The sequence below is a fragment of the Geodermatophilus obscurus genome (genome assembly GCF_900115395.1).
GTDB lineage: Bacteria > Actinomycetota > Actinomycetes > Mycobacteriales > Geodermatophilaceae > Geodermatophilus > Geodermatophilus obscurus_B.
Genome location: NZ_FOWE01000006.1, coordinates 230,687 through 341,963 on the forward strand (window position 1 = coordinate 230,687; position 111,277 = coordinate 341,963).

The window sequence follows — 111,277 nt, forward strand, 5'->3', positions numbered from 1 at the left end:
ACGCCGGGCGAGCCGTGGGACAGCGTCACCACCCGCACGCCGGCCGTCGTCAGCCGCCGCAGCGCCGGCTCGACGTCGGGGTGCGGGGTGAGCTCGAGGAAGGTGTCGGCCACGCGGGCCCGCTCGGCGTCGGAGAGGTCGGTGAGCTGGGCCAGCGCGGACTCGAAGGCGGCGCGGAAGGGCAGCCACACGCCGGCCACGGTCGCCGCCGTCCCGGTGTGCAGGGTGCGGCCGAAGACGACGGGCAGCAGGTGGGCGGGCTCACCGGCCTCGACCAGCGCCGCGGCGACGGGGGAGAGGTCGAGCAGGGTCTCGTTGACGTCGAACGCGACGACGTCGGGCCACTGCTGGTTCACGCGCCGTCGACGTCCTCCGCGCGGCCGGCCGTGGTCCGCCGCCGGCGGTGGTGCCGGACGTCCTTCATCCGCTTGTGGACCAGGTAGCCCACCCCCAGGACGACGACGCCGGCGACGAGGTAGTCGAAGTACTTGAGGTTGTCCTGGATGAAGTCGCCCGCCGCGACGCCGAGGGTGACCAGCAGGCTGTTCCAGATCAGGCTGCCGGCCGCGGAGTAGAGGACGAACTGGCCGAGGGGCATCTTCACGACGCCGGCCGGCACGGAGATGAAGCTGCGCACGATCGGCACCATGCGGCCGAAGAACACCGCCGAGCGGCCGTGCCGCTCGAACCAGGCGAAGGTGCGGTCGACGTCGGCGGTCTCGACCAGCGGCAGCCGGTCCAGGAAGGCGTGCGAGCGCCGCGGGCCCAGGGCCCGGCCGACGTAGTAGAAGAAGATCGCGCCCAGGATCGAGCCCAGGGTCGCGAACAGGATGACCGGCACGATGTCCATCTCGCCGCTGCGGATGAGGACGCCGGCCAGGCCGAGCACGGCCTCGCTGGGGATCGGCGGGATCACCGTCTCCAGCAGGATGGAGAACCCGACGCCGACGGGCCCGAGGGTCTCGACCAGCTGGAGCAGCCAGCCGGTGATCCCGCCCTGGTCGGAGGAGGCCGCGGCGGCGAGGAACGACATGCGTCCACGGTAGAGGCGGCACCTGGGCGCTGCCCGGACGCCGACCGGACTCCCGGGGCCGCTGGGGTTAGCGTGCCGCCATGCGCCAGCGACTCACCGCCCGGGCCGTCGTCGTGGGGGACCGGTCGGGCACCGTCGTCCCGGACGCCGTCGTCGACGTCGAGGACGGGCGGATCGGCTGGGCCGGCCCGGCCGCCGACGCCCCGCCGGCCGGCGACGCCGAGGTGGTGGCGCTGCCCGGCCTGCTCGTGCCGGGGCTGGTGAACGCCCACTCGCACGCGCCGATGGTGCTGTTCCGCGGCCAGGGCGAGGGCCTGCCGCTGGACCGGTGGCTGCGCGAGGTCATGTGGCCGCGGGAGGCCCGGCTCACGCCGGACGACGTCGAGGTGGCGATGACCGCGGCGTCGGCGGAGCTGCTGCGCGGCGGGGTGACGACGAGCGTCGAGATGTACTTCTCGCCCGAGCGGATCGCCGCCGCGGTCGGCGCCACGGGCGCGCGGGCGGTGATCGCCGCGCCGATGGTGCCGCTGCCGGGGATGCCGCCGCTGGAGGAGCAGCTGGCCGCGGCCGTCGACCTCGCGCGCGGGGTGCCCGACGACGGCAGCGTCGAGTACGGCCTGGGCCCGCACGCCGCCTACACGGTGCCCCTGCCCCTGCTGCGCCGGGCGGCCGAGCTGGCCCGGGAGCACGGGATGCTGCTGCACCTGCACGTCGCCGAGACGGCCACGGAGGGCGCCGGGCTGCTGGCCGAGCACGGCCTGTCGGTGCCGGCGCTGCTGGCCGCGCACGACGTCCTCGGCGGCCGGGTGCTGGCCGCGCACTGCGTGCACATGGACGACGGCGACCTCGAGCTGTGGGCCGAGTACGACGTCGCCGTCGCCCACTGCCCGGCCAGCAACGCCAAGCTCGCCAGCGGCGTCGCGCGGGTGCGGGACATGCTCGACCGCGGCATCCGGGTGGGCCTGGGCACCGACGGGCCGGCGTCCAACGACGGGCTGGACCTGCTCGCCGACGTCCGCCTGGCCGCGCAGCTCGCCCGCCTGCGCGAGGCGTCGGCCACCGCGCTGACCGCCGCCGAGGCGTTCTGGCTGGCCACCGGCGCGGCCGCCGACGCGATCGGGCGTCCCGACCTCGGGCAGGTGGCGACCGGGCGGCGCGCCGACCTGGTGCACGTCGACACCCGCGACCTCGGCTTCGAGCCGGTCGGGGACCCCGCCGACCTGCTCACCCACCTGGTCTGGTCCGGCGTCCCGCGGCTGGTCCGCGACGTGTGGGTGGGCGGCCGGCAGGTGGTCGCCGAGGGCGCGGTCACCACCGTCGACGCCGGTGCGCTGCGCGCCGAGGTGGCCGAGCGGGCCGCCCGTCTGGCCGGTTGAGGGGGTCGCGCCGGGATCAGGTGACCTGATCGTCGGGCGTCCTCCCTCACGTCCTGCCGTGCGGGAGGACGCCCTGCGGTGCGGGAGGACGTCCTGCCGTGCGGGAGGACGCCCTGCGGTGCGGGGGGACGCCGCCGGTCAGCCGGGAGGACGCCGGTCAGGCAGGATGCGGCGCCCGGTCACGACTGCGCCGCGGGCCCGGTCCAGGTGTAGAGGTGGCCGTCGACGACGACGGTCACCCAGCCCTCGCACAGCAGCGCGGGCTCGCCGGTGAGGTCGGGCCAGGACCCTCCGCCGTCCCAGGGCATGCCGGCCCGCGGCAGCGGCGTGCAGGTCGAGGGCAGCCCGGTGCCGGGGGAGAGGTCCATGTCCACCCGCACGCTGCCGTCGTCCTCGCCGTACGCGTCGCCGGGCCGGACGACCGTGACGTCGGCGCCGACCGGACGGGTCCAGTACGGCACCGCCCCGTCGGGTGCCTGCGCGGCCGTCGCGGCGTCGCGGGTGTCGGTGTGGCCCTGCACCTCGGCCACCATGGCGCCGAACCCGTGCACGCCCGCGGGCATCGTCACCAGCAGGCCGGCCACCGCGGCGGCGGCGACCGCCACCGTGCCCGCGACCGTGCCCAGGAGCACCTTCGCCACCGTTCCTCCCCTCGTCGCGCCACCACCCGGTGGCGGGACGAGCCTCGGGCCGGCGGCACTCCCCCGGCGTCGGCCGCCGGGACGATCTCCGCGCCGGCCGCCCGTCGTACCGGGGGAGGACCGGCGTGCGACCCGGGCTGGAGGGAGCGGTCGCCCGGCGGTTGACTGCGTCGCATGGCGGCGTCCCTGCGCGTGGTGACCGTGAACGTCCTCGGCCCGGCCAACCCGGACTGGGACCGGCGCAGCGCGCTGACCGCGGAGACGCTGCGCCGGCTCGACGCCGACGTCGTCGCGCTGCAGGAGGTCCCCGTCGCGGGCGGCACCGTGGAGGGGCTCCTCGGGCCCGGCTACACGGTGACGCCGTTCTCCCGGACCGCCGACGACGGCGTCGCCGGGGCGCTGGCCACCCGGGCGCCGCACCGCGTGGTCGAGGAGGTCGACCAGCGCTGCACCCCGCGGACGCAGGACTTCCCGTGGGCCGCCACGCTCGTCGTCGAGGTGGACACCGCCGTCGGCCGCACCCTCGTCGCCCACCACAAGCCGAGCTGGCAGTTCGGCTACGAGTACGAGCGCGAGCAGCAGGCGCTGGCCGCTGCCCGGCTGCTCGAGCGGCTGGCCGGGGACGCCGACCACGTCGTCGTCCTGGGGGACCTGGACGCCACGCCCGACGCCGCCAGCATGCGCTTCTGGCGGGGCCGGCAGTCGCTGGAGGGCGTCAGCGTCTGCTACCAGGACGCCTGGGAGACCCTGCACCCGACCGGCCCCGGGTACACCTTCGACGCCCGCAACCCGCTGGTGCGGGCCGGCGAGGTGGCGACGGCGGTGAGCCGGCGCATCGACTCCGTCCTCGTCCGCAGCGGGATCCACGGCCCGACCCTGCAGGTGACCTCCTGTGCCCGGGTCCTCGACGAGCCCGTCGGCGGCGTGTGGGCCAGCGACCACTTCGGCGTCGTCGCCGACCTGGCGCTCCCCGGTCACCCGCCGGGCTCCTGGGGTGCTCAACCGATCGGTTGACAACGGCGGCCGGCATCCCTACCGTCTTCCTCAACCGAGAGGTTGAGGAAAGGGGTCGCAGGTGGCGGCGGACGAGCTGTCCCGGGTGTTCGCGGCGCTGGCCGACCCGACCCGGCGCGACATCGTCGCCCGGCTCGCGGTGGGGGACGCGACGGTCGGCGAGCTGGCCGCCCCCTACGACGTGACCGTGCAGGCGGTCTCCAAGCACCTGCGGGTGCTCGAGGACGCCGGCCTGGTCAGCCGCACGCGGGAGGCGCAGCGCCGCCCGGTGCACCTGGAGGCGGAGGTGTTCGACCTGATGACGAGGTGGATCGAGCGCTACCGGCGCCAGGCCGAGGAGCGCTACCGCCGCCTCGACGACGTCCTGCGGTCCATGCCGGAGGACGACCCACCGGAGGAGAGGGACCCGTCATGAGCACCGCCACCCGCGAGACCCGCATCGAGGCCGACCCGCAGGTCCCGCTCATCCGCATCACGCGCGAGTTCGACGCGCCGCGGGCCAGGGTGTTCCGCGCGCACACCGACCCCGACCTGGTCGTGCAGTGGCTCGGCCCGCGGGGGATGGAGATGCGGATCGACTCCTACGACTGCCGGCCCGGCGGCTCGTACCGCTACGTGCACAGCGACGCGAACGGCGAGTACGCCTTCCGCGGCTGCTTCCACGACGTCCGCCCCGACGAGCTGATCGTGCAGACCTTCACCTTCGAGGGCGCGCCCGACGGCGTCGCGCTGGAGAGGCTGGTGTTCGAGGACCTCGGCGACGGCCGTACCCGGCTCACCGCCACCTCGCTGTGCGACTCCTTCGCCGACCGCGACGCGATGATCGCCAGCGGGATGGAGACCGGCGTCGTGCAGGGCTACGAGCGGCTCGACGAGGTGCTGGGTCGCTGAGTGCGCCTCGACGAGGTGCCGGCCCGCCGGGTCAGGCGCGCAGCGAGATCGTCTCCCCGCGCGAGACGGTCCGCAGCTCGCCCGGCACGCGCCGCTCGGCGACCGCGCGCACGAAGTCGCCGAGCGGCGAGGTGAACCGGTCGTAGTCGTCGTAGTGCACCGGCACGGTCACCGGCGGCCTGAGCAGCTCGACCAGGTCGGCGCCCTGCCGGCCGTCCATCGTCACCGTGATCCCGAGCGCCTTGGTCCCGCCCAGGTGGGGGACGACGGCGTCGAGCGGCCCGCAGCGCTCCAGCACCTCGCCCAGCCACGGGCGGTAGAGCGTGTCCCCGGTGACGTAGCCCCGCCAGGTCACCTCGCCGCCGCGGTAGAGCTCCAGCACGCTGCCCATGACCGGGGGCAGGACCCGCGCCAGCGGGCCGGGGCCGTGCACGCCCGGCACCGAGGTGATCCGCAGCGTCTCGCCGTCGCCACCGATCTCGTGCACCTGCCACGGCCGCAGGTCCGCCGTCGCCCGGAACCCCCGGGAGGACAGCGTGCGGGCCGCGGCCTGCGTGGTGACGATCGGCGTCTCGCGGTCGATGGTCGCGTAGGCGATCCGGTCCCAGTGGTCGCCGTGCAGGTGGGACAGCAGGACGGCGTCGAGGTCGGGCAGGTCCTCGGGCAGGATCGCCGGGTCGGTCAGCCGCTTGGCCCAGAGCCCCTTGCCGAGGTAGACGCGCTGCCCGCGGCCGATGAAGTTCGGGTCGGTGAGCAGCGTGAACTGGCCCAGCCGCAGCAGCGTCGTCGCGTTGCCGCCGAAGGTGAGGGTGACGTCGTCCCCGGGACCGGCCATGCCGCGGCGCTACCCGTCAGCCGCCGGTCTGCAACCCCGGCAGGCGGTGCTGGCGCTGCCCCGGTCGCGGCAGCGTGCCCGTGGCGAGCACCTGCTCGTGCACGGCCTCCAGTGCCGCGCGCAGCACGGGGAGGGCGGCGGGGTCGAGCCCGTCGAAGAACATCCGGCGCACGAGCGCGGCGTGCCCCGGCGTCGCCGCCCGCAGCGCGGACAGCCCCGCGTCGGTGAGGACGGCGTCGGTGGCCCGGCGGTCGGACTCCGACGGCGTCCGCTCGACCAGGCCGCGCCCGCTCATCCGCTTCAGGTGGTGGGACAGCCGGCTGCGCTCCCAGGCGATGCGCGTCGCGAGGTCGGTGAGCTGCAGGCGGGCGCCGGGGGAGTCGGCGAGGGCGTTGAGCACGTCGTAGTCGGCGAGCGAGAGGCCGCTGTCGGTCTGCAGCTGCCGGTTCATCTCGTACTGCAGCCGCAGGACGACCCGCATGTAGGCGAACCAGGTCTCCTGCTGCTCGTCGGTGAGCACGGCCCCTCCCCTGGTGCGTGACACGTCACGCAGTCTGCACCACCGCCGCCCCGGAATACATGACATGTCACGTTCCTTGCCCGGGTGTACCACCACGACGCGAGAGGAACCCCATGGGACAGCTCGACGGCAGGACGGCGCTGGTCACCGGCGCCACCTCCGGCATCGGACTCGCGGCGGCGCAGCGCTTCGCCGCGGAGGGTGCGCAGGTCTACGTGACCGGCCGCCGCAGGGACGCACTCGACGAGGCTGTCGAGAGGATCGGGCACGGAGCGGTCGGCGTGCAGGGCGACGTCGGCGACCTGGCCGACCTCGACCGCCTGTTCGCCACGATCGCCGCGGCGGGCCGGGGTCTCGACGTCCTCTTCGCCAACGCCGGCGGCGGTGAGTTCGCCGCCCTCGGCGAGATCTCGCCGGAGCACTACGCCGACACCTTCGACCGCAACGTCCGCGGCACCCTGTTCACGGTGCAGAAGGCGCTGCCGCTGCTCAACGACGGCGCGTCCGTCGTGCTCACCGGCTCCACGGCGACCCTGCACGGCACCCCCGCCTTCGGCGTCTACGCGGCGTCCAAGGCGGCGATCCACTCCCTCGCCCGCACCTGGGCGATCGAGCTCGCCGGTCGCGGCATCCGGGTGAACACCCTCGTGCCCGGGTCGACGGCGACGCCGGGGCTGGTCGCGCTGGCCCCCGACGCGGCGGCGGCCGACGCGATGGTCGAGGGCATGGCGGCCGGCATCCCGCTGCGCCGGCTGGCCCGCCCGGAGGAGATCGCGGCCGGCGCGCTCTTCCTCGCGTCGGACCAGAGCAGTTTCATGACCGGGAACGAGTTGGTGCTCGACGGCGGCCGGGACCAGGTCTGAGCCGCCGCACCGGCTGAACCGAGGAGGACCCGATGAGCCAGGTCGACCCGGACGTCCCGCCCAGCGGCGACGGGTGCGTCGAGTGCGACGCCGCCGGCGGCTGGTGGTTCCACCTGCGCCGCTGCGCCGCCTGCGGGCACGTGGGCTGCTGCGACTCCTCGCCGTCCCGGCACGCCTCCGCGCACGCCGCGGACAGCGGGCACCGGATCGCGCAGAGCTACGAGCCCGGCGAGGACTGGTCCTGGGACTACGCCGCCGAGCAGTTCGGCGAGGGCCTGGAGCTCGCGCCGCCGACCTCGCACCCGATCGCCCAGCCGGCACCGGGGCCGGCGGGGCGGGTGCCCGCCGACTGGCAGCGACACCTGCACTGAGCGGCGTCCCGCGGGGTCCGGGCACCCGCGCACGTCCGCGGACGGGCACGGAGGGGCGGCGGGGCGGACTGGTAGACAGAGGCGGTGGTGCAGCCCCGGGACGTCGACGAGTCCTTCCTCGCCCTGCCCCTGTCCGCCCTGACCGAGGCCGCGCTGACCCGCGCGGTCGACCTCGGGTGCGAGCACGCCGACCTGCGCGTGGAGCGCATCCGCACCCAGTCGATCAGCCTGCGCGACGCCCGGCTCGAGGCGCTGGCCACCGGCGAGGACCTCGGGCTGGCCGTCCGCGTCGTCCACGAGGGCACCTGGGGCTTCGCCGCCGGCGTCGTCCTCACCGCGGCCGAGGCGGTGCGGCTGGCCGAGCAGGCGGTCGCCGTCGCACGGGTGTCGGCGGCCCTCGCCACCGACCGGGTGGAGCTGGCCCCCGAGCCCCCACACGAGGGCACCTGGGTGTCGGCCTACGACGTCGACCCCTTCGAGGTGCCCGACGCGGAGAAGACGGCGCTGCTCACCGAGTGGTCGGAGCGGCTGCTGGCCGCCGACGGCGTCGAGCACGTGCAGTCGGGCTGCATGCACGTCAAGGAGCAGAAGTACTACGCCGACACCGCCGGCACACGGACGCGGCAGCAGCGGGTGCGCATCTCGCCGGAGTTCACCGCGCTGACCGTCGACCGTGCCACCGGCGCGTTCGAGAGCATGCGCACCCTCGCCGCCCCGGTCGGCCGGGGCTGGGAGTACGTGACCGGCGGGCACTTCGACTGGGACGCCGAGTTGGCGCAGCTGCCCGAGCTGCTGCGGGAGAAGACGAAGGCGCCGTCGGTCGAGCCCGGCCGGTACGACCTCGTCGTCGACCCGTCGAACCTGTGGTTGACCATCCACGAGTCGATCGGGCACGCCACCGAGCTCGACCGGGCGCTGGGCTACGAGGCCGCCTACGCCGGCACCTCCTTCGCCACCCCCGACGGGCTGGGCACCCTGCGCTACGGCTCCGACCTGATGCACGTCACCGGCGACCGCACCGCCGAGCACGCGCTGTCGACCGTCGGCTGGGACGACGAGGGCGTCGAGACACAGCGCTGGGACATCGTCCGCGACGGCGTGCTGGTGGGCTACCAGGTCGACCGCAACACCGCCCGGCTCGGCGGGATGGAGCGCTCCAACGGCTGCTCCTTCGCCGACTCGCCGAGCCACGTCCCGGTGCAGCGGATGGCCAACGTCTCGCTGCAGCCGCACGCCGACGGCCCCGACCTCGAGGGCCTGGTCGGCGGGGTCGAGCGCGGCATCTACGTCGTCGGCGACAAGAGCTGGTCGATCGACATGCAGCGGTACAACTTCCAGTTCACCGGCCAGCGCTTCTACCGCATCGAGGGCGGCCGGCTGGCCGGCCAGCTCCGCGACGTCGCCTACCAGGCCACGACGACGGACTTCTGGGGCTCGATGCGCGCCGTCGGCGGCCCCTCGACCTACCGCCTCGGAGGGGCGTTCAACTGCGGCAAGGCCCAGCCCGGGCAGGTCGCGCCGGTGAGCCACGGCTGCCCGGCGGCGCTCTTCGAGGGCGTCACCATCCTCAACACGGTCCAGGAGGGCGGGCGATGAGCTCACTGACCGCACAGCAGCTGGTCGAGAAGACGCTGGCCGCCTCCACCGCCGACGGCTGCGTCGTCCACGTCGTGGAGAGCACCGAGGCGAACCTGCGGTGGGCGTCGAACAGCCTGACCACGAACGGCGCCATGCGCTCGCGGCAGGTCGTCGTCGTCTCGTTCGTCGACGGCGGTGCCGGGATGGCCGCGGGCACGGTGTCGCGCACCGGCACCCCCGACGTCGCCGAGCTGGTCGCCGCCAGCGAGCAGGCCGCGCGCGACGCCGGCCCGGCCGAGGACGCCGTCCCGCTGCTGGCCGAGACGCCGCCGGGGGCGGGGGAGTGGGACGCCGAGCCGGCGGAGACCTCGATCGAGGTGTTCACGGAGTTCGCGCCGGCGCTCGGGGAGGCCTTCGGTGCCGCCCGCGACCGCGGGGACCTGCTGTTCGGCTACGCCGAGCACTCCATGACGACGACCTACCTCGGCACCTCCACCGGCCTGCGGCTGCGCCACGACCAGCCCTCCGGCCGGGTGGAGCTCAACGGCAAGAGCACCGACTACACCCGGTCGGTGTGGGCCGGCGTGGGCACCCGCGACTTCCGCGACGTCTCGGTGCCCGACCTCACCACCGACGTCGAGCGCAAGCTCGGCTGGGCGCAGCGTCGCGTCGACCTGCCGGCCGGCCGCTACGAGACGGTGCTGCCGCCGTCGGCGGTGAGCGACCTGATGCTCTACGCCTACTGGACGATGGAGGCCCGCGACGCCGACGAGGGCCGCAACGTCTTCGCGCGCAAGGGCGGCGGCAACCGCATCGGCGACCGGCTGGCCCAGCTGCCGCTGACGCTGCGCAGCGACCCGCACGCCCCCGGGCTGGAGGCCGCCCCGTTCCAGGTGGTCGGCGCTTCGTCGGGGTCGGCCAGCGTGTTCGACAACGGCATGGCCACCCCGGCCGTCGACTGGATCCGCGACGGCGTGCTGACCAACCTGGTGCGGCCGCGGGCGTGGGCGCTGAAGACCACCGCGCCGGCCGTGGCCGCCGTCGACAACCTGGTCCTGGAGGCACCCGACGCCACGGCCACCCAGGACGGGATGGTCGCCGCCACCGACCGCGGGCTGCTGCTCACCACGCTCTGGTACATCCGCGAGGTGGACCCGCAGACGCTGCTGCTCACCGGCCTCACCCGCGACGGCGTCTTCCTCGTCGAGGGCGGTGAGGTGACCGGCGCGGTGAACAACTTCCGGTGGAACGAGTCGCCGGTGGACCTGCTGGCGCGGATCACGGAGGTGGGCCGCACCGAGCGGACGCTGCCGCGGGAGTGGAACGACTGGTTCACCCGCGCCGCGATGCCGCCGGTGCGCGTGCCGGACTTCAACATGAGCTCGGTGTCCCCGGCCAGCTGAGTGAGGCCTGCTCCTGCGGTGTCCCGGGCGTTCCTGCGCCCGTGCGGCACCGCAGGAGCGTCAGCGACCCCGCAGCAGTGGTGTCGTCCACGCCTGCTCCCCTGACTCGGGGCCCACCGGCGGGTGTCCGACCGGCCCGGGCGGCCGGCTCCCGGGGTGTCCTCCGGTCTCCAGGGGTCCTGCAGCACCCCGGCAGGCGGCACGACACCCGAGGAGGTGTCCCATGCGGCCGTAGGGTGACGGCGATCACCCGGGTCGAGCGGGAGGTGGCCGTGCGCGTCGGCATGCGGGTCCGGTACGACGGCGGCTTCGCGCAGGTCGCCGAGGAGATCGGGGAACTGGAGCGGGCCGGGCTGCAGCTGGTCTCGGTCGCCGAGGCCTACAGCTTCGACGCCGTCAGCCAGCTCGGGTACCTGGCCGCGGTCACCGAGCGGCTGGAGCTGACCAGCGGCATCCTGCAGGCCTTCACCCGCACACCCACCCTCACCGCGATGACGGCGGCCGGTCTGGACATGGTCTCCGGCGGGCGGTTCACCCTCGGCCTCGGCGCCAGCGGCCCGCAGGTGGTCGAGGGCTTCCACGGCGTGCGCTACGACGCGCCGCTGGCCCGGCAGCGCGAGATCGTCGAGATCTGCCGGATGGTCTGGCGCCGCGAGCGGGTCGTGTACGACGGCGAGCGGTACACGATCCCGCTGCCGCCGGACCAGGGCACCGGCCTCGGCAAGCCGCTGAAGCTGATCACCACCCCGGTCCGCGAGCGCATCCCGATCACCATCGCCGCGATCGGGCCGAAGAACGTCGAGCTGACCGCCGAGATCGCCGAGGGCTGGGAGCCCACGCTCTTCACCCCCGAGCGCGCGGCCGAGGTCTGGGGCGCGTCGCTCGCGGCCGGTGCCGCGAAGCGGGACCCCGCCCTCGGCCCGCTCGACGTCCGCGTCGGCGTCCCCTGCGCCATCGGCGAGGGCCTCGACGAGCTGCGCGAGCGGTCCCGCGACGACCTCGCCCTCTACGTCGGCGGCATGGGCGCCCGCGGCCGCAACTTCTACAACGAGCTCGCCGTCCGCTACGGCTACGCCGATGCCGCCGCCACCGTGCAGGACCTCTACCTCTCCGGCCGCCGGGAGGAGGCCGCCGCGGCGGTCCCGGCGGACCTGGTGGCCGCCACGTCGCTGGTCGGCCCCCGGAGCTGGGTGGCCGAGCGGCTGGCCGCACTGCGCGATGCCGGCGTGACCACCCTCGTCGCGGGCCTGCCCCAGGCCGACCGGGCCGGCCGGCTGCGCACCGTCGAGCAGCTGCGGGAGCTGGCGCAGGACCTGTGACCGGCGGGGCTTCCCGGGCCGTCGGCTAGCGTCCGCCTCCGGGCGTTCCACCGGGGAGCGCGGCGAGGAGGCGTCCAGTGACCGAGGCGAGCGGGGCCGGCGTGCCCGAGGGCCTGACCGTGGCGGTGCTGGGCGGCACCGGCCCGCAGGGGCGCGGCCTGGCCCGGCGGTTCGCCGCTGCCGGCGTGCGGGTGGTCCTCGGCAGCCGCGACGCCGGGCGCGCCACCGCCACCGCCACCGACCTCGCCGCCGCCACTGGCGGGGACGTCACGGGCGCGGACAACCGGGACGCGGCGCGGGCCGGCGACGTCGTCGTCGTGGCGGTGCCCTGGGACGGGCACGGCGAGCTGCTGGCCGGCCTGCGCGAGGAGCTCGCGGGCAAGGTCGTCGTCGACTGCGTCAACCCGCTCGGCTTCGACAAGCAGGGCGCCTTCGCGCTCGACGTCGAGGAGGGGTCGGCCGCCCAGCAGGCCGCGGCCCTGCTCCCCGACAGCCGCGTCGTCGCCGCGTTCCACCACGTCAGCGCCGTCCTCCTGGAGGACCCCGGGGTCACCGACGTCGGCACCGACGTCATGGTGCTCGGCGAGGACCGCGAGGCCACCGACCTGGTGCAGGCACTGGCCGGGCTCGTGCCGGGGATGCGGGGCATCTACGCGGGCCGGCTGCGCAACGCCCGGCAGGTCGAGGCGCTCACCGCCAACCTGATCAGCGTCAACCGCCGGTACAAGGCGCACGCCGGGTTGAGGGTCACCGACGTGTGACGCGCGGTCCCACCGGTGGGGCGGTTGTGACGGCAGCGTCGAAACAGGTGTGGGTACCGCACGGCAATCCCCCCCAAACACCGATCGCGGACTAGTTTCTCGCGCAACCGCATCAGGCCCCCGGACGCCGGGGCCGTCGAGGGGAGCGCTCCATGACCCGCATCCAGAAGCCCTCCGTGTTCCAGGTGGGCCAGATCTGGGACGACGGCCGCACGGTGGTCGTCTCCGGGTGGGGGATCGGTCTGTGCGCCTCCGGGTGTCCCTGTCACCGCTCGCCGGTGGCCGGGCGCCTGTCCATCGACGAGGACCAGGCCGGCGGCACGCTGGGCCTGCGCAGCTTCCAGGACGGTTGCGGCTGCTGCGAGCCGTGGACCGCCGACGAGCTGTCCGCCATCGTGCGCGACCTGCAGCGCGTCACCAGCCTCGACGCGCAGGAGCCCCTGGCCGGCTGAGGGAGGGACCTCCTGCCCCCCGGGACCCCGCAGGAGGGCCGTTCCGGCAGATCACCTCGACCCGCCTTTCGCGCGCGGGAGCCGGGGTACGGGCTGCGCATGTTGGGACGAGCGGCGATGCGCGGTGCCCTGGCCGGACTGGCCGGCACCGCGGCCATGACCCTGGCCGAGAAGGTCGAGCAGCAGGTGACCGGGCGGCCGGACTCCTACGTGCCCGGGCGCACGCTGACGGCGCTGGTGACGCGCCGCCGCCCGCCGGGGTCCGAGCGTCCGTTCGTGCGCAACCACCTCATGCACTGGGGCACCGGCGCGGCCGTCGGGGCGCTGCGCGGCGTCTGGTCGGCCAGCGGGCTGCGCGGCTGGCGCGCGTCGGCCTGGCACACCTCCGTCCGGCTGGCCACCGACCAGACCCTCGAGAACGCCACGGGCGTCGGTGACCCGCCGTGGACCTGGTCCCGCCAGGACCGGGTCGTCGACGTCGCCGGCAAGGCCCTGTACTCCTTCGTCACGGGCGCCGTCTCCGACGCGCTCGTGCCGCTGGCGCCCGACCGCCGCCGCAGCATCCGCCCCTGACGGGACGCGTCCTCCCCGGGGCGCCCGGGGCGGGTGTGACGACCGGGACGGACGGGGTCCGGCCCGCTGCTGATCACCGCGCGCCCTGCGCACGCTCCGCTCATGACCTCCCTACGGTCCGTGTCGACCAGTGCAGGGACGTCGCCCGGAGGGCGGCAGGGGGAGGCCGATCGTGCAGCGCAACCGGACCACGGGACGCCGCTGGACGGGTGTGGTCGTCGCCGCGGCCGGCCTGGTGGCCGTCGTGCTCGCCCCGTCCTCGGCGGCCGCCGCACCGTCGACCGCCGACGAGGCCCAGCGGCTCGTCACCGAGGCCGGCCAGCAGCTGACCGCACTCGACGAGCAGGTCCACCAGGCCGAGCTCACGGTGGCCGCCCAGCAGCAGGCCGCCGCGGAGGCCGACCGGGCCGCCGACCTCGCCGAGGCCGGCCTCGCGCGGTACGAGCCGGCCATCCGGGCGATCGCGCAGAGCGGCTACACCGGGACCACCCGGTCGCGCGTCGCCGCGTTCCTCGGCAGCGACTCCGCCGACGACCTGGTCGCGCAGATGACCATGATCGACCTCCTCGCCGAGCACACCGACGGCGTCCTGACCGAGGTGGCCGCCGCCCAGGCCGAGGCCGACGCGGCCCGGACGGCGGCCGACACCGCCGCCGCCGAGGCCACCGCGGCGCTGACCACGCTGCAGGAGCAGCAGGCGCAGGTGCAGGCGCAGGTCGACCGGTACGAGGCCGACTTCGCACGGCTGACCGCGGCCGAGCAGGCCCGGGTCACCACCACGCTGGCCGGCCCGGTCCTGGCCGCGCCCGCGGCGGCCGCCGCCGCGGCCGCCGCCCCCGGCCCTGCGGCCGCCACCGCGGTGCAGACCGCGCTGGCCCAGATCGGCGACCCCTACGTGTGGGGCTCCTCCGGCCCGGACGGCTTCGACTGCTCGGGGCTGACCCAGTACGCCTACGCCGCCGCCGGCATCTCGCTGCCGCACTCGAGCCGCGCGCAGTCGACGCTCGGGACGCCGGTGTCGCGATCGGAGCTCATGCCCGGCGACCTCGTGTACTTCTACTCGCCGGTCAGCCACGTCGGCATCTACGTCGGCGACGGGAAGATGGTGCACGCCCGCACGTTCGGCCAGCCGGTCGCCGTGACCAGCGTCGACCAGGCCGGGTACCGGGGCGCCGTCCGCGTCGCCTGAGGGAGGGCCTCCCTGCCTCTCACGCCTCGCTCCGCTCGGAGCGGCCCCTGCAGGGCGGCCGTTCCGGCACCTCACCGCGGGTCCCTGCGGGGAGGTCGTGGTGCGCCGGCGCGGGATCTGCCGCGCCTCCAGCGGCTCCGGGACGTACCGTTGCCGACCGTGACCCGGGCACTACCGCGACCGGAGCCCACGCTGCGGCCCGGGGCCATCGGTTTCCTCGACTCGCTCGTCATCGGCCTGGCCGCGACGTCGCCGGCGTACTCGCTGGCCGCCGTCATCGGGCCCGTCGTCGCGCTCGTCGGCGTGCACGCGCCCGGCGTCATGCTGGCCTCGTTCGTGCCGATGCTGCTCATCGCCGGCGCGTTCGCCGCACTCAACCGGGCCGACCCCGACTGCGGGACGACGTTCTCCTGGGTGACCCGTGCCTTCGGCCCGACCGCCGGGTGGATCGGCGGCTGGGCGATCACCATGACCGGCGTCCTGGTGGTGGGGTCGCTGGCCGAGGTGGGGGTCCGGTTCACCCTGCTGGTGCTCGGTCTCGACGCGATCGCCGACTCCACGCCCGCCGTCGTCGCCCTGAGCATGCTGCTGGTGCTGGTCATGTCGGCGATCTGCGTGCTGGGCACCGAGTTGTCCTCGCGGCTGCAGAAGGGGCTGATCCTCGCCCAGACGGCGGCGCTGCTGGTCTTCGCGGTGGTCGCCGTCGTCCGCGGGGTGCGGGGCGACTCGCCCTTCGGCGGGCTGACGCCGTCCTGGGAGTGGCTGGACCCCTTCGGCGCCGGCGGTGCCGCGCTGACCGGCGGGCTGCTGCTCGGCGTCTTCGCCTACTGGGGCTGGGAGTCGGCGGTCAACCTCACCGAGGAGACCACCGACTCCCGCACCGCCCCCGGCCGGGCCGGGGTCTGGTCCACGGTGGTCCTGCTGCTCACGTACGTGGGCGTGGCCGTGGCCGTCGTCTCCTTCGCCGGGACGGCGTGGCTGGCGGGCAACGCCGACGAGGAGGAGGCGGTCTTCGCGCTGCTGTCCACCGCGGCCCTGGGCGGCTGGGACTGGGTGGTGCTGGCCGCCGTGGCCACCTCGGCCATCGCCTCTACGCAGACGACGATCATCCCGGCGTCGCGCACGGGCCTGTCCATGGCGCGGCGGGCGGCGCTGCCGGCGCGGTTCGCCTCGGTGTCGGAGCGGTTCCGCACCCCGGACGTGTCCACCTGGTGGGTCGCCGGCGTGGCGATCGCCTGGTACGTGGGTGTGCACCTGGTCAGCGAGAACGCGCTGTTCGACTCGATCACCGCGCTGTCGCTGCTCATCGCGCTGTACTACGCGCTCACCGGCGTCGCCTGCGCCTGGTACTTCCGCCGGCGGCTGGTGCGCAGCGCGCGTGACGCGGTGCTGCTGGGGGTCGGCCCGCTCGTGGGCGCCGGGCTGCTGGCCTGGCTGCTGGTGCTCTCCGTGCGCGACCTCGCCGACCCCGACAACAGCTACACCGGCCAGGCCTGGTTCGGCCTGGGCCCGCCGCTGGTCATCGGCGTGGGGATCATGCTGACCGGTGCGGTCCTGATGCTGGCCTGGCGGCGGCACGACTCCCGGTTCTGGCAGGAGCGCCCCGGCGTCGCCCTCGAGAACTGGGACCCGCTGGCCTAGGGCTCCGATGCCCGGCCCTCCCGCAGCGGTCGCGACGGGCCCCTGCGGGAGGGCCGTCCACTCAGTGGGGGGTGCGGCCCTCGGCGAGCATCTGCACCAGGGCGGCGATCCGCTTGGCACGGGTGGCCGGGGTGGCCGCGGTGTGCACCCGCCAGAGGACGGCGTAGCGGTTCTGGGCGTCCAGCGCGGTGAAGGCCTCCCGGGCGGCCGGGGTGGCGTCCAGGGCGGCGTCGAGGTCGTCCGGGACGGTCATGGTGGCCGGACCGGCGTAGGCGCGGTCCCACCGGCCGTCGGCCTGCGCCGCCTCGACCTGGGCCAGGCCCGCCGGGCGCATCCGTCCGGCCGCGACCAGCTGCGCCACGATGCCGACGTTCTTCTGCGACCAGACGCTGCGCGGCCGCCGGGGCGTGATCCGGGTCAGGTACCAGTGCTCGTCGACGCTGTTGGCGCGGCCGTCGATCCAGCCGAAGCACAGCACCGACTCCACCATCTCGTCGCGGGTCAGCGAGGGCACCCCGGCGCCCTTCTTCGCCAGCTTCACGTAGCAGCCGGGAGCGGTGGCGTGCTCGGCCTCCAGCCACCCCTCGAAGGCGGCCTGGTCGGGGAAGGCCAGCACCGGCAGGTCGGTCGGGAGCGTCACGGGCGCCGATCCTGGCCGGATCGCCGTCCGGGGTCAAGCGTCCTTGACACCCGCAGGCCCGGCTGCTGCACTGGCGCGGTGTCAAACACACTTGTCAGTCAGGGGTCGGCCGTGGTCCTGCGCTCCGTCGCCGCCGGGGTCACCGGCCTGCTCACCGCGGCGGCGCTCGGACTGCTCGCCGGGGTCCTCGGGGAGCCCGGCCAGTTCTGGCTGCGCGCCGGGGTCTTCGCGGCCTGCACGCTCGGCCCGGCGTGCGGGCTGGGCTGGCTGCTGTTCGTCGCCGGCACCACCGGCCCCGACGCGGTCGCCCGGCCGGAGGAGACGGTCGAGCAGCTGTGGTGGCAGCGCAGCGCGGCGAGCGCCTTCCTCGACCTGCTGGTCGTGGCGGGCCTGGTGCTGACGGCCCTGGCGGTCACCGACCTGCGGCTCGACGCCGTCACCGTGCTGACCGGGCTGGTCGTCCTCGGCCTCGCCGACGTCACCGTCCGGCTGGCGGTGCTGCACCGGCGCGAGGCCTGAGCGGGGGTGCGCAACGACCTCTCCGAGCGGCGGCAGGCGCGGGGCTGGTCGCAGGGGCGGCTCGCCGAGGAGCTCGGCGTGTCCCGGCAGACGGTGATCTCGATCGAGAAGGGTCGCTTCGACCCCAGCCTGCCGCTGGCCTTCCGCATCGCCGGGCTGTTCGACTGCCGGATCGAGGACGTCTTCTCCCCCGACGGGGGGTGACGGGAGACTCCTGCCATGGACGACGACCTGCAGGCCGCCGCTGTGTTCGCCGCCGCGCTGGAGCCGCGACCGGGAGGCCGGCTGCGGCACGGGATCCGCGTGGCCGGCGCGTTCGTCGCCGAGCTGGCGTGGGGGCTGCTGCCCGGGCCGACCGTGTACGACGTCGTGGTGCGCCGGCGCGACGACGGGGAGGTGGTCGTCCGCATCCCCGCCGACGAGCCCGGCGTCCCCGCGCACATGCTCACCGCGGTCCGGGACGAGCTCGGCGCCGTGGCGCCGGAGGAGTTCCTCGCCCGGTGGAGCGTGCCGGCGCACTGAGCCTTCCGGCTCCGGATGTGCTGGGGTGTGGGTCGTGGCGGACAACTACATCGCGGAACTGCCGTTCGGCGCGCCGGCCATCGACGACGAGGCGTTCGTCGCGCCGACGGCGGTCGTCGTCGGCGCGGTCACCATGGGCCCGCGCTCGAGCATCTGGTACGGGGCGGTCGCCCGCGCCGACGCCGAGGCGATCGAGATCGGTGAGGGCTCGAACGTACAGGACGGGTCGACCCTGCACTCCGATCCCGGCTTCCCCCTGGTGATCGGCCGCGGCGTCACCGTCGGGCACCGGGTGGTGCTGCACGGCGCCCGCGTCGACGACGACGTCCTGGTCGGCATGGGCAGCGTGGTCATGAACGGGGCGCACATCGGCTCGGGCTCGATCGTGGCCGCGGGCGCCGTCGTCACCCAGGGGACCGAGGTGCCGCCCGGCTCGCTGGTGGCCGGCGTCCCGGCGAAGGTGATCCGGCAGGCGACCGAGGACGACCTGACCCACATCCGGCTCAACGCGCTGAGCTACACCGAGCGGCTGCCCGCGGCGCGGCGGGTGCGGCCGGTGGTGCGCCGCCCGCTGCCCTCGTCCGGCCACGTCCCCGGCGACGCGGCCGACTAGGCGGAGGACCACCCTTCCCCTCACGGGCTCCTGGACGGTGGCCGTTCCCTCACCTCGCCGGTGAGGCGCCCACGAAGCGGGCGACCACCGCGCGGACCTCCTCCGGGGACAGCGCCATCGTGGCGTCGCCCACGGCGAGCTCCACCCGCTGCACCGCCGGGTCGCCGGTGGGCATCGCGTCGGCCCAGGTCCACAGCCCCTCCTCGGCGCAGGAGCGCGCGGCGGCGCGGAACGCCTCCGGCGTCGTCTCGAGGAGCAGGTGCAGCATCGGCGTCTGCGGCGGGTCGGGGACCACGCGCACGCCCGGGACGTCGCGCAGGAGGCCGGCGAGGTCGCGGGCCCGCTCCAGGTAGGCCGGCATCAGCGGCAGCCGGCGGCGCAGGCAGGTCAGCGCCGACGCCGCGCCCGGCCACAGGCCGAAGAGCGTGCCGCCGAGCCGGTGACGCCACTCGCGCACCTCGGCGACGGCGTCGGCCGGTCCGGCCAGGCAGCACCCGGCCAGCGCGCCGATGCCCTTGTAGAAGCTGACGTAGACGGTGTCGAACGGCGCGGCGACCTCGGCCGGCGTCATGTCGTACCCGGCCGCGGCCTCCCACAGCCGGGCGCCGTCGAGGTGGGCCACCGAGTGCACGTCGTGTGCCCACGCCGTCTGCTCGACGACGTCGTCCCACGGCGGGAGCTGCCCGCCGAGGTCGCGCTGCGGCAGCTCCACCACCAGCGCGGCCGGCGACTCGGCGACGGCGTCGAGGTCGGCGCGCACCAGCATCCGGTTGCGGTCGCCGACCGGACGGGGCACCAGGCCGTGCAGCCGCTCCAGCGCCCCGCCCTCGTGCCGGAACAGGTGGCAGTCGGGGTGGGCGACGACGGTGCGCCGCAGCGTGCGCCCGGCGTGCACCCGCAGGGCCGACTGCTGGGCCATCGTGCCGCTGGGCAGGTACACCGCCGCCGGCTTGTCCAGCAGCGCGACGACCTCGGCCTCCAGCTCGGCGACGACGCCGCCGGCGCCGTACCGGTCGACCGCCGTGTCGGGCGGGACGGTGGCGAGCAGGTCGGCGGCACGCACGGGGCCGTGTGCGGACAGGGCGCGGTCGCAGGACGACCGCAGTGCCTCGAGGTCGGGGTCGCTCACGTGCGCCAGTCTGCCGGGCCCCTCCCGGTCGAGATCACGCGATCTCGGCACGTCGGCCGCTCCTGCCCGCCGAGATCACGCGATCTCGACACGTCGGGCCGCTCCTGCCCGCCCAGATCACGTGATCTCGACGGGAAGAGGGCGGGAAGGGACGGCTCAGGTGCCCAGCAGCTCCCGCACCAGCGCGCCGACGGCGTCGGCTTCGATGAGGAAGCCGTCGTGACCGTACGGCGAGGACAGCACGCGCAGCGGCACGCCGAGGCCGTCGGCCACCCGCTGCTGCAGCGCCGGCGGGTAGAGCCGGTCGCTGTCGACCCCGGCGACGACGGCGCGTGCGGTCACCCGGGCCAGCGCCGCCTCCACCCCGCCGCGGCCGCGGCCGACGTCCCAGGTGTTCATCGCCTCGGTGAGCACCACGTAGCTGCCGGCGTCGAACCGCAGCGCCAGCTTGTCGGCGTGGTGCTCGAGGTAGGAGGCGACGGCGAACCGGCCGTCGTCCTGCACCGTCGTGCCGAACCGCTCCTCGAGCTCCAGCGCGCTGCGGTAGGTGAGGTGCGCGATCCGCCGGGCGACGCCGAGCCCCGCGACCGGGCCGGGCCCGGGCAGGTGGTCGCCGCCGGCCCAGGCGGGGTCGGCGCGGATCGCGGCCTGCTGGGTGGTCTGGGTGCCGAGCTGGTCGGCGGTGACCGCGGCGCCGGAGGCCAGGAAGAACAGCCCGGCGACCCGGTCCGGCAGCGCGACCGCCCACTCCAGCGCCCGCATGCCGCCCATCGACCCGCCGACGACGGCGGCCCACCGGCGGACGCCGAGCGCGTCGGCCAGCGCGGCCTCGACCAGCACCTGGTCGTTGACGGTCACCTCGGGGAAGCGCGAGCCCCACGGGTGACCGTCGGGCGCCGTCGACGACGGCCCGGTGGTGCCCTGGCACCCGCCGAGGACGTTCGCGCAGACGACGAAGAACCGGTCGGTGTCCAGCGCCGCGCCCGGGCCCACCAGCGGTGCCCACCAGCCCGGCGTCGCGTGCCCCGGGCCCGCGGGGCCGGTGACGTGGCTGTCGCCGGTGAGGGCGTGCTCGACCAGCACCGCGTTGCCGCCGTCGGGCGCGAGCGTCCCCCACGTCTCGTAGGCGACCCGGACGCCCGGCAGCACCCCGCCGCGCTCGAGGCGGACCGGTCCGTCCAGGTCCAGGAACAGCCGGTCCCCGGCGGGGTCGCCGTCGCGCCACCCGCCCGTGCGCGGCGGGGTGCGGGACCGGGGCAGGTCCCGCACCCCCGTCATGTCAGGCCTCCTTGGCGGCCCGGAACCCCGCCTCGAGGTCGGCCAGGATGTCCTCGATGCCCTCCAGGCCCACGGCCAGGCGCACCAGGCCCGGCGTGACACCGGTGGTGAGCTGCTCCTCGGCGGTCAGCTGCGAGTGCGTCGTGGACGCGGGGTGGATGACGAGGCTGCGCACGTCGCCGATGTTGGCCACGTGGCTGTGCAGCTCGAGGGCCTCCACGAACCGCTGGCCGGCCTCGCGGCCGCCGTGCAGCTCGAACGTCAGCACCGCGCCGGCACCCCTGGGCGCGTACCTCTGCTGGGCCGCGTGCCACGGGGAGGAGGGCAGTCCGGGGTAGTTGACCCGCTCCACCTCGTCGTGCGCCTCGAGGAACTCGGCCACCCGCAGGGCGTTCTGCACGTGCCGCTCCATGCGCAGCGACAGCGTCTCGATGCCCTGGATGACGAGGAAGGCGTTGAACGGCGAGATCGCGGGTCCCAGGTCCCGCAGCAGCTGCACGCGGGCCTTCAGCGCGAAGGCCGGTGCGCCCAGGTCGGCGTAGACGACCCCGTGGTAGGTCGGGTCGGGCGTCGTGAACATCGGGTGCCGGCCGCCGGTCCAGTCGAACGCGCCGCCGTCGACGATGACGCCGGCGATGACCGTGCCGTGCCCGCCCAGGTACTTGGTGGCGGAGTGGACGACGACGTCGGCGCCGGACTCCAGGGGTCGGATGAGGTACGGCGTGGCGATGGTGTTGTCGGCGATCAGCGGGACGCCGTTGCGGTGGGCGACGCCGGCGACGGCCTCGATGTCGAGGAGGTCGCCCTTCGGGTTGCCGATCGTCTCCGCGTAGAACGCCCGGGTGTTCTCCTGGACCAGGGACTGCCAGTTCTCCGGGTCGTCCGGGTCCTCGACGAAGGACACCGTGACGCCGAGCTTCGGCAGCGAGTGGTGCAGCAGGTTGTACGTGCCGCCGTACAGCGAGGCGGAGGCGACGACGTGGTCACCGGCCTCGGCGACGTTCAGGATCGCCAGCGTCGTCGCCGACTGCCCGCTGGCCACCGCGAGCGCCGCCACGCCGCCCTCCAGCGAGGCCACGCGCTGCTCCAGCGCGTCCTGCGTCGGGTTCATGATCCGCGTGTAGATGTTGCCCATCTCGGCCAGCGAGAAGAGGTCCGCGGCGTGCTGGCTGTCGCGGAACTGGTAGGCGGTGGTGGCGTAGATCGGCAGCGCGCGGGCGCCGGTCGTGGGGTCGGGGCTCGTCCCGGCGTGGATCTGCCGGGTCTCGAAGCTCCAGCTCTGGGGGTCGGTCACGGCGCCGTCTCCTCTCGTACCGGAGGACCTGCGGCGCACAGGTGCTCCGTCCTTGCCGCGCGGCGGGCGCCGCACGGCCGGCTCTTCCCCTGGGAGCACCTCAGACGGAGGAAGAGGTTGCCGGGCAGCAAGCCAGGTGCTTGTCGCTGCCTCTCGTGAGCCTGCGCCGACCCTAGCGCGGTCTCAGGCCCGGTCGGTCCGGGGGTGCACGCGCGCGAGCGCCGCCCGGGCGTCGTCGTCGAGGCGTCGCACCAGGTCGGCGGCGGGGACCGCCTCGGCGAGGGGGTGGGCCTGCCCGGCCCACATGTTGTAGCCGCCGTCGTCGCCGGCCTCCCGGGCCGCGGCGCGCAGCGGCGAGGTCAGGTGGTGGACCTCCGGGTAGGCCGCCGGGGCGCCCGGGTGCTCGGTGAGGAACCGGTTGACCAGCCCGCGGGCGCGGCGGCCGCTGAAGGCGCGGGTGAGGGCGGTCGGCCCGGACGTGCCGAGCGCCGCGCGGTGGGCGGCGCCGGTGCCGGCCTCGGGGCAGCGCAGGAACGCGGTGCCGAGCTGGGCGGCCTCGGCGCCGGCGACGAGCACCGCGGCCACCGCGGCGCCGTCGGCGATCCCGCCGGAGGCCACGAGCGGCAGGTCCACGGCGCGGGCGACCAGGCGGAGCAGGGCGAGCAGCCCGACCTCGCCCTCGCCGTCGCGGTCGGCGAGACCGCCGCGGTGCCCGCCGGCCTCGACGCCCTGGACGACGAGCGCGTCGGCCCCGGTGCCGCGGGCGGCGACCGCCTCCTCCGGCGTGGTGACGGTGACCAGCACGGTCGACCCGGCGTCGTGGAGCGCGGCCACCATGTCCGGGCGGGGCAGGCCGAAGGTGAACGAGACCACCGGCACCCGCTCCTCGGCGAGCAGGGCCACCTTGGCCTCCCAGGCGTCGTCGTCCCGCCGGGGCTCGCCCAGCGCGACGCCCCGGCGCGCGGCCTCGGGCCGGAGCTCCTCGGCGTAGCGGGCGAGCGCCGCCGCGTCCGCGGGCGGGCCGGGGACGAAGACGTTGACGGCGAACCGCTCGCCGGTGAGCGCCCGGACGGCGCGCACCTCCTCGCGCACCGCGTCCGGCGTCCGGTACCCGGCGGCCAGGGACCCGAGACCGCCGGCCTCCGACACCGCGGCGGCCAGGGCGGGCGTGGACGGGCCGCCGGCCATCGGGGCCTGGACCACCGGGCGGCGCAGCTGCAGGACCATGCCGGTCATCCTGCGCCCGGCGTCACCCGGTGGGGGTGGCGCCCGTTGTCGGCTCGTCGGCGGGCGGGTCCCCGGTGGTCGGCCCGGTGTCCTCGGTCGGTGTCGGCCCGGGCGCCGTCTCCTCCGGTGTGCCGGTGGTCGCCGGTGCCGTCCCGGTGGCCGGCGTCTCGGCAGGCGGCTCCGTCGTCGTCGGGACGGTCTCCTGCGGGGTGGTCTCCTCCGGCGGGTCGGGAGCCGGCGGCGCGGTGGTCACCGGCGCGGGCGCGGGCGTGGTGACGGTGGTGGTGCCGGCCGGGGCGACCCCGTCGGCCTCGGGCCGGACGTAGAGGTAGAGCAGCCCCAGGCCGAGGAAGAGGGTGACCAGCACCAGCGTGGACGTGCGCGCCCGGCCGACGTGGCCGGTGCTCTGCGGCAGCGCCTCGGACAGCCCGAAGCGCCCGCGGGTGGCGGGGTCGCCGGAGCCGTCGGCGGGGCGGCCCGGGTCGCGGCGGCCGGAGTCGGGGCGGGGTGCGCCGGGGACGGTCACTGCTGGGCCGCCTGTCCGGGGCGTCCGGGCGCGGAGGCCGGCTCGGGTGCCGGTGACAGGGTCATCCCGGCGCGGGCGAAGGCCAGCACGATGCGCTCCCGCAGGTCGCGGCCGACCTCGAACTGCCGGCCGGGCAGCGTCCGGGCCACCACCCGCACGTTGACCTGGTCGAGGTCGATGCTCTCCACGCCCATGATGCTGGGCTCGTCGAGCAGCAGCCGGCGCAGGTCCGGGTCGGCGAAGGCCTCCCGGCCGACGTCGCGCAGGATCCCGTTGACCCGCGTGACGTCGAGCGACGTCGGGACCGGCACGTCGACGACGGCGCGCGCCCAGTCGCGGGAGAGGTTGACCACCTTGACGATCTGCCCGTTCGGCACGGTGACCACCTCGCCGTCGGCCGAGCGCAGCCGGGTGATCCGCAGCGTGACGTCCTCCACCGTCCCCTCGGCCGGGTCGCCGCCGCCCACGACGGCGATCGAGACGACGTCGCCGAACCCGTACTGCCGCTCGGTGATCAGGAAGAACCCGGCGAGGACGTCGCCGACGATGCGCTGCGCACCGAAACCGAGCCCGACGCCGAGCACGGTGGCCGGGGCGACCAGCCCGGTGACCGGGACGCCGAGGCGGTCGAGCACGTAGAACACCGCCACGGTGTAGACCAGCACGATCAGCGCCCACCGGATCACCTGGGTCAGGGAGTGCCGGTGCTTGGCGGCCTCGGAGCGCACCAGGACGTCGCCGCCGGTGGAGCGGGCGTCGATGCGGTCGGTGATCCGCAGGGCCACCCAGGTGATGAAGCGGGCGACCAGCACCGAGGCCAGGATGATCAGGACGATCTCCAGGCCGCGGCCGGCGAGCCAGTCGAGCAGGTCGGTCAGCGGGCCCATGGCGTGTCAGGTCCTCCCCGTCCTCGTCGCGTGCCCCCATCCAACCCGCTCCGCCTGGCAGGACGCCCAGCGTGGCCCCGCGGGCTCAGCGCGGCTCGACGAACAGCGAGGCGACCGACCGGCCGACCCGGCCGCGGACGTCGTACAGGTCGGCGGCGCACTGCCCGACGCCGGCCGGTCCGACCGTGGTGACGGCGTCCATCGCCAGCCACTCCCCGGCCGGCTGCCGGAACAGCGCGACGACGAGGTCGACGTTGGCGAAGGTCGCCTGCCCCCAGTCCAGCTCGGCGGACACGCCGCTGGCCGCGTCGGTCATGACCAGCAGGTGCTGCAGCGGCGTCATCGGCTCGCCGGCCACCAGCGCGCACAGCGGGCGGGTCCAGACGGCGGCCGGCCCCGGTGCCGCGATCGAGCCGGCGGCCTCCCGCCACTCCAGCGACCGGTGGTAGGCGACCTCCTCGGAGAAGACGGAGAAGGCCGCCGGGCGGCCGTCCTCCGGGCCGGCCGGCAGGCCGGGGGCGGGGCTCGCGGTCGCTGCGGAGTCGCGGGTGCGCACCCGCCAGGCCGTCGCCCGCATCGCGACCCGCCCGCCGGCCTCCATCGTCGCCTCGACCAGCTCGACGCGGCGGCCCGGGCGCAGCACCCGCCCGGTCACGCGCACCGGGCCGACCGGCACCGGGCCGAGGACGTCGACGGCCAGCCGCACGGTCTGCCCGTCGGGGACCGTGCCGGTCCGCTCGACCTCGCGCGCCAGCAGCGCGGCGGGCGGACCGGCGTGCTGCTGGCCCGGGTCCCACGGCCCGATGGTCAGCGCGCTGGCGAGGAACCGGTCACCGTCGGGGAGGTAGAAGGCGGGCGGCAGCACGTCCGGCAGTCTCGCCGGGGAGGTACCGGTCAGCCGCGGCGGGTCAGCCAGACCGCCGCGGCCACCCACACCGCTCCGGCGGCCGCGGCCAGCCACCACAGCCAGCGCAGCGACTGGCCCTCGGTCGACAGCGCGATCAGGACGGCGACCACGCACACCGCGCCGGCCAGCGGCGTGGTCCGCACCAGCTCGCCCAGCGTGTCCGGCCCGGGGATCGCCACGAACACGACGGCGGCGGCGACCAGCAGGAACGCGCACAGCGCCCCCAGGTAGGCCGCCGTCACCCCGGCCTCGGCGGGCAGCGCGACCGCACCGAGGCCGCCGGCCGCCGCACCGAAGGCGAGCCCGGCCAGCAGCCGGCGACGACGGCGGGACCACGGCGGACGGGGTTCGGTCACGGCGTCGAGGGTGCCCGACCTCCCTGTGTGCCACGCGCACCGATGAGTTCTCCGGCACCGTGGCGTCTCCCATGCCGACGGGCCCGGTGGCGGGCCCCCGACGAGAGCGAGCTCCCCGTGCGCATGATCTTCGTGAACCTGCCGGTCTCCGACGTGGCGGCCAGCCGCGCGTTCTACACCGCCCTGGGCTTCTCGGTGAACGAGCAGTTCAGCGACGACTCCTCGGTGTCGGTGGTCGTGAGCGACACCATCTTCCTGCAGCTGCTCAGCCGCGAGCGCTTCGCCTCCTTCCTCCCCGAGGGCCGCCGGGTCGGCGACCCGCGGCAGGCGACGGCGGCGATGCACGCCCTGTCCTGCGAGGGCCGGGAGGAGGTCGACGCGATGGTGGAGAAGGCGCTCGGCGCCGGCGGCGGCACCTGGATGCCGGCGCAGGACCACGGGTCCATGTACGGCTCGAGCTTCACCGACCCCGACGGCCACGTCTGGGAGCCGATGTGGATGGACCCGGCCCAGGCGCAGTGACGCCCCGCGCCCTGTAGGGGTCGTCGATCGCTACGACCGCTACAGTCGTCGTCGTGACGCGCGAACGCCGCCCCGCCGTCGGCTACCTGACCACCCTGGCCGCGGCGGGGCTGTTCGCCGTCAACGGCACGGTGTCCACGCTGGCCCTGCAGGCCGGGGTCCCGCCCACCTGGCTCACCGCCATGCGCTGCGGCGGGGCGGCCGTCGGGCTGCTCGCCGCGCTGGCGCTGGTGGCACCGCGGCGGCTGCGGCTGAGCTGGTCCGACGTGCCCCTGCTCGCCGCGTTCGGCGTGGTCGGTGTCGCCCTGACCCAGTTCCTCTACTACGTGGCCATCGGTCGGCTGCCGGTCGGCATCGCACTGGTCTTCGAGATGACCGCCCCGGTCTGGATCGCCCTGTGGGTCCGGGTGGTGCGCCGCGAGGAGGTGCGCCGCCGGCTGTGGGCGGCGCTGGCGCTGTCCCTGGGTGGCCTGGTGCTGGTCGCGCAGGTGTGGCAGGGCGGCGGCTCGCTGGACCTGGTCGGCGTCGGCGCGGGCCTGGCCGCGGCGGTCTGCCTGGCGACCTACTACCTGCTGGGCGAGCGCGGCACCGCCGACCGCGACCCGGTGGCGCTGACCTGCTGGAGCTTCGTGGCCGCGGCGCTGTTCTGGGCCGTCGTCGCGCCGTTCACCGCCTCGTTCGACCCGGCCGTGCTCGGGACGCCGGTGCCGGTCTCGCTCGGCGCGGTGGAGCTGCCGCTGTGGGTGCTGGTGCTGTGGATCGTCGTCCTCGGGGCGATCGCGCCGTTCTGGCTGTCCATCGCCGCCCTGCGGCACCTGCCGCCCACCACCGCCGGGCTGGTGGCCACGGTGGAGCCGGTGTTCGCCTCCGTCGTCGCGTGGCTGTGGCTGGAGCAGGTGCTCACCAGCTGGCAGGTCGCCGGCGGCCTCGTCGTGTTGACCGGCATCGCGCTGGCCCAGACCGCGCGCGCCGCGGTCCGGCCGGCGCCGGCGCCCGTCGCCGAGGCGCCGGCGCCCGCGTAGTCACGCGACCTTCTCGGCCTCGCCCAGCCAGCCGGCCAGCCGCTCCATGTAGCGGGCCTGGGCGACGTGGTCCATGCCGACGTACTCCCACGGGTGCACCTGCCCCGCCTGCACGGCGGGCAGCAGCCGGTAGGTGGGCTGGGCCGACATCTCCTCCGGCGTCATCGCCCCGCGCAGCGAGTACAGCAGGACGTCGCTCGAGTACTGCGGCACGGCCTCCCAGCTCGCGGTCTGCCAGAAGTACCCGTCGCCGCCCGGGTCGACGAACTGCACGCCGAGGTCGGCGTAGAGGTGCAGGGACGGGTCGTCGGGGGCCTTGGCCATGTAGAGGCCCTCGTCGGGGTAGCCGGCCACGGGCAGGACCGTGACGCCGGAGGAGGCGGCCTCGGTGAGCGCCGCGGAGGCGTCCTCGTAGTCCTGCCGCGCGGCGCTGACCGCCGCACCCTCCATGTCCGCACCGAGGGCGGCCGCCAGTTCGGCGGTGCGCTCGATGACCTCGGCGGCCGACCCGCGCCAGGCGATGACGACGACCGGCGCGATCTGCGCGACCTGTTCCTGCTGCTCGACGGACTCGAAGCCGTACAGCGGCTGCGTCTCGTCCGGCGTCCCCTCGGAGTCGACCGGGTAGACGCTGGTGACGATGACGTCGGGGTCGGCGGCGGCCAGCGCCTCGAGGTCGATCGCGCCGTAGCTCTCGCCGACGATCTCGACGCCGGAGAGATCGCGCCCCTCGAACTGGACGTCGTCGGCGGCCGAGGTCTGGCCGAAGGTGGCCACCGGCTCGATGCCGTGGTTCCACAGCGACGACACGACGTCGTTGAGCCCGGCGACCCGCTCCGGCTGCGCGTTGAGCGCCACGGTGGTGCCGAGGTCGTCGGTGAAGGACCAGCCCGTGTCGCCGCCTGCGGCCGCGGCCTCGTCGTCGGATCCGGCGCACGCGCTTCCGGCCAGCAGCGCCACCAGCGTGAGGGAGGCGCCGAGCAGGCGCGGGGGTCGGGACACGGGGTCTCCTCGTCGATCGGGGCGGGGGTTCCCCCTGCGAGCGGGAGGAGGTTAGCCTTGCCTTACTCGCGGTGCGGCACGGGCCGTCCGACCGGCAGAGCGGAGACCGCAGTGACGACGACCGCAGTCACGACGACTGAGGCCCCGCCCGCGGTACTGGCCCCGCAGTGGCTGTTCTTCGAGACCGTCGTCGCCCGGGTGCAGGCGCTCGGCCCCTCGATGCGGCGGATCACCCTCACCGGCCCCCGTCTGGGGGACTTCGGCGTCGCCGGGGACGACCAGCGGGTCAAGCTCGTCCTCGCGCCCGACCCCTCCGCGTTCGCCGAGCTGCGGGCCGCCGGCGCCGAGTGGTATCCGGCGCTCTGCGCGTTGTCCGAGGAGCGCCGGCCGGTGCTGCGCACCTACACCGTGCGGGCGGCCCGGCCGGAGCTGGCGGAGGTCGACCTCGACGTCGTGCTGCACGGCGTCGACGACGGGCACGCCGGCCCCGCCGCCACCTGGGCCGCGCAGGCCGTCGTCGGCGACCCGGTGGTGCTCATGGGCCCCGACCGGCCAGGCCGCGGGCGTGCCTGGGGCGTGGAGTGGGCCCCGCCGGTGACCGCCTCGTGCCTGCTCCTGGCCGGCGACGAGACCGCGCTGCCCGCTGTGGGCGCGATCCTGGAGTCCCTGCCGGCCGGGCGGCGCGCCGTCGCCGTGCTGGAGGTGCCGCAGGCCGGCGACGTGCAGGACCTGCGGCTGCCCGAGGGCGTGAGCGTGCGCTGGCTCGCCCGGGCCGACCGGCCGCGCGGTGAGCTGCTCGTCCCCGCCGTCCACGCGGCGCTGGTCGAACTCGGGGTCGCCGCCGCGCCGGCCGCCGTCCCCGAGGACGTCGACCTCGACGCCGAGCCGCTGTGGGAGGTCCCCGAGGACCCGGCGGCGGGCGCCGGCTGCTACGCGTGGCTGGCCGGTGAGGCCGGGGTGGTCAAGCGGCTGCGCCGGCACCTGGTCGCCGACCTCGGCGTCGACCGGCGCTCGGTGGCCTTCATGGGCTACTGGCGCGAGGGCCGCGCGGAGTCCTGACGCGCCCCCGACGATCAGGGTCCCTGATCGTCGGGCGTCCTCCCTCACGGTGGGACGTGCGGGAGGACGCCCGGGGATCAGGTCACCTGATCCCCGGGCATGGAGCGCGGGCGTCAGCGGTGCAGGCGGCGGACGGGGACGACCATCGGGGTGCCGGCCACCGGGTCGGGCACCACGCGGGCCTCGAGGTCGAAGACGTCGGCGAGCAGCTGCTCGGTGAGCACCTCGTGCGGCGTGCCGGAGGCCACCAGGGCGCCGTCGCGCATGGCCACCAGCCGCTGGGCGTAGCGGGCGGCGAGGTTGAGGTCGTGCAGCACGACGACGACCGTGCGCCCCCGCTCGGTGTGCAGCCGCGCCACCAGCTCCAGGACGTCGATCTGGTGCGACAGGTCGAGGTAGGTCGTCGGCTCGTCGAGCAGGATGAGGTCGGTCTCCTGCGCCAGCGCCATGGAGATCCAGGCCCGCTGCCGCTGCCCGCCGGAGAGCTCGTCGACCGGCCGGTCACCGAGGTCGGCCATGTCGGTCCAGGTCAGCGCCTCGGCCACCACGGCCTCGTCCTCGCGCGACCACTGCCGCAGCCAGCTCTGGTGCGGGTGCCGGCCGCGGGCCACCAGGTCGGCCACGGTCAGGCCGGCCGGCGCCACGGGCGTCTGGGGCAGCAGGCCCAGCACGCGGGCGACATCGCGGGTCGGCGTCCGGGCGATCGAGCGGCCGTCGAGCAGCACCCGGCCGGCCGCCGGGCGCAGCAGCCGGCCCAGGGCGCGCAGCAGCGTGGACTTGCCGCAGCCGTTGGGGCCGACGATCGCGGTGAACGAGCCGTCCGTGAGGGCGAGGTCCAGGCCGTCGACGACGACGCGGTCGTCGTAGGCCAGCCGCAGGTCCTCCGCGGCCAGGCGGACCGGGGGCGCGGGCGGAGCGGGCAGGTGCACGGGCGCCTCGGAGGTGGAGGTGGTCATGCGGTGGTCCGCCTCCCGCGGACGAGCAGCCAGAGCAGGTAGGGCGCGCCGATGGCGGCGGTGAGGATGCCGACCGGGAGCGCCTCGGGCAGGACGGTGCGGGTGAGCAGGTCGGCGACGGTGACCAGCGCCGCGCCGAGCAGGCCCGACGCGAGCAGGGGCGGCCGCCAGCCGCCGGTCAGCCGGACGGCGATCTGCGGGACGATCAGGGCGACGAAGGCGATCGGCCCGGCCGCGGCCACCGCCGCCGCCACCAGCAGGACCGCGACGACGACCACGGCCGCCTGCGCGGAGGCCAGCCGGACCCCCAGGCCGCGCGCGGTGTCGTCGCCGAACTGCAGGACGCCCAGGACGCGGCCGGCGGCCAGCGCGAGCGGCACGAGGACGAGCAGTGAGATCCCCAGCTGCGCGGCCTGGTCCCAGGTGCGGGCGTTGAGCGAGCCGGTGATCCACACGTAGGCGGCCGCGGCGTCGTAGATCTGCGCGCGGGTGAGCAGGTAGTCGGTGAGGGCGTTGCCGCTGGTCCACAGCGCGATGCCGACGAGCACCAGGCGGAAGCCGTCGAGCCCGGCGCGCCAGGCGAGGGCGAACAGCAGGGCGCCGGCGACCAGCGCACCCAGCAGCGCGGCCAGCGGCACGCCCAGCCCACCCAGCAGCGCACCGGCCGAGCCGCCGCTGAGCACGATCGCCGCGACCGCCCCGACCGAGGCCCCCTGGGTGATGCCGAGGACGTCGGGGGAGGCCAGCGGGTTGCGGGCGAAGGTCTGGAACAGCGCCCCGGCCAGGCCGAACGCCAGCCCCACGAGCACCCCGACCAGCGTCCGCGGGGCGCGCAGCTCGAGCACGACGAACCGCTGGCTCACCTCGCCGGCGCCGGCCAGCGTGCGCAGCACGTCGGCGACGCCGAGGGGGTAGTCGCCGCGACCGAGGCTGACCGCCGCGAGCAGCACGACGACGACGAGCGCCACCACCGGGACGACGACCGAGCGCCAGCGGAACCGCGCCGACACCCGGCCGACCCGGACGGTGACGGCGCGGCCGGCCGGGCGCCCGCCGGGCTCGGGCGGCGTCGTCCCGCGGAGGGTGTCGACGGTGGCGGTCACGGTGCGGTCCTCACAGCGTCGTCGTCCTCCGCCGGCGGACCAGCGCCACGAAGAACGGGCTGCCGACGAGGGCGAGCACGATGCCCACCTGCAGCTCGCCCGGCCGCGCGACCACCCGGCCGAGGACGTCGGCGGACAGCAGCAGCACCGCACCGAGCAGGCCCGAGCAGGGCACCAGCCACCGGTGCGAGGGCCCGGTGAACGCCCGGACCACGTGCGGGACCACCAGACCCACGAAGGCGATGGGCCCGCAGGCCGCGGTGGCCGCGCCGGCCAGCAGGGTGGTGGCGGCCAGCCCGACCACGCGGGCCAGCCACACCCGCTGGCCCAGGCCCCGGGCGACGTCCTCGCCCATGCCGAGCAGGTCCAGCGCCGGCGCGTTGAGCAGCGCGAGCACCAGGCCGGCGGCGATGAACGGAGCCACCTGCCAGGCGACGTCGGCCCCCCGCCCGGCGAGCGCGCCGACCACCCAGAACCGGAAGGCGTCGAGGGAGTCGGAGTCGGTGACCAGCATCGCGCGGACCAGCGCGAACAGCAGCGCGGTGAGCGCCGAGCCGGCCAGCGCGAGGGTGACCGGCGTGGCCCCGCCCCGCCCGGCCGAGCCGAGCACGAAGACCGCGACGGTGCCGGCCAGCGCGCCGGCGAAGGCGAACCAGACGTAGCCCGCCGGCGTCCCGACGCCGAACAGCGTGATCGCCAGGACGACGGCGAACGAGGCCCCGGCCGTGACGCCGAGGAGCCCGGGGTCGCCCAGCGGGTTGCGGGTGTGACCCTGCATGAGCGCGCCGGAGACCCCGAGCGCCGCGCCGACCAGCAGGCCCAGCGCCGTCCGCGGGACCCGCAGGTCCCAGACGATCACCGCCTCCTCGGTGCGCAGCGAGCGGTCGGTGAGCGCGTCCCACACGGTGCCCAGGCCCAGCGGGCGGGTGCCGACGGCGATGCTCGCGGCGCACGCGGCGACCACCAGCACGAGGAGGGCCAGCAGCCCGAGCGTGCGGCGCCGGGTCCGCGCCGTCCGCGCGCCGGCCGCCGTCGGCGCCGCGGGCGTCCCCGGGGTCGCCGCGGGGGCGCGGGTGGCGCTGGGGAGGGACACCGGCGGACTCCGGGCGGCAGGGGCTAGGTGAGGCTCACCTTAGTCGGCCTGCGGGAGGGCCGACAGTCCGCTCACCTCTTCTGCCGGCGGCTGCCCTGGTGCCAGTCCTCCTGCACGCCGACCTCGCCGGGGTCCACACCGGCCGCGACCAGCTGCGGCCGCTCGCGCAGGCTCCGCTTGAGCTCGGCGAAGCCGGGGAAGCGCGCCAGCCCGACGACGTGGTCCCACAGCTCGACGGCGCGGTCCTCGGCGGGCAGCCGGCTGATCACGGGGCCGAAGAACGCGACGCCGTCCGGGGGCTCGAAGTGCAGGATCGGCGTCCCGACGTCGCGGCCGGTCAGCGCGAGCGCCTCGTCGGTCTCGGCCTGCACGACGGCGTCCCACCGGTCGTCGTCCAGCGCCGACGCGAGGTCGCGGGGCAGCCCCGCGCGGTCGAGGACGGGCTCGAGGTAGCCGCGCGTGCCGCGCTCGGCGGCGCTGTCCGGCCGGTCGGGCTCGGTGTCGAACACCCGGTGGCCGAGGTGCTCGTAGAGGACGCCGACCGCCGACCGCCCGTGCTCCTCGCGGGTCCGGGCACACACCCGCAGCAGCCGCAGGCCGGCGGTGTGGCCCTCCTCGTACTCGGGCGGGAAGTGCGTGGCGTAGTCGACGTGCGCGTTGAGCAGCCGCAACGAGACGAACCGCCAGTCGACGTCGTACTCCCGCTGCGCGGCGACCGTGCGCACCCACCGGCTGGTCAGCCAGGCGAACGGGCAGACGGGGTCGAGGTAGAAGTGCAGATCGGCCACGGCTCCATGCTGGCCCCGTCGCGGCCGCCCGGCGAGGCGGTGCGCCGTCGCTCCCGGGGTCCTGCTCGTGCTCCCGGGGTCCTGCAGCACCCCGGCAGCACGAGGAGCACTCCAGGAGCGGCGTCGCTCCGTCGGCATCGGGTCGCCGGTGCTCCCCCCGCGCGTTGCCCGTGCTGCAGCGGGCGGTTGCGCGGGAACCCGGGCAGTACCGGCTCTCGCGGTGCCCTCCGCGGTCTCGCGGTGGTGCGGCACCGCAGGAGCGTGCGGGACACCGCAGGAGCCCTCGACCACCCGCGAGTCGAGGAGTGGCGTCAGCGGGGGAGGAGCGCCTCGATCGCGGTGCGCACCTCGGGGGCACCCGGGTCGGTGGTGGGCCGGAACCGCGCCACGACAGAGCCGTCGCCGTCGAGCAGGAACTTCTCGAAGTTCCACTGCACCGGACCGGCCTCCCCGGTCACGTCCGGCGTCGCCGTCAGCTGCCGGTACACCGGGTGCGCGCCGTCGCCGTTGACCTCCAGCTTCTCGGTGAGCGGGAAGGTGACGCCGTAGGTGGCCGAGCAGAAGCCGGCGATCTGCTCGGCGGTGCCCGGCTCCTGCCCGGCGAACTGGTTGCACGGCACCCCGACGACGGTGAACCCGCGCGGGCCGTACTCCCGCTGCAGCTCCTCGAGCTGGGTGTACTGCGGGGTGAGGCCGCAGCGGCTGGCCACGTTGACCAGCAGCGCCGGCCGGCCGCCGGTCAGTGCGCCGAGGGTGGTGTCCTCGCCCTGCAGGGTCGCCACGGGCAGGTCGAGCAGGTCGGTCACGGGTGCTCCTCGGTGCGGTGGGGCGCCCGCTGCCGGCGGACGCCGGCCTCGATCATCCCCTCACTCGAGGCTGCTGATGTCGTCGGGGACGTCGACGGCGTGCTGGCGCAGCGCCTCCAGCGGCACGACGTCCAGCGTCCGGGCGTGGGTGGCCGCCAGCACGACACCCGCCGCCGCCCCGGCGCGGTAGGCCTGCAGCCAGCGCACCGCCACGACGCACCAGCGGTCGCCCGGCCGCAGGCCCGGGAACCCGTACTCCGGCCGCGGGGTGGTGAGGTCGTTGCCGAGCTGACGCTGCACGGCGAGGAACTCCTCCGACACGACTGCGCACACGGTGTGGCTGCCGAGGTCGTCCGGACCGGTGCGGCAGGACCCGTCGCGGAAGAAGCCGGTCACCGGTTCGGTGCCGCACGGCTGCAGCTCGCCACCCAGCACGTTGCGCTCGCCCGGCTCGGTCACCCCCGGATCGTCGCAGAGCGACGGCGTCGGCGCGCCCGTGCGCGGGCCCGGCCGGCGGTACGGCCGGCCGGGCCCGCGCGGGATCCTCAACGCATGCGGCCCGGACGGCGCGAGGCCAGGGCCAGGCCGGTGCCGAGGAGCAGGGTCAGCAGCCCCACGCCCAGGACCGCGCCCACGTCCGCGCCGGTGTAGGCCAGCCGGGAGCCGCCGGAGCCGGCGCTCCCGCCGGTGCCGTCGGCGCCGGTGAGGTGCCGGACCACGGACGCCGTCCGGCCGTGACCGGTGTCCGCCGCCGTCACCGGGCCCGGACGGCCCGCCGGCAGCCCGCCGCCGTGGTGCCCGCCGCCGGGCTGCGCACCGGTGCGGGGCCGCACCGGCGTCCCGGGCTGCATCGGGGTGCCGGGCTGCGCCGGCGTCCCGGGCTGCTGCGGTTCGGTCGGCTGCTGCGGGCCGGTGGGTCCGGTCGGGGGCGCGCAGCCACCCGTGGCGTCGCCGAGCAGGCCGACACCGTTGCCGCAGACGGTGACCGGGACGTCGACGTCGAGGCCGCCGTCGGTGCCGCCGGTGGCGGGGGTGGCCGGCGCCGTGCAGCCGCCGGTCGCGTCGCCGAGCAGGCCCACACCGTTGCCGCAGACGGTGACCGGGACGTCGACGTCGAGGCCGCCGTCGGTGCCGCCGGTGGCGGGGGTGGCCGGCGCCGTGCAGCCGCCGGTCGCGTCGCCCAGCAGGCCCACACCGTTGCCGCACACGGTGACCGGCACCGTGACCGCACCCGCCGGCGCGGTGGGCGCGGTGCCGGTGGCCTCCGCGTCCCCGAGGACGCCGACCGCGTTGCCTGACACGGTCACCGGGACGGCGACGTCGGCCGGCTCGGACGGCGCGGGCGTGGACGGTCCGGGAGACGACGGCGGGGGAGTGGACGGGCCGGGAGCGGGCGAGGTGGGCGGCTGGCTCACACCTCCGCCCGCGACGGCGGCGTCGTTCCCGGCGACGGTCACCGGCACCGAGACGGTGGCCGGGCCGAGGTCGACGCTGAGGTCCGCCGAGAGCGCGGGCAGCTCGAGGCCGACGTCGGCCGGGGCGTCGCCGAGGACGGCCAGTGCGTTGTCGGTGACGGTGACCGGCACGGTCACGTCGAGGTCGTCGGCCGGGTGGTCGGACGCGGCGGCGACACCGGTCCCGACGGCCACGAGGCCGCCGGTCAGCAACGCCACGCGCAGGGCGCGGGTGGCCCAGGTGGTCATGGGGATCTCCTGACTGGGTGCTGTGAGCCCCGGTCCCGGACGGGACGGCGGGGGTCGTGCGCTCGGCCGGCGGGGGAGCCGGCGGCGCGGCACTCAGTCGGGGGAGGTGGCGGGGTCGACCGGATCGGCGGCCGCGGCGTCGCGGGCACCGGCGGAGGCCGCACCGGCCGCCGCGAGGAGGGCGGCGGGGACGGCCCCCGCGAGGTCGGCGGAGGGCTGGTCGCGGTCGGTGCCGCTGCCCGGTGCCGCGGTGACCGCCGGTGCCGGAGGAGCCGGGGCCACGGGCACCGCGGGGCCGGCCGGCGCGGCCGGCAGCGGCCCCGCGGGCACGTCGGCGGCGGACGCGGCGACCGGCTCGCCCACGACGGCGCCGATGGCGGCGGACGTGCCGGCGGACGTGGCGGCGGACGTGGCGACCGGCGGCCCCGGGAGCGGGGTCGCGGCGCCCGGGGCCGCCGGGACGGAGGGCTCGAGCGCCGCGCCGGCAGGCGAGGGGGCGCCGGGCGTCGCGTCGCCGTCGACCGGCGGAGCCGGCACGACGGGGTCGACGACCGGGGGGGCCGGGGGGAGGACGTCGGGAACGGGCCGCACGACGGGGTCCACGACCTCGGGCACGGCGGGCAGCACGGGCTCCAGCGCGTCGGTGACCGGAGCGAGCACCTCCCGGACCGGGGCCAGCACCCCACCGACGGGCGCCAGGGCCTCGCCGACCGGTGCCAGGGCCTCGCCGACCGGTGCCGGGGCCTCGCCGACCGGCTCGAGCACCGGGGTGGTGACCTCGCGCAGCGGCTCGGTGACCGGGGCCGCCGCCTCGACGGCGGGGGTGAGGACCGGTTCGAGCGGGGCGGTCGCCCGCTGCAGGACCTCTCCCACCGGGGCGGTGACGGACCCGAGCAGCGAGCCGGGCGGGGGCTCGTCGGCGGAGGCGGGGGCCTGGCCGGCCAGCCACACCCCGGCGCCGATGCCGGCCAGGACCAGCGCACGACCGCCCCACCGGGACAGGCGGGTACGACGGCGCACCTGCACGCTCTGCTCGGCCATCGCACCTCCCCGGCGTCCGCTGTGACGCTGTGCACGCCGAGTGCAACTGACGGTCACCGGAAGCGACAGTCCCCGGACGGGGGACCGCCGGTGACCCCGCGTCACGGGCCGGTCCGTCGTCGACCGCCCCGGCCCCCCGATGGGGGCACCCCGGTGGCAGAGTCCCCGCGTGACCGACGACACTCCCGCCGTCCTCTGGCAGCCGACGCCGGAGTCCGCCCGCGCGACCCGGCTGGCGGGGTTCGCCCGCGAGGTGGCCGCCCGGCGCGGGCTCGACCTCGACCCCACCGACTACGACGCGATCTGGCGCTGGTCGGTCGAGCACCTCGACCAGTTCTGGGCCGACGTCGCCGCGTGGTCCGGCGTGCTCCCCGGTGTCCCCGACGAGCGGGTGCTCACCCGGCGCGGGATGCCCGGCGCCGAGTGGTTCCCGGGCACGAGCGTCAACTACGCCGAGCAGGCGCTGCGGCACGCCACGGACGAGCACCCGGCGCTCGTCGCCGTGGCCGAGGACGCCGAGCCGGTCGAGATCCCCTGGGCCGACCTGCGCAGGCAGGTCGGCGCGTTCGCCGCCACACTGCGTCGGCTCGGCGTGCGGCGCGGCGACCGCGTGGCCGGCTACCTCCCCAACGTCCCCGAGGCCGTCGTCGCCTTCCTCGGGGCCGCCGCCATCGGCGCGGTGTGGTCCTCCTGCGCTCCCGACTTCGGCACCCGCGCCGTCCTCGACCGCTTCGCCCAGATCGAGCCGACCGTGCTCGTCGCCGTCGACGGGTACCGGTTCAACGGGCGGGCCCACGACCGGCGTGACGTCGTCGCCGAGCTGCGCGCCGCCCTGCCGACCGTGCGGACGACGGTCGCCGTTCCCCGCCTGTTCCCCGGTGAGGTGCTCGACGGCGCGCTGGCCTGGGCCGACGCCGTCGCCGGGCCCCGGGAGCCGGAGTTCGAGACGCTGCCGTTCGACCACCCGCTGTGGATCGTCTACTCGTCGGGCACCACCGGGCTGCCCAAGGGGATCGTGCACGGGCACGGCGGGGTGGTCCTCGAGCAGCACAAGCAGCTGGGCCTGCACGGCGACGTCGGCCCGGGCGACCGCTTCTACTGGTACGCCTCGACCGCCTGGATCATGTGGAACATCGCCACCTCGGCGCTGCTGCGCGGCGCCACCGTGGTGGTCCACGACGGCGCCCCGGCGTACCCCTCGGTCGACGCGCAGTTCGCCCTCGCCGCGCGCACCGGCATCACCTACCTCGGTACCAGCGCCGGCTACCTCATCGCCTGCGAGAAGGCCGGCATCCGGCCGGGGGAGACGCACGACCTCTCGGCGCTGCGCACGATCGGCTCGACCGGCTCTCCCCTGCCGGCCTCGGCCTACGCCTGGGTGTACGACGCCGTGCGGCCCGACGTCTTCCTCAGCTCGGCGTCGGGCGGCACCGACGTCGCCACCGGCTTCATCGGCAGCACGCTGCTGCTCCCGGTGACCGCCGGGGAGCTGCAGCGGCCGATGCTCGGCGTCGCCGCGGCGGCGTGGGGCGAGGACGGCACCCCGGTGGTCGGCGAGCTGGGGGAGCTGGTGATCACCGAGCCGATGCCCTCGATGCCGCTGTACTTCTGGAACGACCCCGACGGCACCCGCTACCGCGAGGCCTACTACGACCCGTGGCCGGGGGTGTGGCGGCACGGCGACTGGATGGAGGTCACCGAGCGCGGCACCTGCGTCATCACCGGGCGCTCGGACTCCACCCTCAACCGCGGCGGCGTGCGCATGGGCACCGCCGACATCTACGCCGCCGTCGAGAGCTTCCCCGAGGTCGCCGACTGCGTCGTCCTCGGCGTCGAGCAGCGCGACGGCGGCTACTGGATGCCGCTGTTCGTGCAGCTGGTGCCCGGCGCGGAGCTCACCGACGAGCTCGCCGACCGCATCCGCGCCGCCATCCGCAGCTCGGCCAGCCCGCGGCACGTGCCCGACGAGATCCTCGTGGCGCCCGGCGTGCCGCACACCCGCACCGGCAAGCGGCTGGAGGTGCCGCTCAAGCGGCTGTTCCAGGGCGTTCCGCCCGAGAAGGCGGTCAACCCCGGGGCCGTCGACGACGCGTCACTGGTCGAGCACTACGTCGCCCTCGCCCGGGAGCGCGGGGTCCGCTAGGCCCGGAACGGCCCGCGCAGCGCCGCCCACTGGAGGAGCAGGACGGTCTTGGCGTCGGCGATCCGGCCGTCGTCCACCATGGCCAGCGCCTCCTCGAACGGCAGCTCGAGCACCTCGATGTCCTCGCCCTCCTCGGCGAGCCCGCCCCCGGCCGACACCCGGTCGGCGGGGGAGTACGGGCCGGCGAAGAAGGCCAGCCGCTCGGTCACCGACCCGGGGCTCATGAAGAGGTCCGGCAGCCGGGTGAGCGCCCCGACGACGACGCCGAGCTCCTCCTCGGCCTCCCGGCGGACCGCGGCCTCGGCGTCCTGCTCGTCGAGCAGCCCGGCCGCGGTCTCGACGAGCATCCCGTCGGGGGAGCCGTTGACGTAGGCCGGGAAGCGGAACTGGCGGGTGAGCAGCACCGTGCGGCGCGCGGTGTCGTACAGCAGCACCGTGGCGCCGTTGCCGCGGTCGTGGGTCTCGCGCTGCTCGGTGCGCCAGACGCCGTCGCGCCCGCGCCGGGCGAACGTCGTCCGCCGGTTGACGTACCAGGAGCTGGAGAGCACCTCGACGTCGCGGACCACGACGTCGGGGTTGCCGGTCAGGTCGCGACCCACCAGGTCCAGCCCGGTCCGGCCCCGCGCGTCGGGCAGGTCCACACCCAGGACGCCGGTCACGAGGTCACCGCCGGCACCTGGTCGACGCTCGTGTAGACCGCCGCGCCGCGCGCCCGCGCGAGCGCCACCATCTCGTCGGACCCGGCCGAGGCGCCGGGCAGCCGCAGGACGGCGTCGACGCGAGCGACCAGCCGCCGGCCCATCGGGTGGAACACCTCGTCGAACGCCGCGTCGCCGACCCGGGTGGACCCGGCGAGCGCCGCGAGCGGCAGCGCCAGGTCCTCCCCGTTGACGGCGAGGTGGCCGGCGCGGAAGAGCTCGAGGCAGGCGAGCTGGATGGCGCGGTGGTTGGCCGCGATCTTCTGCGGGTCGTCGCCGGTGCCCCCGCGGTAGGGGCCGGCGACCAGGATCATCAGGGGCTGACTCATGCGAGCACGACCTCCACGTCGGCGTCGTCGAGCGCGGCGAGGGTGTCCTGCGCCGCAGGGGTGAGGTGCGGGTCGCGGGCGCCGGCGTCGGTGACCAGGCGCCCGACGGCGGACAGCGGCGCGACCGAGGCGAACGCGCGCACGCCGAGCTTCGAGGCGTCGGCGACCACCAGGCTGCTGCGCGCCTGCTCGAGGCCGACCTGCTTGACCGCGGCGTCCTCGAGGGTGAACTCCGACCAGCCGGCCCGGGCGTCGGCGGCCCCGATCGACATGACGAACAGGTCGACGGTGAGCTGCCGCAGCACCGCGGCGGTCAGCGGCCCGGCCAGGCTGCCCTCGCCCGGCCGCACCTCGCCGCCGGCGACCAGCAGCCGGACGCCGGGCCGGTCGGCCAGCGCCCCGGCCACGGGCAGGCTGACGGCGGCGACGGTGAACGGGCCCTCCCCGGCGGCGGCGCGGTCGGCGAGGGCGCGGGCCACGGCCACCGTCGTCGTGCCGGCGTCGAGCAGCACCGTGGCGCCCGGCTCCACCAGCGCGGCCGCGGCCCGGCCGATGCGGTCCTTGAGGCCGGCCTGCCAGCCGGCCCGGGCGGTGAACCCGGCCGCGCTCTCCGGCTCGGCGACGGCGACCGCCCCGCCGCGCACGCGCTCGACCAGCCCGCGGCCCTGCAGCGCGTCGAGGTCGCGGCGCACGGTCATCTCCGAGACGCCGAGCCGGGCGGCGAGGTCGGCGAGCGACACCCGGCCGGCGTTGCGCACCAGCCGCAGGGTGACGTCGAGTCGGTCGGGGACGGCCACGGCACCCACCTAACACCAGTATGTGAGATCTGTGAAGTGATTGTGAGATGTGCGTGCGGTTCGTCACGCTGCCGCGGCCGTGCGGAGCGCGGCCGGGTCGTGGCGCGCAAAGTGGGCGGGGACCCCGCCCGCGGACGAGAGGCACCCGACGATGACGTCGACCCAGGACCGCCCCGCCCGGCTGCTCGAGCCGGCGCCGCCGGTGCTGCTGCCGCCCTGGCACACCCCCGAGCGGGAGGCGCTGCAGGAGCGGGCCCGCCGGTTCGCCCTCGAGGAGGTGCTGCCGGTCGCGAACGAGCTCGACCCGCAGAAGGGTCTGCTGCCGGAGTCGCTGCTGCGGCGGATGGCCGAGCTGGGCTGGTTCGGCATCACCGTCCCGGCCGAGCACGGCGGGATGGGCCTGGGCGTCTTCGAGTACTGCACGGTCTCCGAGGAGCTGGCCCGCGCCTGGATGAGCAGCGCCAGCATCCTGGCGCGCGCACAGGGACTGGGGACGGCGGTGGCCGACCCGGCGCGGCGCGCGGAGCTGCTGCGCCGCAGCGCCCGGGGCGAGTGGATCGGCGCGATCGCGCTGTCGGAGCCCGACGCCGGCTCCGACCTCGCCGGCGTCACCACCCGCGCGGTGCCCGACGGCGACGAGTGGGTCGTCACGGGCCACAAGCGCTGGTGCGGCAACGCCGAGGCCGCCGACTTCATCCAGGTGCTCGTGCGCGAGCGCGACCCCGCGCCGGGGGAGTCGCGCTCCCGCGGCCTGGTGAACCTGCTGCTGGAGAAGGAGCGCGGCTCCTTCCCGCCCGGGCTCACCGGCACCCCGATCGACAAGATCGGTTACCACGGCTTCCTCACCTGGGACCTCGTCTTCGACGGCGTCCGCATCCCCCGGGGCAACGTCGTCGACGAGGCGGCGGCGAGCGACGCCGACGGCGCGGCCGCCGAGCGCGCCGGCTTCCTGCAGGCGCAGCGCTTCCTCGACACCGCGCGGGTGCACACCGCCGCGCGCGCCGTCGGCCTGGCCCGCGCCGCGCTGGAGGACTCGATCGTCTACCTGCAGGAGCGCGAGCAGTTCGGCCACCCGATCGCCGACTTCCAGGCCCTGCGGTTCGCCGTCGCCGAGATGGCCGCGCAGATCGAGCAGGCCCGCGCCTTCTACCGGCAGGTGGCGCACCTGGTGGACCTCGGCGTGCGCTGCGACAAGGAGGCCTCGATGGTCAAGCTCGAGGCCACCGAGATGGCGGTGCGGGTGACCAACCAGGCCATGCAGCTGCACGGCGGCAACGGCTACACCACCGAGCGGCAGGTCGAGCGGCACTGGCGCGACGCCCGGCTGACCACGATCTTCGAGGGCACCAGCGAGATCCAGAAGCGCATCGTCAGCGACCGCCTGCTCCCCCGGTCGCCGCTGACCTGAAAGGGGGCACACCCGTCCGGGGGACGGCGGGGTGGGCCGCACACGGGACCGGTGACGGCACGCAGGCGTTCCGCTACCTTCCCGGCCGGCCCGCCGCCGACCGCCTCCCGCGCGGCGGCGCGGGCCGGTCCCGGGCGGTCACCCCGGGGCCGGACGACGCCCCGAGGAGACCCGTGCGCCCTACCGACCCGACCGCGCGCCGCGCCCTCGCCGGCGTGCTGCTCGGCGCCACCCTGCTGCTGTCCGCCTGCGGCGCGCGCGAGGCCGACGACCTGGCCGCCGCGGGCGCCGGCGACGCGCTCGGGGCCGACGTGCCCGAGGAGTGCACCGCGCCCTTCCCGCTGGCCGTGGGGACCGCCGACGTCGCCGACCTCGACTCCGTCCCCGCCGGCTTCCCGGACGCCCCGGCCGGGTCGGTCCTCTGCGAGACCGGCAGGGCGGCCGACGGCGGCCAGGAGTACGCGAACTACGCCTCCGACCTCCCCGCCGAGGAGGTCCTGGCGTACTACGGGTCGAGCGCCCCCGAGGCCCGGCGCAGCCTCACGGGCCTCGGCCGGCCGGCGGTCTCCGGCACCCTCGGCGGCGTCTTCTGGCAGGTGGAGCCGGTCGACGGCGGCTTCCGGCTCGTCCTCGCCCCGGGAGCCGACCTCGCCTGACCCCCGCGGCGGCCTCAGCCGGCCCGCACCGCGGCGTCGTCGGCGTGGGCGATGTGCGCGAGCTCCCGCCAGATGAGGGCGAGGATGACCGCCGAGCCGACGAAGGCGAACCAGAACGGGCCGGTGACGCCCCAGATCCGCGCGATCACCCCGCCGAGGGCCTGGCCCGCGACGATGCCGCCGAAGACGCCGATCGAGTAGAGGCTGCCCACCCGGCCCTGCAGGGAGGCGGGCACCGCGCGCATGCGGACGGTGCGCGACGTCGTCCCCCAGACGAACGCGTGGGCCCCGAAGACGAACACGATGGTCATGGCGACCCAGGGGGTCGTGGTGAGCGCCAGGCCCAGGTGGGTCAGCGTCTCGATCACCAGGCCCACCCGCATGATCCACGCCAGGCTCACGAGCCGCTCCAGCCGGTCGTAGCCCGCCGTCCCGACGATCCCGCCGAGGGCGCCCACCGTGCTGAGCAGGCCGAAGCCGACCGGCCCGAGCCCGAGGCGCTCGGCGGCGTAGAGGACGAGGACCGACCACGCGGCGCCCCAGGTGACGTTGAAGGTGACGATCGTGAGGGTCAGCGTCCGGACGGCGGGGTTGCCCCACGTCCACCGGAAGCCCTCGGCGATGTCGCGCCGCACGTGCCGCGGGCCCTCCGGGGCCGGCAGCGGCGGCACCACCATCCGCGAGACGAGCAGGGCGGCGAGCAGCAGGCACACGGCCTGGACGGCGAACGGCCAGGCCGTGCCGATCGCGAAGAGCACGGCGCCCACCGCCGGCCCGACCAGCTGGTTCATGGTGATGCGGCCGGCCATCAGCCGGGCGTTGCCGACGCCGAGGTCCGCGCGCGGCACCACCATCGGCAGCAGCGTCGCGCTGGTGGTGTCGGCGAAGACCTCGGCGGTCCCGAGCAGGAACACCGTTCCCAGGACGACGGGGACGCTCACCGCGCCGGTGAGCAGCGCGCCGACCAGGACGGCGAGCACGCACGCGCGGACGACGTCGACCGCGACCACGACGCGGCGGCGGTCGAGGCGGTCGGCGAGCACGCCGGCGTGCAGGCCGAACAGCAGCCAGGGCAGGCGCTGCAGGAGGCCGGCGAGCGCGACCAGGACCGGGTCGGACGTCTGCGACGCGACCAGCAGCGGCCCGGCGGCGACCGCCAGGCCGTCGCCGAGGTCGCTCGCCCAGGAGGACCCGACCAGCCAGCGGAACGGGGTTCCCATGCGGGCCGGGAACACCGCCTCGACCACCCGTGCCACGGCCGGGGACCGTACCCGCGGACCGTTCCTGCGCTCTCGGCGATAACCGGCTGCCCCCGTCGGTGCCGTGGGCGAGCATGGGGGACGGCGCCCGGACCGGGCGCCGTCCCCCGAGGAGGACCCCGATGGCCGGCCTGCCGCGCGCGCTCGCGCCCCTGCGGCACCGCTCCTACCGGCTGCTGGCCGCCTCGATGGCCCTGTCGCTGCTCGCCCAGGGGCTGTGGACCGTCGCGCTGGTGTGGCAGGTCGTCGCGCTGGGCGGTGGCCCGGGCGCGCTGTCGCTGGCCACGGCCCTGTCGGCCGGCGGCATGCTGGCCAGCACCCTGCTCGGCGGCGCCCTGGCCGACCGGGTGCCGCAGCGGCGGATCCTGCTCGGCGTCGCGCTCCTGCAGACGGCGGCGGTCGGACTGGTCGCCGTCCTCTCCCTGACCGGCACGCTGGCGCTCGGGCCGCTGGCCGCCGCCTCGCTCGCCGGCGGGGTGGCCACCGGGCTCTACTATCCGGCCTACTCCGCGCTGGTCCCCGGCGTGGTGCCGCCGTCGGACCTGCTGGCGGCCAACGGCCTGGAGGGCGTCGTCCGCCCCGCGCTGGCGATGGCGGCGGGGCCCGCGGCCGGCGGCCTGCTGGTCGGCGCGTTCTCGCCGGGTGCCGCTCTGCTCGCGACGGCGCTGACCTCCGCCGCCGCGGCCGCCTGCGTGGCCGCGCTGCCGACGCTGCCGGTGCGCCGCGAGGACATCGGCGCCGGCCTGTTCGCCGACGTCCGCGAGGGCGTGGCCTACATGGTCCGCACGCCGTGGCTGCTGGCCACCCTGCTGTTCGCCTCGCTGATGGTGCTCGTGGTGATCGGGCCCTTCGAGGTGCTCGTGCCCTTCGCCATCCGCGACCAGGCCGGCGGCGGCCCGTCGCAGCACGCGCTGGTGCTGGCCGCGTTCGGGCTCGGCGGTGCGGCCGGGTCGGCCGTCGTCGCCTCGCTGCGGCTGCCGCGGCGCTACCTGACGGTGATGATCCTGCTGTGGGGCACCGGGTGCGTCCCGCTGGTCGTCTTCGGCTGGACGTCGTCGCTGTGGCTGATGGTCGCGGCCGCCGCGGTGCTGGGGGCGGCGTTCGAGTCGGCCACCGTCATCTGGGGCACGCTGCTGCAGCGGCGGGTGCCCCCGGCGCTGCTGGGCCGGGTCTCCAGCCTCGACTTCTTCGTCTCGCTGGCCTTCATGCCGCTGTCGATGGCGCTGGCCGGGCCGGTGAGCGGCGTGGTCGGGCTGACCGGCACCTTCCTGCTCGCCGGGCTGGTGCCCACGGTGCTCGCCGTCGTCGCGATCCTCGCCTGGCGGCTGCGGGCCGACGAGATCGCGAACCCGCTCGACCTGCCCGAGGAGGAGCCGGTGCTCAGGGAGCCGGTCGCATGAGCAGTCCGCCCCGCTCCTCGGCCCCGTCCCGGGTCCCGCCCCGAGCGTGCGAGGGGTGGGGAGGACGGGGTCCTTCGTCTACGGCAGGCGCAGGACTCGCGCCTCCCAGGGCCTGAGCACCGCGGGGTCGTCCTCGGGCAGGTTGCCGAGGACGACCTCCGCGGACACCGCCTCGGGCAGCAGGTCGCCCAGCGGCTGTGGGCTGCCGCCGAGGTTGCAGACGACGAGCAGCGTGTCGCCGTCGAGGCTGCGGGTGAAGGCGTAGACCTCGTCGTGCTGGGGCAGCAGCATGGCGAAGTCGCCCAGCGCGACCACCGGGTCCTCGTGCCGCAGCGCGATCAGCCGCCGGTGGTGGGCCAGCACCGATGCCGGGTCCTCCCGCTGCGCGTCGGCGTTCCACTCCGTGTGGTCGGGGTTGACCGCGATCCACGGCGTCCCGGTGGTGAACCCGGCGTTGGGGGAGGCATCCCACTGCACCGGCGTGCGGGCGTTGTCCCTGCTCATCCGGCGCATCACGGTGAGCACCTCGCCGGGGTCGGCGCCATGCGCGACCGCCTGCACGTGGTGGTTGAGCGACTCGACGTCGCGGAACTGCTCGAGGGCAGCGAACGGGAAGTTGGCCATCCCGATCTCCTCGCCCTGGTAGACGTAGGGCGTCCCGCGGTGCAGGTGCAGCAGCGTGGCCAGGCAGGTGGCGGAGTCCCGCCGGTACCGGGGGGAGTCGTCACCGAAGCGCGACACCGCCCGCGGCTGGTCGTGGTTGTCCCAGTAGAGGCTGTTCCAGCCGACGTCGGCGAGCCCGGCCTGCCAGCGGCCGAAGGACGCCTTGAGGTCGCGCATCCGCAGCGGCCGGGGGTGCCACTTGTCGCCGTCGAGGTCCAGCTGCACGTGCTCGAACTGGAACACCATGTCCACCTCGGCCCGCGCCGGGTCGGTGTAGAGGCGCGCCTGCTCGGGCGTCACGCCGGGCATCTCCCCGACCAGCAGCAGGTTGTCCCGGCGCTCCTCGAACACCTCGCGGTGCATCTCCTGCAGGTACTCGTGGATGCGGGGGCCGTTGGAGAAGTACGGCGTCCCGTCGCCGTAGGGGAGGCCGGGCAGCGGCGGGCCGTCCTGCAGCGAGCCGTCCGGGGCGACGTCCTTGCTGATCATGTTGATGACGTCCATGCGGAAGCCGTCGACCCCGCGGTCGAGCCACCACCGCATCATCGCGTACACCGCCTGCCGGACCTCGGGGTTCTCCCAGTTGAGGTCGGGCTGCTTCCACGCGAACAGGTGCAGGTAGTACTCGCCGCTGGCCTCGTCGTACTGCCACGTCGAGCCGGAGAAGTGCGAGTGCCAGTTGGTCGGCTCGGCGCCGGGCTGTCCCGCCGCCATCCCCTCCCGCGGCGGCCGCCACCAGTACCAGTCGCGCCGGGGGGAGTCCCTCGACGACCGGGACTCCACGAACCACGGGTGCTCGTCGCTGGTGTGGTTCACGACCAGGTCCATGACCAGCTTCATCCCCCGCGCGTGCAGCGCGGCCACGAGCTCGTCGAGCTGCTCCAGGGTGCCGAAGAGCGGGTCCACGCCCCGGTAGTCGCTGATGTCGTAGCCGTTGTCGGCCTGCGGTGACGGGTACACCGGCGACAGCCAGACGACGTCGACGCCGAGGTCGGCCAGGTGGTCGATGCGCTGCAGCACCCCGCCGAGGTCGCCGACGCCGTCGCCGTCGGAGTCCTGGAACGACCGCGGGTAGACCTGGTAGACGACGGCGCGGGTCCACCACGGGGGCTGCTCGGGCACCGGATCACCCCAGCACGTCCGGCGGCGCCCCGCACCCGCTCGCGCTACGTTCCGCCCGTGCCCCCGGGTGTGCTCCTCGTGACCGGTGGCAGCCGCGGCATCGGCGCCGCCACCGCCCGCGCCGCCGCGGAGGCCGGCTGGTCGGTGGCCCTCACGTACCGCGACGACGAGGCGGCGGCGGCGGCCGTCGTGGCCGACGTCGAGGCAGCCGGCCGGGCCGCGGTCGCGGTGCGCGCCGACGTGGCGGTGGAGGGGGACGTGCTCGCCGCGTTCGCCGCCGCCGAGCGCCTCGGGCCGCTGACCGGTCTGGTGGCCAACGCCGGCGTCGTCGCCCCGAGGGCGAGGGTGGACGAGTACACCGCCGAGCGCGTGCAGCGGCTCCTGGCGGTCAACGTGCTGGGCACCGTGCTGTGCTGCCGCGAGGCCGTGCGCCGGATGTCGACCCGGCACGGCGGCGCGGGGGGCTCGGTCGTCCTCGTCTCCTCGGCGGCCAGCCGGCTCGGCTCACCGGGGGAGTACGTGGACTACGCCGCGACCAAGGGGGCGGTCGACACCCTCGGCCTCGGCCTGGCGCGCGAGGTCGCCGGCGAGGGCATCCGGGTCAACGTCGTCCGCCCCGGCATCGTCGACACCGGCATCCACGCCGCCGGCGGCCAGCCCGACCGGGTCGCGCGCTTGGCACCGACCGTGCCCATGGGCCGGGCCGGCCGGGCCGACGAGGTGGCCGCCGCCGTCGTCTGGCTGCTCGGCGAGGGGTCCGGCTACTGCACCGGCAGCGTGCTCGACGTCGCCGGGGGCCGCTGAGCGCCGCGACCCGGCGGGCCGGACGTCCGGTCCCGCTGTTTGGATGGACCCGACCCGTCGGGAGCCGCCCGGCGCACGATGCGAGGAGATCCGATGTCGCAGCCGCTGAGCCGTCCCGACGTCGAGCCGCCCACCGGCCCCGCGCCCGACGACCTGGTGATCGAGGACCTGGTGGTCGGCGAGGGGCAGGAGGCGAAGGCCGGCGACCTGGTCAGCGCGCACTACGTCGGCGTCACCCACGACGGCGGCGAGCAGTTCGACGCGTCCTGGGACCGCGGCGACCCGCTGGAGTTCCGCCTCGGCGTCGGCATGGTCATCCAGGGCTGGGACGAGGGCATCCAGGGCATGCGCGTGGGCGGCCGCCGCCGGCTGACCATCCCGGCGCAGAAGGCCTACGGCGACCGCGGTGCCGGTGGCGTCATCGCGCCCGGCGCGACGCTCGTCTTCGTGGTGGACCTCGTCGGCGTCCGCTGAGACCCCCCGGCCGCGCCGTCCGGCGCTGAGGTCCCGACGGTTGCGCCGGGCAACCAGGGGGAACCGGTGCGCCCATGAGCGAGCCGGTCCCCACCCGTGAGCACGCGCTGGCGACCGAGGCGACGGAGGACACGGGCGGCAGCGAGTCGACCGCGACCGTCGTCGTCGCGGGCCTGGCCAACCTGGGCATCGCCGTCGCCAAGCTGGTCGGCGGGCTGATCAGCCACTCCTCGGCGATGCTGTCGGAGGCCGCGCACTCGCTGGCCGACACGATCACCGAGGTACTGCTCTTCGTCGCCCTGAAGCGTGGCGGGCGGGCCCCCGACGCCCGCCACCCCGTCGGCTACGGCCGCGAGACCTACTTCTGGGCGCTGCTGGCCTGCCTGGCCACCTTCACCCTCGGCGCCGGCTTCTCCTTCTACCAGGGCGTCGAGACGATCCTCGAGGGCGAGGAACAGGGCTCCCCGACCGTCGCCTACGTCGTGCTGGCGGTGTCCTTCGTCCTCGAGGGCGCGTCCTGGCTCAAGGCCGTCCGCCAGGTCCGCCGCTCGGCGCGCCGGTGGGGGACGACGCCGCGGCGCTACCTGGCCGAGACCACCGACACCACGGTCAAGGCCGTGACGTTCGAGGACAGCGCCGCACTCGTCGGCCTGGTGCTCGCCGCGCTGGGGCTCTTCCTCGAGCAGGTGACCGGCGACCCGGTGTGGGACGGCCTGGCGGCGATCCTCATCGGGCTCCTGCTGCTCCTGGTGGCGGGGTCGCTGGCCCGGGCGAACGTGTCCCTGCTCATCGGCCGGTCGATCTCCCCGCGGCTGCAGGACGAGCTCCGCGCCGAGATCGCGGGGCTCCCGCAGGTCGAGGGCGTCCCCGTCCTGCTCACCTCGGTCATCGGGCCCGGTCAGCTCGCCGTCATGGCCAAGGTCGACTTCGCCGACACCGCCACCGTCGCCGACGTCGAGCGGGCCTCCGACGAGGCCGAGCGGCGGCTGGTGGCCCGGCACGGCGGCGTGCGGTTCGTCTTCCTCGACCCCACGCCCGGCGACGGCCGCGCCCGCGCGGAGGTGCGCCGGCCGGAATGACGGCGCCACGCGCCCGGTTGAGCGGGCCGTGCGCATCGAGGTCTGGTCCGACGTCGTCTGTCCGTGGTGCTACATCGGCAAGCGCCGCCTCGAGGCCGCCCTGGAGCGGTTCCCGCACCGCGACGAGGTCGAGGTGGTGTGGCGGTCCTTCCAGCTCGACCCGTCGGTCCCTGAGGGCGAGACGCACGCGACCCTGCCGACGCTGGCCGCCAGGTACGGCCGCCCGGTCGAGGAGATGCGGGCGATGATGCGGCACGTCGAGGAGACCGCCGCCGGTGAGGGCCTGACCTACGACCTCGCGAACGGCGTCGGCGGCAACACCCTGCTGGCGCACGAGCTGACCCACCTCGCCGCCGAGCGGGGGCTGCAGGGCGCGATGGAGGAGCGGCTGTTCTCCGCGTACTTCCAGGAGGGCCGCCCGGTCTTCGACGTCGACTCGCTCGTCCCGCTCGCCGTCGAGGTGGGTCTCGACGAGGCGGAGGTGCGCGCCGCCCTGGCCGACCACCGGTACCGGCCCACCGTGCTGGAGGACGCCGGCACGGCCCGCGCGCTGGGCGCCACCGGGGTCCCGTTCTTCGTGGTGGACCGTCGCTACGGCGCCGCGGGTGCCCAGCCGGCCGACCTGCTGCTGCAGCTGCTCGAGCGCGCCTGGGCCGACGCGCACCCGCTGACCACCGTCCCGGCGGCCGACGGCTGCGAGGGCGACAGCTGCGCGGTCTGAGCGACGTGCACGACGGAGGGCCCCCCACCCGGCGCGGGTGAGGGGGCCCTCCGTCGTCACTGGGTGGCGGGGCCGCCCTGCTCGGTGCCGGAGATGTTCCGGAGCAGCTCGTGGCACCGCCGCGCCCGTGCGGAGTCCTGCTCCATGACCTCGCGGAAGAAGGCGGCGACGTCGTCGAGCCCCGCGTTCTCGGCATCCCGGACGTACTGGCCGTAGTCGTGCCCGGCCTTCAGCGAGTGGTACTGCACGGAGATCAGGTCGAAGGTGACGTCCTCGAATCCGGTCTCACCGGTGGCCATGGGGCCCTCCTCGTCGTCGGGGGATGCGCGTCCGGACGGGTTCCCCGCCATCCCGGCCCGAAACGAACCGCTCCGTCACGGAGCGCCGGAGGACGCCCCGCCCGTGACGTCGCCTCCGCCGGCGTCGTCGGCCAGGGTCTGCCCGGCCGTCGTCTCCGGGTCGTCGGCGGTCAGCTCGTCCTCCCCGGCCGACAGCGGGTCGTCGCCGGCCGAGGCCAGGTCGGCGCCCTGGCCGGGCGCGCCGGGGTCGGCCTGCGTCGTCCGGGGGTCGTGCAGCGGGTCCGGGACGTCGGGGTCGGTCACGGTCATGGACCCCTCCTGCCCGGGCCGTCCCGGCGGCAACCCCTCGCCGATGCGTAAGCCATGTGTTACACATCCGTCGTGGAGGCCCTGGCTGCGCTCGCCGACCCGACCCGGCGTCGGCTCCTGGCGCTGCTGCGCGACGGCGAGCGGCCGGCCGGGGAGCTGGCCGGTCGGTTCGCGGTGAGCCGGCCGGCCATCAGCCGGCACCTGCGCGTGCTGCGCGAGGCCGGCCTGGTCTCCAGCCGGGTCGAGGGGCGACGTCGCCTCTACGCGCTCGACCCCGCCCCGCTGCGGGCGATCGACGACTGGCTGGACCCCTATCGCGACCTGTGGGCCCAGCGCCTCGACGCCCTGGACACCGAGATCGCGCGGGGCCGCCGGTCCCGGGCCGCTCCCCCGACGGACGGAGATCGACCGTGACCGAGCAGCAGACCCCCGCCGACCCGCCGATCAGCCGCCGCGGCGTCGTCACCGAGCTCCCCGACGGCCGGCTCCGGCTGGAGTTCCGCCGCTCGTGGCCCGACGGCCCCGACGAGATCTGGGCCGCGCTCACCGAGCCCGACCGGCTGGGCCGCTGGTTCGGCACCTACGAGGGCGACCGGGCTCCCGGCGCCCGCGGCACGCTGACGATGACCCACGAGGCCGAGCCCGTGGGCGAGGCCGTACGGATCGCCGAGTGCGACCCGCCGCGCCGGCTGGTGGTCGAGTGGGCCGAGCAGCAGGACTGGCGGATCGAGCTGGCCCTGGCCGTGGAGAGCGGCCGCACGACGCTGCACTTCGTGCAGGTCTTCGCCGCCGGCACCGACGTCACCGACTTCGCCCTCGGCTGGCACTGGTACCTCGACAAGCTCGACGCCGAGGCCGGCGGCCGGCCGGACCCCGGCGACTGGGACACCTTCCTCGCCGCGAGCGGCCCCGACTACGGCCGCACGCCGGGGGCCTGAGCGCCGAGCACGGCCATGACGGCGGCGGACGCCAGGCCGACGACGGCCGCCGCCGTCTCCGCGCGCTCGGCGCCCGCCGGGGTGAGCCGGTGCCGGACGAGCCGCTCCTGCAGGTAGCCGGGGACCAGCGCGGCACCGACCCAGCCCAGGACGGCCGCCGCGCGCGGGTCGGGCCGCGCCGCCAGCCGGGCCAGTGCGGCGGCGTGCACGGCCACCGTCCACGCCGGTGGGCTCAGCGCCGTCCCCGCCCACCACCAGTCCCGGCCGACCGTGCGCGGGGAGCCGGCGAGCAGGGGGGTGTCGAACGCGCGCCGGCGGCGCAGGGCGAGCGCCTGGCCGGCGAGGCCGGCGCCCAGCTGGACGGCCGACACGGCCACCAGCGCCCGGCGCGCGCCCACCTCACACCCGCCCGCGCGGCCGCACCGGGTCCGGGCCGGTCTCCGGGCCGGGCGTCCCCGGGAGGGCGCCCCGGCGGTCGAGTCGCTCGGCGGCCTGCGCCGGCGCGCACCGCCACGGCGGGGCGACGACGAGTCGGTCCGGGAGGGGCGCCGCACACCGCGTCCGAGAGGTGGACCGGGCGGGGGACGGCCCGGTCCCGGCCGTGAGGCTGGTCACGTCGGGCAGTCAACACCGCGCTCATCTGCACTCCTCCCGGTGGTGGGAGGAGGCTGGAGTAGACGTCCTAGACGTAACGTCTCTCACCGTTACAGGCGGAGGTCCCCGCTTGTACGCTGACCCGACCCGGACGGCCGGACCAGTTCCGCCGCCCCGGTCGACAGCACGCACCGGCGCCGGTGTCCTGACACCCGGCGTGCGCCCCAGAGGATGGAGACGCCGTGACTTCCGTGGCCACCCCCGGTCTCGAGAACGCCCCGACCACCCACGCCCGGCTCCTCGCCTGGGTGCAGGAGATGGCGGAGCTGACCACCCCGGACCGGGTCGTGTGGGTCGACGGCAGCGACGAGGAGTGGGAGCGGCTCACCGGGAAGCTGGTCGACGCCGGCACCTTCACCCGCCTGGAGAAGAAGTCCAACTCGTTCTGGTGCGCCTCCGACCCCAGCGACGTCGCGCGCGTCGAGGACCGCACCTTCATCTGCTCGGTCGACGAGGCCGACGCGGGGCCGACCAACAACTGGATGGCCCCCGACGAGATGAAGGCCGTGATGACCGAGCTGTACCGCGGCTCGATGCGCGGCCGGACCATGTACGTCATCCCGTTCTGCATGGGGCCGGTCGAGGCCGAGGACCCCATGTTCGGCGTCGAGCTCACCGACTCCGAGTACGTCGTCGTCTCCATGCGGGTCATGGCGCGCATCGGCTCACGGATCCTCGAAGCCATGGGCACCGACCGGCCCTTCGTGCCGGCCATGCACTCCCTCGGCGCCCCGCTGCAGGAGGGTCAGCAGGACGTCCCGTGGCCCTGCAGCGACACCAAGTACATCGTGCACTTCCCCGAGGAGCGGGCCATCTGGTCCTACGGCTCGGGCTACGGCGGCAACGCCCTGCTGGGCAAGAAGTGCTACTCGCTGCGGATCGCCTCGGTGATGGCCCGCGACGAGGGCTGGCTCGCCGAGCACATGCTGATCCTCAAGCTGACCAGCCCGCAGCAGAAGACGTACTACGTCGCCGCCGCCTTCCCGAGCGCCTGCGGCAAGACCAACCTGGCGATGCTCGAGCCGACCATCCCCGGCTGGCAGGTCGAGACCCTGGGCGACGACATCGCCTGGATGCGGTTCGGCGAGGACGGCCGGCTGTACGCGCTCAACCCGGAGTACGGCCTGTTCGGCGTCGCGCCGGGCACCGGCTGGGACACCAACCCCAACGCGATGCGGACCATCGACAAGGGCAACTCGGTGTTCACCAACGTCGCGCTCACCGACGACGGCGACGTCTGGTGGGAGGGCATGACCGAGGAGCCGCCGGCCCACCTCACCGACTGGAAGGGCCGCGACTGGACGCCGGACAGCGACGAGCTGTCCTCGCACCCGAACTCGCGGTTCTGCACCCCGATCACCCAGTGCCCGATCCTCGCGCCGGAGTACGACGACCCGAAGGGCGTGCCGATCTCGGCGATCCTGTTCGGTGGCCGCCGCAAGACCACGATCCCGCTGGTCACCGAGGCGCGGGACTGGAACCACGGCGTCTTCATGGGCGCCACGCTGTCGTCGGAGACGACGGCCGCGGCCACCGGCGCCGTCGGCGTCGTCCGCCGCGACCCCTTCGCCATGCTGCCGTTCATCGGCTACAACGCCGGCGACTACTTCGGCCACTGGGTCGAGACCGGCAAGATGCACGACGCCACCAAGCTGCCGCGGATCTTCTACGTCAACTGGTTCCGCCGGGACGCCGACGGCGGCTTCCTGTGGCCGGGCTTCGGCGAGAACAGCCGCGTCCTCAAGTGGGTCGTCGAGCGCCTCGAGGGGACGGCGGCCGCGGTCGAGACCGCCGTCGGCCACGTGCCCACCGTCGACTCGCTGGACGTCTCCGGCCTGGACATGACCCCGGAGCGGGTCGAGCAGGCCCTCGCCGTCAAGCCCGAGGAGTGGCGCGAGGAGATCCCGCAGATCACCGAGTGGTTCCAGCGGTTCGGCGACAAGCTGCCCAGCACCCTCTGGGACGAGCTCGCCATCCTCGAGAGCCGCCTCGCCTAGCCGCCCCGTCCAGAGGCGGCCCCTGCGAGGAGGCCACCCGACTCCCGTCGCGTGCGCACGCGACGGGTTCCTGCGGGCCCCGCACCGGACAGCGTCGTCCGGTGCGGGGCCCGTGTCCGTCCCTGTACACACCGGAGCCGTCCGGCGGCCGGGGACGAGGTGGTCGGTTAGCGTGGGAGGAACCCGCGTCCCCTGACGACAGGTCCTCTCCCGGTGCTCAGTCCCTACTTCCACGTGCTGCGCACGCCACACGCGCGGCCCATGGTGCTCGCCGCCTTCATCGGCCGGCTCCCCCTGTCGATGGTCGGCCTGGGGTGCGTGCTGCTGGTGGCGGCGGAGACCGGCTCCTACTGGCTGGGCGGCACCGTCGCGGCCGCCGGGGCCGTGACCACCGCCCTGGCCGGCCCGGTCCTCGGACGGCTGGCCGACACGTACGGCCAGCGACGCGTCCTGCTGCCGGTCGTCGCGGTCTTCGCCGCCGCCGGCGCGGCCTTCCTGGCCGCGGTCAAGGACGACTGGCCGCGCTGGACGTTCTTCGTCACCGCCGGCCTCGCCGGCGCGTGCATCCCGCCGGTCGCCTCGATGATCCGCGTGCGCTGGACCCACCTGCTCCGCGGCACCACGCGGCTGCCGGCGGCCCTGGCCATGGAGTCGGTGGTCGACGAGCTCGTCTTCATCGTCGGGCCGGTGCTCGTCACCTTCCTGTCCACCACGGGGCACGCCACCTCCGGCGTGGTCACCGCCTTCACCCTCGCCGTCGTCGGGGCGCTGCTCTTCGCCGCGCAGGGCAGGACCGAGCCGCCACCGCACGGCCACGAGGCGCGCCGGGGCCCCTCGGCCATCCGCACGCCCGGCCTGCGCGTGCTGTTCGTCGTGGGCGCCGCCGTCGGCTCGGTCCTCGGCACGCTGGAGATCACGCTGGTCGCCTTCGCCGACGAGGTCGGGGCCATGGGCCTCTCCGGCGTGCTCATCGCGAGCCTGGCGCTCGGCTCCATGGCCAGCGGGATCGGCTGGGGCGCGGTGCACTGGCGGCACCCGCTCCGGCACCGCCTGCTCGTCGTCCTGGTGGGCCTCACCGTGCTGTCGGTGCCGCTGGTCCTCATCGGCAACGTGTGGGTCATGATCCCGTTCGTCGTGGTAGCCGGGGTGGCCGTCTCGCCGTCGCTGATCAGCTCGTTCACCCTCGCCGAGCTGATCGTGCCGCGGTCGGCCGTCACCGAGGCGTTCACCTGGATCGGCACCGCGCTGGGCCTGGGGGTCGCCGTCGGCACGTCGATCGCCGGGAAGGTCGTCGACACCGTCAGCGCCAACGCCGCCTTCCTGGTCGCGACGGTGTCGGCCGGGCTGGCCGCGCTCGTGGTGCTGGCGGCCCAGCGGCTGCTGCACGTGCCCGCCGAGAACATCGCCGAGCCGGTCCTGGCCGGGGAGACGACCGGCTGAGCCGGTGACCCGTCCCCGGCCGGCCGCGGGCGGCGGCCGCGTCCTCGGTGTGGCCCCCGAGCGGCTGGGCCGGTGGCTCGACGGCGTCGTCGCCCGGCACGGAGCCCTCGAGGCCAGGGCCGACGACGACGGCGCGGTGCACGTCGCCTGCGCGGACGGCACCACGCTCACCCTCCGCGGTCCCTTCGGCTGGACGCCGTCGGCGCCGCTGCTGACCACGTTCACCGCCGCGGCCCGCCGGCCCCGCCGCGCCGCGGTGCTGCTCGTGCGCCGCGGCCGGTGGGCGACCGGGGTGTTCGACGGCGCGGACCTCGTCGTCTCCAAGGTCGACACCCGGCTGGTGCAGGGGCGCAGCGCGGCCGGCGGCTGGAGCCAGCAGCGGTTCGCCCGCCGCCGCGCCCACCAGGCCGACGCCGTGGTGGACGCCGCCGTCGCGACCGCCGCGCGAGTGCTGCTGCCGCACGCAGGGGCGGCCGAGGCGCTGTTCACCGGCGGGGACCGGCCCATGGTCGACGCCGTGCTCGCCGACCCCCGCCTGGCCCCCCTGGCGGCGCTGCGCCGGGAGCCGGCGCTGGAGGTCGGCGAGCCGACGAAGGAGGTCCTGCTGTCCACCCCGGGCCTGTTCCGGGCGGTGCAGATCCACATCGTGGAGCCCGGCGACCTGGGGGGCCGTTAGCGCTACGAAGGCTCCTCAGCCGTTCGGCAGCAGGACCAGGCGGATCGGGTCGCCCTCCTTGCGCTCGAGCATCTCGATGCCGCGAGCGGCCTCCTCCAACGGCAGCGTCCCCGAGATCGACCGCGACAGGTCCAGCCGGCCGTGCCGGATCAGCGCGACCAGCTGCTCGACGTGCTGCGGCTCGGAGCCGTAGTGGCCGAGCAGCCGCTGACCGAAGTAGCTGAACTGCGTGCCGTTGCGGATGGTCAGCGGCTGGTCGGTGAGGCCGACCAGGACCAGCCCGCCGTCGCGCTCCAGGCAGCGGACCGCCTGCTCGCGCACCGGGGGCACCCCGGCGAAGTCGAAGGCGTACGCCAGCCCCGCGCCGCCGGTCAGCTCGCGCACGCGGGCGGCGACGTCCTCCGACGGGTCGAGCGCGAGATCGGCGCCGAGGTCGAGGGCCCGCTGCCGCGCCGACCCCACCGGGTCGACGGCGACGATCGGCGCCGCCCCCGCCAGCCGCAGCAGCTGCACGGCGTGCGCCCCCAGGCCGCCGATGCCCCACACGCCCACCGGCTCGCCGGCCCGCACGCCGGCCGTCCGCACGATCGAGGCCCAGGGCGTGGAGACGGCGTCGGGGACGATGCACGCCTGCTCGAACGGCAGGCTGTCGGGGATCGGCACCAGCGTGCCGACGGTCGACAGCGCGTACTGCGCCCAGCCGCCGTCGTAGTCGACGCCGCGGGTGTGGATCCACCCGCCGATCTCCTCGCCGGCCTGCAGGGTGACCCGCCTGCCCGCCCAGCCGCTGACGCCCTCGCCCTCCTCGGCGACGACGCCGGCGACCTCGTGGCCGAGGGTGACCTGGTCGCCCCGGAGGAACAGCGGGTTCAGGGTGCCGTCGACGAGGTGGACGTCGGACAGGCAGATGCCGGCGGCCCGCACCTCCACCAGCACCTGGCCGGGGCCGGGTGTCGGCCGCGGCACCTCCGTCACCTCGAACCGCTTGGTGCGCACGTCGAGCCGGCCGGCGAGCATCGAGTCGGTCATGTCCCGGATCCTCCCCACCGCGCCCGCGTCCCACACCGCCGGTCCCGCCTCCCGCGTGCGAAAGGCGGGCGACGGCGGGCCGACGAGGGCGTAGCGTCCACCGACCGTGTCCGCGACACCGACCGACACGACCGGGACCGCCACTCCGACCGACCCCGTCCTCGCCGCCGAGCGCGCCCACCTGGGCCTCGCCGGGGACTGCCTGACCGAGATGCGCGCCGCCGCCTCCGCCGTCGCCGACGCCGGCGTCGACGCCTGGGCCTCCGAGCGGCTGGGCGCCGCCCGCGCCGAGCGGCTGCGCGCCCTGGCCGCCGATCCCCACGTCCCGCCCTTCTTCGGGCGCACCGACACCGGGACGGAGACCTTCCACATCGGCCGCCGGCACGTCCGCGACTCCGCGGGCCGGCCGGTGGTCATCGACTGGCGCGCGCCGATGAGCCGGCCGTTCTACCGCGCCACCGCCGCCGACCCGCAGGGCCTGGTGCGGCGCCGCCGGTTCGGGTTCTCCGGCGGCGAGCTCACCGGCTACGAGGACGAGCTCCTCGGCGCCGGTGAGGAGGGCGACGGCGCCCTGCTCCGGGCCGAGATCGAGCGCCCGCGCAGCGGCCCCATGCGCGACATCGTCGCCACCATCCAGCCCGAGCAGGACGAGATCGTGCGCGCCCCGCTGACCGAGTCGGTGTGCGTGCAGGGCGCGCCCGGCACCGGGAAGACGGCGGTCGGCCTGCACCGGGCCGCCTACCTGCTCTACACCCACGGCGGCCAGCTCGCCCGCACCGGCGTCCTCGTCGTCGGCCCCAACCGGGCGTTCCTGCGCTACATCGAGCAGGTGCTGCCCACCCTCGGCGAGGTCGACGTCGAGCAGACCACGGTCGCCGGGCTGACCGCGCACGTGCCGGTCCGCGCCCAGGACCGCCCCGAGGTCGCCGTCGTCAAGGGCGACGGCCGCATGGCGCAGGTGCTCGAGCGGGCGCTGTGGGGCGTGATCGCCAAGCCCACCGACGACGTCCTCGTCCCCCTCGCCGGCCGCCGGTACCGGGTCCCGGTCGAGCGGCTCAAGCGGTACGTCGACGACCTGCGCCGGCGCGGCCGCGTCCCCGACGACCAGCAGCGGCTGCACTACGCCGCCGGACGCGAGCGGCTCGCGCTGCTGCTGGCCGAGGACGCCCGCCGGCAGAAGGAGGAGGGCGGCGGCAGCCCGGACGACGCCGAGACCCGGCGCGCCGCCCGCAGCGCCGAGGTGCGCGCCTTCTGCGATGCCGTCTGGCCCGCCCGCGACGCCGCGGCCGTGGTCGCCGCGCTGCTCACCGACCCCGCCGTCCTGGCCCGGGCCGCCCGCGGTGTGCTCGACGAGGCGGAGCAGGCGCTGCTGCTGCGCCCGGCCGCCCGCTCGGTCCGCGCCACCGCGTGGACCCCGGCCGACGCCGTCCTGGTCGACGAGGCGGCCGGGCTGCTGGGCCGCACGGCCGGGTACGGGCACGTCGTCGTCGACGAGGCACAGGACCTCTCGCCGATGCAGTGCCGGGCGGTCGCCCGCCGGCTGGCCGCCGGGTCGCTGACCGTGCTCGGTGACCTCGCGCAGGCCACCGGCCCCTGGTCGCCGGCGGACTGGGCGTCGACGCTCGCCGACCTGGGCCGCCCGCGGACCGCCGTCCGCCCGCTGACGCGGGGGTACCGGGTGCCGGGGGAGGTGCTCGACTACGCCAACCGGCTGCTCCCGGTGATCGCCCCCGGCCTCGAGCCGGCCACCGCGGTGCGCCGCGACCCCGGCGCGCTGCGCGTCCGCCCGGTCACCGACCTCGCCGGGCCGCTGACCGACGTCGTGCGCGAGCTGGCGGCCGCGCCGGGGTCGGTCGGCGTCGTCTGCGCCGACGGTGCCGTGCCCGCTGTGGTGCGGCTGCTGGCCGACGCCGGGCTGCCCGCCACGGAGCTCGCCGACGACGGATCGGCGGCCGGGCGGGTCGCCGTCGTCCCCGCGACGCTGGCCAAGGGCCTGGAGTTCGACGCCGTCGTGGTCGCCGACCCCGCCGCGATCGTGGCGGCCGAGCCACGCGGGATCAACCGCCTCTACGTGGTGCTGACCCGGGCCGTGAGCACCCTCGTGGTCCTCCACCGCGACGACCTCCCCGCCCCGCTGACCGGCTGAGCACCACCCGTCCCGTGCGCCACCGGTCGGGGGACGGCACGGCGCGGGTGGTTGTGGGCGGAGGTGATCTCTGTTGCAGTGGGCGACCGAGGAGGGATCCCATGGACCGGCACAGCCCGGCCCGGACGCTGGTGCGCCTGGCCGCGACCATCGTCGTGGCCGGGGCGCTGGTGGCGGGTCTGCTCCTCCCGTGGATCGGCGGGCCGGCGGTCGCCGCCCAGCAGTCCACCGGCCTCCTCGGCGACCTGCCCACCGAGTTCACCGCCGAGGCGCCGCCCGGCAACACCGTGCTGCTCGCCGCCAACGGGGAGCCGATCACCTCCTTCTACGACGAGAACCGCGCGCCCGTGGCCTCCGAGCAGATCGCCGACGTCGTGAAGCAGGCGATGGTCGCCATCGAGGACTCGCGGTTCTACTCGCACAACGGCCTCGACGTGCAGGGCACCCTGCGCGCGCTGGCGGCCAACATCGCCGCCGGCGGCGTGGCGGAGGGCGGCTCGACGCTGACCCAGCAGCTGGTCAAGCAGACGCTGCTGCAGGCCGCCGACACCCCGGAGGAGCGCGAGGCCGCCACCGAGCAGACGGTGGGCCGCAAGGTGCGCGAGGCGCAGCTCGCGCTGGCGGTCGAGGACCTCTACACCAAGGACGAGATCCTCACCCGCTACCTCAACGTCGTGTACTTCGGCCAGAACGCCTACGGCGTGCAGCCGGCCGCCCGCGCCTACTTCGGCGTCGACGCCTCCGCCCTCACCCTGTCGCAGGCCGCGCTGCTCGCCGGCCTGGTGCAGAGCCCCACCGACGACGACCCGTTCCTCGACCCGGCGCCGGCCACCGCCCGGCGCGACGAGGTCCTCTCGCGGATGGCCGAGCAGGGCATGGTCACCGCCGCCGAGGCCGCGGCCGCGCAGGCCGAGCCGCTGGTCCTGGCGCCGGCGCCGGCGCCGCCGCGCGGGTGCGCGGAGGCCACCGTCGGGCCGTTCGTGTGCGACTTCGTGCAGCGCTACCTCGTCCAGGAGCTCGGCCTCACCCAGGAGCAGCTCGACGAGGGCGGGTACGTCGTCCAGACGACGCTGGACCCCGAGCTGCAGCGCGCCGGGGACGCCGCGGTGCTGAACACCCTGCCGCTGGAGGAGTCGCTGGCGGGCATGTTCACCGCCGTTGAGCCGGGCACCGGGCACCTGCTGGCGATGAGCGTCAACCGGAGGTTCGGATACGACCGCACCGACCGGACGCAGGAGTCCTACAACCTCAACGTCGCGCCCAGCCAGGGCTCCGGGTCGACGTACAAGGTGTTCGTGGCCGCCGCGGCGCTGGCCCGCGGGTACTCCTCCTACTACACGCTCACCGCGCCCGAGCCCTACGTCTCGCGGGTCTACTCTGGCCCCTGCCAGGGCCGCGACACCGACGGCCGGTACTGCGTGCGCAACGCCGGCAACTACCGCTCCACGCTGGACCTCACGACGGCGCTGTACCAGTCCTCCAACACCTACTTCCTGGCGCTGGAGGACGCCCTGGGCACCGTCGAGGAGCCGGTTCGCATGGCCGAGGCGGCGGGGCTGTTCCAGTTCAGCCCCCCGGAGCTGCCGCAGCAGATCATCGACGAGAACCGCGGCTCGTTCACCTTCGGCGCCGAGGCCACCAGCCCGCTCGCGCTGGCCAGCGCCTACTCGACGTTCGCCGCGAGCGGCACGCAGTGCGACGTCGTCCCGGTGACCGCCGTCCTGGACTCCACCGGGCAGCCGGCGGTCGGCGCCGACGGCGAGCCGCTGCCGGTGGGCGACCGCTGCACCCCGGAGGCGATCCCGCCCGGCGTCGCCAACACGATGAACCAGATGCTGCGCAAGGACGTCGAGCCCGGGAGCCCGGGACAGACGGGGTCGCGCGCCTACGTCCGCGGGCACCAGATCGCCGGCAAGACCGGGACGTCGCAGGACAACTTCTCGGTGGCCTTCGTCGGCTACACGCCCGAGATCGCCGCCAGTGTCATGGTCCTCAACCCCAAGGAGAACGAGGACGTCGGCGGCTTCGGTGGCGGCAAGGGCGCGACTATCTGGCGCGACGCCATGGCGCCGATCCTCACCGCCCGCGGCAGCGGGGAGTTCCCGCCGGCCGACGAGACCGTGCAGAACGGCAACACCCGCCCTGTCCCCGAGTGCCGCAACGCGTACCAGTGCGCCCAGGCGCTCCGGGACGCCGGGTTCTCCTCGCGCACCGTGCGCGTCGACGGCGACGAGCCGGAGGGGACCCTGCTGGGCACCAGCCCGCCGCGCGGTGCGCGGGCCGTCCCGGGCCAGGAGATCTCCATCCTGGTCAGCAACGGCAGCGACTACGTCGAGCCCGCCCCCGAGCCGCCGCCCGCGCCCGACCCGGCACCCGCGCCGGAGCCGGCACCCGAGCCCGAACCCGAACCCGAACCTGCGCCCGAGCCTGCGCCCGAGCCCGAGCCGGCCCCGGAGCCGCCGCCCGCCCCCGAGCCGGAGCCGGAGGCGCCCGACGCGCCGGCCGAGGGAGAGCCCGGACCCGCCGAGGGCGGGTTCCCCGGCGGCTTCCCCGGCCGGCCGGTGGGCTGACGGCGCCCGAGCCGCTCGTCGAGCGACTGCGTGAGCAGCCACCCGCTCAGCAGCACCAGGTGCAACAGGAACAGCCACAGCCCGACGGCGACCACCGCGCCGACCACCACCAGGCCGCCGAACGGGGCGCCGAGGTCCAGCGGCAGGGACAGGAACACCACGAAGCCCTGCAGGAAGCCCGACAGGCACGCCGCGGTGAACAGCGCGCCGCTGGTGAGCGCGCCCCAGCGGTGCCGGCCGCCGGCCACGACACCGAAGCCCCACAGCAGCGGCACGGTGAGGACGAACAGCACCGAGTAGTACCCGACGGCCAGGCGGCCGACCGCCGGCCCGACGCCGTCCTCGCGCGCCAGGTCGGCCATGACCCGGGCCGCCAGCAGCAGCGGGTACAGCAGCACGGGGGTGGCCACGACCAGCGGCAGGGTCAGCAGCCGGCCGCGCCAGCCGGTGAGGTTCTCGCGGCGCTGGCTGAAGCGCAGCAGCGCCCGGCGCAGGCCCTCCCCGTAGAAGGTCAGCGGGACCACGGCGAGCACGAAGCCCAGCAGGTCCAGCCGGACGCCGGCGGCGACCAGGCGCTCCACCGCCTCCGGCGCCCCCAGCGGGGTCGGCAGCAGCTCGGCGAGCCGGGCGGTCAGCGCCCGCACCTCCTCCGCCGAGGTGACCAGCGCGGTCAGGCGCACCGCGACCAGCAGCAGCGGTACCACCGCGATGCCGGCGTAGAAGGTCAGCCCGGCCGCGATCAGGGCGAGGTCGCGTCCCCGCAGCAGCCGCCGGGCGCCGGCCAGGACGGCCCGGGTCTCGGTGCGCAGCCGGGTCGCCGTCCACCTGTGTCCCGGGGTCACCCGCCCATGCCACCAGCCCCCGCGGCCGGGCGCCCGTCGGGGCCGTCCTCCGCCGCGGTGGTCAGTCGTCGGAGGTGTCGTCGGTGGTGGGTGCGTCGTTGCCGGGGTTCGGGCCGGTCTCCTGGCAGCTGGCGTCGTTCTCGTTGCTGGCGTTCTCGCCGCTGGCGTCGCAGTTCGTCGGGCCGCGCGAGAAGTCGGTGTTGTCACCGCAGGCGGTGAGCGAGCCGAACAGCGCGAGCACGAGGAGCGGCCGGGCCAGGCGCATCCGGGTGCGCATCCGGGTGGAGGAGGACATGACCCCCGTCCTGCTCGTCACGGAGCCGTCCCAAACGACCGGACCCGTTGCGGATCGTGAGGGCACATGTCACCTAAGTGGTCACACGCGGGGGATTGTCACGACCGGGGGACGCCCCTTACTCTCAGTGCGTCCAATGGGGCGCTCCGTCACCGACCTGGGTGACACCCCGAGGACGCCGTCGAGCCGGTCGCCCTCCTGGGGCGCCGGGCCGGGGACCCATCGCAGTCCTGGGGTGCAGCGCGTGTCCGCACGCGCCGGGCGAGTCCACGCCCGAACCCGTCAGCTAACCCGGTAGGCGGCCTGGGAAGAGGAGAACCGCCACGTGGCGTCCCTGCGCACGACCGTCCCCGGCATGCCCGGACCCGCCTCCCCGCACCGTCGTCCGCGGCGTCGCGCGGCGCTCGTGCTCGCCGGCGCGCTGGGCCTGGGCCTCGGGGTCGGCGCCGTCCCATCCTCGGCGCTGGCCGAGGAGCCGACGAGCGCGGCCGAGGCCGCGCAGCTGGTCGCCGCCCGCGGGCACGAGCTCGAGGCCGTCACCGAGCGGTTCAACGAGGCGCGCGAGGGGCTGGCCGCGCAGCAGGCCGCGGCCGAGGCCGCCGCCGCCACCCTCGCCGAGGCGCAGGCCGCCGTCGACGCCGCCCGCCGGCAGGTCGTCGGCATCGCCCGGTCGGCCTACACCGGCGACAGCATGGGCTCCCTGCAGGCCCTCATGACCAGCGAGGACGCCGACGAGTTCGTCAACCGGGTCACCCTGCTGCAGGGCGTCGCCGGCTACCAGGGCGAGCTGCTGGGCCGGGCGGCCGCGGCGACCGAGGTCGCCACCGCGGCCCAGACCACCGCCGCCGAGGCCGCCGCCGAGGCGCAGCGCCAGTACGGGGCCGTCGCCGCCCAGCAGGCCGACCTCGAGGCCCAGATCGCTGCCTACCAGGCCGACTTCACCCGCCTGAGCGCCGAGGAGCGGCGCGCCGCCCTCGAGGCCGCCGCCGCGGCGCACGCGGCGGAGGAGGGCCAGCGGGCCAGCCGGGACGGGGAGCGCGAGGAGCCCGCCGCCGCGGAGGCGCAGGAGCCGTCCGCCGCGGCCGCCCCGGCGGCCAGTGGCGTCGCCGGGGAGGTCGTCGCGGCCGCCATGGCCCAGCGCGGCAAGCCCTACGTCTGGGCGGCGTCGGGCCCCGGGTCCTTCGACTGCTCGGGCCTCACGCAGTACGCGTTCCGGGCCGCCGGGATCAGCCTCCCGCACTCCAGCCGCATGCAGTCGCAGATGGGCGCCGCGGTGTCCCGCTCCGCCCTGCAGCCCGGTGACCTCGTCTTCTTCTACAGCCCGGTCAGCCACGTGGGCATCTACGTCGGCAACGGCCAGATGGTGCACGCGCCCACGTCGGGCGACGTCGTCAAGGTGGCGAGCATCGACTCGATGGGCGGCTACGCCGGCGCCCGCCGCATCGGCTGAGGGAGGACCTCCCTGCCCCCACCGCTCGCACGCTCGCGGCGGGTCCCTGCAGGGAGGCCGTTCCAGCACGTCGCCCGGCTCACACCGCCGGGCGGGACCCCGCGAGGTCCTGCCGCGTTGGTCCCTGCGGAACCGCCCCCCGACGCCCGAGGACCACACCGATGAACCCCCGCACCGTCGCTCTCGCCTTCCGCGCCGTCGCCGTCGCCGAGGGCCTGTCCTGGGTGGGCCTGCTCGCCGGGATGTACGTGAAGTACGTCCCCGAGACCTCCGAGCTGGGTGTGCAGGTGTTCGGCCCCGTCCACGGGGCGGTCTTCGTCGCCTACGTCGTCGTCGCGCTGGTCGCCGCCCGGGTGCTCGGCTGGTCGCGGTGGACGGCCCTGCTCGCGCTGGCCGCCTCGATCCCGCCCCTGGCCACCGTGGTGTTCGAGCGCTGGGCCGGGCGGACCGGGAGGCTGCAGGCGCCCGCCCGCGCCTGACCTACGGTTCCGGGCATGCCCGAGTCCGTGCTGCCCGCCACCGCCCGCGCCCTGCTGGCCCGCACCGCGCGCGTGCAGCGCGACGGCCGCGCGCCGAGCCTGGTGGCCGGGGTCGTCCGGGACGGGGGGCTCGCCTGGTCGGCCGGCCGCGGGGACGTCGCCGGGCCGCACACCGACGTCCAGTACCGGCTGGGCTCGATCAGCAAGACGGTCACCGCCGTCGCGGTCCTGCGGCTGCGCGACGAGGGCCGGCTGCACCTCGACGACCCGCTGGACCGGCACGTCCCCGGCACGCCGCTGGGCGACCGGTCGGTCGGGCAGCTGCTGTCGCACCTGGCCGGCGCGTCCGCGGAGAGCCCCGGTGGCTGGTGGGAGCGGGTGCCCGGGGGGTCGCTGGAGGACCTGGCGCTGGGCGGCGAGGACGTCGTCCTCGGCGAGGCCCGGCGGTTCCACTACTCCAACCTGGGCTTCGGCCTGCTCGGTGAGCTGGTGGCGCGGCTGCGCGGGCGGTCGTGGGACGACGTCGTCACCGGCGAGGTGCTGCTCCCGCTCGGCATGACCCGCACGACGCCGCGCCCCTCCGGCCGCGCTGCGCAGGGGTACGCCGTCCACCCGTGGGCCGACGTCGTCCTGGCCGAGCCCGAGCACCACGCCGGGGTGATGGCCGCGGCCGGCCAGCTGTGGGCGACGCTGGCCGACCTGGCCCGCTTCGCGGCGTTCCTGCTCGGGGACACCGGCGACGTGCTGGACCCCGGCACGCTCGAGGAGATGGCGGTGCCGGCCGGCGTCGACCCGTCGTCGCCCGCCTGGTCGGCCTACGGGCTGGGGCTGCAGGTGCTGCGGGTCGACGGCCGGACCCTGACCGGGCACGGCGGCTCGATGCCGGGCTTCCTCGCCGGGGTCCTCGTCGACCGCGAGGAGGGCACCGGTGGGGTGTCGCTGGCCAACACCACCAGCGGGCTGGACCCCGGGCTGGTGCCGGGCCTGCTGGCCGACCTGCGCGCCGCCGAGCCCCGGGTGGCCGAGCCCTGGCGCCCCTCGCCGCCGCCGGTGCCGCTGGACCAGCTGGGCGTCTGGTACTGGGGCCCGGCGCCGTCCCTCCTGCGCGCGGTCGCCGGCGGCCTGCTCCACCTGGGGCCGCTGCCGGGACGCCCCGGGCGGGCGAGCCGGTTCCGCGGCCGCGACGACGGCACGTGGGTCGGCCTGGACGGCTACTACGCCGGCGAGGTCCTGCGGATCGCGCCCGACCACCTCGACCTGGGCACGTTCGTCCTCACCCGCGAGCCCTACGACCCCGACGCCCCCGTCCCCGGCGGCGTCGACGAGCGCGGCTGGACCTCGCCGGACAGCTGATCCGCCGAGATCACGTGATCTCGGCGCGGCGGGCCGCCCGTACGGTCGAGATCGCGTGATCTCGACGGGGAGGACGCCTACCGTCAGGGGCGGTCGAAGGCGTCCATCGTGGTCTTGACGACGGCGCCGTAGGCCAGGTGCGGCACGACGTCGCTGACCCAGTCGGTGGCCGACCACGTGCGCGGGTCGGTGATGCCGAGCACCGTCATGGGGCCGTTGGAGGCGACCAGCACGCCGAGCGTCGTGAGCAGCGTGCCCACCACCGGCTGCGACCGGAAGCCCGACGCCCGGGCCAGCCCGACCAGCGCGCCGACGCCGAGGCCCGCGACCAGCCCCGTGAGCGGTCCGAGACCCTGCACGCGGTTCTGCCGGTGCTCCTCGTCGCCCGGGATCGGCACGTGCGCCTTCCGCGCCAGCGCCTCCACCGTCTGCTCGGGCGTGGAGCTGGTGCCGCGCCCGCGGACGGTCATGTCCAGGTAGGTGACGGCGTTGAGCGCGGTGGTGCCGGCCGCGCCCGCCGCCGCCCCCCGCACCGCCCAGCCGAGCGTGCTGATGCCCCGCTTGCCCTTCCCGAACGTCCCCACCGGGGTGCGCCTGGCCATGGCGACCGCGGTACCCGTCGCGTCCACCAGCGCAAACGGCGCACCATGGTCGGGTGGACGACGCCGCCAGCGCCCTCGAGCGGGCCATCGACGCGCTGCTGGACGCCCGCCGTCCCGGGGCCACGATCTGCCCGTCGGAGGCCGCCCGCACCGTCGACCCGGAGGGCTGGCGGGACCTCGTGGCGCAGGCCCGTGCCGTCGCCGGCCGGCTGGCCGCGCGGGGCGAGGTCGAGGTCACCCAGCGCGGCGCGGTGGTCGACGTCGCCACCGCCCGCGGGCCGGTCCGGATCCGCCGGGTCAGTCGCTGACCGGCGAGGGGCGCTCCCCGGCCGCGATCTCGAGCAGGGGGTCGACCCGGTGGTCGACGTAGCGGCGCAGCGCCAGCGCGGTGTCGGTGCGCTCGACCCCCGGCAGGGCGAGCACCTGCTCGGTCAGCCGCCACAGGTCGTCGGCGTCGACGGCGACCACCCGCACCAGCAGGTCCGCCGCCCCCGACAGCGCCGTCACCTCCAGGACCTCCGGCAGCGCGGCGAGCGCGGCGGCGACCTCCTCGAGGCTGCGCTGGACGACCTGCACGGTCACGTAGGCGCCGAGGCGGTAGCCGAGGGCCTCGGGGCGCACGCGGGAGGCGAAGGGGGCGAGCAGGCCGCCGGACTCCAGCCGCGCCAGCCGTGCCTGGACGGTGTTGCGGGCCAGCCCCAGCTGCTGGGACAGCGCCAGCACGGTGGCCCGCGGGTCGGCCGTCAGCGCCTGCACCAGCCGCACGTCGGTGGCGTCGAGGCGCTCGGGGCCGGGGGGCACGCTGCTCAGTCTGGCACGCGCCGGCGCCTGCACGGTCGCATCCTGCTCAGTCCACCGCCCGGGGCTTGCGCATCCCGATCGGGGGGTGGTGTGCTCCCGAGCGGCCTGGGACGTGTCACGATGTGTGAGTGGAGCCACAACCCCGGCGCCACAGGACGTCCAGCACCGCGACCGGCCGGCGACCCCGGCAGCGCGGCCGACGGCGAGGAGCACCCGCGTGAGCGTGTCCAGCGCGACCACCGAGATGGTCGACCCCGTACCCGGGGCGGCCGCGCCCCACCTGCCGCAGCAGCCGGACCTGGTGCAGCTGCTCAGCCCCGAGGGCGAGCGGCTCGAGCACCCCGAGTACTCCATCGACGTCTCCGCCGAGGAGCTGCGCGACCTCTACCGCGACCTCGTGCTGGTGCGCCGGTGGGACGTGGAGGCCACCGCGCTGCAGCGCCAGGGCGAGCTCGGCATCTGGGCCTCGCTGCTGGGCCAGGAGGCCGCGCAGATCGGCGCCGGCCGGGCGATGGCCGCCGAGGACACGGCGTTCCCCACCTACCGCGAGCACGGCGTCGCCTGGACCCGCGGCGTCGACCCGCTGCACGTCATCAGCCTCTTCCGCGGCGTGGACAACGGCGGTTGGGACCCGGTGGCCACCCGCTTCAACCTCTACACCGTCGTCATCGGCGCACAGTGCCTGCACGCGACCGGCTACGCCATGGGCCTGCAGCGCGACGGCGCCGAGAGCGCCACGCTGGCCTTCCTCGGCGACGGCGCGACCAGCCAGGGCGAGGTCAACGAGGCGATGATCTGGGCGGCCAGCTTCTCGGCGCCCGTCGTCTTCTTCTGCCAGAACAACCAGTACGCGATCAGCGTGCCGCTGGAGCGGCAGTCCCGCGTGCCGCTGTACCAGCGCGCGGCCGGCTTCGGCTTCCCCGGCGTCCGGGTCGACGGCAACGACGTCCTCGCCGTCCTCGCCGTCACGAGGGCGGCGCTCGCCGCCGCCCGCGACGGCCAGGGCCCCACCTTCATCGAGGCGTTCACCTACCGGATGGGTGCGCACACCACCTCCGACGACCCCACCCGCTACCGCCTGGCCAGCGAGCTGGAGGAGTGGAAGCTGCGCGACCCGATCGCGCGCGTGAAGGCCTACCTCTCGCGCACCGGCGTCGCCGGCCCCGAGTTCTTCGACGCCGTCGAGGCCGAGGCCGACGAGCTCGCCGCGCGCATCCGGTCGGGCACCACGGAGATGCCCGACCCGCCGGGGACGGCGATGTTCGACCGGGTGTACGCGGAGCAGACGCCGCACCTGGCCGCGCAGCAGGCGCAGTTCGAGGCCTACCAGGCGTCGTTCGAGGGGGGCGGGCACTGATGACCGAGACGCTCACGATCGGCAAGGCCCTCAACCTGGGTCTGCGCCGCGCCATGGAGGACGACGCCAAGGTCGTGCTCATGGGCGAGGACATCGGCCGGCTCGGCGGGGTCTTCCGGATCACCGACGGCCTGCAGAAGGACTTCGGCGAGGACCGCGTCGTCGACACCCCGCTGGCCGAGGCCGGCATCCTCGGCACCGCCGTCGGGCTGGCCATGCGCGGCTACCGGCCGGTCTGCGAGATCCAGTTCGACGGCTTCGTCTTCCCGGCCTACAACCAGATCGTCACCCAGGTCGCCAAGATCCACGCCCGCTCCCGCGGCCGGCTGCCCATGCCGATCGTCATCCGCATCCCCTTCGGCGGCGGCATCGGCGCCGTCGAGCACCACAGCGAGAGCCCGGAGGCGTACTTCGCGCACACCCCGGGCCTGAAGGTGGTCGCCGTCAGCAACCCGGTCGACGCCTACTGGGGCATCCAGCAGGCCATCGCCCACCCCGACCCGGTCGTCTTCCTCGAGCCCAAGCGGCGCTACTGGGAGAAGGCCGAGGTCGACACCGACGCGACGCCCGGCCCGCTGTTCGCCTCCCGCGTCGTCCGCGGCGGCGACGACGTCACCGTGCTGGCCTACGGCCCGATGGTGAAGACGGCCCTGCAGGCCGCCGAGGCCGCCGCCGAGGAGGGCCGCTCGATCGAGGTCGTCGACCTGCGGACGCTCTCGCCGCTCGACCTCGACCCGGTGTTCGACTCGGTGCGGCGCACCGGCCGCTGCGTCGTCGTCCACGAGGCGCCGCTCACCCTCGGGCTGGGCGCGGAGATCGCCGCCCGGGTCACCGAGACGTGCTTCCACTCGCTGGAGGCTCCGGTGCTGCGGGTCGGCGGCTACGACACCCCGTACCCACCGTCGAAGCTGGAGGAGGAGTACCTCCCCGACCTCGACCGCGTGCTCGACGCCGTCGACCGGGCGGTGTCCTTCTGATGGGGCAGCTGCGCCAGTTCAAGCTCCCCGACGTCGGCGAGGGCCTCACCGACGGCGAGATCCTGCAGTGGCTCGTCAGCGTGGGCGACACCGTCACCGTGAACCAGCCGCTGTGCGAGGTGGAGACGGCCAAGGCCGCCGTCGAGCTGCCCTCGCCCTACGCCGGCACGGTCACCGAGCTGCTGTTCGAGGCGGGCACCACCGTCGACGTCGGCACGCCGATCATCACGATCGACACCGGCGGGGACGCCCCGGCGCCCGCGCCGGCCGGTGACGGCGCCGAGCCGGCCGCCGGCCTGATCGGCGGGGCCGCCCCGGGTGGCCGGACGGCGGTGCTCGTGGGCTACGGCCCGCGCACCACCGAGGCCCGCCGCCGCCCGCGCCGTGCGGTGCACGGGGTGCCCGCACCGTCGTCGTCCCCGTCCCCGTCCCCGTCCCCGTCCCCGGCCCCGGTCGGTGCCGACTACGGCTCGGGCGGGCAGGAGCGGCCCCCGCTGCTGGCCACCGCGCCGGACATGACCACCAAGCCGGTGCGGCACGGCGGGCTCGAGGTCGGCCGGCAGGCCGAGGCGCACGCGATCGCCGAGGGGGCGGCGCCGTCGAGCGCGGCCGTGCCCGGGCGGGGGCGGCAGCGCCCGCTGGCCAAGCCGCCGGTGCGCAAGCTGGCCCGCGACCTCGGCGTCGACCTGACCGCGCTGACCGGCAGCGGGCCCGGCGGGGTCATCACGCGCGAGGACGTCACCGCCGCGGCCGCCGGCCCGCAGGCCCCCGCCGTCGACCCGGCGCCCGACCTGACGACGGACCTGACGACGGACCTGGTGCCCGCCGTCGCGGCGGTCCCGTCGTCGGCCGTCCCGTCGCCGGGCGAGCGGGTGCCGGTCAAGGGCGTGCGCAAGGCGACGGCGGCCGCGATGGTGGCCAGCGCCTTCACCGCGCCGCACGTGACCGAGTTCCTCACCGTCGACGTCACGCGGATGATGAAGCTGCGCTCGCGGACCGCCGCCCGGCCGGAGTTCGCCGGGGTGAAGGTCAGCCCGCTGCTGTTCGTGGCGAAGGCGCTGCTGCTGGCGGCGCGCCGGCACCCGATGGTCAACAGCTCCTGGGACGAGGCCGCGCAGGAGATCGTCGTCCACGGGCAGGTGAACCTCGGCATCGCCGCGGCCACCCCGCGCGGACTGATCGTGCCCAACGTCAAGGGCGCCGACCGGCTCTCGCTGGTCGAGCTGGCCGCGGCGCTGGGCGAGCTGACCGAGACCGCCCGGGCCGGGCGCACCGCCCCGGCCGACATGACCGGCGGGACGATCACGATCACCAACGTCGGCGTGTTCGGCGTCGACACCGGTACGCCGATCCTCAACCCCGGCGAGTCGGCGATCCTCGCCTTCGGCGCCGTGCGCGAGATGCCGTGGGTGCACAAGGGGAGGATCCGGATCCGGCAGGTGACCCAGCTGGCGCTGTCCTTCGACCACCGGGTCGTCGACGGGGAGCTGGGCAGCCGGTTCCTCGCCGACGTGGGCACCCTGCTGTCCGACCCCCGGACGGCGCTCGCCTACTGAGCGCGGACAGCGGCCCCCGCCGGACGACCGGCGGGGGCCGCTGCGCCGTGCGGCGGGAGGGTCAGGCCCGCCGGGCGTCGAGCTGGCCGCGGAGCAGGAGCAGGCCGAGGCTGGCCAGGTAGGCGCCGGCGAGGATGCCGCCGCCCATCTGGGACAGGAAGATCGTGCACGGCATCACGAGCACGAGGAGGGCCGCCACGGGCCGCGGCACCCGGCCGGCGCGCCACAGCGACACGGCCAGGGCGACCGAGCCGAGGAACCACAGCGCGTTGGCCACCGTGGCGACGGCGGGGAAGAACGCCAGGTCCTCGCCGTTGACGGCGCTCGAGACCATCCCGGCGCCGAGCAGGACCGCGCCGGCCGAGGCCACCCGAGCACCCCACGGGCCGCGCGCCGCCGAGGCGAGGCGGGCGTGCAGGAGGGGCAGCGTCCACAGCACGACTGCGGTGGCGACGAGCAACCCCCGGGTGCGCGGCTCGATGGCGGCGAGGGTGTCCTGCGGGAACAGCAGCTGGGTGGTGCCGACGCCCGCGGACAGGACCGCACAGCCGAGCGCGGCGACCCCCGTGCGCCGGTCGGTGCCGGCGACCGGACGCCGGGTCGGGGGTGTCGGGCGGACGGGGGCGGACGCGGTGGTCACGGGTGCTCCTCTTCGTGGTGGGCCGGCCCCGGGCGGGCCGTCGCCGCAGAGCCTGCGGCCGGCCGCCCGTCCGCCACGTCGGCCTGCGGTCCACATCCGCGGGGCGGCGGGTCGCCGCCGGGTGTCGACGATGGTCGACACCCGACCGCTCCTGCGGGTTGACGCCGGGTGGGGGCCGGCCGACCTAGATTCGCGTCCGTGACCGCCCTCGCCGGCTCCGCCGGCCCGTCCGCCACCAGGACGCGGACCCCGTCGTGGCTCCCGTCGTGGACCCGGTCCTGGACCGCCGGCGTCGACCTCGGCATCGCCGGCGGGCTGGCCGCGTGGGGGCTGGCCGAGGTGGTCCTCGCCCCGCTGCCCCCGGTCGGGGGGACGGCGTTCGTCCTGCTCGCGACGCTGCCGCTGGCGCTGCGCAGCCGGTTCCCCGCCGCCGTCCTGGTGGCGGTGTCGCTGGTGGTCGTCGTCTCCTCGGCGCTCCTCAGCGGCACCGTGGGCGCCACGTTCACGCCGTTCCCCAGCCTGCTGGTGGGCGCCTTCACCGTCGCTGCGCGGGTCGCCGCCCTCCCGCTCGCCGCCGTCCTGGGCACGCTGCCGGTCCTGGCCATGGGCGCGGCCGGCCAGTTCGGCTACTTCGGCGCGGACGGGGCGGAGCCGCGGGCGCTGGCCATCGCCCTGTTCTTCGTGGCCGGTGCCTGGACCGGCGGCCGGGTCGTGCGCACCCGGGCGCTCGCCGCGCTGGCGGCCGAGCGGGGGTCGGCCGCCGCGGCCGGCGAGGCGGTGACGCTCGAGCGGGCCCGCATCGCCCGCGAGCTGCACGACGTCGTCGCGCACTCGGTCTCGGTCGTGGTGCTGCAGACCGGCGCCGCGGAGCAGTTCGTCGTCCGCGACCCCGACCGCGCGCTGGCGCACCTGGGGATGGCGCGGCGGACGGCGGTCGAGGCGATGCGCGAGATGCGCCACCTGCTCGACGTGCTGCGCGAGGGGCACCCCGACTACGCGCCGCAGCCGGGCATCGCGCGGCTGGAGGACCTCGCCCGCGACGCCCGCGACGCCGGCCTGCACGTCGACCTCGACGTCGTCGGGGAGGTCGACGGCGTGCCCGACGGCCCCTCGCTGGCGGTCTACCGGCTGGTGCAGGAGTCGCTGACCAACGTGCTCCGGCACGCCCCGGGTGCGCGGGTCGGCGTGCGGGTCGAGCGGACCGCGCAGGAGGTGCGGCTGCGGGTGCGCGACGACGGCGGCCGGCGAGCAGCGGGGACCCCGGCCGTCCCCGGCGGCGACCTCGCCGACGGCGGGGGCGGGCACGGCGTCCCCGGCATGCGCGAGCGGGTGCGGGTCTACGGCGGCTCGCTGACCGTCGGCCCGGTCGACCCGGCCGGCTGGGAGGTTCGCGCGGTGCTCCCGCTGGGGGAGGCGTGAGCGCGCCGCGCCCGCTGCGGGTGGTGGTGGCCGACGACCACGCGCTGGTCCGCTCGGGCGTCGTCGGCGTGCTGGAGGGCGGTGGGCTGGAGGTGGTGGGCGAGGCCGCGGACGGGCAGCAGGCCGTCGAGCAGGCGCTGGCGCACCGGCCGGACGTCGTCCTCATGGACGTGCGGATGCCGCGGACCGACGGCATCGAGGGCACCCGGCGGCTGCGCCGGCTGGCCGAGCCGCCGCACGTGCTGGTGCTGACCACCTTCGACCTCGACGAGTACGTGTTCCGGGCGCTGGAGGCCGGCGCGGCGGGGTTCCTGCTCAAGGACGCACCGCCGGACCGGCTCGTCGAGGCGGTGCGGACCGTCGCCGCGGGAGAGGCGCTGCTGGCGCCTGCGATCACCCGGCGGCTCATCGAGCGCTACCTCCAGACCCCGCCGTCCGTGCCGGGGCCCGACCCGGCCGCCGACCTCAGCCCCCGGGAGCGCGAGGTGTGGCAGCTGCTGGCGCAGGGGCTGTCCAACACCGAGATCGCCGCCGCGCTCGTCGTCACCGAGGCGACGGTCAAGGCGCACGTGACGCGGCTGCTGGCCAAGCTGGGGGTGCGCGACCGGGTCCAGGCGGTGGTGCGCGCCTATGAGAGCGGCCTGGTGCGGCCCGGGCGAGCAGGATGACCGCGTGACCGACCTCGACCGGCTGCTGGCCGCCGCCGCCCGCGCCGCACTGCCCGGCGGCGGCTTCGGGTACCTCGGCTCCGACGGCGCGGTGCTGCCGGACCGGCCGCAGGAGAGCTGGATCGTCGCCCGGATGACCCACGTGTTCTCCCTCGCGCACCTGCTGGGCCGCCCCGGCGCGGAGGAGCTCGCCGTCTCCGGCGTCGCCGCCCTGAGGGAGGGGCCGCTGCACGACGCCGCGCACGGCGGCTGGCGGGCCGCGGAGGACGACGGCACGAAGTCGGCCTACGTGCACGCCTTCGCCGTCCTGGCCGGCGCGACGGCGGCCACCGCAGGGGTCGACGGCGGGCGGGCGCTCCTGGAGGAGGCGCTGGACGTCTGGGACCGCCGGTTCTGGGACGACGCCGAGGGCCTGGGCGTCGAGGAGTGGACCGCCGACTGGTCGCAGCTGTCGGACTACCGCGGGGCCAACGCCAACATGCACGGCGTCGAGGCGACGCTGGCCGCCGCCGACGCGCTCGGCGGGGCGGACGCCGCCCGGTTGCGGCACCGCGCCCTGCGCACCGTGGAGCGGGTGGTGCACGGCTGGACGCGGGAGCGCGACTGGCGGCTGCCCGAGCACTTCACCGCCGACTGGACGCCGCTGCCGGAGCACAACCGCGACCGCCCGGCCGACCCGTTCCGGCCCTACGGCATCACCGTCGGCCACCAGTTCGAGTGGGCGCGGCTGTCCCTCCACCTGCGCGCGGCCCTGCACACCCAGGGCGGGGAGGACCCGCCCGGGTGGCTGCTCGACGACGCCGTCGCGCTGTTCGACGCCGCCGCCGGCCGGGGCTGGGCCGCCGACGGTGCCCCCGGGTTCCCGTACACGCTGGACTGGGACGACCGGCCGGTCGTGTCCGCACGCATGCACTGGGTGCTGTGCGAGGCGGTCGCCGCCGCGGAGGCGCTGGCCGCGGTCACCGGGGAGCCGCGGTACGCCGAGCTGGCCGCCGCCTGGTGGGCGCACGGCGAGGAGCGGTTCGCCGACCCGGCCACCGGCAACTGGCACCACGAGCTGACGCCGTCGGGGGAGGTCGCCTCCGGCACCTGGGCCGGGCAGCCCGACGCCTACCACCTGGCGCAGGTGCTGCTGCTGCGCGGGCGCCCGGTGCGGGGGAGCGTCGCGGCCGCCCTGCGCTGACCGGGGTGTGTCCTCCCGGGGAGGGAGGGGTAGGGCGACATCGACCGCTTCGAGACCCCGAGCGAGGAGGAGCATCCCCGTGGCCAGCGTGCAGGAATCCGTCGACGTCGACGTCCCCATCCGCGTCGCCTACGACCAGTGGACGCAGTTCGAGTCGTTCCCCCAGTTCATGGGCGGGGTCGAGCGCATCACGCAGATCGACGACACGCGCACCCACTGGATCACCAACATCGACGGCGTCAAGCGCGAGTTCGACGCCGAGATCACCGAGCAGCACCCCGAGGAGCGGGTCGCCTGGGCCAGCACCGGCGGTGACGCCAAGCACGCCGGCGTCGTCACCTTCCACCGCCTCGACGACGACAAGACGCGCGTCATGATCCAGATCGACTGGGAGCCGACGGGCGTGGTGGAGAAGGTCGGCGCCGCGCTGGGGTTCGACGACCGGCAGGTCAAGGCCGACGCCAAGCGGTTCAAGGAGTTCATCGAGAGCCGCGGCAGGGAGACCGGCGCCTGGCGCGGCGACGTCCCCCGCCCCGACCAGCGCTGAGCGCACCGGCCGCCACACGACGACGGCGCCCGTCCCCTCCGCGAGAGGGGACGGGCGCCGTCGTCTGCGGGCCCCGCTACGGGGCCGTGCCTCACCCGGCGTCGAGGCTCACTCCGCGTCGAGGTCCTGCGCGACCAGGCCGGCGATGTGGTCGACGACGGCCTGGTCGTCGCTGGTGACGGTGACCTCGGTGCCCTTCTGGGCGCCGAGCGTCATGATCATCAGCGGTGAGCCAGCGTCGACGGGAGCACCGCCGGGGGTGGCCAGCGTGACCGGGACCCCGGCCTTGCCGACGGCCTCGGCGATGAGCGCGGCCGGACGGGCGTGCAGGCCGACCCGGGAGCCGACGGTGACGGTCTGACTGGGCATTCGACGTCCTCGCTTCTGGGCGATCGGTGGATGGGTTTGCTGGCAGCCTGCCCTGTCAGGCGCGAGCGGGCGCGCCGACGGTGGCTGCGGAGGCCCCGGCGTGGGTGTGCGCGAGGTCGACGGCGTCCTCGGGGACGTCCGCCTTGGGCCGGCTGATGCTCTTGGCGACGGTGACCGCGAGCGCGCCGACGATCGTGCCCACGATCAGCGCGACCACGAACATGAGCACGCCGTTCATCGCGAAGAACACGAAGATGCCGCCGTGCGGGGCGCGCAGCTCCACGCCGCTGGCCGCGACGATCGCGCCGGTGGTGGCGCCGCCGAGCATCATCGACGGGATGACCCGGAACGGGTCGGCCGCCGCGAACGGGATCGCGCCCTCGGAGATGAACGAGGCGCCCAGCAGCCAGGCGGCCTTGCCGTTGTCCCGCTCGGCCGGGGTGTACAGCTTCGGCCGGATCGCGGTGGACAGCGCCATCGCCAGCGGCGGGACCATGCCGGCGGCCATGACCGTGGCCATGATGACCAGCGGGGCGCCGCTGCCGGCGGCGAGGCCGGTGGTGGCGAAGACGTAGGCCGCCTTGTTGACCGGGCCGCCGAGGTCGAAGCACATCATCAGGCCGAGGATGATCCCGAGCAGGACCGCGGAGGTGCCGGTCAGGCCGTTGAGCCAGTTGCCGAGGCCCTCGAGCGCGGCGGCCAGCGGGCGGCCGAGCAGGACGGCCATGATGCCGCTGGAGATCAGCGTGGCCAGCAGCGGGATGATCACGACCGGCTGGAGGCCGCGGACACCGGTGGGCAGCTTCCAGGAGGCGATCCAGCGGGCCGCGAAGCCGGCGATGATGCCGCCGACCAGGCCGCCGATGAAGCCGGCACCGACGGTCACCGACACGGCGCCGACGACGAAGCCGGGGACGATGCCCGGGCGGTCGGCGATCGCGTAGGCGATGTAGCCGGCCAGCGCCGGGACGAGGAAGCCGAAGGCCGCCTGGCCGAGCACGGTGCAGACCGCCCCGAGGTAGCCGAGGAAGCCGTCGTTGAGACCCTCCGTGGGCGCCGCCGTCGGCAGGTCGAGGAAGGAGTTGTTGAGGACCCAGCTCAGCGCGTAGCTCTGGCCCTCGACGTCGGGGTTGCCGTTGACGATCTGGTAGCCGCCGAAGAGGAAGCCCAGCGCGATGAGCAGACCGCCGGCCGCGACGAACGGGATCATGTAGCTCACGCCGGTGAGCAGCCAGCGGCGGATCTCCGCGCCGGTGCCCGGCCGCCCGCCCGAGCCCGCCCCACCGGCGGCGGCCGCCGCGCCGGCACCGGAGCCGGACACCCGCCGGGCGTTCGGGTCGTCGGCGGCGGCGAGCGCCTCGCGGATCATGACGTCGGGCTCGTTGATCGCCCGCTTGGTGCCCGACTGGATCACCGGCTTGCCGGCGAACCGGTCCTGGTCCCGGACACCGACGTCGACGGCGAAGATGACCGCCTCGGCGTTCCGGACGACCGCGGGGTCCAGCGGCGTGGCGCCAGAGGAGCCCTGCGTCTCGACCTGCAGGTCGACGCCCGCGGCCTGCGCGGCGGCGGTCAGCTTGTCGGCGGCCATGTAGGTGTGCGCGATGCCGGTCGGGCAGGCGCTGACCGCGACGATGCTGCGGCGGGCCGGGGCCTTCCCGGTCGACACGGCCGGGGTGGTCGAGGGGACCGGCGTGCTGGTCGCGGCGGAAGCCCCGGTGCTCGGCTTCGGCGAGACCACGTCCTCGACCAGCGCGACGACGTCGGCCGGCGTGGCGGCGGCGCGCAGGGCGGCGACGAAGTCCGGCCGGACCAGCGCGCGGGCCAGCGCCGACAGCAGGGTGAGGTGGTCGGCGTCCCCGGCCGCGGGCGCGGCGATGAGGAAGACGAGGTCGGCCGGGCCGTCGGCGGCACCGAAGTCGACCCGCGGGGTGAGCCGCCCGAACGCCAGCGACGCCTGCGTGACGGCGGCCGACCGGCAGTGCGGGATGGCGATGCCGCCGGGCAGGCCGGTGGCGGCCTGGGCCTCGCGGGCGAGGGCGTCGCCGGCGAGACCCTCCGCCGAGGTGGCCCGGCCCGCGTCGGCCACGAGCGTGGCCAGCCGTCGGACGACGGCGGCCTTGTCCGAGCCGAGGTCGGCGTCGAGGACGACCAGCTCTGGGGAGATCAGTGCTGACATGACGGACCCTCCGGGGGCGTCAGGGGACGTCGCGGCCGGCGGCCGGGACGGGTTCCGGGGTGGACGGGGGAGTCCCGGGCAGGCCCGGGGAGACGGTCACGGCGGCCGGGTCGACCTGGTCCGGCGTCGGCACGGCCGAGCCCGGCAGGGCGGCGGCCGCCGAGCCGGTGGCGACCGCGCGGGCCAGCCGGTCGGCGGGGGCCGCGCCGGCGAGGTCGGCGAGCAGGTGCCCGGCCAGGCTGGAGTCGCCGGCACCGACGGTGCTGCGGACGGCGATCCGCGGCGCGCGGGCCGACCACACCTCGCCCGCGGCGGTCGACAGCACGGCGCCGTCGCCGCCGAGGGTGAGCAGCACCTCGCCGACGCCGCGCTCGTGCAGCTGCGCGACCGCGGCCGTGAGCGCCGCGGGGTCGGCGAGCAGGTCGGCCTCGCTGGTGCCGGTCACCTGCGCCAGCTCCTCGGCGTTGGGCTTGAGCAGGTCGGGGGCGGCGTCGGGGCCGGCGGCCAGCAGCGCCCGCAGGGGGGCCTCGGAGGTGTCGACGGCGACCCGCGCACCGGTGCCGCGGACGGCGCGGACCAGCTCGGCGTACCAGCCCTCGGGGGTACCGGGGGGCAGCGACCCCGACAGCACCACCCAGCGGGCACCCACGGCCGCGGCGGCCACCGCGGCGGCGAGCGCGGCGCGGAGGCCGGCGTCGAGCGCCGTGCCCGGCTCGTTGAGTTTGGTGGTCGTGCCGTCGGGCTCGGTGAGCGAGTAGTTGGTGCGCACCGGGGCGCCGGTGGGGACGGTGACCAGCGGCAGCCGCAGCGCCTCCAGGGCGGTGACCAGCGGGTCGGTGGGGTCGGCCGGCACGACGGCGAGGACGTCGGCCCGGGCCGCGGCCAGCGCCCGGGCGACGTTGACGCCCTTGCCGCCGGGCTCGGTGGAGCTCGGGCCGAGGCGGGCGACCTCGCCGCGGGCCAGCGGGCCGGGCAGGGCGAGGGTGCGGTCCAGGCTCGGGTTGGCCGTCAGGGTGACGACCCGGCCGCCGGTCACGCGACCAGGACCTCGACGCCGGCGTCGGCCAGCCGCTCGACGACCGCGGGGTCGGCGCCGCCGTCGGTGACCACGACGTCGACGTCCTCGAGGGCGGCGAAGCGGACCAGGTGCTCGCGGCCGAGCTTGCTGCTGTCGGCGAGCACCACGACCCGCTGGCCGGCCCGGACCATGGCCCGTTTGACCGCGGCCTCGGCCTCGTCCGGGGTGGTCAGGCCGTGGCCGGGGGTGATCCCGTTGGTGCCGAGGAAGGCGACGTCGGCGCGCAGGTCGGCCAGCGCGCGCACCGGGGTGTCGCCGACGGCGCACTGGGTGAGCCCCCGCACCCGCCCGCCCAGCACGTGCAGCGTGATGCCCGGCGCGGTGGCCAGCCGCGCGGCGATCGGCACCGAGTTGGTGGCGACGAAGAGGGTGCGGTCGACGGGGAGCACGTCGGCCAGCGCGGCGGTCGAGCTGCCGCCGTCGAGCAGCAGGCTGCCGCCCGGGCCCGGCAGCAGGTCGAGGGCGGCGGCGGCGATCTTGCGCTTGGCCTCGGCCCGGGTGGCGTGGCGGTCGGCCAGGGCCGTCTCCACGAGGGTCAGCGCCCCGGCCGGGACCGCTCCTCCGTGCACCCGGCGCAGCACTCCGGCACGCTCGAGGACGGCGAGGTCGCGGCGGACGGTCTCGGTGGTGACGCCGAACTGCTCGGCCACGGCGGTGACCGCGATGCGGCCCTCCTCCGCGACCAGCGTGCCGATCGCCTGCTGTCGCTCCTCGGCGTACACGGTCCACTCCCTCGCCGTAGCAGTCGTGCCCGAACATGTGGGAACGCCTCTGTGTCTGTGTTGTTCTACGTTGGTTACGTTGACAAGTCAACAGGAGTTCGTGAGGCTGGTCACCGACGGACGACGGCGTCCCCCCAGTCGACGACCACGTGGAGGTCCGCATGTCCACCACCACCGCTCCCACCGTGCTGACCGGGACGCCCGTCGTCCCCGGGGTGGTCCTGGGCCCCGTCGTGCGCCCGGCCGGCGCCGTCCGGCTGCCCGACGCCGTGGCCGCGGAGACGCTGCCCGAGGCCGCCCGGGCCGAGGAGCGGGCGCGCTTCACCGCGGCCGCCGAGACGGTGGCCGGCCGGCTGGCCGCGCGCGCCGCGGCGGCGACCGGGATGACCGCCGAGGTCCTCTCGGCCACCGCCGGCCTCGCCCGTGACCGCGGGCTGCTGGGCTCGGTGGAGCAGCGCATCGACGCCGGCACCCCGGCCGCGGTCGCGACCGTGCAGGCCGCCCAGCAGTTCGTCGACGTCTTCACCTCGCTCGGCGGCGTCATGGCCGAGCGCGTCACCGACGTCCGTGACGTCCGCGACCGCGTCGTCGCCGAGCTGACCGGGCAGGGCGAGCCCGGGGTGCCCGCGCCCGGGACGCCGTCGGTGCTGCTGGCCGACGACCTCGCGCCCGCCGACACCGCCGGCCTCGACCCCGCGCGCATCGTCGGGCTGGCCACGCGGCTGGGCGGCACCACCAGCCACACCGCGATCATCGCCCGCCAGCTCAACCTGCCGCTGGTCGTCGGCGTCGAGGGCCTCGACGCCGTTCCGGAGGGTGCCACCGTGCTCCTCGACGCCGAGGAGGGCGCCCTCACCGTCGACCCGGACCCGGAGTCGGCGACCGCCCAGGTGGACGCCGCGCGGCGCACGGCCCAGGCGCTGGCCGGCTACCGCGGCCCGGCCACCACCCGGGACGGCGTGGCCGTCCCGGTGCTGGCCAACGTCCAGGACGGCCCGGGCACCCGCACGGCGATGGTGGCGCACGCCGAGGGGGTCGGCCTGTTCCGCACCGAGCTGGCCTTCCTCGGCCGGGCCGCCGAGCCCACCGTGGAGGAGCAGGCCACCGGCTACGCCGACGTGTTCGAGGCCGCGGCCGGCCGGCGCGTCGTCCTGCGCACCCTCGACGCCGGGTCGGACAAGCCGCTGGAGTTCGCGACGCCGCCGGAGGAGGCCAACCCGGCGCTCGGCGTCCGCGGCCTGCGCATCGCCCGCCGCGACCCGGGGCTGCTCGACCGCCAGCTCGACGCCGTCGCCGAGGCCGCCCGCCGCACTTCGACGTCGCCGTGGGTGATGGCGCCGATGGTCGCCACCGTGGCCGAGGCCGCCGACTTCGCCGCCCGCGTGCGCGAGCGCGGCCTGGTGCCCGGCGTGATGGTGGAGGTGCCGTCGGTGGCGCTGCTGGCCGACCGGTTCCTCGAGGTCGTCGACTTCCTGTCGATCGGCACCAACGACCTCTCGCAGTACGCGCTGGCCGCCGACCGGCTCTCGGCCGACCTGGCCGACCTCACCGACCCCTGGCAGCCGGCACTGCTGGCGCTGGTCGCGGCCACCGCGGACGCGGGCCGGCGGGCGGGCAAGCCGGTCGGCGTCTGCGGCGAGGCCGCCGCGGACCCGCTGCTGGCGTGCGTGCTGGTCGGCCTCGGCGTCACGTCGCTGTCCTGCGCGGCCCCCGCCGTCGCCGGCGTGGGCGCCCGGCTGTCCGCCGTCGACTCCACGGCCTGCCAGGAGGCCGCCCGCGCCGCGCTGGCCGCCGAGGACCCGCGGGCCGCGCGGGCCGCGGCGCGGGCCGTGCTCACCGCCGGCTGACGAGCGCGGCGGGCGGTCCGCGCCGCTCGCCGCACCGTCCGCCCGCCCGCTCCGTCCCCGCCTGCTCCTGGGGCGGTGTTCGTGGTGTCGGGGTGCTGCAGTGCCCCCGGTGTGCCGGGAACACCCCAGGAGCCGCTCCCACCCGGGCCCGCGGAGCCCCGCCCGCTCCTGCGGTGCCCCCTGCGCTCCTGCGGTGCTGCACGACCGCAGGAGTGCCGGGCGTGCTGCAGGACCGGCCCGGCCGCTCGCCGGGGTGATCCCGCGCTCCTCGGGTCCAGCACCGCCCCCGGCGTGCCGAGAACACCCCCGGAGCGGTCCGTCCGCACGACCCCGTCTCCCTCGCTGGGGTGAACGATCGTCGGGAATGTGACGATGCTCCCTACGGATCATCGGAACATCCGGGTGATCACCTGCTTTACTACTGATGCAGGACCCACACCGGCACCAAAGAGGAGACGACGGACATGAGCATCTCGACCACCTGGCGCCAGCGTCGACAGGTCGCCCGCACGCGGCGTGCGCTCGACCGCGCGCTCGCCCGCACCAGCAGCCCCGCGATGCGTGACGAGCTGCTGACGATGGCCAACAACAGCGGCTTCTGACGCCCTCGGGGTCCCGGTGACCCCTGCGCCCCCGGGCGCGTACCGCACGGCCCCGGTCTGCCTGGCAGCCCGGGGCCGACTGCTGTCCGGGGACCGGCGGTGACCTCCCCCCTTCGGGTCGGCGGCTCAACCCGGGGCGAGCCGGTGCCGATCCAGCGGGGGTGAGTGGACACCGCCGGGGGACCCCGACGCCCGACCGGCCGGGGGACGGCGACACGGCGCACGAGGAGGCCCGGGAGACCTCCGGCGCGACGACCGGGCTGGTCCTCGCCTTCGTCGCCCAGCACGCCGGCGAGGCCGCGGTGCAGGAGGTGCTCGCCCGGGCCGGCGTGCCGTTCACGGCCGACGAGCTCTCCCGGGCCTCGACCTGGACCAGCTATGACACCCGGATCCGGCTGTTCACCGCGGCCGCGGAGGTCCTCGGTGACCCGGGCGTCATGTTCCGGGTGGGCGCCGAGTCGCTGCGCACCGGTATGAACCCCAGCGTGGTCGTCCTGGTGCGCGCCATGGGCTCACCGCGTCAGGTGTTCGCCCGGCTGCCCCGCGCCGTCGCCAACTTCTCCACGACCTCCACCATGGAGGTGCTGGAGGCCGGCGCCACCTCGGCCACGATCCGCTACCGGCTGCACGAGGGCTACGTGCACTCGCGGCTGGACTGCGACTACGCCCGCGGCCTCATCAGCATGGTCCCCACCGTCTTCGGCCTCGCTCCGGCCCACGTGGTGCACGAGGAGTGCGAGTCCGACGGCCACGAGGCCTGCGTCTACCACCTCTCCTGGGACCGGCGCTCCCGGCGGCCCTGGCGGCGGCGGAGCGAGGCGGCCGCGGACGCCGAGCTGGCGGCCCTGCGCAGCCAGGTCCGCGCGCTGCAGTCCGCGGCCACCGACCTGGTCGACGGCGAGGACCTGGACACCGTCCTGTCGCGCATCGTCGAGCGCGCCGCCGCTGCCGTCCTGGCGCCCGCCTACCTGCTCGCCGTCTCCTCGCCGCTCGGCGGTGCGCCGCTGGTGCACAGCTCCGGCCTGCCGCCGGCGGAGGTCCCGGCCCTGACCGCCCGCCTGCTCGCCGGGGAGGACCTCGGCCCCGGCGCGGTCGTCGTCGACGTCGCCTCCGCCCGGCGGACCCACGGCCGGCTGGCCGCGCTGCACCGTCCCGGCGAGGGCGGCCTCGGCGACGAGCGCACCATGCTGGCGGCCTACGCCGGACACGCGGCGGCCGCGCTGGACCTCGTCATGGCCCTGGAGGCCAGCCGGGCGGAGACCCGGCGCGCCGGCGCACTGCTCGAGCTGGCGCACGGTCTGTCCCAGGCGGTCGACGTCCCGGCGATCTGCCAGGCCGTCGCCGGTGCCCTGCCCGGCATCGTGGGGTGCGGCAGCTCCGGTGTCCTGCTGTGGGACCCGGCGGGCGCGGTGCTGCAGACGGCGGCGTGCGCGGGCCTGGGCGCGGAGCAGGAGGGCGTCCTGCGGGCCGCGCGCCTGCACGCCGAGGACGTGCCCGAGCTGTTCGGCATGCTCAGCGACCGCGAGCCGCGGGTGATCACCGCCAGCGGGGGCAGCGCACCCATGCGCGAGCTGCTCACCGCCCTCGGGCTCGGCGACGTCGTCGCCCTGCCCCTGCTCGCCGGCAGCAGGTTCCTCGGCGTCGTCACCGCCAGCTGGGCGGCGGGCGAGACCGCCGACGCGCTCGACCGCGACGTGCTGGCCCGCCTGCGCGGTGTCGGGGACCAGGCCTCGACCGCGCTGCAGAAGGCCCGGCTCCTGGAGACCGTCCGCCACCAGGCCACCCACGACGCGCTCACCGGCCTGCCCAACCGGGTGCTCTTCCGGGAGCGGCTGGTCGCGGCGCTGGCGGCCACGCCGGAGTCCGGCCACGTCGGCGTCCTCTTCTGCGACCTCGACCGGTTCAAGGCGGTCAACGACACCCTCGGCCACGCGGCCGGCGACGAGCTGCTGCGCCAGGTCTCGGCCCGGCTGCGCGCCGCCGTCCGGCCCGGGGACACCATCGGGCGGCTCAGCGGCGACGAGTTCGCCGTCCTGGTGCCCCGCCTGGCCGGGACCCGCGCGGCCGACGCCGTCGTGGCGCGGGTCGCCGCGGCGTTCGACCAGCCGTTCCGGCTCGAGGGCACCCCGGTCGGGGTCGGTACCAGCACGGGTGTGGCCGTGCACTCCGGCCGGTCGGCCGACCCCTCCGCCGACGCCGAGCGGCTGCTGCGGGACGCCGATGCCGCCATGTACCGGCACAAGCAGCGCGAGCACCCGCCGACGTCGGCCCCGCGGGGGGACTGACGAAGGACCGGTGGTCGGCCCCCTGCCGGATCCCGCCCCGAGCCTGCGAGGGGTGGGAGCAGGGGGTCCTCGTGCTAACGCAGCCGAGCCCGCAGGGCGGCCTGCTCGTCGGGGCCGAAGCCGTGCTCGGTCAGCCACCCCAGCGGGCCGCCGTGCCGCTCGTCGAGGATCTCCAGCAGCCGCCGCATCGTCTCCGCGCGCGGGGTGTGGCTGGCGACGTCGCGGTTGGTCATGTCCTCGGCGTAGGTGCGGGAGGAGCGCAGCTTGGCCACCAGTGCGTCGATGACCTCGGCGGTCATCGCGTAGTCGGCCACGATCTCCTCGTGCGGCACCCCCGCCGCGGCGAGCGCGAACATCGCCACCACGCCGGTGCGGTCCTTGCCCGCGGCGCAGTGCACCACCGCCGCGCCGTCCCCGCCGGCGATCACCCGCAGCGCGGCCAGGACGTTGTCCGGCCGGTGGTGCAGGTAGCCGAGGTAGGAGCGCACCGCCGGCGGCTCCACCTCGTCGGCCTCGGTGGTCTGCCGGGGCAGCAGGGTCTCCAGCCAGTCCGAGGGCAGCTCGGGGACGTCGTCCTCCTCGACGGCGAAGACGTCGGTGTGGTGGCCCTTCTCGGGCAGCAGGCTCAGGTGCCGGTGGGTGACGCCCTCGACGTCGCGCAGCGGGCCCCGGCCCTCCAGCAGCACCTCCGCGGTGGTGCGCAGGTCGATGACGTCGCGCAGCGGCAGCTCGGCCAGCCGGCGCAGGTCGTCGTCGCTGAGGGTCTGCAGGTTGTCGCTGCGCAGCACCCGGCCGAACGCGGTCGTGCCGCCGTCGGTGGTGGGCAGCCCGCCCAGGTCGCGCGTGTTGGTGGTCCCGTCGAGTCGCAGCCAGCGGTCGGGGTGCGGTGAGCTCACCCCTCGACCGTACGGCGCGCCGTCAGGCCAGCCGGTCGCACACCTCCAGCAGCCGGGACCGCAGCACGGCGCCGCGGGCGGCGAACCCGCGCTGCGCCGCCACGTACTCCGCCTTGCCCTCCGGCGTCTCGATCCGGACCGGCGCGTAGCCGCGGTCGCGCAGGTCGTAGGGGGAGGCGCGCATGTCCAGCTCCCGCACCTCGGCGGCGAGGGCGAGGCAGTCGGTGACCAGCTCGCCGGGCACGGCGGGGGAGAGCTTGTAGGCCCACTTGTAGAGGTCCATCGTCGCGTGCAGGCAGCCGGGCTGCTCCATGGCGACCTGCGTCGCCCGCGTCGGCTGCAGCCTGTTGAGCCCGACGGCGTCCGGCGTGAAGAACCGGAACGCGTCGACGTGGCTGCACCGGATCGGGTGCGACTCGACGACGGCGTCGGTGCCCGCCCGGCCCAGCCGCAGCGGCACCGCGTGCCGGCGCTCGTCGGCGCGGTAGACCATCGCCCACTCGTGCAGGCCCAGGCAGCCGGTGTGCGCCGGCCGCGACGCCGTCGCCGCGAGCAGGTCGCGCACGAACCGCACGGTGTCCCCGCGCTCGGCCCGGAAGGTGTCGACGTCGAGCCGCACCGCGCCGTCGTCGCCGGTGGCGTACCAGCGCCACCCGGCGTGCGGTGCCGGGCCGGGACCCGGCGCCAGCCGGACGCCCGGGCCCGGGTGCCAGCGGCGCAGCCGGCCCGGCGTCTCGGAGTAGTAGGTGAACAGGAAGTCCAGCACCGGGTGGGTCTCCCCGCGCCGGCGGCGCTCGCGGTGCGGCGCCGTCCACCGCTCGACCCGCGCCTCGTGCGCCGCGGCCCGCGCCGCCCACTCGGCCGCGGGCAGCAGGACGTCGGCGGTCACCCGACCAGGGTAGGAGCGTGCGCGGGCCCCTACCGGGAGGGGAGGCGCGGTGCCACGCTCGGGTGTCCCGACGAGGAGGCGATCGCCATGGCCGGCGACGCGAGGACCACCCGGAAGCCGCTGCTGTGCCGCGTGGGGGTCCACGCCTACGTGCGGCGCCGTCCCGAGGGAGAGCGGCTGCGCGGCCCCGACCACCAGGTCTGCCGGCGGTGCGGGAAGCACCGCGACCTCGACACGAGGGGCATCCCGCCCGGCTTCCTCGGCTGATCCCCGGCCGGGACCCCGCGCCCGGCGTCAGTGGGCGGTCCAGCCGCCGTCCATGCGCAGCGACGTGCCGGTCACCGACGCGGCCGACGGCGAGCACAGCCAGGCCACCGCGTCGGCGACCTCGGCCGGCTCCATCAGCCGCTTGACCGCCGCCGGCGCGAGCATGATCTGCTCGACCACCTGGTCCTCGGAGATCCCGTGGGTGCGGGCCTGGTCGGCGATCTGCCCCTCGACCAGCGGCGTCCGCACGTAGGCGGGTGCCACGCAGTTCGACGTCACCCCGTGCGCGGCGCCCTCCAGCGCCACCACCTTCGACAGGCCCTCCAGCGCGTGCTTGGCCGTCACGTAGGCGGACTTGTACGGCGAGGCGCGGTGGCCGTGCACCGAACTGACGTTCACCACCCGGCCCCAGCCGCGGTCGTACATGTGCGGCAGCGCGCCGCGGACCAGCCGGAACGGCGTCTCGACCATCAGGCGCAGGATCGTCGCGAAGACCTCGGGCGGGAACTCGTGCAGCGGGGCGACGTGCTGGAAGCCGGCGTTGTTGACCAGCACGTCGACGTCGACGTCGATGGCCTCGACGGCGGCCGGGTCGGAGAGGTCCGCGGCGACGGCGGTGCCGCCCACCTCCGCGGCCACCCGCTCGGCGGACGCGGCGTCCCGGTCGACCACGACCACCGAGGCGCCGGCCGCGGCGAGCCGCACCGCGATCGCCCGCCCGATGCCCGAGCCGCCACCGGTCACCAGCGCCCGCCGTCCCCGGAGGTCCTCTGCACCCATGGCGGCGACCCTAGGACACCCGTGACACGCGTCACGGGCGACCCGTGCACGCGCGGCGCCAGGTCGTGAGGGACGGCACCTGTGCCCGGCCGCGGGCGGCGGGAGCGTGGGGGCGTGCCCCGGAGGACCGGCCGACCACGGCCGGCGGGGCGCGAGGAGGAGGCCCCGTGCAGCTCACCCGCCCGGCTCCCGCCCCGGCCGGCCCCACGACCGGGCAGGCCGGCCCCGCCGTCGTGGTCACCGACCTGCGGCGTCGTCACGGCGACGTCGAGGCCGTCCGCGGCATCAGCTTCGAGGTCCACCCCGGCGAGGTCTTCGCCCTGCTCGGCGTCAACGGCGCGGGCAAGACGTCCGCGCTGGAGGTGCTGGAGGGCCTCGCGCCGGCCGCCGGCGGCACCGTCCGCGTGCTGGGCGCCGACCCGCTCGCCGACCGCGCCGCCGTCCGCCCGCACCTGGGCGTGCTCCTGCAGTCGAGCGGCCTGCCGTCCGACCTCACCGTCCGGGAGACCGTCGCCCTGTGGGCGGCCACCCTCACCGCCCCCCGGTCCGTCGAGGAGGCCCTCGCCCAGGTCGGCCTGACCGACCGCGCAGGCCTGCGGGTGCGGAGCCTCTCCGGCGGCGAGCGGCGCCGGCTCGACCTCACCCTCGCCCTGCTCGGCTCCCCCCGCGTGATCGTGCTCGACGAGCCGACCACCGGCCTCGACCCCGAGAGCCGGCGGACGGTGTGGACGCTGGTCCGGCAGCGGGTGGCCGACGGCGCTGCGGTGGTGCTGACCACCCACCACCTCGAGGAGGCCGAGGAGCTCGCCGACCGGATCGCGGTCATGCGCGCCGGCCGGATCGTCCTCTCCGGGACGGCGGCCGAGATCGCCGCCACGCAGCCGGCCACCGTCCGGTTCACCCTGCCCGCGGGCGCCCCGCCCCTGCCCGACGTCCCGGGCGCGACGGTCGTGTCCGCCGCCCCCCGCGTGGAGCTGCACACCCGGGCGCTGCAGCCGGTGCTCGTCCGCCTCCTGGCCTGGGCGGACGCCCACGGCCTCGTCCTGGGCGGGCTCCAGGCCCGCGCGGCATCGCTGGAGCAGGCCTTCCTCGCCGTCGCCGACGGCGCCGACCCCTCCTGACCGTCCCTCTCGAGAGCGAGGAGCCCCCGATGACCACCTCGACCGCCCCGACAGTCACTCCCTCCCGGCTGCGCCGCACGCTGGCGCTGGCCGGCGCCGAGACCCGGCTGCTGTTGCGCAACCGCACCGCCGTCGTCAACTCGGTGCTGCTGCCGTTGCTGCTCGTCGCCGGCGTGCCGGTCGCCGGGCTCGGCGGCGACGGCCCGCTGGGTGCGCGCCTCGCCGTCACCGCGGTCGCCGTGACGCTCGTCTTCCTGACGTACTACAACCTGGTGACCACCTACGTCGCCCGCCGCGAGGAGCTGGTCCTGCAGCGGATGCGCAGCGGCGAGCTCACCCCCGTCGAGGTGCTGCTGGGCACCGCCACCCCCACGCTGCTGGTCACGGTCGTGCAGGTGCTCCTGGTCCTCGCCGGCACCGCGGTGATCGGCGAGTGGTCGGCCCCGGTCGACGTCGTCCTGCCGCTCGTCGCCCTGGTCGGCGGGATGGCGCTCATGACGCTGCTGGCCGCGGCGAGCACGTCGTTCACCCGCACCGCCGAGAGCGCGCAGATCACCACGCTGCCGCTGGTCGTGCTGGCCTCGGTCACCTCCGGCGTGATGGTCCCGCTGGCCGCCTTCTCCGACCAGGTCGCGCAGGTCCTGCGGCTGACGCCCATCGAGCCGATCGTGGAGCTCGCCCGCCTGGGGCTGGCCGGGCAGACCTGGGACGGCCGGGCGGTGGACTGGGCCGGCGCCTGGGCCGCCGCACCGCAGCCCCTGCTGGTGCTGGCCGCCTGGATCGCCGTCGCCGCCGGCGTGGCCTCCCGCGTGTTCGTGTGGGCCCCGCGCCGGTGAGCGGTGCGTCCCCCGTCGGTCGGTACGGCAGCATGAGGGCCGTGCCGACCGTCGCGCGCTGGTGGCGGGACCGCTCCGACCCGCAGCGCCTGGATCTCTACACGCGCTCGTCGTTCTACGGCTGGCTGGCGATGACGCCGCTGCTGGCGGTGCTCGTCGCCGGTTCCGCCGAGGACCCGGCCCCCGGGGCCGGGGTCGTCGCGTTCGTCGGCGGGTCGGTCGCCGTCGCGGTCACGACGGTCGTGCTGGCGCGGTCCTGGCTCGCCGCGCGCCGGGAGGACCGCACGCCCGCGCGGGCGCCGCTGGTCGCCGCCGCGCTCGCCGGCGTGGTGACCGCGGCGCTGGGCGTGCTGGCGTTCGGCGGCCAGGCGGACCGCACGCCGGCCCTGTCCTGGGGGGTGGCGATGCCACTGGCGATGGTGCTCACCGCGGTGACGCCGGTGTGGCCCTCCCGCAGGCTCGCGCGGTGGGGCTTCGGCATCGGCGGGGCGACGGCGGTCGTCGTCCTCGCCGCGGAGACCCCGTTCGAGGTGGCGGCCGTCCTCGCCGTCGTCCTCGGGGCCGCGGTGACCGGGTTGGCCCTGGCCTTCCGGTTCTCGGTGTGGGTGCTCGACGTCGTCGTCGAGATGGACCGCAGCCGCGGGGTGGCGGCGCGGCTGGCGGTCGCCGAGGAACGGCTGCGCTTCGCCCGCGACCTGCACGACGTCCTGGGCCGCGACCTGTCGGTGATCGCCGTGAAGAGTCAGCTCGCGGGCGAGCTGGTCCGCCGCGGGCACCCCGGCGCGACCGACGAGCTCGCCGACATCAGCCGGGTCGCCGAGCAGTCGCTGCGCGAGGTCCGCGACGTCGTCCGCGGCTACCGCACCACCGACCTGGCCGGGGAGCTCGCCGGCGCCCGTTCGGTGCTCCGCGCGGCGGGCATCGGCTGCACGGTGACGGGGGAGGAGGCCGGCGCGGCGCTGCCCGGGCCGGTGCAGACGGCGCTGGGCTGGGTGGTGCGCGAGGCGGTGACGAACGTGCTGCGGCACAGCTCCGCAGGCACGTGCACGATCACCCTGGTCGCGGGCGACCCGGTGCGCCTGCAGGTGGCCAACGACGGCGCCGGGCGCGGGACGGCCACCTGGGGCAACGGCCTGCGTGGCCTGGCCGAGCGGCTGGCCGCGGCGTCCGGGGAGCTGTCCACGGGGCGCGACGGCGACCGGTTCGTCGTCGAGGCCCGGGTACCGGTGGCCACCGCGGACCGCGCGACGGAGGAGGTCCGGTGATCCGGGTCCTGCTGGCCGACGACGAGAACCTCATCCGCTCGGCGCTGGCGGCGCTGCTGGCGCTGGAGGACGACCTCGAGGTGGTGGCGCAGGCCGCCTCCGGCCGGGAGGCGCTGGCGATGGCCCGGGCGCACACCCCGGACGTCGCCGTCCTGGACCTGCAGATGCCCGACCTCGACGGGATCGCCGTGGCGGCGGAGCTGAGGGGACTGGTCCCCGGTTGCCGGGTCGTGGTGGTCACCGGGCACGGCCGCCCCGGGCACCTCAAGCGGGCGCTGGCCGCGGGGGTGCGCGGGTTCCTGCCCAAGACGGTGCCGGCGCCGGTGCTCACCGACGTCGTCCGCACCGTCGCCGGCGGTGGGCGTTACGTCGACCCCGAGCTGGCCGCGGAGGCGATCAGCGCCGGCGACAGCCCCCTGACGCCGCGCGAGGCCGACGTCCTGGAGCTGGCCGCCGGCGGCGCACCGGTGGAGGAGATCGCCGCCCGCGCCCACCTGTCGCCGGGCACGGTGCGCAACCACTTGTCCTCGGCCGCGGGCAAGCTCGGCGCGGTCAACCGGCACGCGGCCGTGGAGGTCGCCCGCCGGCACGGCTGGATCTGACGGCCCCGCCGCGGGGAGGACGGGGCCCTCCCCTAGCTGGCCTCGTTGCCGCCGCGGACCACGGACTCGTCGCGCTGGGCCTCGTCGTCGGTGGTCAGCGTGACGTCCTGCTCGCCGCCGTCGGACCGGTTCTCGCCGGTGACGCCGTCGACCATGTTGGTGCTCGTCGGCCCGTCGGTCGTGTCGGGGGACTCGCGGTAGCCGCTGGTGTCGGACTCGCTCATCAGTCTGTTCCGCCTCCGGATCGCGGGGTGGGGCCGGCGACCTCGCCGGACGGGCCGTCGGTGACGGCGCGGGCGACGTCGGAGTCGGCACGGGCGGGCAGGTCGTCCCCCGAGGCGGCGTCCCGCTCGATCGCCTCGTCGGCGGTCAGGGGGACCTCGTCGAAGCCGGAGCCGGAGCCGGCGCCGGTGCTGCTGTTGTCCCCGGTGCCCGACGCGGTCGGGATGCCCTGCTGGATGCGGTCACTGCCCTGCGGGTCGGTCATGGTGCCTCCGGTCCGACGACGCCGTCGGGAGGGCCATGCCCGCCGTCGTCCCCCCGAAACGGCCGACGGCCGCCTCCCGGGGGAGACGGCCGTCGGCGGTGCACTTCCGCGGAAGTGCACGGGTCAGAAGGCGGCCTCGGGGACGTCCATGAGCGCGTTGTCGGTGGCCTCGACGATCGCCCGCTCGCCGGCCAGGCGGGGCAGCACCTGGGTGGCGAAGAAGCGGGTGGCGGCCAGCTTGCCCTCGTAGAACAGCCGGTCCTTCTCGCTCACCTCGCCGGCCAGCGCACCCAGCGCGACCTCGGACTGGCGGACCAGCAGCCACGCGGTGACCAGGTCGCCGACGGCGAGCAGCAGGCGGGTGGTGTTCTGGCCGACCTGGTACAGCCGTGTCATGTCCTCCTGGGCGCCGCTGAGCTGCCCGAACATGGTGGTGAGCATCGCCTGGACCTCGCCGAGGGCGGTGGCCAGGTGAGCCCGCTCCTCCTTGAGGCGGCCGTTGCCGGCCTCGGCGTCGATCGTGGCCTGGATCTGAGAGGCCAGCCAGGTCAGCGCGACGCCGCCGTCCTTGACGATCTTGCGGAAGAAGAAGTCCTGGCCCTGGATCGCCGTCGTGCCCTCGTAGAGGGTGTCGATCTTGGAGTCGCGGATGTACTGCTCGATCGGGTAGTCCTGCAGGTAGCCCGAGCCGCCCAGGCACTGCAGCGACTCGCTGGTCAGCAGCTGGGTGGCGCGCTCGGAGCCGAAGCCCTTCACCACCGGGAGGAGCAGGTCGTTGACGCGGGCGGCGAGCCGGGCCTCGTCGCTGTCGGCGGTGCCGGCGGCCTCCGCCTCGGTCACCCGGTCGCGGAAGGTGGCGGTGTAGAGGTACAGCGCGCGCATGCCCTCGGCGTAGGCCTTCTGCAGCATCAGCGAGCGGCGGACGTCGGGGTGGTGGGTGATGGTGACCCGCGGCGCGTCCTTGCTGGTGGCGGTGAGGTCGGCGCCCTGCACGCGGCTCTTCGCGTAGTCGAGGGCCACCTTGTAGCCGGCCGACAGCGTGGCGATGGCCTTTGTGCCGACGAACATCCGCGCGTGCTCGATGACCTCGAACATCTGCGCGATGCCGTCGTGCACCTCACCGACCAGCCAGCCCTTCGCGGGCACCGGGCCGTCGCCGAAGGTCAGCTCGCAGGTCGTGGAGACCTTCAGGCCCATCTTCTTCTCGACGTTGGTGACGTACACGCCGTTGCGCTCGCCGAGGGCGCCGGTCCCGAGGTCGACGTGGAACTTGGGGACGACGAACAGCGACAGGCCCTTGGTGCCGGCCTTCGCGCCCTCCGGGCGGGCCAGGACCAGGTGGACGATGTTGTCCGACAGGTCGTGCTCGGCGGAGGTGATGAACCGCTTCACGCCGGTGATGTGCCAGGAGCCGTCGGGCTGCTGCACGGCCTTCGTCCGGCCGGCGCCCACGTCGGAGCCCGCGTCGGGCTCGGTGAGCACCATCGTGGCGCCCCACTTGTGCTCCAGCATCAGCTCGGCCATGCGCTTCTGGTCCGGGGTGCCCAGCTCGTGCAGGATCGCGGCGAACGCGGCGCCCGAGCCGTACATGAAGACGGCGGGGTTGGCGCCGAGGATCATCTCGAAGGCGCCCCAGGTCAGGGCGTGCGGAGCGCCGAAGCCGCCGAGGTGCTCGGGCAGGTCGAGCCGGTACCACTCGCCGTCCTCGATCGCCTTGACCGACTTCTTGAACGACTCGGGGAGCGTGACCGAGTGCGTCGCAGGGTCGAACACCGGCGGGGTGCGGTCGGCGTCGGTGAAGCTCTCGGCGATCGGGCCCTCGGCCAGCCGGCGGATCTCGGCGAGCACGCCGCGCGCGGTCTCGGCGTCCATCTGCTCGAACGGGCCGGTGCCGAACCGGTCCTTGGTCTCGAGGAACTCGAACAGGTTGAACTCGAGGTCCCGCAGGTCAGCGGTGTAGTGGCTCATGGCGGGCTGGCTCCGTTGCTCCGTACCGGTGGGGGCGAGCGGCAGCACCTACTCGCCGGTAACGAACGGTATTACCGGTGGGTAACCAGGAGCAAGAGCGCGGCCCGGGACACGCTCGCAGGAGTCAGGCGAGCGTGTCCCGGGCTGTCGGGGACGTGCGGGTCGGCCGGGGTCAGCGGTTGCGGCGGCGGGCGCGCATCACCGCACCGGCCAGCGAGGCGATCAGCGCCCCCAGCACCGCGGCGATCAGCAGCGCCAGCACGAGGGGCGCGTCGACGTCGGTGAAGACGAGGCTGATCTGCACGGTCTGCCCGTTGAACACGACGAACAGAACCAGGATGACCGTGACGGCGATCAGCAGGGCCAGCGCCAGTCCCATGCCGGCCGTGCGGCCGGCCGTGCGGGCGCGGGACGGCCGATCCGAGCGGGTGGTGGCCGGCGGCGTCGACGCCGGCGTGCCCGTCCCGTACGGAGGAGTGCCGGTCGCGAACGGGTCGGTGCCCGGCGCGGAGGGCCGGGGCTCGGCAGGCGTTCCGGGAGTGGTCACCACAGAGGACTACCGCCCCGGCGGGACCTCAAACAGCGACCACGCCGGGGACGGCACCGCGGGGTTCAGTCCCGGTGGGCCGCCGGCTCGGTCTCCGCGGGGGGCCAGGACGGGCCGGCGGCGCCGTCGGCCGGGCCGGTGGCCTCGGGGCCGTCGGAGTCCGGCGCCGGGGGGCCGGAGGTGCTGCTGCCCAGCGGACCGACGGACCGCGGGGACTCCGGCTCGGGCATCTTCTGCTCGCGGGTGCTCACCGGTCCGAGTCTGCGGCCGCGGGGGTGCGGTGGCGACCGGGACCGTGGCGACCGGGACCGTGGCGACCGGGACCGTGGCGACCGGGACCGTGGCGACCGGGACCGTGGCGACCGGAGCCGCTCAGTCCGACAGGGCCGGCCCTGCCTCGTGCGCGTCGTGCCCGCGGGTCCGCTCGCGCTGCTTCATGCGGGCCTCGTAGACGTGCCGGTCGCCGTCGGCGAGCTCGGTGCGCGCCCGCTCGTCGAAGGACCGGAAGGTCGACCAGTACGAGGCGTCGTAGTCCTCGACGATCTGGAAGGTCCACCGGTCGGCGATGACGTTGCGGCCCACGAGGTCGCGGTCGAGGTCGTCGGCCAGTTGCGTGTGCCCGGCCTTCCGGAACAGGTCGACGGCGTCCTGCAGGAGCAGGTCGGCCTTGCCGGAGTGCTGGTGGAACCCGTAGAGCTGGCCGCGGGCCTGCTCGATCGTCTCGAGGGCCTCGGAGAGCTTGCCCAGCCCCTCCACGGTCGTGTCGTCGAGGTCGGGACGGCTGCGGTCGGCGGTCACCGGCCCATCCTGCGGGCTGCCGCCCGCCCCTGCGCGGCGAGGGGCGGGCGGTCCGGTCCCGGGCACCGGAGCCCGGCGGCGGTGTCGGCGCCGGTGTCAGGCGCCGGCGGCGGAGCGGGCGACGGCGATGTCGACCAGCCGCTCGGCCAGGTCACGGCCGTGCGCGGCCGGGCCGTCGGGACCCAGCAGGCCGCCGGAGAGGTACATGCCGTCGATGATCAGGTGGACCTGGGCGGCCAGGTCCTCGCCGACACCCGGCGCGACCTGCTCGGCCAGCCGCTCCAGCCGCGCGTGCAGCTCGAACTTGTAGTCGGCGGCGGCGCTGCGGGCGGGGTGCTGCGGGTCGTCGTACTCGCTGCTGACGTTGGTGAACGGGCAGCCGCGGAACCCGGCGCGGGTGACCTCGGCCTCGACCGAGCCCACGACGGCGAGCAGTGCGGCGCGCGGGTCGGGCTCGATGCGGATGATGTCGTCGATGTGACCGAGCACGGTGGCGGCCCGGCGGGCGAGGTAGGCGCCGACGAGCTCGTCCTTGCTCTTGAACAGCCGGTAGACGGTCATCTTGCCCAGGCCGGTCTCGCGGACGAGCTCGTCCATGCCCACGCTGCGCGAGCTGCGGGTGGAGAACAACCGCTCCGCGGTGTCCAGGACGATCGACTCCCGCTCCGCGCGGCTGCGGCGGACCGGGACCGGGGCGTCGGCGGCGGCGTCGGCGAGGGAGAGGGCGGGGGCGGTCACGACGGGGATGCTGCCGCCTCCCGTGACGGATCAGTTCGCGGCACGCCGGACGCCCGGCACGGGTGCGTCCTCCTGGGTGCGGAGAGGCGATCGCGCAGGTCGGGACGGCGGGGGGAGGTGGGACCGCTGTGACGACACGCCGGCCGTGCGCGGCGCCGTCCCCGCGCGGGCGGCGTCCTCCCGCGGGTGCCGTCCCCGCGCGGGCGGCGTCCTCCCGCACCGCCGGGCGTCCTCCCTCACGGCGCACGGTGAGGGGGGACGCCCGGCGATCAGGTCACCTGATCGCCGAGTGCCCCGTGACCCCGGGCGGACCGGTCCGTCCCGCCGGTCAGGTGCTGGGGGTGTCGGCCGCGTCCCCGCCGCCGACGTCCTGGCCCTCGGCGGGGTCCTCGGCTCGGGGGGTGCGGCCGTCGTCGTCGGCCTGCTCGCCGGAGGGGTCACCCTCCGCGCGCTCGGGCGATCGCGGCGGCCGTTCGGGCTCGGTCACGGCGTCCTCCTCGGGTCTCGGGACTCGGTCGCGGCTGCCTTGCCCAGCCCGGGCCACCGCCGAACCCACCGGCCGACCGCCACGGTCCGGCGGGCACGGCCGGCGCGGTCAGCCGACCGGGACGGCCGCCGGCACCCGGGGCAGCACCTCGTGGACGGCGGCCGCGTCGGGGAGCGCGCCGCGGGCGCCCGGCCCGGTGGTGGACAGGGCCGCGGCCGCCACTGCCTCGCGGACCGCGTCGGCCGGCCCGGCGCCCCGGGCCAGCGCGGTGCCCAGCGCCCCGGTGAAGCAGTCCCCGGCCCCGGTGGTGTCGACGGCCTGCACCGGAGGGGGTGCCTGCAGCACGGCCGGCCCGTCGGCGGGCACCACCAGGGCCCCCTGCGCGCCGAGGGTCACCACGACGGTGGGCACGCCCAGCGTGCGGGCCAGCGCGGCCAGCTCCGCCGGGGTGCGCGCCCCGGCGCCGGCGCCGGCCAGCTGCACCAGCTCGTGCTCGTTGGGCACCAGCACCGCCACCCGCGCCAGCAGCTCCGGGGGCAGCGGCCGCGGCGGGGCGGGGGTGAGCACGACCGTCCCCGACGCGGTGTCGGCGGCGGCCCGCACCGTCTCCAGCGGCACCTCGAGCTGCAGCAGGACGACGGCGGCGCGCCGCACGGCGGGCACGTCGACGTCGGCCGGCGCCAGCGCGGCGTTGGCCCCCGGCACGACGACGATGAGGTTCTCCCCGCTGCCGTCCTCCACCGGGATCGTGGCCGAGCCGGTCGGTGTGCCCGGGGTGCGCCGCACGCCGGCGGTGTCCACGCCGGCGCCGGCCAGCGCCTCGAGCTGACGCCCGCCGGCCGGGTCGTCGCCCACCCGGCCGACCATGACCACACCCGCGCCGGACAGCAGGCCGGCGGCCGCGGCCTGGTTGGCCCCCTTCCCGCCGGGTGCGAGGACGGCGTCGCGGCCCACCACGGTCTCCCCGCGGCCGGGCAGCCGGTCGACGGCGACCAGCACGTCCTCGTTCAGGCTGCCGACGACGGTGACGGACACGGGTGACCTCCGGGGGGCGACGCAGGGCGCCTCATCCTCCGGCCCCGTCCCCGCGCCCGGACGGGTCGGGGTCCCCGGAGGCCGACGCGCGCCGGGCCCACACCGGGAGCGCGTACCAGGTCACCGCCGCCACGAGCAGCACCACGGCGGCCGCCACGATGCCCGGCCCCCGCCCCAGGACGACGTCGAGGACGAGCAGCACGCCGCTGGTGATCGCCAGCACCAGCAGTGCCAGGCCGGCACGCAGCATCCGGTCGCCGACCACGATGAGCGCGGACTTCAGCCGCCGCCGGAACACCAGCCGGTGGAAGGAGACGGGCGCGATGAGCAGCACCGTGGCCAGCGCCGTGGCCAGCAGGGTGACGGTGTAGACGGCCCGCGCGAAGTCGTCGAGGTCGGCGAAGCGCTGCGTGAAGGCCAGGCCGAGCAGGAACGCGAACAGGACCTGGACGCCGGTGATGGCCACCCGCAGCTCCTGCAGGAGCTCGGCGAGGTTGCGGTCGAGCAGCTGGTCGACGCTCTCGCCGCGCGCCTCGGCGCTGCGGACGGCGGAGTCCGGGACCGACGGGCCGCGCCGCCCACCCGTGCCGGTGCCCGTCATGCCCGCCCGGTACCCCCCGCCGGCCGCGCCACCCGTTTCCCGAGGTCGGCGCCGAGGTACCCGGCGGAGCAGCCGACCGAGGAGGAGCCGTGGCCAGCGACGACACCGACGACCGTGACACCGTCCGCAGGGAGTTCGACGAGGCGGTCAACATGAGCGCCTCCGAGCTGGAGGAGTGGCTGGGCACCGACGAGTCGCAGTCGGTGGGGCAGAAGAGCGGCGGGTCGGGGGAGTCGACCGGGCACGAGTCCGGCCGCCGCATCGTCGAGCTCCTGCACGCCGGGAAGGGCGACCTCACCGACGACGACTACGCGCACATGAGGAAGGTCACCGGCTACGTGAAGCGGCACCTCGCCCAGGAGCCGGCCAAGGAGGACGTCGGGACCTCCCGGTGGCGCTACTCGCTCATGAACTGGGGCCACGACCCGCTGAAGAAGAAGTAGCCGCGCCGGCGTGCGGATCGACGACCCCCGACGCAACGACCTGGCGCAGTACGACGGGCTGACCGACGAGTGGTGGCAGGCCTCCGGGGGCTTCGCCATGCTGCACTGGCTGGCCGCCTACCGGGCCGGGCACATCCCGCCGGCCGCGGGGCCCGGAGCCGTCCTCGTCGACCTCGCCTGCGGCGGCGGACTCATGGCCCCCCACGCCGCCCGGCTGGGCTACCGGCACGTCGGGGTGGACCTGACCGCGTCCGGGCTGGACGTCGCCGCCCGGCACGGGGTCCTCGCGGTGCGCGCCTCGGTGCTCGCCGTCCCGCTGCGCGACGGGTGCGCCGACGTCGTCGTCGCGGGGGAGATCCTCGAGCACGTCGAGGACGACGTCGCGGTGCTGGCCGAGGCCGCCCGGCTGCTGCGCCCGGGCGGGACGCTGGTCGTCGACGCGATCGCGGCCACCCGGCTGGCGGAGGTGGTCGCCGTCCGCATCGCCGAGCGCGTCCCCGGCGGGCCGCCGCCGGGCATCCACGACCCCCGGCTCTTCGTCGACCGGCGGCGGCTGCTGGCCGCGGCCGACCGGCTCGGACTCGACCTCCGGCTCGTCGGGCTGCGGCCCTCGGTGCGCGACGTCCTCGCCTGGCGCCGCGGCCGCCGCGACGTCGTCCGGATGCGGGAGCTGCCCACGACGGCCGTCCTGTTCGCCGGCCACGGCCGCAAGCGCGATCCCGCACCCCCGCCGGGGGAGCGCACGATCGGGCCCGCACGTACGGTCGGGTGATGACCCCGCACGTGAGCAGCACGTTCCTCCCGGGGCCGCGCGGATGAGCGCCGCGGTGCTGACCGGGGCCGGTCAGGCCCTGCCCGCGACCCTCGACCAGGACGCCGCCTGGGACGGCTTCTTCGCCCGCCACTACGAGGGCGTGCGCGCCGCGCGCCGCATCTGGTCCTCGGCCGGCGTGCGCACCCGGCACGCGGTGGCCAACCCGATCGACGAGGACCTCAGCGCGTGGGGCACCGGGGCGCGCATGGCCCGCTACGTCCAGGAGGCCCTGCCGCTGGGCAAGCAGGCGGTCGCGGGCGCCCTCGACGCCGCGGGCCTGGCGCCAGGTGACGTCGGCCTGTTCGCCGTCGCCACCTGCACCGGCTACGCCACGCCGGGTCTGGACATCCGGCTGGCCAGCGACCTCGGCATGCCCGCCGGGCTGCAGCGGCTGCTCGTCGGTCACATGGGCTGCTACGCGGCGATCCCCGGCCTGGCGGCGGTGGGCGACTTCGTCACCGCGCGCTCCCGGCCCGCGGTGCTGCTGTGCTGCGAGCTGACCAGCCTGCACGTGCAGCCGGCCCAGCGGGACCTCGACCAGGTGGTCGCGCACGCCCTGTTCTCCGACGCCGCGGCGGCCGTCGTCGTCGAGCCGGGGGCCGGCCGCGGGCGGCGGCTGGCCGGCGTCGTGGCCCGGACCGACCCGTCGACCGCCGACCACATGACCTGGGACGTCACCGACCTCGGCTTCCGCATGGGGCTGTCCCCGCGGGTGCCCGAGGTGCTGTCCCGGCACGTCGGGGACGTGGTGGCCGAGCTGCTCGACGGCGCCGGGCTGCGGGCGGAGGACGTCGCCGGCTGGGCCGTGCACCCCGGCGGCCCGCGCATCCTCGACGTCGTCCGCGACGAGCTCGGCCTGGCCGAGGAGCAGATCGGCGCCTCCCGCCGGGTGCTCGCCGAGCACGGCAACTGCTCCTCGGCCACCGTGCTGCTGGTGCTGCAGGAACTGGCCGACGTCGACGGGCCGGTGGTCGCCATGGCCTTCGGTCCGGGACTGACCCTGTACGCAGCGTTACTGATGCCTGCCTGACAAGCATAGAGGCCCTCGCGGGCGCTACCCTCTGTGACCGCCGACACGGTCGGAGGAGGGAGGCAGCCGTGGCCGGGCACACACGCCCCATCCGGGTCTTCCTCGTCGACGACCACGAGGTGGTCCGCCGCGGCGTCGCCGAGCTGCTCGAGGACGACCCGGGGCTGGTGGTGGTGGGGGAGGCCGGCACCGCCGCGGAGGCACTGGCGCGGGGGCCGGCCGTGCGCCCCGACGTCGCGATCGTGGACATGCGGCTGCCCGACGGCGACGGGGCCGCGGTCGTCCGGGCGCTGCGCGAGCGCGTCCCCGGCTGCTCCTGCCTGGTCCTGTCCAGCTACGCCGACGAGGAGGCGGTGGCCGCGGCGCTGGCCGCCGGCGCCGCCGGCTACCTGGTCAAGCAGGTGCGCGGCGCCGACCTCGTCTCGGCGGTGCACACCGTCGCCGCGGGCGGCACCCTGACCGGCACCCCGGGCCGGGTCTCCCGGCCGGGGGCCGACCGGCGGCTGGCCGGCCTGACCGAGCAGGAGCGCACGGTGCTCGCGCTGATCGGCGAGGGGCTGACCAACCGGCAGATCGGCGCCCGGATGGGCCTGGCCGAGAAGACGGTCAAGAACTACACCAGCCACCTGCTGGCCAAGCTCGGCCTCGAGCGGCGGACCCAGGCCGCGATCCTCGCCACCGAGCTGCGCGGACGGCGTCCGGGGGCCTGACGGGCGAGCCCGCCGCGGTCAGGTCCCGCCGTCGCGCGGCGCCCGCCAGGTCACCGTGGTGCCGCCCCGCGGCCCCCCACCGGTGACCGTGAGCCGGCCGCCGCGGCGCCGCGCCCGCTCCTCGAGGTTGGCCAGGCCGCTGCGGGCCGGCCGCGCCGGCAGGCCGCGGCCGTCGTCGGCCACCACGACGACGACGTCGTCGCCGGGTGTCCGGCCGCCGTCGACGTCGACCGACACCCGGGTGGCCGCCGCGTGCCGGACGACGTTGCTCACCAGCTCGCGCACCACCGCCAGCAGGTCGTGGGCCAGCGGGCCGGGCAGCCCGTCGACGTCACCGTGCAACTGGACGTGGCAGGCGACGCCGGAGCCCTCGGTGACCCGGCCGACGACGTCGGACAGCCGGCGGCCCAGCGGCTCGGCGGGCGGGTCGTCCTGCAGCTCGAAGATCGCCGAGCGGATCTGCGTCATCGTCTCGTCGAGCTCGTCGACGCTGCGCTCCACCCGGCGGGCGGTGTAGGGGTCGAGATCCTCGAGCGAGCGGGCGACCCGGTCGAGGGTCAGCCCCGTGGCGTAGATCCGCTGCACCACGTGGTCGTGCAGGTCGCGGGCGATCCGCTCACGGTCCGCGCGCACCTGCAGCTCGCGCTCGCGGCGCTGGCTGTGGGCCAGCTCGAGGGCCACCGCCGCCTGCGCGGCGAAGGCGGTGAGGGCGTCGAGGACGTCGGCGTCGAAGGGCTCCCGCCCGGTCGCGCGCAGGCACACGAGCGTCCCGACGGCCTCGCCCAGCGGGACGACGGCGGCCGACCGGGCGCCGGCCGACAGCTCGGCGGCGACGTCGGCGTGCCGGCCGAGCCCGGGGTCGGCACGGATGTCCTCGACGAGCTCCGGGGTGCCCGAGCGGTGCACGCGGCCGACGTGGGTGTCGGCCAGGGGCACCCGGACCCCCTCGAGGTCGGTGGCGCCGGCCGCGGCGACGATCGTCAGCGCAGCGGGGTCGTCCGCCCGCGGGACGAGCAGCGCGGCGCCGTCGGCGTCGCTCAACGCGGCGGCCCGGTGCACCAGCGTGTGCAGCACGTCGTCGAGCCCGCTGCCCGACAGCAGGGCGGTGGAGACCTCCGTCGCCGCCTGCAGCCAGGCGCGCCGCCGCTCGGCGGCCTCGGCCAGCCGGGCGTTCTCGATGGCCAGCCCGGCCACGGCCGCCAGGGCCAGCACCGCCTCCTCGTCGGCCGCCGTGAAGGACCCGCCCGAGCGCTTCTCGGTCAGGTAGAGGTTGCCGAAGACCGCGTCGCGGACGCGGACGGGGACGCCGAGGAACGAGGCCATCGGCGGGTGACCCGAGGGGAAGCCGACCGACGCGGGGTGCGCCCCGAGGTCGTCGAGCCGCAGGGGGACCGGGTGGTCCAGCAGCAGGCCCAGGATGCCGTCCCCCTCCGGGAGCCGGCCGATGACGTCCTGGGCGGCGCCGTCCATGCCGACGATGACGAAGCGGTCGACGCGCCGGCCGTCGGAGGACAGGACCCCCATGGCGCCGTAGGTGGCGTCGGCCCGCGCGACGGCCGCCTCGACGATGTCGTGCAGGGTGGCCTCGAGCCGGCCTCCGGCCGCGACGGCCCGGACGGCGGCGGCCAGCGCCGGCTCACCGGTCAGCCCGTCCTCGGGACCGGGCGGGGTCACGGCCCGTCCCGAGGAGGCCGGGCGTGGGGGAGAGGCGCTCACGCGCCGTGAGCGAGGCGTCGGCCCGGGAACCGCGGCGCCACCGGGCGCAGCAGGGCTCGGCCGGTGCCGCCGACGAGGACCAGGTCGCCGCCACGGCCGGCCGTGCCCAGCGCGTCGAGCAGCGGACGGTCGACGGCGGCGGTGCGGACCCGCCCGGTCACCCCGGTCTCGGCGATGGCGCGCACCACGGCGGCGTCGGCCCGCGCGAGCGCGGCGGCGCGGGTGCCCTCGCCGGCCGGCTCCGGGCCGGAGAGCGGGTCGCGGGGTGGCGCGTCGACGGCGGCCACCGCCAGCACGGTGCCCTCGCGGCGTGCGGCCTCGCGCAGCGCCCAGACGAGTGCCCGGTGGCAGGTCGGGGACCCGTCGACGTCGACCAGGAACGACGGTCCGGGCCGGCGGGGCAGCAGCGGGACCAGCCGGATCGACTCCACGGGAGGCTCGAGGGGCGGATCGGAGGGCATGACGGGATACTCTCGGGCCACAGGGCCACCGGCCAGGGCCCAAGGGCCCGGTCGGGAACCGGAACTCAGTCGCCCGGAGTCGTCGCGCGCCCCGCGGTCACCACGGTCGTACCGTCCTCCTCCGGCGGGCACGCACGCACTCGGAGCCCGGCCCGCGCCAGCACCGCGGTGAGCACCGGCACCTGGTCCCGCCCCACCTCGACCAGCAGCAGGCCGCCGGGCGCCAGCCAGGCCGGTGCGCCCGCGGCGATGCGCCGGTGCACGTCCAGGCCGTCGTCCCCGCCGTCGAGGGCGGTGCGCGGCTCGTGCAGCCGGGCCTCGGGTGGCAGCAGGCCGAGTGCGCCGGTGGGCACGTACGGCGCGTTGGCGACCAGCACGTCGACGCGGCCGCGCAGCTGCCCGGGCAGGGCGTCGTAGAGGTCCCCGCCGTGCACGACCCCGCCGATGGGGCCGAGGTTGCGCCGCGCCCACGGAAGCGCCGCGGGGTCGACGTCGGCGGCGTGCAGCTCCGCCAGCTCGACGGCGGTGGCCAGCGCCAGCCCCACCGCGCCGCAGCCGCAGCACAGTTCGACGGCGACCGGCCGCCGTCCCGGCACGGCGCGGGCGGCCGCCACCGCCCGGGCCGCCAGCGCCGCCGTCCGCTGCCGGGGCACGAAGACGCCCGGGCCGACGGCGACCGGCAGGCCGGCGAACTCCACGGTGCCGAGCAGGTGCTCCAGCGGCTCGCCGGCCACCCGGCGGGTGGTGAGCTCCTCCAGGGCGGCCGGCGTGGCCGCGGTACCGGCGAGCAGCCGCGCCTCGTCCTCGGCGAACACGCACCCGGCGGCGCGGAGCCGGGCGACCAGCGCGGCGGGGCCCGTCACGTGCACGCCAGCAGGCGGCGCAGCGGCGCGGGCACGGCCGGCGGGTCGAGGTGCTCCACCAGGGCGCGCGCGTAGCGGGCCTTGCGGCCGCTGGTGGTGCCCAGGAACCGGTGCAGCTGGGCCTCCGGGCGGCGGCCGCACTGCGCGGGCTGCCGCCGGAACGTCGCCAGCGCCCGGGCCTCGGAGTGCTCGCGCACCACCGCCTCCACGCCCGCGGTGCCGACCGCCCGGATGAGCTCCTCCTCCAGGTCGGCCACGCAGGCGAAGAACCCCGCCGCGGTCAGGTCCTGCCCGTCGGCCGCGCCGAGGGCGCGCCGGAAGAACCCCTCCTCCGCAAGGTCGTACAAACCGCGCACGCGGACGCCGGGCGGGCCGGCCGTGACCCGGGCGAGGTGCCGGCGGACGGCGGTGGCCCCGCCCATCGCGACGACGTGGACGCCCTCGGCGGTGAGGTCGCGGCCCTGGCCCCGGGCGGCGGCCAGGACGGCGGCGCGGTCGCTGACGCCCTCGACGAGCACCACCGTCCGCGCGGCGACGGGGAGCGGCGCGGCTGCGGTCACGCCGCGACTGTCCCAGCTCCGGCGGGCGCGGACGACCGGGTTCGTGCCGGCCGTGCCCGCCGGGGCGCCGGCTACGTCGCGAGCTGCGCCAGCGCCTGCTGCACGACCTCGGTCACCGACTTCGGCTGGGACACCATGACGACGTGCGAGCCCTCGACCTCGGTGACGGTCGCGCCCGCGCGCTCGGCCATCCGGCGCACGACGTCGCTGCCGGCTGCCCGGTCCGCGGTCGGCACCACCGCCCACGAGGGCAGGCTCCGCCACGCCGGCGTGCCGGTCCGCTCGGTGAACCCGCGGGCGGAGACGGGCCGCTGGGTCGCCGCCATGACCCGCGCCTGGTGCTCGGGGACGTCGGCGGCGAAGGCGTCGTGGAACTGCTCGGGGTCGATGGCGAACTCGACCTCGCTCTGCCCGCCCTCGCCCGGGTACTGCAGCTGCACGAGTGCCGAGTTGAGCACGCTGTCCTTGGAGTCGGCCTCGATCTCGATCAGGGCCTCGCCCTCGTCGGGGGCGAAGGCCGCCACGAAGACGAGGCCGACGACGTTGCCGGCCCGGAGCGCGGCGTTGGTGATGACCGCGCCGCCGTAGGAGTGCCCGACGGCCAGCACGGGTCCCGGGATCTGGGCGATGGCACTGCCGACGTAGGCGGCGTCGTACTCGATGCCCCGCAGCGGGTTGGAGACGGCTTGTACCCGCACCCCGGCGGCGAGCAGCTGGCTCACCACGTCGTTCCAGCCGGCGCTGTCGGCGAACGCGCCGTGGACGAGGGCGACGGTCGGGCCGGTGCCGGTGGACTGTCCTTCGGTCATGGTGGTCTCCTCCTGGACGGGCGGACGGAGACGAGCCTGGGGACCGGCGGCGGGGGCGGGCATCGGTCGTTCGACTCTGGTTCCGCCGCTGTCGAGGCGAGGCGTCCGGGGGACCGTCGCGCACCCCGGACCACCGGCCGCGACCGGCGGGTGGGCGGGGGAGGGGCGCTGCGCCGAGGGCGCTGGGAGCGGGTGACGAGAATCGAACTCGCACTGTCAGCTTGGGAAGCTGATGTTCTGCCATTGAACTACACCCGCGGTGGCCAGGGGCCGCCGTCAATGTAGCAAGCCCGCGCACCGGCCCGTCAGGGCGATGGGTCCCGGCGCCGGGGCGATGGGTCCCGGCGCCGGGGCGATGAGTCCCGGTGCCGGGGCGATGAGTCCCGGTGCCGCCGGCCGTCTGCACCGGGACGGCCGCGCCCGGTCCGTCGCACCGGTTCGACGGGAGGACGGACGTGCGCAGAGGTGAACCCACCGACGAGGTGTGGCCGGTCGTCCACGCCGAGCGGGCGGCGCTCGCCGACGACCTGGAGGGGCTGTCCCCGGCCCGGTGGTCGACGCCCTCGCTGTGCGCGGCCTGGGACGTGCACGACGTCCTGGCGCACCTGCTCGCCACCGCCCGGACGACGCCCCTGCGCTTCCTCCGCGGGCTGGTCGCCGCCCGGTTCGACTTCGACGCGGCCAACGCCGCGGAGGTCCGGGACGAGCGCCGCGCCGACCCCGCCGACACGCTCGCCGCGTTCCGCACCGTCCTCACCCGCACCTCGGGCCCGCCGGCTCCCCGCGACACCCGGCTGGTGGAGGCCTTCGTGCACGGCGCCGACGTCCGCCGACCGCTGGGGATCCCCTGGGCTCCGCCGCGCGCCGCCGTCGCCCGGGCGCTGCGCTTCCAGGTCCGCAGCAGCGACGCCGTCGGTGGCGGGCGGGGACGCGTCGCCGGTGTGCGGCTGGCGGCGTCCGACACCGACCTCGTGCTCGGCTCCGGGCCGGTGGCCGAGGGGCCGGTGCTCTCGCTGCTCTTGGTCGCCGCCGGGCGCAGGAGCGCCCTGGCCGACCTCACCGGGCCGGGGGTGGCGGTCCTCGCCGGCCGTCCGTGACCGGCCGCTCAGCCCTCCGGGCGGGGGCTGCGGATGGTGACCGTGGTACCCGCCGGGCCGGGCACCACGGTGATGTCGGCGAAGGCGCTCATGAGCATGGAGCCGCGGCCGCGGTCCATGCTCGACGTCCGCTCCCGCCACTGGCCCGTGTCGTGCACCGAGATCTCCACCGCGTCGTCACGGACCACCACCCGGACGGTGATCACCGGCTCGGTCGGTGACTGCGCGTGCTCGATGGCGTTGGTGGCCGCCTCGCACGTGGCCAGGACCAGGTCGTAGGCGCGGTCGTCGTCGAGACCGGCCTCGGCGAGCAGCGAGCGCAGCCGCCGCCGCAGCGGCGGGATGGAGGCCGACGTCGACGGGAAGCGCAGGGTCTCGCTCACCGTGCCGGCGTCGGGTGCCTCCTGCGCGGGCGCGCGGCCGGGGACCAGCGGCAGGTCGGCCGGCTCGCCGGCGCGCGGGCGCGGCGGGGAGAGCGGCCGCGGGACCGCCGGGGCACCGGAGAGGGAGGCGGTCTCGCGTCGCCCGCGGGTGCGCTCGAGCACCGCCCGCAGCCGTGCCAGCAGCTCGGCGGACTCGAACGGCTTGGGCAGGTAGTCGTCGACGCCGGCGTCGAACCCCTCGACGGCGGCCTCCTGCCCGGCGCGCGCGGTGAGCATGACCACCGGCACCGACGCGGTCACGGGATCCGAGCGCAGGGCCTTGAGCAGCGCGAAGCCGTCGAGCCCGGGCATCATCACGTCGGTCAGCACGATGTCGGGGCGGGAGGTCCGCACGTCGCGCAGGGCCTGCTCGCCGTCGGCCGCCGTCAGCACCGTCCACCAGGGGGCGAGCAGCCGGGTCAGGTAGGCGCGCATGTCGGCGTTGTCGTCGACGACCAGCACGGTCCCCAGCGGGCCGGCCCCGTCGGCGCCGGAGGACCGCCGCGCCGGGGCGTCGTCCCACGGGGTGAGCGCCGCCGCGCGGACCGGCGCCGTGCTGGGCGGCGGCGGCAGGTCGGTGTCGGGCTCGCCGAAGGGCAGCCGCACGGTGAACGTGCTGCCGACCCCGGGCCGGCTCTCGACGGCGACGGTGCCGCCGTGCAGCTCGGTCAGCTCGCGCACGAGCGCCAGCCCGAGCCCGGTGCCCTCGCGGCTGCGCGCGGGGGAGTCGACGACGCGGTGGAACCGGTCGAACAGGGCCGGCAGCTCGGCGGCGGGGACGCCGACGCCGGTGTCGGAGACCCGCAGCACGACCTCGTCGTCCTCGGCGGTGAGCGTCACCGAGATGCTGCCGACGAACGTGTACTTGACCGCGTTGGCGACCAGGTTGAGGACGATCTTCTCCCACATCCGCGGGTCGACCGCGGCCGGCCGGCCCAGCGGCGGGCAGTCCACGGTCAGCGTCAGCCCGGCCCGCTCGGCGGCGGCGCGCAGGACGCCGGCCAGCTCGGCGGTGTCGGCGGCGAGGTCGGTGGCCACCCGCACCGGCGCCGTCCGGCCGGCCTCGATGCTGACGAACTCCAGCAGGTCGTTGACCAGCCGCTGCAGGCGCTGGCCGTTGCGCAGCGCCATCGTGAGCTGGTCGTGGACGCCGGGCGGCAGGTCGGTACCGGACTCGGCGAGGGCGTCGGAGATGGGGCCCAGCAGCAGCGTCAGCGGCGTCCGCAGCTCGTGGCTGACGTTGGCGAAGAACGTCGTCTTGGCCCGGTCGAGCTCGGCGAGCGCCTCCGCGCGGGCGCGCTCGCTGGCGTAGGCCCGCGCGTCGACGACGGCACCGGCGAGCTGCCCGGCCAGCAGCTCGTGGAAGGTGCGGTACTCCGCGTCGAGCCGGCGGGCGGGGCTGACCCCGACCAGCAGCGCCCCGACCGGCTCGCGTCCCGTGCCGCCGGTCAGCGGGAGCACGACCGCGTCGGTGACCGGGTCCCCGAAGGGACCGCCCGCGACTCCGAGCCCGTCGGCCGCGACGCCGCCGAGCTCGCCGACGTCGGCGGCGGAGGCGGGCAGCCGGCCGGCGTCGACGCCGGTGGCGGCCACCCGCTCCAGCCCCGGGCCGCCCTGCCCGGTGAGGTAGACCGCGGCGAAGGGCACGTCGAGCGGGTCCTCCGCCAGCGCCGCGCAGACCCGGACGGCGAGGTCGCGCTCGTCCTCGCGGCGGCCGGCGGCGGTGGACACGTCGTGCAGCAGGGCCTGCCGCCGCTCGGCCACGACCTGGCGGGTGACCTCGGTGCACACCGCGTGCATGCCGGCGACCTCGCCGGAGTCGCCGAAGGCCGGGGCGTGGGAGACGGTGAAGTAGGTCTCCTCGCGGTACCCGGCGCGCTCGAGCAGCAGGAGCAGCTGCGGGATCCAGGACGCCTCGCGGGTGGCCATCGCCCGCTCGACCGGCTCCTGCAGCGCCGCCCAGCCCTCGGCGAGGGTGATCCGCAGGTCGTCGCCGAGCGCGCCCGGGTGCTTGGCGCCGATGAGCGTGGCGTAGGCGTCGTTGTAGAACTGGGTGTACTCCGGGCCCCAGGTCAGGATCATCGGGAACCGCGAGGCGAGGACCGTGCGGATGGCGTACCGCAGGCTCGCCGGCCAGGTCTCCACCGGCCCGACCGGCGTCGACGCCCAGTCGACGGCGGCCATCAGGCGGCCGTTCTCGCTGCCCCCGGTGAAGACGTCCGCCGGAGCCGGCGCGCCGACGCCGCGGGCCTCGGTCCCCGCGGCGGGATCCGGGGCCACGCACACCTCCGCGACACAGCGGCGCCGACCTCGGAGCGGTGTCCGCGGCGCGTCAGGGACCTGGTGACCCGGAACCGGTCACCCACTGCCTGCACGTTACATGCGCGGCCCGGGACCCGGCCGTCCTCCGGCCGGACCCCGACCGAGCGGGTGACGCAGGTCGGGCGGGGTCCCGGGTCCCCGGGGTCAGCGGCGCATCTCGCCCAGGAAGCCGATGGCCTCCGAGCGCAGCTGCTCGGCCATCCGGGACAGGCCGGTGACGTCGGTGGCGGTGGTGCCCAGGGACGCCGAGCCGTCGACCGCCGCGGCGATCCCGTCGACCAGGCCGTTCATCTCGCCCACGGTCGCGCCGACCGAGCCGATGACCGCCGTGACCTCGTCGCAGGCCACGCGGATCGCCTCGACCTGCGCGGTCACCCGCTCGGTGGCGCGGGCGGTCT

120 protein-coding genes, 1 tRNA gene, 1 pseudogene and 2 riboswitches (2 of these 124 cut by a window edge) are annotated in these 111,277 nt (G+C 76.1%); of the genes and pseudogenes, 60 read left to right on the forward strand and 62 right to left on the reverse strand.

From position 1 onward, the window contains the following. Both BM165_RS13600 and BM165_RS13605 read right to left on the reverse strand, forming a co-directional pair. On the reverse strand, positions 1-356 hold the 5' portion of the coding sequence (locus tag BM165_RS13600; protein ID WP_075014064.1) for an HAD family hydrolase. It extends 307 nt beyond the left edge of the window; the window shows 356 of its 663 coding nt (coding positions 1-356); its start codon is at positions 354-356; its stop codon lies off the left edge, out of view. Beyond that, a complete protein-coding gene (locus BM165_RS13605; protein WP_075014065.1) occupies positions 353-1,033 on the reverse strand; it encodes a DedA family protein in 681 nt (226 codons plus the stop codon). Before BM165_RS13605 ends, BM165_RS13600 begins: the two co-directional genes overlap by 4 nt. An 80-nt stretch (positions 1,034-1,113) precedes the next feature. Here BM165_RS13605 and BM165_RS13610 point away from each other — a divergent pair, with 80 nt between their 5' ends. After that, entirely contained in the window at positions 1,114-2,409 is a 1,296-nt protein-coding gene (locus BM165_RS13610) for an amidohydrolase family protein (protein WP_075014066.1), read from the forward strand. 179 nt (positions 2,410-2,588) lie between these two features. Here the strand turns inward: BM165_RS13610 and BM165_RS13615 are convergent, their stop codons facing one another. Next, on the reverse strand, positions 2,589-3,050 hold the full coding sequence (locus BM165_RS13615; RefSeq protein WP_075014067.1) for a hypothetical protein: 462 nt from the start codon (positions 3,048-3,050) through the stop codon (positions 2,589-2,591). Between the two features lie 174 nt (positions 3,051-3,224). On the opposite strand from BM165_RS13615, the gene BM165_RS13620 reads away from it, so the two are divergent. The 3 genes from BM165_RS13620 (at position 3,225) to BM165_RS13630 (ending at position 4,955) form a co-directional block, all read left to right on the forward strand. After that, positions 3,225-4,064 carry an endonuclease/exonuclease/phosphatase family protein gene (locus BM165_RS13620; protein ID WP_075014068.1) on the forward strand — a complete coding sequence of 280 codons (840 nt, stop codon included), beginning with the start codon at positions 3,225-3,227 and terminating at the stop codon, positions 4,062-4,064. Between the two features lie 61 nt (positions 4,065-4,125). Then, positions 4,126-4,479, forward strand: coding sequence for an ArsR/SmtB family transcription factor (locus BM165_RS13625; RefSeq protein ID WP_075014069.1), 354 nt, complete (start codon positions 4,126-4,128; stop codon positions 4,477-4,479). Next, a complete protein-coding gene (locus tag BM165_RS13630) occupies positions 4,476-4,955 on the forward strand; it encodes an SRPBCC family protein (RefSeq protein ID WP_075014070.1) in 480 nt (159 codons plus the stop codon). The genes BM165_RS13625 and BM165_RS13630 overlap by 4 nt, the downstream gene beginning before the upstream one ends. A gap of 31 nt (positions 4,956-4,986) precedes the next feature. Here the strand turns inward: BM165_RS13630 and BM165_RS13635 are convergent, their stop codons facing one another. Together BM165_RS13635 and BM165_RS13640 are read right to left on the reverse strand one after the other, a co-directional pair. After that, entirely contained in the window at positions 4,987-5,790 is an 804-nt protein-coding gene (locus tag BM165_RS13635) for an MBL fold metallo-hydrolase (RefSeq protein ID WP_075014071.1), read from the reverse strand. Between the two features lie 16 nt (positions 5,791-5,806). Continuing rightward, entirely contained in the window at positions 5,807-6,334 is a 528-nt protein-coding gene (locus tag BM165_RS13640) for a MarR family winged helix-turn-helix transcriptional regulator (protein WP_075014072.1), read from the reverse strand. An 89-nt stretch (positions 6,335-6,423) separates the two neighbouring features. On the opposite strand from BM165_RS13640, the gene BM165_RS13645 reads away from it, so the two are divergent. The 10 genes from BM165_RS13645 to BM165_RS13690 all read left to right on the forward strand — a co-directional run bounded on the left by BM165_RS13645 (position 6,424) and on the right by BM165_RS13690 (position 16,460). Further along, entirely contained in the window at positions 6,424-7,173 is a 750-nt protein-coding gene (locus tag BM165_RS13645; protein WP_075014073.1) for an SDR family NAD(P)-dependent oxidoreductase, read from the forward strand. A 32-nt stretch (positions 7,174-7,205) separates the two neighbouring features. Continuing rightward, complete coding sequence (locus tag BM165_RS13650; RefSeq protein ID WP_075014074.1) at positions 7,206-7,544, forward strand: UBP-type zinc finger domain-containing protein; 339 nt, start codon at positions 7,206-7,208, stop codon at positions 7,542-7,544. Positions 7,545-7,628: 84 nt separating this feature from the next. Continuing rightward, positions 7,629-9,140, forward strand: coding sequence for a TldD/PmbA family protein (locus tag BM165_RS13655; protein ID WP_143108157.1), 1,512 nt, complete (start codon positions 7,629-7,631; stop codon positions 9,138-9,140). After that, the gene (locus BM165_RS13660; protein ID WP_075014075.1) at positions 9,137-10,525 is read left to right on the forward strand and encodes a metallopeptidase TldD-related protein; all 1,389 of its coding nucleotides are present in this window, start codon (positions 9,137-9,139) and stop codon (positions 10,523-10,525) included. The genes BM165_RS13655 and BM165_RS13660 overlap by 4 nt, the downstream gene beginning before the upstream one ends. A 236-nt stretch (positions 10,526-10,761) precedes the next feature. After that, positions 10,762-11,844 carry an LLM class F420-dependent oxidoreductase gene (locus BM165_RS13665; RefSeq protein WP_244274220.1) on the forward strand — a complete coding sequence of 361 codons (1,083 nt, stop codon included), beginning with the start codon at positions 10,762-10,764 and terminating at the stop codon, positions 11,842-11,844. Positions 11,845-11,921: 77 nt separating this feature from the next. Continuing rightward, the gene (gene npdG, locus BM165_RS13670; protein WP_075014076.1) at positions 11,922-12,605 is read left to right on the forward strand and encodes an NADPH-dependent F420 reductase; all 684 of its coding nucleotides are present in this window, start codon (positions 11,922-11,924) and stop codon (positions 12,603-12,605) included. A gap of 152 nt (positions 12,606-12,757) precedes the next feature. Further along, positions 12,758-13,057 (forward strand): hypothetical protein, encoded by a 300-nt coding sequence (locus tag BM165_RS13675; RefSeq protein WP_075014077.1) that lies wholly within the window; start codon positions 12,758-12,760, stop codon positions 13,055-13,057. 117 nt (positions 13,058-13,174) lie between these two features. After that, positions 13,175-13,630, forward strand: a complete 456-nt coding sequence (locus BM165_RS13680) for a hypothetical protein (RefSeq protein ID WP_244274221.1) — start codon at positions 13,175-13,177, stop codon at positions 13,628-13,630. 172 nt (positions 13,631-13,802) lie between these two features. Then, a complete protein-coding gene (locus BM165_RS13685) occupies positions 13,803-14,819 on the forward strand; it encodes a C40 family peptidase (RefSeq protein WP_075014079.1) in 1,017 nt (338 codons plus the stop codon). Positions 14,820-14,978: 159 nt separating this feature from the next. Then, positions 14,979-16,460 carry an APC family permease gene (locus tag BM165_RS13690; RefSeq protein ID WP_075014238.1) on the forward strand — a complete coding sequence of 494 codons (1,482 nt, stop codon included), beginning with the start codon at positions 14,979-14,981 and terminating at the stop codon, positions 16,458-16,460. A 61-nt stretch (positions 16,461-16,521) separates the two neighbouring features. On the opposite strand, the gene BM165_RS13695 is transcribed toward BM165_RS13690, so the two are convergent. Then, a complete protein-coding gene (locus BM165_RS13695) occupies positions 16,522-17,100 on the reverse strand; it encodes a YdeI/OmpD-associated family protein (RefSeq protein ID WP_075014080.1) in 579 nt (192 codons plus the stop codon). A gap of 111 nt (positions 17,101-17,211) precedes the next feature. Between BM165_RS13695 and BM165_RS13700 the strand changes: the two genes are divergently transcribed. From BM165_RS13700 to BM165_RS13715, 4 genes are read left to right on the forward strand one after another with little or no spacing between them, the layout of a single operon-like run. Next, the gene (locus BM165_RS13700) at positions 17,212-17,619 is read left to right on the forward strand and encodes a hypothetical protein (protein ID WP_075014081.1); all 408 of its coding nucleotides are present in this window, start codon (positions 17,212-17,214) and stop codon (positions 17,617-17,619) included. Between the two features lie 6 nt (positions 17,620-17,625). Next, positions 17,626-17,823 (forward strand): helix-turn-helix transcriptional regulator, encoded by a 198-nt coding sequence (locus BM165_RS13705; RefSeq protein WP_075014082.1) that lies wholly within the window; start codon positions 17,626-17,628, stop codon positions 17,821-17,823. Between the two features lie 15 nt (positions 17,824-17,838). Next, a complete protein-coding gene (locus BM165_RS13710; RefSeq protein WP_075014083.1) occupies positions 17,839-18,141 on the forward strand; it encodes a hypothetical protein in 303 nt (100 codons plus the stop codon). Positions 18,142-18,175: 34 nt separating this feature from the next. After that, positions 18,176-18,754, forward strand: coding sequence for a gamma carbonic anhydrase family protein (locus BM165_RS13715; RefSeq protein ID WP_075014239.1), 579 nt, complete (start codon positions 18,176-18,178; stop codon positions 18,752-18,754). 49 nt (positions 18,755-18,803) lie between these two features. On the opposite strand, the gene BM165_RS13720 is transcribed toward BM165_RS13715, so the two are convergent. The 8 genes from BM165_RS13720 to BM165_RS24310 form a co-directional block, all read right to left on the reverse strand. After that, the gene (locus BM165_RS13720; protein ID WP_075014084.1) at positions 18,804-19,883 is read right to left on the reverse strand and encodes a threonine aldolase family protein; all 1,080 of its coding nucleotides are present in this window, start codon (positions 19,881-19,883) and stop codon (positions 18,804-18,806) included. A gap of 156 nt (positions 19,884-20,039) precedes the next feature. After that, entirely contained in the window at positions 20,040-21,161 is a 1,122-nt protein-coding gene (gene metX / locus BM165_RS13725) for a homoserine O-acetyltransferase MetX (RefSeq protein ID WP_075014085.1), read from the reverse strand. A gap of 1 nt (position 21,162) precedes the next feature. Then, on the reverse strand, positions 21,163-22,455 hold the full coding sequence (locus BM165_RS13730; protein ID WP_075014086.1) for a bifunctional o-acetylhomoserine/o-acetylserine sulfhydrylase: 1,293 nt from the start codon (positions 22,453-22,455) through the stop codon (positions 21,163-21,165). Between the two features lie 43 nt (positions 22,456-22,498). Next, positions 22,499-22,616, reverse strand: a riboswitch (SAM riboswitch). A gap of 22 nt (positions 22,617-22,638) precedes the next feature. Further along, complete coding sequence (locus tag BM165_RS13735; protein WP_075014087.1) at positions 22,639-23,682, reverse strand: nitronate monooxygenase; 1,044 nt, start codon at positions 23,680-23,682, stop codon at positions 22,639-22,641. 22 nt (positions 23,683-23,704) lie between these two features. Beyond that, positions 23,705-24,208, reverse strand: coding sequence for an Rv3103c transmembrane domain-containing protein (locus tag BM165_RS13740; protein ID WP_075014088.1), 504 nt, complete (start codon positions 24,206-24,208; stop codon positions 23,705-23,707). Then, positions 24,205-25,095 carry a mechanosensitive ion channel family protein gene (locus tag BM165_RS13745; protein ID WP_075014089.1) on the reverse strand — a complete coding sequence of 297 codons (891 nt, stop codon included), beginning with the start codon at positions 25,093-25,095 and terminating at the stop codon, positions 24,205-24,207. The genes BM165_RS13740 and BM165_RS13745 overlap by 4 nt, the downstream gene beginning before the upstream one ends. Before the next feature lie 85 nt (positions 25,096-25,180). Beyond that, entirely contained in the window at positions 25,181-25,960 is a 780-nt protein-coding gene (locus BM165_RS24305) for a thioesterase family protein (RefSeq protein ID WP_244274222.1), read from the reverse strand. 29 nt (positions 25,961-25,989) lie between these two features. Continuing rightward, on the reverse strand, positions 25,990-26,358 hold the full coding sequence (locus BM165_RS24310; RefSeq protein WP_075014090.1) for a hypothetical protein: 369 nt from the start codon (positions 26,356-26,358) through the stop codon (positions 25,990-25,992). 123 nt (positions 26,359-26,481) lie between these two features. Here BM165_RS24310 and BM165_RS13760 point away from each other — a divergent pair, with 123 nt between their 5' ends. Together BM165_RS13760 and BM165_RS13765 are read left to right on the forward strand one after the other, a co-directional pair. Next, positions 26,482-26,880 carry a VOC family protein gene (locus BM165_RS13760; RefSeq protein ID WP_075014241.1) on the forward strand — a complete coding sequence of 133 codons (399 nt, stop codon included), beginning with the start codon at positions 26,482-26,484 and terminating at the stop codon, positions 26,878-26,880. A 53-nt stretch (positions 26,881-26,933) separates the two neighbouring features. Next, positions 26,934-27,902 carry an EamA family transporter gene (locus tag BM165_RS13765; RefSeq protein WP_075014091.1) on the forward strand — a complete coding sequence of 323 codons (969 nt, stop codon included), beginning with the start codon at positions 26,934-26,936 and terminating at the stop codon, positions 27,900-27,902. Here BM165_RS13765 and BM165_RS13770 read toward each other — a convergent pair whose 3' ends face one another. Further along, positions 27,903-28,904, reverse strand: a complete 1,002-nt coding sequence (locus BM165_RS13770; protein ID WP_208976739.1) for an ABC transporter substrate-binding protein — start codon at positions 28,902-28,904, stop codon at positions 27,903-27,905. Positions 28,905-29,015: 111 nt separating this feature from the next. On the opposite strand from BM165_RS13770, the gene BM165_RS13775 reads away from it, so the two are divergent. Further along, positions 29,016-29,963, forward strand: a complete 948-nt coding sequence (locus BM165_RS13775) for a siderophore-interacting protein (RefSeq protein ID WP_075014092.1) — start codon at positions 29,016-29,018, stop codon at positions 29,961-29,963. A gap of 113 nt (positions 29,964-30,076) precedes the next feature. Here the strand turns inward: BM165_RS13775 and BM165_RS13780 are convergent, their stop codons facing one another. From BM165_RS13780 to BM165_RS24780, 8 genes are all read right to left on the reverse strand, one after another. Further along, entirely contained in the window at positions 30,077-30,919 is an 843-nt protein-coding gene (locus BM165_RS13780; protein WP_075014093.1) for an ABC transporter ATP-binding protein, read from the reverse strand. Continuing rightward, the gene (locus BM165_RS13785; RefSeq protein ID WP_075014094.1) at positions 30,916-32,022 is read right to left on the reverse strand and encodes a FecCD family ABC transporter permease; all 1,107 of its coding nucleotides are present in this window, start codon (positions 32,020-32,022) and stop codon (positions 30,916-30,918) included. Before BM165_RS13785 ends, BM165_RS13780 begins: the two co-directional genes overlap by 4 nt. A 10-nt stretch (positions 32,023-32,032) precedes the next feature. Next, on the reverse strand, positions 32,033-33,115 hold the full coding sequence (locus tag BM165_RS13790) for a FecCD family ABC transporter permease (protein WP_075014095.1): 1,083 nt from the start codon (positions 33,113-33,115) through the stop codon (positions 32,033-32,035). 71 nt (positions 33,116-33,186) lie between these two features. Then, positions 33,187-33,903, reverse strand: a complete 717-nt coding sequence (locus BM165_RS13795; protein WP_075014096.1) for a mycothiol-dependent nitroreductase Rv2466c family protein — start codon at positions 33,901-33,903, stop codon at positions 33,187-33,189. Between the two features lie 311 nt (positions 33,904-34,214). Then, positions 34,215-34,709, reverse strand: a complete 495-nt coding sequence (locus BM165_RS13800) for a glutathione peroxidase (RefSeq protein WP_075014097.1) — start codon at positions 34,707-34,709, stop codon at positions 34,215-34,217. A gap of 60 nt (positions 34,710-34,769) precedes the next feature. Continuing rightward, the gene (locus BM165_RS13805) at positions 34,770-35,168 is read right to left on the reverse strand and encodes a DUF2237 family protein (protein WP_075014098.1); all 399 of its coding nucleotides are present in this window, start codon (positions 35,166-35,168) and stop codon (positions 34,770-34,772) included. 86 nt (positions 35,169-35,254) lie between these two features. Continuing rightward, entirely contained in the window at positions 35,255-36,412 is a 1,158-nt protein-coding gene (locus BM165_RS13810; protein WP_075014099.1) for a hypothetical protein, read from the reverse strand. 93 nt (positions 36,413-36,505) lie between these two features. Next, on the reverse strand, positions 36,506-37,453 hold the full coding sequence (locus BM165_RS24780) for a hypothetical protein (protein ID WP_075014100.1): 948 nt from the start codon (positions 37,451-37,453) through the stop codon (positions 36,506-36,508). 169 nt (positions 37,454-37,622) lie between these two features. On the opposite strand from BM165_RS24780, the gene BM165_RS13820 reads away from it, so the two are divergent. After that, positions 37,623-39,596 carry an acetoacetate--CoA ligase gene (locus BM165_RS13820; protein ID WP_244274223.1) on the forward strand — a complete coding sequence of 658 codons (1,974 nt, stop codon included), beginning with the start codon at positions 37,623-37,625 and terminating at the stop codon, positions 39,594-39,596. Here BM165_RS13820 and BM165_RS13825 read toward each other — a convergent pair. From BM165_RS13825 to BM165_RS13835, 3 genes are read right to left on the reverse strand one after another with little or no spacing between them, the layout of a single operon-like run. Further along, positions 39,593-40,255 (reverse strand): NUDIX domain-containing protein, encoded by a 663-nt coding sequence (locus BM165_RS13825; RefSeq protein WP_075014102.1) that lies wholly within the window; start codon positions 40,253-40,255, stop codon positions 39,593-39,595. The genes BM165_RS13820 and BM165_RS13825 overlap by 4 nt on opposite strands. Further along, positions 40,252-40,623, reverse strand: coding sequence for a DUF4406 domain-containing protein (locus tag BM165_RS13830; RefSeq protein ID WP_083427339.1), 372 nt, complete (start codon positions 40,621-40,623; stop codon positions 40,252-40,254). Before BM165_RS13830 ends, BM165_RS13825 begins: the two co-directional genes overlap by 4 nt. Further along, on the reverse strand, positions 40,620-41,420 hold the full coding sequence (locus tag BM165_RS13835; protein WP_075014243.1) for a DeoR/GlpR family DNA-binding transcription regulator: 801 nt from the start codon (positions 41,418-41,420) through the stop codon (positions 40,620-40,622). Before BM165_RS13835 ends, BM165_RS13830 begins: the two co-directional genes overlap by 4 nt. Before the next feature lie 151 nt (positions 41,421-41,571). On the opposite strand from BM165_RS13835, the gene BM165_RS13840 reads away from it, so the two are divergent. Together BM165_RS13840 and BM165_RS13845 are read left to right on the forward strand one after the other, a co-directional pair. Continuing rightward, a complete protein-coding gene (locus tag BM165_RS13840) occupies positions 41,572-42,828 on the forward strand; it encodes an acyl-CoA dehydrogenase family protein (protein WP_075014104.1) in 1,257 nt (418 codons plus the stop codon). A gap of 173 nt (positions 42,829-43,001) precedes the next feature. Next, on the forward strand, positions 43,002-43,484 hold the full coding sequence (locus BM165_RS13845; protein ID WP_075014105.1) for a hypothetical protein: 483 nt from the start codon (positions 43,002-43,004) through the stop codon (positions 43,482-43,484). Between the two features lie 14 nt (positions 43,485-43,498). On the opposite strand, the gene BM165_RS13850 is transcribed toward BM165_RS13845, so the two are convergent. Next, the gene (locus BM165_RS13850) at positions 43,499-44,740 is read right to left on the reverse strand and encodes an MFS transporter (RefSeq protein ID WP_208976740.1); all 1,242 of its coding nucleotides are present in this window, start codon (positions 44,738-44,740) and stop codon (positions 43,499-43,501) included. Positions 44,741-44,865: 125 nt separating this feature from the next. Between BM165_RS13850 and BM165_RS13855 the strand changes: the two genes are divergently transcribed. Continuing rightward, positions 44,866-46,143, forward strand: coding sequence for an MFS transporter (locus BM165_RS13855; protein WP_083427340.1), 1,278 nt, complete (start codon positions 44,866-44,868; stop codon positions 46,141-46,143). Positions 46,144-46,221: 78 nt separating this feature from the next. Here the strand turns inward: BM165_RS13855 and BM165_RS13860 are convergent, their stop codons facing one another. Further along, positions 46,222-47,928, reverse strand: a complete 1,707-nt coding sequence (locus BM165_RS13860) for a glycoside hydrolase family 13 protein (RefSeq protein WP_075014107.1) — start codon at positions 47,926-47,928, stop codon at positions 46,222-46,224. 57 nt (positions 47,929-47,985) lie between these two features. Between BM165_RS13860 and BM165_RS13865 the strand changes: the two genes are divergently transcribed. From BM165_RS13865 to BM165_RS13880, 4 genes are all read left to right on the forward strand, one after another. Further along, complete coding sequence (locus BM165_RS13865; RefSeq protein WP_244274224.1) at positions 47,986-48,732, forward strand: SDR family oxidoreductase; 747 nt, start codon at positions 47,986-47,988, stop codon at positions 48,730-48,732. 93 nt (positions 48,733-48,825) lie between these two features. After that, positions 48,826-49,206: an FKBP-type peptidyl-prolyl cis-trans isomerase gene (locus BM165_RS13870; protein ID WP_075014109.1), complete on the forward strand. Its 381-nt coding sequence runs from the start codon at positions 48,826-48,828 to the stop codon at positions 49,204-49,206. A gap of 74 nt (positions 49,207-49,280) precedes the next feature. Next, on the forward strand, positions 49,281-50,285 hold the full coding sequence (locus BM165_RS13875) for a cation diffusion facilitator family transporter (RefSeq protein WP_075014110.1): 1,005 nt from the start codon (positions 49,281-49,283) through the stop codon (positions 50,283-50,285). Between the two features lie 28 nt (positions 50,286-50,313). Continuing rightward, positions 50,314-51,006 carry a DsbA family oxidoreductase gene (locus tag BM165_RS13880; RefSeq protein ID WP_075014111.1) on the forward strand — a complete coding sequence of 231 codons (693 nt, stop codon included), beginning with the start codon at positions 50,314-50,316 and terminating at the stop codon, positions 51,004-51,006. A gap of 56 nt (positions 51,007-51,062) precedes the next feature. Here the strand turns inward: BM165_RS13880 and BM165_RS13885 are convergent, their stop codons facing one another. Together BM165_RS13885 and BM165_RS13890 are read right to left on the reverse strand one after the other, a co-directional pair. Beyond that, a complete protein-coding gene (locus BM165_RS13885; protein ID WP_075014112.1) occupies positions 51,063-51,305 on the reverse strand; it encodes an acyl carrier protein in 243 nt (80 codons plus the stop codon). Positions 51,306-51,380: 75 nt separating this feature from the next. Next, positions 51,381-51,614 (reverse strand): hypothetical protein, encoded by a 234-nt coding sequence (locus tag BM165_RS13890; RefSeq protein WP_075014113.1) that lies wholly within the window; start codon positions 51,612-51,614, stop codon positions 51,381-51,383. 72 nt (positions 51,615-51,686) lie between these two features. Here BM165_RS13890 and BM165_RS13895 point away from each other — a divergent pair, with 72 nt between their 5' ends. Both BM165_RS13895 and BM165_RS13900 read left to right on the forward strand, forming a co-directional pair. Continuing rightward, the gene (locus BM165_RS13895; RefSeq protein ID WP_083427341.1) at positions 51,687-52,028 is read left to right on the forward strand and encodes an ArsR/SmtB family transcription factor; all 342 of its coding nucleotides are present in this window, start codon (positions 51,687-51,689) and stop codon (positions 52,026-52,028) included. Beyond that, positions 52,025-52,552 (forward strand): SRPBCC domain-containing protein, encoded by a 528-nt coding sequence (locus tag BM165_RS13900; protein WP_083427342.1) that lies wholly within the window; start codon positions 52,025-52,027, stop codon positions 52,550-52,552. The genes BM165_RS13895 and BM165_RS13900 overlap by 4 nt, the downstream gene beginning before the upstream one ends. Here the strand turns inward: BM165_RS13900 and BM165_RS13905 are convergent. Further along, the gene (locus BM165_RS13905) at positions 52,528-52,950 is read right to left on the reverse strand and encodes a hypothetical protein (RefSeq protein ID WP_075014115.1); all 423 of its coding nucleotides are present in this window, start codon (positions 52,948-52,950) and stop codon (positions 52,528-52,530) included. The genes BM165_RS13900 and BM165_RS13905 overlap by 25 nt on opposite strands. Positions 52,951-53,388: 438 nt before the next feature. On the opposite strand from BM165_RS13905, the gene BM165_RS13915 reads away from it, so the two are divergent. The 3 genes from BM165_RS13915 (at position 53,389) to BM165_RS13925 (ending at position 57,319) form a co-directional block, all read left to right on the forward strand. Further along, a complete protein-coding gene (locus BM165_RS13915; RefSeq protein ID WP_075014117.1) occupies positions 53,389-55,203 on the forward strand; it encodes a phosphoenolpyruvate carboxykinase (GTP) in 1,815 nt (604 codons plus the stop codon). A 213-nt stretch (positions 55,204-55,416) separates the two neighbouring features. Continuing rightward, positions 55,417-56,643 (forward strand): MFS transporter, encoded by a 1,227-nt coding sequence (locus tag BM165_RS13920; RefSeq protein WP_075014118.1) that lies wholly within the window; start codon positions 55,417-55,419, stop codon positions 56,641-56,643. A 4-nt stretch (positions 56,644-56,647) separates the two neighbouring features. Then, positions 56,648-57,319, forward strand: coding sequence for an acVLRF1 family peptidyl-tRNA hydrolase (locus BM165_RS13925; RefSeq protein WP_075014119.1), 672 nt, complete (start codon positions 56,648-56,650; stop codon positions 57,317-57,319). A 15-nt stretch (positions 57,320-57,334) separates the two neighbouring features. Here BM165_RS13925 and BM165_RS13930 read toward each other — a convergent pair whose 3' ends face one another. Further along, complete coding sequence (locus BM165_RS13930) at positions 57,335-58,348, reverse strand: zinc-binding dehydrogenase (RefSeq protein WP_075014120.1); 1,014 nt, start codon at positions 58,346-58,348, stop codon at positions 57,335-57,337. Positions 58,349-58,454: 106 nt separating this feature from the next. On the opposite strand from BM165_RS13930, the gene BM165_RS13935 reads away from it, so the two are divergent. After that, positions 58,455-60,494 (forward strand): HelD family protein, encoded by a 2,040-nt coding sequence (locus BM165_RS13935; protein WP_075014121.1) that lies wholly within the window; start codon positions 58,455-58,457, stop codon positions 60,492-60,494. A 101-nt stretch (positions 60,495-60,595) separates the two neighbouring features. After that, positions 60,596-63,064: a transglycosylase domain-containing protein gene (locus BM165_RS13940; protein WP_075014122.1), complete on the forward strand. Its 2,469-nt coding sequence runs from the start codon at positions 60,596-60,598 to the stop codon at positions 63,062-63,064. A gap of 23 nt (positions 63,065-63,087) precedes the next feature. Here BM165_RS13940 and BM165_RS13945 read toward each other — a convergent pair. Together BM165_RS13945 and BM165_RS13950 are read right to left on the reverse strand one after the other, a co-directional pair. Beyond that, positions 63,088-63,906 (reverse strand): annotated as a pseudogene (locus BM165_RS13945) (YhjD/YihY/BrkB family envelope integrity protein); the annotation flags it as partial. A 61-nt stretch (positions 63,907-63,967) separates the two neighbouring features. Continuing rightward, on the reverse strand, positions 63,968-64,201 hold the full coding sequence (locus BM165_RS13950; RefSeq protein WP_075014123.1) for a hypothetical protein: 234 nt from the start codon (positions 64,199-64,201) through the stop codon (positions 63,968-63,970). 181 nt (positions 64,202-64,382) lie between these two features. Beyond that, positions 64,383-64,519: riboswitch (cyclic di-AMP (ydaO/yuaA leader) on the forward strand. Positions 64,520-64,556: 37 nt separating this feature from the next. Here BM165_RS13950 and BM165_RS13955 point away from each other — a divergent pair. From BM165_RS13955 to BM165_RS13965, 3 genes are all read left to right on the forward strand, one after another. Beyond that, on the forward strand, positions 64,557-65,651 hold the full coding sequence (locus BM165_RS13955) for a C40 family peptidase (RefSeq protein WP_075014246.1): 1,095 nt from the start codon (positions 64,557-64,559) through the stop codon (positions 65,649-65,651). 161 nt (positions 65,652-65,812) lie between these two features. Further along, the gene (locus tag BM165_RS13960) at positions 65,813-66,130 is read left to right on the forward strand and encodes a DUF3817 domain-containing protein (protein ID WP_075014124.1); all 318 of its coding nucleotides are present in this window, start codon (positions 65,813-65,815) and stop codon (positions 66,128-66,130) included. A gap of 15 nt (positions 66,131-66,145) precedes the next feature. Beyond that, complete coding sequence (locus BM165_RS13965) at positions 66,146-67,483, forward strand: serine hydrolase domain-containing protein (protein ID WP_075014125.1); 1,338 nt, start codon at positions 66,146-66,148, stop codon at positions 67,481-67,483. Positions 67,484-67,566: 83 nt separating this feature from the next. Here the strand turns inward: BM165_RS13965 and BM165_RS13970 are convergent, their stop codons facing one another. Continuing rightward, on the reverse strand, positions 67,567-68,085 hold the full coding sequence (locus BM165_RS13970; protein WP_177225194.1) for a hypothetical protein: 519 nt from the start codon (positions 68,083-68,085) through the stop codon (positions 67,567-67,569). A 53-nt stretch (positions 68,086-68,138) separates the two neighbouring features. Between BM165_RS13970 and BM165_RS13975 the strand changes: the two genes are divergently transcribed. Then, entirely contained in the window at positions 68,139-68,393 is a 255-nt protein-coding gene (locus BM165_RS13975) for a DUF3253 domain-containing protein (RefSeq protein WP_075014126.1), read from the forward strand. On the opposite strand, the gene BM165_RS13980 is transcribed toward BM165_RS13975, so the two are convergent. Beyond that, on the reverse strand, positions 68,383-68,886 hold the full coding sequence (locus tag BM165_RS13980; RefSeq protein ID WP_075014248.1) for an Lrp/AsnC family transcriptional regulator: 504 nt from the start codon (positions 68,884-68,886) through the stop codon (positions 68,383-68,385). The genes BM165_RS13975 and BM165_RS13980 overlap by 11 nt on opposite strands. A 217-nt stretch (positions 68,887-69,103) precedes the next feature. Between BM165_RS13980 and pdhA the strand changes: the two genes are divergently transcribed. The 3 genes from pdhA to BM165_RS13995 are packed head-to-tail and all read left to right on the forward strand — an operon-like array spanning position 69,104 to position 72,776. Continuing rightward, positions 69,104-70,243, forward strand: coding sequence for a pyruvate dehydrogenase (acetyl-transferring) E1 component subunit alpha (gene pdhA, locus BM165_RS13985; RefSeq protein ID WP_244274225.1), 1,140 nt, complete (start codon positions 69,104-69,106; stop codon positions 70,241-70,243). After that, complete coding sequence (locus BM165_RS13990; protein ID WP_075014127.1) at positions 70,243-71,220, forward strand: alpha-ketoacid dehydrogenase subunit beta; 978 nt, start codon at positions 70,243-70,245, stop codon at positions 71,218-71,220. The genes pdhA and BM165_RS13990 overlap by 1 nt, the downstream gene beginning before the upstream one ends. Further along, positions 71,220-72,776, forward strand: coding sequence for a dihydrolipoamide acetyltransferase family protein (locus BM165_RS13995; RefSeq protein ID WP_075014128.1), 1,557 nt, complete (start codon positions 71,220-71,222; stop codon positions 72,774-72,776). Before BM165_RS13990 ends, BM165_RS13995 begins: the two co-directional genes overlap by 1 nt. 61 nt (positions 72,777-72,837) lie before the next feature. Here BM165_RS13995 and BM165_RS14000 read toward each other — a convergent pair whose 3' ends face one another. After that, positions 72,838-73,416, reverse strand: coding sequence for a hypothetical protein (locus tag BM165_RS14000; protein WP_075014129.1), 579 nt, complete (start codon positions 73,414-73,416; stop codon positions 72,838-72,840). Positions 73,417-73,614: 198 nt separating this feature from the next. Here BM165_RS14000 and BM165_RS14005 point away from each other — a divergent pair, with 198 nt between their 5' ends. From BM165_RS14005 to BM165_RS14020, 4 genes are all read left to right on the forward strand, one after another. Beyond that, positions 73,615-74,835, forward strand: coding sequence for a sensor histidine kinase (locus tag BM165_RS14005; protein WP_075014130.1), 1,221 nt, complete (start codon positions 73,615-73,617; stop codon positions 74,833-74,835). Continuing rightward, positions 74,832-75,503: a response regulator gene (locus BM165_RS14010; protein ID WP_075014131.1), complete on the forward strand. Its 672-nt coding sequence runs from the start codon at positions 74,832-74,834 to the stop codon at positions 75,501-75,503. Before BM165_RS14005 ends, BM165_RS14010 begins: the two co-directional genes overlap by 4 nt. A gap of 4 nt (positions 75,504-75,507) precedes the next feature. Next, entirely contained in the window at positions 75,508-76,686 is a 1,179-nt protein-coding gene (locus BM165_RS14015) for an AGE family epimerase/isomerase (protein ID WP_244274226.1), read from the forward strand. Between the two features lie 79 nt (positions 76,687-76,765). Then, entirely contained in the window at positions 76,766-77,233 is a 468-nt protein-coding gene (locus BM165_RS14020) for an SRPBCC family protein (RefSeq protein ID WP_075014133.1), read from the forward strand. Between the two features lie 108 nt (positions 77,234-77,341). Here BM165_RS14020 and BM165_RS14025 read toward each other — a convergent pair whose 3' ends face one another. Genes BM165_RS14025 through BM165_RS14040 form a run of 4 tightly spaced genes read right to left on the reverse strand, consistent with a single transcriptional unit; the run spans position 77,342 to position 81,581 of the window. After that, on the reverse strand, positions 77,342-77,602 hold the full coding sequence (locus BM165_RS14025) for an HPr family phosphocarrier protein (RefSeq protein WP_075014134.1): 261 nt from the start codon (positions 77,600-77,602) through the stop codon (positions 77,342-77,344). Between the two features lie 55 nt (positions 77,603-77,657). Next, positions 77,658-79,781 carry a PTS fructose transporter subunit IIABC gene (locus BM165_RS14030; RefSeq protein WP_075014135.1) on the reverse strand — a complete coding sequence of 708 codons (2,124 nt, stop codon included), beginning with the start codon at positions 79,779-79,781 and terminating at the stop codon, positions 77,658-77,660. A gap of 19 nt (positions 79,782-79,800) precedes the next feature. Further along, on the reverse strand, positions 79,801-80,817 hold the full coding sequence (locus BM165_RS14035; protein WP_075014136.1) for a 1-phosphofructokinase family hexose kinase: 1,017 nt from the start codon (positions 80,815-80,817) through the stop codon (positions 79,801-79,803). Beyond that, a complete protein-coding gene (locus tag BM165_RS14040) occupies positions 80,814-81,581 on the reverse strand; it encodes a DeoR/GlpR family DNA-binding transcription regulator (RefSeq protein ID WP_075014137.1) in 768 nt (255 codons plus the stop codon). The genes BM165_RS14035 and BM165_RS14040 overlap by 4 nt, the downstream gene beginning before the upstream one ends. A 161-nt stretch (positions 81,582-81,742) precedes the next feature. Here BM165_RS14040 and BM165_RS14045 point away from each other — a divergent pair, with 161 nt between their 5' ends. The 3 genes from BM165_RS14045 to BM165_RS26100 all read left to right on the forward strand — a co-directional run bounded on the left by BM165_RS14045 (position 81,743) and on the right by BM165_RS26100 (position 86,315). Next, on the forward strand, positions 81,743-83,428 hold the full coding sequence (locus tag BM165_RS14045) for a putative PEP-binding protein (protein ID WP_075014250.1): 1,686 nt from the start codon (positions 81,743-81,745) through the stop codon (positions 83,426-83,428). A gap of 464 nt (positions 83,429-83,892) precedes the next feature. Beyond that, positions 83,893-84,030 carry a hypothetical protein gene (locus BM165_RS24785; RefSeq protein ID WP_177225195.1) on the forward strand — a complete coding sequence of 46 codons (138 nt, stop codon included), beginning with the start codon at positions 83,893-83,895 and terminating at the stop codon, positions 84,028-84,030. A 161-nt stretch (positions 84,031-84,191) separates the two neighbouring features. Then, positions 84,192-86,315, forward strand: coding sequence for a diguanylate cyclase domain-containing protein (locus BM165_RS26100; protein ID WP_083427343.1), 2,124 nt, complete (start codon positions 84,192-84,194; stop codon positions 86,313-86,315). Positions 86,316-86,389: 74 nt separating this feature from the next. Here the strand turns inward: BM165_RS26100 and BM165_RS14055 are convergent, their stop codons facing one another. Further along, a complete protein-coding gene (locus BM165_RS14055; RefSeq protein ID WP_075014138.1) occupies positions 86,390-87,211 on the reverse strand; it encodes a tyrosine-protein phosphatase in 822 nt (273 codons plus the stop codon). Positions 87,212-87,233: 22 nt separating this feature from the next. Continuing rightward, positions 87,234-88,100, reverse strand: a complete 867-nt coding sequence (locus BM165_RS14060) for a 3-methyladenine DNA glycosylase (protein ID WP_075014139.1) — start codon at positions 88,098-88,100, stop codon at positions 87,234-87,236. 87 nt (positions 88,101-88,187) lie between these two features. On the opposite strand from BM165_RS14060, the gene BM165_RS14065 reads away from it, so the two are divergent. Then, on the forward strand, positions 88,188-88,367 hold the full coding sequence (locus BM165_RS14065; protein WP_075014140.1) for a hypothetical protein: 180 nt from the start codon (positions 88,188-88,190) through the stop codon (positions 88,365-88,367). Between the two features lie 27 nt (positions 88,368-88,394). Here the strand turns inward: BM165_RS14065 and BM165_RS14070 are convergent, their stop codons facing one another. Next, positions 88,395-89,147 (reverse strand): 3-hydroxybutyrate dehydrogenase, encoded by a 753-nt coding sequence (locus BM165_RS14070; protein ID WP_075014141.1) that lies wholly within the window; start codon positions 89,145-89,147, stop codon positions 88,395-88,397. Between the two features lie 167 nt (positions 89,148-89,314). Between BM165_RS14070 and BM165_RS14075 the strand changes: the two genes are divergently transcribed. Genes BM165_RS14075 through BM165_RS14090 form a run of 4 tightly spaced genes read left to right on the forward strand, consistent with a single transcriptional unit; the run spans position 89,315 to position 92,971 of the window. Next, on the forward strand, positions 89,315-90,268 hold the full coding sequence (locus BM165_RS14075) for an ABC transporter ATP-binding protein (protein ID WP_083427344.1): 954 nt from the start codon (positions 89,315-89,317) through the stop codon (positions 90,266-90,268). 29 nt (positions 90,269-90,297) lie between these two features. Further along, on the forward strand, positions 90,298-91,104 hold the full coding sequence (locus BM165_RS14080) for an ABC transporter permease (RefSeq protein WP_075014142.1): 807 nt from the start codon (positions 90,298-90,300) through the stop codon (positions 91,102-91,104). A gap of 41 nt (positions 91,105-91,145) precedes the next feature. Then, positions 91,146-92,369 carry a sensor histidine kinase gene (locus tag BM165_RS14085; RefSeq protein ID WP_208976741.1) on the forward strand — a complete coding sequence of 408 codons (1,224 nt, stop codon included), beginning with the start codon at positions 91,146-91,148 and terminating at the stop codon, positions 92,367-92,369. Continuing rightward, on the forward strand, positions 92,366-92,971 hold the full coding sequence (locus BM165_RS14090) for a response regulator transcription factor (protein ID WP_075014143.1): 606 nt from the start codon (positions 92,366-92,368) through the stop codon (positions 92,969-92,971). The genes BM165_RS14085 and BM165_RS14090 overlap by 4 nt, the downstream gene beginning before the upstream one ends. Before the next feature lie 32 nt (positions 92,972-93,003). On the opposite strand, the gene BM165_RS14095 is transcribed toward BM165_RS14090, so the two are convergent. From BM165_RS14095 to BM165_RS14135, 10 genes are all read right to left on the reverse strand, one after another. Continuing rightward, on the reverse strand, positions 93,004-93,195 hold the full coding sequence (locus tag BM165_RS14095; protein ID WP_075014144.1) for a hypothetical protein: 192 nt from the start codon (positions 93,193-93,195) through the stop codon (positions 93,004-93,006). Further along, the gene (locus BM165_RS14100) at positions 93,195-93,458 is read right to left on the reverse strand and encodes a hypothetical protein (protein WP_075014145.1); all 264 of its coding nucleotides are present in this window, start codon (positions 93,456-93,458) and stop codon (positions 93,195-93,197) included. The genes BM165_RS14095 and BM165_RS14100 overlap by 1 nt, the downstream gene beginning before the upstream one ends. Before the next feature lie 123 nt (positions 93,459-93,581). Beyond that, positions 93,582-95,426, reverse strand: a complete 1,845-nt coding sequence (locus BM165_RS14105; RefSeq protein WP_075014146.1) for an acyl-CoA dehydrogenase — start codon at positions 95,424-95,426, stop codon at positions 93,582-93,584. Positions 95,427-95,598: 172 nt separating this feature from the next. Further along, on the reverse strand, positions 95,599-95,973 hold the full coding sequence (locus tag BM165_RS25710; protein ID WP_075014254.1) for a LapA family protein: 375 nt from the start codon (positions 95,971-95,973) through the stop codon (positions 95,599-95,601). 65 nt (positions 95,974-96,038) lie between these two features. Further along, positions 96,039-96,224, reverse strand: a complete 186-nt coding sequence (locus BM165_RS14115) for a hypothetical protein (protein WP_075014147.1) — start codon at positions 96,222-96,224, stop codon at positions 96,039-96,041. Positions 96,225-96,345: 121 nt separating this feature from the next. Further along, positions 96,346-96,771 carry a hypothetical protein gene (locus tag BM165_RS14120; RefSeq protein WP_075014148.1) on the reverse strand — a complete coding sequence of 142 codons (426 nt, stop codon included), beginning with the start codon at positions 96,769-96,771 and terminating at the stop codon, positions 96,346-96,348. Positions 96,772-96,867: 96 nt separating this feature from the next. Then, complete coding sequence (locus BM165_RS14125; RefSeq protein ID WP_075014149.1) at positions 96,868-97,509, reverse strand: TetR/AcrR family transcriptional regulator; 642 nt, start codon at positions 97,507-97,509, stop codon at positions 96,868-96,870. A gap of 328 nt (positions 97,510-97,837) precedes the next feature. Next, positions 97,838-97,996 carry a hypothetical protein gene (locus BM165_RS24795; RefSeq protein WP_177225196.1) on the reverse strand — a complete coding sequence of 53 codons (159 nt, stop codon included), beginning with the start codon at positions 97,994-97,996 and terminating at the stop codon, positions 97,838-97,840. Between the two features lie 108 nt (positions 97,997-98,104). Then, complete coding sequence (locus BM165_RS14130) at positions 98,105-99,031, reverse strand: ribokinase (RefSeq protein ID WP_075014150.1); 927 nt, start codon at positions 99,029-99,031, stop codon at positions 98,105-98,107. A 31-nt stretch (positions 99,032-99,062) separates the two neighbouring features. Next, positions 99,063-99,632: a DUF6328 family protein gene (locus BM165_RS14135; RefSeq protein WP_075014151.1), complete on the reverse strand. Its 570-nt coding sequence runs from the start codon at positions 99,630-99,632 to the stop codon at positions 99,063-99,065. Between the two features lie 89 nt (positions 99,633-99,721). Between BM165_RS14135 and BM165_RS14140 the strand changes: the two genes are divergently transcribed. The 4 genes from BM165_RS14140 (at position 99,722) to BM165_RS14155 (ending at position 102,629) form a co-directional block, all read left to right on the forward strand. Continuing rightward, positions 99,722-100,075 carry a DUF3140 domain-containing protein gene (locus tag BM165_RS14140; protein WP_075014152.1) on the forward strand — a complete coding sequence of 118 codons (354 nt, stop codon included), beginning with the start codon at positions 99,722-99,724 and terminating at the stop codon, positions 100,073-100,075. A gap of 10 nt (positions 100,076-100,085) precedes the next feature. Beyond that, on the forward strand, positions 100,086-100,847 hold the full coding sequence (locus BM165_RS14145; RefSeq protein ID WP_244274227.1) for a methyltransferase domain-containing protein: 762 nt from the start codon (positions 100,086-100,088) through the stop codon (positions 100,845-100,847). A 43-nt stretch (positions 100,848-100,890) separates the two neighbouring features. Next, on the forward strand, positions 100,891-101,919 hold the full coding sequence (locus BM165_RS14150; RefSeq protein ID WP_075014153.1) for a type III polyketide synthase: 1,029 nt from the start codon (positions 100,891-100,893) through the stop codon (positions 101,917-101,919). Positions 101,920-101,987: 68 nt separating this feature from the next. Continuing rightward, on the forward strand, positions 101,988-102,629 hold the full coding sequence (locus BM165_RS14155) for a response regulator transcription factor (protein ID WP_075014154.1): 642 nt from the start codon (positions 101,988-101,990) through the stop codon (positions 102,627-102,629). Positions 102,630-102,647: 18 nt separating this feature from the next. Here the strand turns inward: BM165_RS14155 and BM165_RS14160 are convergent, their stop codons facing one another. The 6 genes from BM165_RS14160 to BM165_RS14185 all read right to left on the reverse strand — a co-directional run bounded on the left by BM165_RS14160 (position 102,648) and on the right by BM165_RS14185 (position 107,296). Next, positions 102,648-104,303, reverse strand: a complete 1,656-nt coding sequence (locus BM165_RS14160; protein WP_075014155.1) for a GAF domain-containing sensor histidine kinase — start codon at positions 104,301-104,303, stop codon at positions 102,648-102,650. 38 nt (positions 104,304-104,341) lie between these two features. Beyond that, complete coding sequence (locus tag BM165_RS14165) at positions 104,342-104,806, reverse strand: universal stress protein (RefSeq protein ID WP_083427347.1); 465 nt, start codon at positions 104,804-104,806, stop codon at positions 104,342-104,344. Between the two features lie 65 nt (positions 104,807-104,871). After that, on the reverse strand, positions 104,872-105,669 hold the full coding sequence (locus BM165_RS14170; protein WP_075014256.1) for a putative protein N(5)-glutamine methyltransferase: 798 nt from the start codon (positions 105,667-105,669) through the stop codon (positions 104,872-104,874). Beyond that, positions 105,666-106,229, reverse strand: a complete 564-nt coding sequence (locus BM165_RS24325) for a TOPRIM nucleotidyl transferase/hydrolase domain-containing protein (RefSeq protein WP_075014157.1) — start codon at positions 106,227-106,229, stop codon at positions 105,666-105,668. Before BM165_RS24325 ends, BM165_RS14170 begins: the two co-directional genes overlap by 4 nt. 71 nt (positions 106,230-106,300) lie before the next feature. Next, on the reverse strand, positions 106,301-107,038 hold the full coding sequence (locus BM165_RS14180; RefSeq protein WP_075014158.1) for an alpha/beta fold hydrolase: 738 nt from the start codon (positions 107,036-107,038) through the stop codon (positions 106,301-106,303). 187 nt (positions 107,039-107,225) lie between these two features. Further along, a tRNA-Gly gene (locus BM165_RS14185) sits at positions 107,226-107,296 on the reverse strand. Positions 107,297-107,493: 197 nt separating this feature from the next. Between BM165_RS14185 and BM165_RS14190 the strand changes: the two genes are divergently transcribed. Next, positions 107,494-108,135: a maleylpyruvate isomerase family mycothiol-dependent enzyme gene (locus BM165_RS14190; RefSeq protein WP_075014257.1), complete on the forward strand. Its 642-nt coding sequence runs from the start codon at positions 107,494-107,496 to the stop codon at positions 108,133-108,135. An 8-nt stretch (positions 108,136-108,143) separates the two neighbouring features. Here the strand turns inward: BM165_RS14190 and BM165_RS14195 are convergent, their stop codons facing one another. Next, on the reverse strand, positions 108,144-110,837 hold the full coding sequence (locus BM165_RS14195; protein WP_075014159.1) for an ATP-binding protein: 2,694 nt from the start codon (positions 110,835-110,837) through the stop codon (positions 108,144-108,146). A gap of 186 nt (positions 110,838-111,023) precedes the next feature. Next, on the reverse strand, positions 111,024-111,277 hold the 3' portion of the coding sequence (locus BM165_RS14200) for a methyl-accepting chemotaxis protein (RefSeq protein ID WP_075014160.1). Its footprint extends 697 nt past the window's final position; the window shows 254 of its 951 coding nt (coding positions 698-951); the start codon falls outside the window, past its right edge; its stop codon occupies positions 111,024-111,026.

Coding starts and splice junctions, on each gene's coding strand:
- BM165_RS13605 (WP_075014065.1), bottom strand. CDS start 1,033: ATGTCGTTCCTCGCCGCCGCGGCCTCCTCCGACCAGGGCGGGATCACC.
- BM165_RS13610 (WP_075014066.1), top strand. CDS start 1,114: ATGCGCCAGCGACTCACCGCCCGGGCCGTCGTCGTGGGGGACCGGTCG.
- BM165_RS13620 (WP_075014068.1), top strand. CDS start 3,225: ATGGCGGCGTCCCTGCGCGTGGTGACCGTGAACGTCCTCGGCCCGGCC.
- BM165_RS13630 (WP_075014070.1), top strand. CDS start 4,476: ATGAGCACCGCCACCCGCGAGACCCGCATCGAGGCCGACCCGCAGGTC.
- BM165_RS13635 (WP_075014071.1), bottom strand. CDS start 5,790: ATGGCCGGTCCCGGGGACGACGTCACCCTCACCTTCGGCGGCAACGCG.
- BM165_RS13645 (WP_075014073.1), top strand. CDS start 6,424: ATGGGACAGCTCGACGGCAGGACGGCGCTGGTCACCGGCGCCACCTCC.
- BM165_RS13650 (WP_075014074.1), top strand. CDS start 7,206: ATGAGCCAGGTCGACCCGGACGTCCCGCCCAGCGGCGACGGGTGCGTC.
- BM165_RS13660 (WP_075014075.1), top strand. CDS start 9,137: ATGAGCTCACTGACCGCACAGCAGCTGGTCGAGAAGACGCTGGCCGCC.
- BM165_RS13675 (WP_075014077.1), top strand. CDS start 12,758: ATGACCCGCATCCAGAAGCCCTCCGTGTTCCAGGTGGGCCAGATCTGG.
- BM165_RS13680 (WP_244274221.1), top strand. CDS start 13,175: ATGCGCGGTGCCCTGGCCGGACTGGCCGGCACCGCGGCCATGACCCTG.
- BM165_RS13710 (WP_075014083.1), top strand. CDS start 17,839: ATGGACGACGACCTGCAGGCCGCCGCTGTGTTCGCCGCCGCGCTGGAG.
- metX (WP_075014085.1), bottom strand. CDS start 21,161: ATGACGGGGGTGCGGGACCTGCCCCGGTCCCGCACCCCGCCGCGCACG.
- BM165_RS13735 (WP_075014087.1), bottom strand. CDS start 23,682: ATGGTCCTGCAGCTGCGCCGCCCGGTGGTCCAGGCCCCGATGGCCGGC.
- BM165_RS13745 (WP_075014089.1), bottom strand. CDS start 25,095: ATGGGCCCGCTGACCGACCTGCTCGACTGGCTCGCCGGCCGCGGCCTG.
- BM165_RS13760 (WP_075014241.1), top strand. CDS start 26,482: ATGATCTTCGTGAACCTGCCGGTCTCCGACGTGGCGGCCAGCCGCGCG.
- BM165_RS13780 (WP_075014093.1), bottom strand. CDS start 30,919: ATGACCACCTCCACCTCCGAGGCGCCCGTGCACCTGCCCGCTCCGCCC.
- BM165_RS13810 (WP_075014099.1), bottom strand. CDS start 36,412: ATGACCACCTGGGCCACCCGCGCCCTGCGCGTGGCGTTGCTGACCGGC.
- BM165_RS24780 (WP_075014100.1), bottom strand. CDS start 37,453: ATGGCCGAGCAGAGCGTGCAGGTGCGCCGTCGTACCCGCCTGTCCCGG.
- BM165_RS13830 (WP_083427339.1), bottom strand. CDS start 40,623: ATGAGTCAGCCCCTGATGATCCTGGTCGCCGGCCCCTACCGCGGGGGC.
- BM165_RS13840 (WP_075014104.1), top strand. CDS start 41,572: ATGACGTCGACCCAGGACCGCCCCGCCCGGCTGCTCGAGCCGGCGCCG.
- BM165_RS13855 (WP_083427340.1), top strand. CDS start 44,866: ATGGCCGGCCTGCCGCGCGCGCTCGCGCCCCTGCGGCACCGCTCCTAC.
- BM165_RS13870 (WP_075014109.1), top strand. CDS start 48,826: ATGTCGCAGCCGCTGAGCCGTCCCGACGTCGAGCCGCCCACCGGCCCC.
- BM165_RS13875 (WP_075014110.1), top strand. CDS start 49,281: ATGAGCGAGCCGGTCCCCACCCGTGAGCACGCGCTGGCGACCGAGGCG.
- BM165_RS13885 (WP_075014112.1), bottom strand. CDS start 51,305: ATGGCCACCGGTGAGACCGGATTCGAGGACGTCACCTTCGACCTGATC.
- BM165_RS13890 (WP_075014113.1), bottom strand. CDS start 51,614: ATGACCGTGACCGACCCCGACGTCCCGGACCCGCTGCACGACCCCCGG.
- BM165_RS13930 (WP_075014120.1), bottom strand. CDS start 58,348: ATGACCGACTCGATGCTCGCCGGCCGGCTCGACGTGCGCACCAAGCGG.
- BM165_RS13940 (WP_075014122.1), top strand. CDS start 60,596: ATGGACCGGCACAGCCCGGCCCGGACGCTGGTGCGCCTGGCCGCGACC.
- BM165_RS13950 (WP_075014123.1), bottom strand. CDS start 64,201: ATGTCCTCCTCCACCCGGATGCGCACCCGGATGCGCCTGGCCCGGCCG.
- BM165_RS13955 (WP_075014246.1), top strand. CDS start 64,557: ATGCCCGGACCCGCCTCCCCGCACCGTCGTCCGCGGCGTCGCGCGGCG.
- BM165_RS13960 (WP_075014124.1), top strand. CDS start 65,813: ATGAACCCCCGCACCGTCGCTCTCGCCTTCCGCGCCGTCGCCGTCGCC.
- BM165_RS13965 (WP_075014125.1), top strand. CDS start 66,146: ATGCCCGAGTCCGTGCTGCCCGCCACCGCCCGCGCCCTGCTGGCCCGC.
- BM165_RS13970 (WP_177225194.1), bottom strand. CDS start 68,085: ATGGCCAGGCGCACCCCGGTGGGGACGTTCGGGAAGGGCAAGCGGGGC.
- BM165_RS13990 (WP_075014127.1), top strand. CDS start 70,243: ATGACCGAGACGCTCACGATCGGCAAGGCCCTCAACCTGGGTCTGCGC.
- BM165_RS13995 (WP_075014128.1), top strand. CDS start 71,220: ATGGGGCAGCTGCGCCAGTTCAAGCTCCCCGACGTCGGCGAGGGCCTC.
- BM165_RS14025 (WP_075014134.1), bottom strand. CDS start 77,602: ATGCCCAGTCAGACCGTCACCGTCGGCTCCCGGGTCGGCCTGCACGCC.
- BM165_RS14030 (WP_075014135.1), bottom strand. CDS start 79,781: ATGTCAGCACTGATCTCCCCAGAGCTGGTCGTCCTCGACGCCGACCTC.
- BM165_RS14045 (WP_075014250.1), top strand. CDS start 81,743: ATGTCCACCACCACCGCTCCCACCGTGCTGACCGGGACGCCCGTCGTC.
- BM165_RS24785 (WP_177225195.1), top strand. CDS start 83,893: ATGAGCATCTCGACCACCTGGCGCCAGCGTCGACAGGTCGCCCGCACG.
- BM165_RS14065 (WP_075014140.1), top strand. CDS start 88,188: ATGGCCGGCGACGCGAGGACCACCCGGAAGCCGCTGCTGTGCCGCGTG.
- BM165_RS14070 (WP_075014141.1), bottom strand. CDS start 89,147: ATGGGTGCAGAGGACCTCCGGGGACGGCGGGCGCTGGTGACCGGTGGC.
- BM165_RS14080 (WP_075014142.1), top strand. CDS start 90,298: ATGACCACCTCGACCGCCCCGACAGTCACTCCCTCCCGGCTGCGCCGC.
- BM165_RS14095 (WP_075014144.1), bottom strand. CDS start 93,195: ATGAGCGAGTCCGACACCAGCGGCTACCGCGAGTCCCCCGACACGACC.
- BM165_RS14100 (WP_075014145.1), bottom strand. CDS start 93,458: ATGACCGACCCGCAGGGCAGTGACCGCATCCAGCAGGGCATCCCGACC.
- BM165_RS14105 (WP_075014146.1), bottom strand. CDS start 95,426: ATGAGCCACTACACCGCTGACCTGCGGGACCTCGAGTTCAACCTGTTC.
- BM165_RS14135 (WP_075014151.1), bottom strand. CDS start 99,632: ATGACGGGCACCGGCACGGGTGGGCGGCGCGGCCCGTCGGTCCCGGAC.
- BM165_RS14150 (WP_075014153.1), top strand. CDS start 100,891: ATGAGCGCCGCGGTGCTGACCGGGGCCGGTCAGGCCCTGCCCGCGACC.
- BM165_RS14165 (WP_083427347.1), bottom strand. CDS start 104,806: ATGCCCTCCGATCCGCCCCTCGAGCCTCCCGTGGAGTCGATCCGGCTG.
- BM165_RS14180 (WP_075014158.1), bottom strand. CDS start 107,038: ATGACCGAAGGACAGTCCACCGGCACCGGCCCGACCGTCGCCCTCGTC.